Origin of the sequence: Pseudooceanicola nanhaiensis DSM 18065 (assembly GCF_000688295.1) — a bacterium.
Classification (GTDB): Bacteria; Pseudomonadota; Alphaproteobacteria; order Rhodobacterales; family Rhodobacteraceae; genus Pseudooceanicola; species Pseudooceanicola nanhaiensis.
On the sequence record NZ_JHZF01000020.1, the window covers coordinates 1 to 103,178 of the forward strand.

Annotated in this window: 98 protein-coding genes, 14 pseudogenes and 1 other annotated feature; of the genes and pseudogenes, 57 read left to right on the top strand and 55 right to left on the bottom strand. The window is 65.2% G+C overall.

Annotated elements, in window-relative coordinates:
- Positions 1-23: 23 nt before the first annotated feature.
- Positions 24-781 (bottom strand): IS5 family transposase gene (locus tag Q344_RS25875; protein ID WP_156954595.1). Its coding sequence is split into 2 segments (ribosomal slippage): positions 24-445 and positions 445-781, totalling 759 coding nucleotides; the frame shifts between segments, so codons are not numbered across the junction.
- 97 nt (positions 782-878) lie between these two features.
- Positions 879-1,757, bottom strand: coding sequence for an IclR family transcriptional regulator (locus Q344_RS24750; protein ID WP_084178542.1), 879 nt, complete (start codon positions 1,755-1,757; stop codon positions 879-881).
- A 36-nt stretch (positions 1,758-1,793) separates the two neighbouring features.
- Between Q344_RS24750 and Q344_RS0122085 the strand changes: the two genes are divergently transcribed.
- On the top strand, positions 1,794-2,576 hold the full coding sequence (locus tag Q344_RS0122085) for an enoyl-CoA hydratase/isomerase family protein (protein WP_028288647.1): 783 nt from the start codon (positions 1,794-1,796) through the stop codon (positions 2,574-2,576).
- 96 nt (positions 2,577-2,672) lie between these two features.
- On the opposite strand, the gene Q344_RS0122090 is transcribed toward Q344_RS0122085, so the two are convergent.
- The 3 genes from Q344_RS0122090 to Q344_RS0122100 are packed head-to-tail and all read right to left on the bottom strand — an operon-like array spanning position 2,673 to position 6,245.
- Positions 2,673-3,986, bottom strand: a complete 1,314-nt coding sequence (locus Q344_RS0122090; protein ID WP_028288648.1) for a TRAP transporter large permease — start codon at positions 3,984-3,986, stop codon at positions 2,673-2,675.
- 58 nt (positions 3,987-4,044) lie between these two features.
- A complete protein-coding gene (locus tag Q344_RS24755) occupies positions 4,045-5,064 on the bottom strand; it encodes a 3-hydroxyacyl-CoA dehydrogenase NAD-binding domain-containing protein (protein WP_051630989.1) in 1,020 nt (339 codons plus the stop codon).
- Entirely contained in the window at positions 5,061-6,245 is a 1,185-nt protein-coding gene (locus tag Q344_RS0122100) for a CaiB/BaiF CoA transferase family protein (RefSeq protein WP_028288649.1), read from the bottom strand. The genes Q344_RS24755 and Q344_RS0122100 overlap by 4 nt, the downstream gene beginning before the upstream one ends.
- 218 nt (positions 6,246-6,463) lie before the next feature.
- On the opposite strand from Q344_RS0122100, the gene Q344_RS24760 reads away from it, so the two are divergent.
- Positions 6,464-6,910 (top strand): PaaI family thioesterase, encoded by a 447-nt coding sequence (locus Q344_RS24760; protein WP_051630991.1) that lies wholly within the window; start codon positions 6,464-6,466, stop codon positions 6,908-6,910.
- A 15-nt stretch (positions 6,911-6,925) separates the two neighbouring features.
- On the opposite strand, the pseudogene Q344_RS24765 reads toward Q344_RS24760, so the two are convergent.
- From Q344_RS24765 to Q344_RS0122160, 11 genes and pseudogenes are all read right to left on the bottom strand, one after another.
- Positions 6,926-8,420, bottom strand: a pseudogene (locus Q344_RS24765) (tripartite tricarboxylate transporter permease).
- A complete protein-coding gene (locus Q344_RS24770; RefSeq protein WP_051630993.1) occupies positions 8,408-8,860 on the bottom strand; it encodes a tripartite tricarboxylate transporter TctB family protein in 453 nt (150 codons plus the stop codon). Before Q344_RS24770 ends, Q344_RS24765 begins: the two are co-directional and overlap by 13 nt.
- Positions 8,861-8,882: 22 nt before the next feature.
- Positions 8,883-9,890 (bottom strand): annotated as a pseudogene (locus Q344_RS26635) (Bug family tripartite tricarboxylate transporter substrate binding protein).
- A 131-nt stretch (positions 9,891-10,021) separates the two neighbouring features.
- Positions 10,022-10,741 carry an enoyl-CoA hydratase/isomerase family protein gene (locus Q344_RS24775; RefSeq protein WP_084178546.1) on the bottom strand — a complete coding sequence of 240 codons (720 nt, stop codon included), beginning with the start codon at positions 10,739-10,741 and terminating at the stop codon, positions 10,022-10,024.
- Positions 10,742-10,807: 66 nt separating this feature from the next.
- A pseudogene (locus Q344_RS24780) lies at positions 10,808-11,971 on the bottom strand (acetyl-CoA acetyltransferase).
- Positions 11,968-12,345 carry a Zn-ribbon domain-containing OB-fold protein gene (locus Q344_RS0122140; protein ID WP_028288652.1) on the bottom strand — a complete coding sequence of 126 codons (378 nt, stop codon included), beginning with the start codon at positions 12,343-12,345 and terminating at the stop codon, positions 11,968-11,970. Before Q344_RS0122140 ends, Q344_RS24780 begins: the two are co-directional and overlap by 4 nt.
- A 125-nt stretch (positions 12,346-12,470) precedes the next feature.
- The gene (locus tag Q344_RS26485) at positions 12,471-12,896 is read right to left on the bottom strand and encodes an enoyl-CoA hydratase/isomerase family protein (RefSeq protein ID WP_211249942.1); all 426 of its coding nucleotides are present in this window, start codon (positions 12,894-12,896) and stop codon (positions 12,471-12,473) included.
- Positions 12,887-13,276, bottom strand: a complete 390-nt coding sequence (locus Q344_RS26490; protein WP_211249943.1) for an enoyl-CoA hydratase/isomerase family protein — start codon at positions 13,274-13,276, stop codon at positions 12,887-12,889. Before Q344_RS26490 ends, Q344_RS26485 begins: the two co-directional genes overlap by 10 nt.
- A 19-nt stretch (positions 13,277-13,295) precedes the next feature.
- Complete coding sequence (locus Q344_RS24790; protein WP_211249944.1) at positions 13,296-14,441, bottom strand: CaiB/BaiF CoA transferase family protein; 1,146 nt, start codon at positions 14,439-14,441, stop codon at positions 13,296-13,298.
- 2 nt (positions 14,442-14,443) lie between these two features.
- Positions 14,444-15,538, bottom strand: coding sequence for an acyl-CoA dehydrogenase family protein (locus Q344_RS24795; RefSeq protein ID WP_051630995.1), 1,095 nt, complete (start codon positions 15,536-15,538; stop codon positions 14,444-14,446).
- Positions 15,535-16,686 carry an acyl-CoA dehydrogenase family protein gene (locus tag Q344_RS0122160; RefSeq protein ID WP_036540377.1) on the bottom strand — a complete coding sequence of 384 codons (1,152 nt, stop codon included), beginning with the start codon at positions 16,684-16,686 and terminating at the stop codon, positions 15,535-15,537. Before Q344_RS0122160 ends, Q344_RS24795 begins: the two co-directional genes overlap by 4 nt.
- Positions 16,687-16,841: 155 nt before the next feature.
- Between Q344_RS0122160 and Q344_RS0122165 the strand changes: the two genes are divergently transcribed.
- Both Q344_RS0122165 and Q344_RS0122170 read left to right on the top strand, forming a co-directional pair.
- Complete coding sequence (locus Q344_RS0122165) at positions 16,842-17,612, top strand: enoyl-CoA hydratase/isomerase family protein (protein WP_028288654.1); 771 nt, start codon at positions 16,842-16,844, stop codon at positions 17,610-17,612.
- Between the two features lie 12 nt (positions 17,613-17,624).
- Positions 17,625-18,482, top strand: a complete 858-nt coding sequence (locus tag Q344_RS0122170; RefSeq protein WP_028288655.1) for a MaoC/PaaZ C-terminal domain-containing protein — start codon at positions 17,625-17,627, stop codon at positions 18,480-18,482.
- 3 nt (positions 18,483-18,485) lie between these two features.
- Here the strand turns inward: Q344_RS0122170 and Q344_RS0122175 are convergent, their stop codons facing one another.
- Complete coding sequence (locus Q344_RS0122175) at positions 18,486-19,049, bottom strand: IclR family transcriptional regulator (protein WP_084178547.1); 564 nt, start codon at positions 19,047-19,049, stop codon at positions 18,486-18,488.
- Positions 19,050-19,140: 91 nt separating this feature from the next.
- Positions 19,141-19,422 (bottom strand): annotated as a pseudogene (locus Q344_RS25880) (integrase core domain-containing protein); the annotation flags it as partial.
- A gap of 139 nt (positions 19,423-19,561) precedes the next feature.
- Between Q344_RS25880 and Q344_RS0122185 the strand changes: the two are divergent.
- From Q344_RS0122185 to Q344_RS0122210, 5 genes are all read left to right on the top strand, one after another.
- Positions 19,562-20,575 carry a TRAP transporter substrate-binding protein gene (locus tag Q344_RS0122185; RefSeq protein ID WP_028288658.1) on the top strand — a complete coding sequence of 338 codons (1,014 nt, stop codon included), beginning with the start codon at positions 19,562-19,564 and terminating at the stop codon, positions 20,573-20,575.
- An 8-nt stretch (positions 20,576-20,583) separates the two neighbouring features.
- The gene (locus tag Q344_RS0122190) at positions 20,584-21,114 is read left to right on the top strand and encodes a TRAP transporter small permease (protein WP_028288659.1); all 531 of its coding nucleotides are present in this window, start codon (positions 20,584-20,586) and stop codon (positions 21,112-21,114) included.
- 19 nt (positions 21,115-21,133) lie between these two features.
- Positions 21,134-22,423, top strand: a complete 1,290-nt coding sequence (locus Q344_RS0122195) for a TRAP transporter large permease (protein ID WP_028288660.1) — start codon at positions 21,134-21,136, stop codon at positions 22,421-22,423.
- Between the two features lie 130 nt (positions 22,424-22,553).
- Complete coding sequence (locus Q344_RS24800; protein WP_229669269.1) at positions 22,554-23,231, top strand: enoyl-CoA hydratase-related protein; 678 nt, start codon at positions 22,554-22,556, stop codon at positions 23,229-23,231.
- A gap of 325 nt (positions 23,232-23,556) precedes the next feature.
- A protein-coding gene (locus tag Q344_RS0122210) for an IS3 family transposase (RefSeq protein WP_156954784.1) occupies positions 23,557-24,656 on the top strand; the annotation gives its coding sequence in 2 pieces (ribosomal slippage) (positions 23,557-23,818 and positions 23,818-24,656; 1,101 coding nt in all).
- A 352-nt stretch (positions 24,657-25,008) separates the two neighbouring features.
- On the opposite strand, the gene Q344_RS26495 is transcribed toward Q344_RS0122210, so the two are convergent.
- The 4 genes and pseudogenes from Q344_RS26495 to Q344_RS26640 all read right to left on the bottom strand — a co-directional run bounded on the left by Q344_RS26495 (position 25,009) and on the right by Q344_RS26640 (position 27,737).
- Positions 25,009-25,563, bottom strand: coding sequence for a hypothetical protein (locus Q344_RS26495; protein WP_211249945.1), 555 nt, complete (start codon positions 25,561-25,563; stop codon positions 25,009-25,011).
- 22 nt (positions 25,564-25,585) lie between these two features.
- Positions 25,586-25,861 carry a DUF1153 domain-containing protein gene (locus Q344_RS0122220; protein ID WP_028288663.1) on the bottom strand — a complete coding sequence of 92 codons (276 nt, stop codon included), beginning with the start codon at positions 25,859-25,861 and terminating at the stop codon, positions 25,586-25,588.
- 2 nt (positions 25,862-25,863) lie between these two features.
- Entirely contained in the window at positions 25,864-26,343 is a 480-nt protein-coding gene (locus Q344_RS0122225) for a type 2 periplasmic-binding domain-containing protein (protein WP_028288664.1), read from the bottom strand.
- A 131-nt stretch (positions 26,344-26,474) separates the two neighbouring features.
- Positions 26,475-27,737: pseudogene (locus Q344_RS26640) on the bottom strand (C4-dicarboxylate TRAP transporter substrate-binding protein).
- A 343-nt stretch (positions 27,738-28,080) separates the two neighbouring features.
- Here Q344_RS26640 and Q344_RS24810 point away from each other — a divergent pair.
- Positions 28,081-28,584: an SDR family NAD(P)-dependent oxidoreductase gene (locus tag Q344_RS24810; protein WP_028288667.1), complete on the top strand. Its 504-nt coding sequence runs from the start codon at positions 28,081-28,083 to the stop codon at positions 28,582-28,584.
- A gap of 74 nt (positions 28,585-28,658) precedes the next feature.
- Here Q344_RS24810 and Q344_RS26500 read toward each other — a convergent pair.
- The 4 genes and pseudogenes from Q344_RS26500 to Q344_RS24820 form a co-directional block, all read right to left on the bottom strand.
- Positions 28,659-29,758: pseudogene (locus Q344_RS26500) on the bottom strand (CaiB/BaiF CoA transferase family protein).
- A 23-nt stretch (positions 29,759-29,781) separates the two neighbouring features.
- Positions 29,782-30,252 (bottom strand): MaoC family dehydratase, encoded by a 471-nt coding sequence (locus tag Q344_RS0122250; protein WP_036540381.1) that lies wholly within the window; start codon positions 30,250-30,252, stop codon positions 29,782-29,784.
- 40 nt (positions 30,253-30,292) lie between these two features.
- Positions 30,293-31,495, bottom strand: a complete 1,203-nt coding sequence (locus tag Q344_RS0122255) for an acyl-CoA dehydrogenase family protein (protein ID WP_211249947.1) — start codon at positions 31,493-31,495, stop codon at positions 30,293-30,295.
- A gap of 75 nt (positions 31,496-31,570) precedes the next feature.
- The gene (locus Q344_RS24820; RefSeq protein ID WP_084178548.1) at positions 31,571-32,368 is read right to left on the bottom strand and encodes an SDR family NAD(P)-dependent oxidoreductase; all 798 of its coding nucleotides are present in this window, start codon (positions 32,366-32,368) and stop codon (positions 31,571-31,573) included.
- 256 nt (positions 32,369-32,624) lie between these two features.
- Between Q344_RS24820 and Q344_RS24825 the strand changes: the two genes are divergently transcribed.
- Positions 32,625-33,482 carry an IclR family transcriptional regulator gene (locus Q344_RS24825; protein ID WP_084178549.1) on the top strand — a complete coding sequence of 286 codons (858 nt, stop codon included), beginning with the start codon at positions 32,625-32,627 and terminating at the stop codon, positions 33,480-33,482.
- A 27-nt stretch (positions 33,483-33,509) separates the two neighbouring features.
- On the opposite strand, the gene Q344_RS0122270 is transcribed toward Q344_RS24825, so the two are convergent.
- Positions 33,510-35,612, bottom strand: coding sequence for an acetate--CoA ligase family protein (locus tag Q344_RS0122270; RefSeq protein WP_028288670.1), 2,103 nt, complete (start codon positions 35,610-35,612; stop codon positions 33,510-33,512).
- 212 nt (positions 35,613-35,824) lie between these two features.
- On the opposite strand from Q344_RS0122270, the gene Q344_RS26510 reads away from it, so the two are divergent.
- Both Q344_RS26510 and Q344_RS24835 read left to right on the top strand, forming a co-directional pair.
- Positions 35,825-35,968: a hypothetical protein gene (locus Q344_RS26510; protein ID WP_211249948.1), complete on the top strand. Its 144-nt coding sequence runs from the start codon at positions 35,825-35,827 to the stop codon at positions 35,966-35,968.
- A 15-nt stretch (positions 35,969-35,983) separates the two neighbouring features.
- Positions 35,984-37,702 (top strand): enoyl-CoA hydratase-related protein, encoded by a 1,719-nt coding sequence (locus Q344_RS24835; protein WP_268238701.1) that lies wholly within the window; start codon positions 35,984-35,986, stop codon positions 37,700-37,702.
- Here the strand turns inward: Q344_RS24835 and Q344_RS24840 are convergent.
- Positions 37,660-38,361 (bottom strand): NUDIX hydrolase, encoded by a 702-nt coding sequence (locus tag Q344_RS24840; RefSeq protein WP_051631001.1) that lies wholly within the window; start codon positions 38,359-38,361, stop codon positions 37,660-37,662. The genes Q344_RS24835 and Q344_RS24840 overlap by 43 nt on opposite strands.
- Before the next feature lie 107 nt (positions 38,362-38,468).
- Entirely contained in the window at positions 38,469-38,789 is a 321-nt protein-coding gene (locus Q344_RS0122295) for a hypothetical protein (protein WP_028288671.1), read from the bottom strand.
- 148 nt (positions 38,790-38,937) lie between these two features.
- Here Q344_RS0122295 and Q344_RS0122300 point away from each other — a divergent pair, with 148 nt between their 5' ends.
- Positions 38,938-39,654 (top strand): SDR family NAD(P)-dependent oxidoreductase, encoded by a 717-nt coding sequence (locus Q344_RS0122300; RefSeq protein ID WP_244881801.1) that lies wholly within the window; start codon positions 38,938-38,940, stop codon positions 39,652-39,654.
- Positions 39,647-40,432 (top strand): SDR family NAD(P)-dependent oxidoreductase, encoded by a 786-nt coding sequence (locus Q344_RS0122305; RefSeq protein ID WP_028288673.1) that lies wholly within the window; start codon positions 39,647-39,649, stop codon positions 40,430-40,432. Before Q344_RS0122300 ends, Q344_RS0122305 begins: the two co-directional genes overlap by 8 nt.
- 5 nt (positions 40,433-40,437) lie before the next feature.
- Here Q344_RS0122305 and Q344_RS26250 read toward each other — a convergent pair whose 3' ends face one another.
- The 5 genes from Q344_RS26250 to Q344_RS0122330 form a co-directional block, all read right to left on the bottom strand.
- On the bottom strand, positions 40,438-40,596 hold the full coding sequence (locus tag Q344_RS26250) for a hypothetical protein (RefSeq protein ID WP_156954786.1): 159 nt from the start codon (positions 40,594-40,596) through the stop codon (positions 40,438-40,440).
- Between the two features lie 196 nt (positions 40,597-40,792).
- On the bottom strand, positions 40,793-41,620 hold the full coding sequence (locus tag Q344_RS25305; RefSeq protein ID WP_051631003.1) for an MFS transporter: 828 nt from the start codon (positions 41,618-41,620) through the stop codon (positions 40,793-40,795).
- Positions 41,617-42,321: an AMP-binding protein gene (locus Q344_RS25310; RefSeq protein ID WP_051631005.1), complete on the bottom strand. Its 705-nt coding sequence runs from the start codon at positions 42,319-42,321 to the stop codon at positions 41,617-41,619. The genes Q344_RS25305 and Q344_RS25310 overlap by 4 nt, the downstream gene beginning before the upstream one ends.
- Entirely contained in the window at positions 42,318-43,211 is an 894-nt protein-coding gene (locus Q344_RS26645; RefSeq protein WP_244881800.1) for a hypothetical protein, read from the bottom strand. The genes Q344_RS25310 and Q344_RS26645 overlap by 4 nt, the downstream gene beginning before the upstream one ends.
- 91 nt (positions 43,212-43,302) lie before the next feature.
- Positions 43,303-44,148, bottom strand: coding sequence for a crotonase/enoyl-CoA hydratase family protein (locus Q344_RS0122330; protein ID WP_211249950.1), 846 nt, complete (start codon positions 44,146-44,148; stop codon positions 43,303-43,305).
- Between the two features lie 269 nt (positions 44,149-44,417).
- Here Q344_RS0122330 and Q344_RS26830 point away from each other — a divergent pair.
- Both Q344_RS26830 and Q344_RS26655 read left to right on the top strand, forming a co-directional pair.
- Positions 44,418-44,684 (top strand): annotated as a pseudogene (locus Q344_RS26830) (MBL fold metallo-hydrolase); the annotation flags it as partial.
- 13 nt (positions 44,685-44,697) lie between these two features.
- On the top strand, positions 44,698-45,153 hold the full coding sequence (locus Q344_RS26655) for an MBL fold metallo-hydrolase (RefSeq protein ID WP_051631014.1): 456 nt from the start codon (positions 44,698-44,700) through the stop codon (positions 45,151-45,153).
- On the opposite strand, the gene Q344_RS0122340 is transcribed toward Q344_RS26655, so the two are convergent.
- Positions 45,126-46,178, bottom strand: coding sequence for an amidohydrolase family protein (locus Q344_RS0122340; protein ID WP_028288676.1), 1,053 nt, complete (start codon positions 46,176-46,178; stop codon positions 45,126-45,128). The genes Q344_RS26655 and Q344_RS0122340 overlap by 28 nt on opposite strands.
- A 177-nt stretch (positions 46,179-46,355) precedes the next feature.
- On the opposite strand from Q344_RS0122340, the gene Q344_RS25335 reads away from it, so the two are divergent.
- Complete coding sequence (locus Q344_RS25335; RefSeq protein ID WP_051631016.1) at positions 46,356-46,823, top strand: hypothetical protein; 468 nt, start codon at positions 46,356-46,358, stop codon at positions 46,821-46,823.
- Positions 46,772-47,413 carry an acyl-CoA dehydrogenase family protein gene (locus Q344_RS24860; protein WP_051631018.1) on the top strand — a complete coding sequence of 214 codons (642 nt, stop codon included), beginning with the start codon at positions 46,772-46,774 and terminating at the stop codon, positions 47,411-47,413. Before Q344_RS25335 ends, Q344_RS24860 begins: the two co-directional genes overlap by 52 nt.
- 9 nt (positions 47,414-47,422) lie before the next feature.
- On the opposite strand, the gene Q344_RS0122350 is transcribed toward Q344_RS24860, so the two are convergent.
- Positions 47,423-48,163, bottom strand: coding sequence for an SDR family NAD(P)-dependent oxidoreductase (locus tag Q344_RS0122350; RefSeq protein ID WP_036540384.1), 741 nt, complete (start codon positions 48,161-48,163; stop codon positions 47,423-47,425).
- 1 nt (position 48,164) lies between these two features.
- A complete protein-coding gene (locus tag Q344_RS0122355) occupies positions 48,165-49,433 on the bottom strand; it encodes a CaiB/BaiF CoA transferase family protein (RefSeq protein ID WP_211249951.1) in 1,269 nt (422 codons plus the stop codon).
- Between the two features lie 203 nt (positions 49,434-49,636).
- Here Q344_RS0122355 and Q344_RS26515 point away from each other — a divergent pair, with 203 nt between their 5' ends.
- The 3 genes and pseudogenes from Q344_RS26515 (at position 49,637) to Q344_RS0122365 (ending at position 51,113) form a co-directional block, all read left to right on the top strand.
- Positions 49,637-50,308, top strand: coding sequence for an acyl-CoA dehydrogenase family protein (locus Q344_RS26515; RefSeq protein WP_211249952.1), 672 nt, complete (start codon positions 49,637-49,639; stop codon positions 50,306-50,308).
- 15 nt (positions 50,309-50,323) lie between these two features.
- Positions 50,324-50,680, top strand: a pseudogene (locus Q344_RS26520) (acyl-CoA dehydrogenase family protein); the annotation flags it as partial.
- Positions 50,681-50,789: 109 nt separating this feature from the next.
- Entirely contained in the window at positions 50,790-51,113 is a 324-nt protein-coding gene (locus tag Q344_RS0122365) for an acyl-CoA dehydrogenase family protein (protein ID WP_028288679.1), read from the top strand.
- Positions 51,114-51,208: 95 nt separating this feature from the next.
- Here the strand turns inward: Q344_RS0122365 and Q344_RS0122370 are convergent.
- The 4 genes and pseudogenes from Q344_RS0122370 to Q344_RS24875 all read right to left on the bottom strand — a co-directional run bounded on the left by Q344_RS0122370 (position 51,209) and on the right by Q344_RS24875 (position 55,995).
- Positions 51,209-52,437 (bottom strand): IS3 family transposase gene (locus Q344_RS0122370; protein ID WP_156954789.1). Its coding sequence is split into 2 segments (ribosomal slippage): positions 51,209-52,143 and positions 52,143-52,437, totalling 1,230 coding nucleotides; the frame shifts between segments, so codons are not numbered across the junction.
- Positions 52,040-52,156, bottom strand: a sequence feature (AL1L pseudoknot). Its footprint overlaps the gene before it by 117 nt.
- A gap of 131 nt (positions 52,438-52,568) precedes the next feature.
- Positions 52,569-53,338 (bottom strand): annotated as a pseudogene (locus tag Q344_RS25905) (IS5 family transposase).
- A gap of 61 nt (positions 53,339-53,399) precedes the next feature.
- Positions 53,400-54,158, bottom strand: a complete 759-nt coding sequence (locus Q344_RS25340) for an IS110 family transposase (protein ID WP_051631020.1) — start codon at positions 54,156-54,158, stop codon at positions 53,400-53,402.
- A gap of 175 nt (positions 54,159-54,333) precedes the next feature.
- Complete coding sequence (locus Q344_RS24875) at positions 54,334-55,995, bottom strand: sigma-54 interaction domain-containing protein (RefSeq protein WP_036540387.1); 1,662 nt, start codon at positions 55,993-55,995, stop codon at positions 54,334-54,336.
- 268 nt (positions 55,996-56,263) lie between these two features.
- Here Q344_RS24875 and rpoN point away from each other — a divergent pair, with 268 nt between their 5' ends.
- The 27 genes from rpoN to Q344_RS0122535 all read left to right on the top strand — a co-directional run bounded on the left by rpoN (position 56,264) and on the right by Q344_RS0122535 (position 85,405).
- Complete coding sequence (gene rpoN, locus Q344_RS0122405) at positions 56,264-57,679, top strand: RNA polymerase factor sigma-54 (RefSeq protein WP_028288684.1); 1,416 nt, start codon at positions 56,264-56,266, stop codon at positions 57,677-57,679.
- 121 nt (positions 57,680-57,800) lie between these two features.
- Positions 57,801-59,033 (top strand): CaiB/BaiF CoA transferase family protein, encoded by a 1,233-nt coding sequence (locus Q344_RS0122410; protein ID WP_051631022.1) that lies wholly within the window; start codon positions 57,801-57,803, stop codon positions 59,031-59,033.
- 35 nt (positions 59,034-59,068) lie between these two features.
- A complete protein-coding gene (locus Q344_RS0122415; RefSeq protein WP_028288686.1) occupies positions 59,069-59,848 on the top strand; it encodes an enoyl-CoA hydratase-related protein in 780 nt (259 codons plus the stop codon).
- Between the two features lie 9 nt (positions 59,849-59,857).
- On the top strand, positions 59,858-61,477 hold the full coding sequence (locus Q344_RS0122420; RefSeq protein ID WP_028288687.1) for a class I adenylate-forming enzyme family protein: 1,620 nt from the start codon (positions 59,858-59,860) through the stop codon (positions 61,475-61,477).
- 3 nt (positions 61,478-61,480) lie between these two features.
- A complete protein-coding gene (locus tag Q344_RS0122425; protein WP_028288688.1) occupies positions 61,481-62,251 on the top strand; it encodes an enoyl-CoA hydratase/isomerase family protein in 771 nt (256 codons plus the stop codon).
- Positions 62,244-62,948 carry an SDR family NAD(P)-dependent oxidoreductase gene (locus Q344_RS0122430; RefSeq protein ID WP_028288689.1) on the top strand — a complete coding sequence of 235 codons (705 nt, stop codon included), beginning with the start codon at positions 62,244-62,246 and terminating at the stop codon, positions 62,946-62,948. The genes Q344_RS0122425 and Q344_RS0122430 overlap by 8 nt, the downstream gene beginning before the upstream one ends.
- Entirely contained in the window at positions 62,948-64,114 is a 1,167-nt protein-coding gene (locus Q344_RS0122435; RefSeq protein ID WP_028288690.1) for an acyl-CoA dehydrogenase family protein, read from the top strand. The genes Q344_RS0122430 and Q344_RS0122435 overlap by 1 nt, the downstream gene beginning before the upstream one ends.
- Complete coding sequence (locus Q344_RS26445) at positions 64,111-65,613, top strand: 3-hydroxyacyl-CoA dehydrogenase family protein (RefSeq protein ID WP_169739222.1); 1,503 nt, start codon at positions 64,111-64,113, stop codon at positions 65,611-65,613. Before Q344_RS0122435 ends, Q344_RS26445 begins: the two co-directional genes overlap by 4 nt.
- Before the next feature lie 3 nt (positions 65,614-65,616).
- Positions 65,617-66,750 carry a CaiB/BaiF CoA transferase family protein gene (locus Q344_RS24885; RefSeq protein ID WP_036540389.1) on the top strand — a complete coding sequence of 378 codons (1,134 nt, stop codon included), beginning with the start codon at positions 65,617-65,619 and terminating at the stop codon, positions 66,748-66,750.
- The gene (locus Q344_RS0122450) at positions 66,747-67,739 is read left to right on the top strand and encodes an NADPH:quinone oxidoreductase family protein (RefSeq protein WP_028288691.1); all 993 of its coding nucleotides are present in this window, start codon (positions 66,747-66,749) and stop codon (positions 67,737-67,739) included. Before Q344_RS24885 ends, Q344_RS0122450 begins: the two co-directional genes overlap by 4 nt.
- A gap of 6 nt (positions 67,740-67,745) precedes the next feature.
- Positions 67,746-69,179, top strand: a complete 1,434-nt coding sequence (locus Q344_RS0122455; RefSeq protein WP_036540392.1) for a 3-hydroxyacyl-CoA dehydrogenase NAD-binding domain-containing protein — start codon at positions 67,746-67,748, stop codon at positions 69,177-69,179.
- 196 nt (positions 69,180-69,375) lie between these two features.
- Positions 69,376-70,587, top strand: a complete 1,212-nt coding sequence (locus tag Q344_RS0122460) for a CaiB/BaiF CoA transferase family protein (protein ID WP_028288693.1) — start codon at positions 69,376-69,378, stop codon at positions 70,585-70,587.
- 48 nt (positions 70,588-70,635) lie between these two features.
- Entirely contained in the window at positions 70,636-71,196 is a 561-nt protein-coding gene (locus Q344_RS0122465; RefSeq protein ID WP_028288694.1) for a TRAP transporter small permease subunit, read from the top strand.
- Positions 71,197-71,198: 2 nt separating this feature from the next.
- Positions 71,199-72,506: a TRAP transporter large permease gene (locus Q344_RS0122470; protein ID WP_028288695.1), complete on the top strand. Its 1,308-nt coding sequence runs from the start codon at positions 71,199-71,201 to the stop codon at positions 72,504-72,506.
- Between the two features lie 54 nt (positions 72,507-72,560).
- Positions 72,561-73,673 (top strand): C4-dicarboxylate TRAP transporter substrate-binding protein, encoded by a 1,113-nt coding sequence (locus Q344_RS0122475; protein ID WP_028288696.1) that lies wholly within the window; start codon positions 72,561-72,563, stop codon positions 73,671-73,673.
- A 268-nt stretch (positions 73,674-73,941) separates the two neighbouring features.
- On the top strand, positions 73,942-74,439 hold the full coding sequence (locus tag Q344_RS0122480; RefSeq protein WP_028288697.1) for a TRAP transporter small permease: 498 nt from the start codon (positions 73,942-73,944) through the stop codon (positions 74,437-74,439).
- The gene (locus tag Q344_RS0122485; protein WP_028288698.1) at positions 74,436-75,746 is read left to right on the top strand and encodes a TRAP transporter large permease; all 1,311 of its coding nucleotides are present in this window, start codon (positions 74,436-74,438) and stop codon (positions 75,744-75,746) included. The genes Q344_RS0122480 and Q344_RS0122485 overlap by 4 nt, the downstream gene beginning before the upstream one ends.
- Positions 75,747-75,830: 84 nt before the next feature.
- On the top strand, positions 75,831-76,946 hold the full coding sequence (locus tag Q344_RS0122490; protein WP_156954790.1) for a C4-dicarboxylate TRAP transporter substrate-binding protein: 1,116 nt from the start codon (positions 75,831-75,833) through the stop codon (positions 76,944-76,946).
- Between the two features lie 67 nt (positions 76,947-77,013).
- Entirely contained in the window at positions 77,014-78,204 is a 1,191-nt protein-coding gene (locus Q344_RS24890; protein WP_051631023.1) for a CaiB/BaiF CoA transferase family protein, read from the top strand.
- A 206-nt stretch (positions 78,205-78,410) separates the two neighbouring features.
- Positions 78,411-79,193, top strand: coding sequence for an enoyl-CoA hydratase/isomerase family protein (locus Q344_RS24895; RefSeq protein ID WP_036540395.1), 783 nt, complete (start codon positions 78,411-78,413; stop codon positions 79,191-79,193).
- A 40-nt stretch (positions 79,194-79,233) separates the two neighbouring features.
- Positions 79,234-80,055: an SDR family oxidoreductase gene (locus Q344_RS24900; RefSeq protein ID WP_211249954.1), complete on the top strand. Its 822-nt coding sequence runs from the start codon at positions 79,234-79,236 to the stop codon at positions 80,053-80,055.
- A 14-nt stretch (positions 80,056-80,069) separates the two neighbouring features.
- A complete protein-coding gene (locus Q344_RS24905) occupies positions 80,070-80,930 on the top strand; it encodes an enoyl-CoA hydratase/isomerase family protein (protein ID WP_051631025.1) in 861 nt (286 codons plus the stop codon).
- Positions 80,927-81,328 carry a Zn-ribbon domain-containing OB-fold protein gene (locus Q344_RS0122515; protein ID WP_028288700.1) on the top strand — a complete coding sequence of 134 codons (402 nt, stop codon included), beginning with the start codon at positions 80,927-80,929 and terminating at the stop codon, positions 81,326-81,328. The genes Q344_RS24905 and Q344_RS0122515 overlap by 4 nt, the downstream gene beginning before the upstream one ends.
- Before the next feature lie 7 nt (positions 81,329-81,335).
- Entirely contained in the window at positions 81,336-82,487 is a 1,152-nt protein-coding gene (locus tag Q344_RS0122520; protein WP_028288701.1) for an acyl-CoA dehydrogenase family protein, read from the top strand.
- Positions 82,488-82,534: 47 nt separating this feature from the next.
- The gene (locus Q344_RS0122525) at positions 82,535-83,710 is read left to right on the top strand and encodes a thiolase C-terminal domain-containing protein (protein WP_028288702.1); all 1,176 of its coding nucleotides are present in this window, start codon (positions 82,535-82,537) and stop codon (positions 83,708-83,710) included.
- Between the two features lie 39 nt (positions 83,711-83,749).
- Complete coding sequence (locus Q344_RS0122530) at positions 83,750-84,217, top strand: MaoC/PaaZ C-terminal domain-containing protein (RefSeq protein WP_028288703.1); 468 nt, start codon at positions 83,750-83,752, stop codon at positions 84,215-84,217.
- A gap of 30 nt (positions 84,218-84,247) precedes the next feature.
- Positions 84,248-85,405 carry an acyl-CoA dehydrogenase family protein gene (locus Q344_RS0122535; protein WP_028288704.1) on the top strand — a complete coding sequence of 386 codons (1,158 nt, stop codon included), beginning with the start codon at positions 84,248-84,250 and terminating at the stop codon, positions 85,403-85,405.
- 4 nt (positions 85,406-85,409) lie between these two features.
- Here Q344_RS0122535 and Q344_RS26260 read toward each other — a convergent pair whose 3' ends face one another.
- Positions 85,410-85,556 (bottom strand): hypothetical protein, encoded by a 147-nt coding sequence (locus Q344_RS26260; protein ID WP_156954791.1) that lies wholly within the window; start codon positions 85,554-85,556, stop codon positions 85,410-85,412.
- Between the two features lie 131 nt (positions 85,557-85,687).
- Here Q344_RS26260 and Q344_RS0122540 point away from each other — a divergent pair, with 131 nt between their 5' ends.
- Positions 85,688-87,217: a class I adenylate-forming enzyme family protein gene (locus Q344_RS0122540; RefSeq protein WP_028288705.1), complete on the top strand. Its 1,530-nt coding sequence runs from the start codon at positions 85,688-85,690 to the stop codon at positions 87,215-87,217.
- Positions 87,218-87,291: 74 nt separating this feature from the next.
- On the opposite strand, the gene Q344_RS0122545 is transcribed toward Q344_RS0122540, so the two are convergent.
- From Q344_RS0122545 to Q344_RS24915, 5 genes are all read right to left on the bottom strand, one after another.
- Positions 87,292-88,065 carry an SDR family NAD(P)-dependent oxidoreductase gene (locus tag Q344_RS0122545; protein ID WP_028288706.1) on the bottom strand — a complete coding sequence of 258 codons (774 nt, stop codon included), beginning with the start codon at positions 88,063-88,065 and terminating at the stop codon, positions 87,292-87,294.
- 40 nt (positions 88,066-88,105) lie between these two features.
- Entirely contained in the window at positions 88,106-89,257 is a 1,152-nt protein-coding gene (locus Q344_RS0122550) for a CaiB/BaiF CoA transferase family protein (RefSeq protein WP_028288707.1), read from the bottom strand.
- A gap of 87 nt (positions 89,258-89,344) precedes the next feature.
- Complete coding sequence (locus tag Q344_RS0122555; protein ID WP_169739223.1) at positions 89,345-90,451, bottom strand: C4-dicarboxylate TRAP transporter substrate-binding protein; 1,107 nt, start codon at positions 90,449-90,451, stop codon at positions 89,345-89,347.
- Between the two features lie 245 nt (positions 90,452-90,696).
- Positions 90,697-91,119 (bottom strand): PaaI family thioesterase, encoded by a 423-nt coding sequence (locus Q344_RS24910; protein ID WP_051631027.1) that lies wholly within the window; start codon positions 91,117-91,119, stop codon positions 90,697-90,699.
- Entirely contained in the window at positions 91,116-91,904 is a 789-nt protein-coding gene (locus Q344_RS24915) for an IclR family transcriptional regulator (RefSeq protein ID WP_051631028.1), read from the bottom strand. The genes Q344_RS24910 and Q344_RS24915 overlap by 4 nt, the downstream gene beginning before the upstream one ends.
- A gap of 203 nt (positions 91,905-92,107) precedes the next feature.
- Between Q344_RS24915 and Q344_RS0122570 the strand changes: the two genes are divergently transcribed.
- A complete protein-coding gene (locus Q344_RS0122570) occupies positions 92,108-92,863 on the top strand; it encodes an enoyl-CoA hydratase/isomerase family protein (RefSeq protein WP_036540400.1) in 756 nt (251 codons plus the stop codon).
- 111 nt (positions 92,864-92,974) lie between these two features.
- Here Q344_RS0122570 and Q344_RS24920 read toward each other — a convergent pair.
- From Q344_RS24920 to Q344_RS25910, 4 genes and pseudogenes are all read right to left on the bottom strand, one after another.
- A pseudogene (locus Q344_RS24920) lies at positions 92,975-93,256 on the bottom strand (integrase core domain-containing protein); the annotation flags it as partial.
- Positions 93,257-93,515: 259 nt separating this feature from the next.
- Positions 93,516-93,923 (bottom strand): annotated as a pseudogene (locus Q344_RS24925) (integrase core domain-containing protein); the annotation flags it as partial.
- A 57-nt stretch (positions 93,924-93,980) separates the two neighbouring features.
- Entirely contained in the window at positions 93,981-95,195 is a 1,215-nt protein-coding gene (locus tag Q344_RS0122585) for an IS256 family transposase (protein WP_156954792.1), read from the bottom strand.
- 53 nt (positions 95,196-95,248) lie between these two features.
- Positions 95,249-95,955, bottom strand: a pseudogene (locus Q344_RS25910) (transposase); the annotation flags it as partial.
- On the opposite strand from Q344_RS25910, the pseudogene Q344_RS24935 reads away from it, so the two are divergent.
- From Q344_RS24935 to Q344_RS26665, 5 genes and pseudogenes are all read left to right on the top strand, one after another.
- Positions 95,954-96,625: pseudogene (locus Q344_RS24935) on the top strand (IS3 family transposase); the annotation flags it as partial. The pseudogenes Q344_RS25910 and Q344_RS24935 overlap by 2 nt on opposite strands.
- A 63-nt stretch (positions 96,626-96,688) precedes the next feature.
- Positions 96,689-97,448 (top strand): annotated as a pseudogene (locus Q344_RS25915) (IS5 family transposase).
- Positions 97,449-97,550: 102 nt separating this feature from the next.
- Positions 97,551-98,582, top strand: coding sequence for an IS110 family RNA-guided transposase (locus Q344_RS0122615; RefSeq protein ID WP_028288714.1), 1,032 nt, complete (start codon positions 97,551-97,553; stop codon positions 98,580-98,582).
- A 76-nt stretch (positions 98,583-98,658) separates the two neighbouring features.
- Positions 98,659-99,288, top strand: coding sequence for an efflux RND transporter permease subunit (locus tag Q344_RS26660; protein ID WP_028288715.1), 630 nt, complete (start codon positions 98,659-98,661; stop codon positions 99,286-99,288).
- Positions 99,289-99,291: 3 nt separating this feature from the next.
- The gene (locus Q344_RS26665; protein WP_268238702.1) at positions 99,292-99,822 is read left to right on the top strand and encodes an efflux RND transporter permease subunit; all 531 of its coding nucleotides are present in this window, start codon (positions 99,292-99,294) and stop codon (positions 99,820-99,822) included.
- A 322-nt stretch (positions 99,823-100,144) separates the two neighbouring features.
- Here the strand turns inward: Q344_RS26665 and tnpC are convergent, their stop codons facing one another.
- From tnpC to Q344_RS26525, 3 genes are all read right to left on the bottom strand, one after another.
- A complete protein-coding gene (gene tnpC / locus Q344_RS0122635) occupies positions 100,145-101,653 on the bottom strand; it encodes an IS66 family transposase (RefSeq protein ID WP_156954796.1) in 1,509 nt (502 codons plus the stop codon).
- A 68-nt stretch (positions 101,654-101,721) separates the two neighbouring features.
- The gene (gene tnpB / locus Q344_RS0122640; RefSeq protein ID WP_028288718.1) at positions 101,722-102,072 is read right to left on the bottom strand and encodes an IS66 family insertion sequence element accessory protein TnpB; all 351 of its coding nucleotides are present in this window, start codon (positions 102,070-102,072) and stop codon (positions 101,722-101,724) included.
- Positions 102,069-102,209, bottom strand: coding sequence for a hypothetical protein (locus Q344_RS26525; protein WP_229669273.1), 141 nt, complete (start codon positions 102,207-102,209; stop codon positions 102,069-102,071). The genes tnpB and Q344_RS26525 overlap by 4 nt, the downstream gene beginning before the upstream one ends.
- Positions 102,210-102,283: 74 nt before the next feature.
- Here Q344_RS26525 and Q344_RS24950 point away from each other — a divergent pair, with 74 nt between their 5' ends.
- Entirely contained in the window at positions 102,284-102,928 is a 645-nt protein-coding gene (locus tag Q344_RS24950) for a CoA transferase (RefSeq protein ID WP_268238700.1), read from the top strand.
- Positions 102,929-102,930: 2 nt separating this feature from the next.
- On the opposite strand, the gene Q344_RS0122655 is transcribed toward Q344_RS24950, so the two are convergent.
- Positions 102,931-103,178, bottom strand: a 248-nt coding sequence (locus Q344_RS0122655) for a transposase domain-containing protein (RefSeq protein WP_156954793.1), incomplete at its 5' end; no start/stop codon positions are given.

Here is a 103,178-nt window from a genome sequence, read left to right on the forward strand (position 1 = left end):
CTAGGCTCTGGACTCATTGAGTTTCACAGCCAATAGATGACGATTGCAGCGAGAGCGATGGCAGAGAAGAATGCCTTTGGGCATCTGTCGTACCTGGTTGCCACACGCCTCCAGTCCTTGAGCCTGCCGAACATGATCTCAATGCGGTTGCGGCGTTTGTAACGCCGCTTGTCGTATTTGACCGGGGTCTTGCGTTGGCTCCGGCCTGGGATGCAGGCGCGGATCCCCTTGTCTTGCAGGGCTTCTCGGAACCAATCAGCGTCGTAGCCCCGATCCCCGAGCAGCCAATCGACGTTCGGTAGGCTGCTGAGCAGCGCACGCGCACCGATGTAATCGCTGACCTGCCCCGCGGAGACGAAGAAGTTGATCGGGCGGCCTTTACTATCGCAGAGGGCGTGCAGCTTGGTGTTCATGCCACCCTTCGTGCGACCGATCAGCCGACCACGCCCCCTTTTTTCACGCCCAGACTGGACGCAGTACGATGTGCCTTCAGGTAGGTCGCATCGATCATCACTGTCTTCTTCTCGCCATGCCCGGCTGCCAACCCCGCCAGCATCAGCGCGAAGATGCCTTTGTCGCTCCAGCGCTTCCAACGGTTATAAAGCGTCTTGTGAGGACCATACTCCTTCGGCGCATCCCTCCAGCGCAAGCCATTGCGGTTTATGAATATAATCCCGCTCAGGACGCGCCGGTCGTCGACACGCGGCTTGCCGTGGGACTTCGGGAAGTAGGGCTCCAACCGCGCCATCTGCGCGTCGCTCAGCCAGAAAAGATCAGACATGTCACCGCTCGTTTTCCGAACGCTGAATCATGCCCTTCGGCTGAAATCAATGGGTCCTGAGCCTAGCATCACACGCGCAGGCACAACGCCCAGCAGCTCAGTTTCGCTGTCCGGCCGCAATCGAAAGACGCCGCGCGACGTCCATCACCATGTCCTGATAGGATGCACGGTTCGCGATCCCGCGGTCCAGCGGAACTCCGATGAGCAGGGCGCCGATGACATGGGACTGTCCGTCGTAAATCGGCGCGGCAATTCCCGCCGCTTCCGCCATTGCCTCTCCGGCCGTAAAGCAGACACCTCCGCGCCGCACCTCCTCAAGCGCGGCATGGATCTTCCCGGGGTCGGTGACCGTACGCGGGTTGAACTGTCGCAAGGGTTCTTCCGCCAAGTACCTCTCGCGCCACTCCGCGTCGGCATAGGCCAGAAGCACCTTTCCGCTAGCCGTGGCGAAGACCGGTCGGGTTGCGCCGATCGGAACCACGTAGCGGATGGAAAGATTGCTTTCGACGACGTCCTCGTACACCACGACTCTTCTGTCCCGGTCCAGCGTGGTGAAAACGGAGGTCTCTCCGGTCAGGTCCCGCAGAAGCTTGAGATGGTGGCGCACCATCTGCGGGAACCGCGACCGGGCAAGGATGGATGTCGCGAACTGGAACACCCGGGGGCCAAGACTGTACAGGCCATTCTCATGGATCAGGTAATCCTGATCGGCGAGCGGCCGCAGCATCGTCAGAAGAGAACTTTTCGGCGCCCCCAGAGAAACGCTGAGTTCGGCGAGTGTCATCGCCCCCTGTTCGGACTCCGCAATGTGCTCGAACAGGTTCATCAGGCGCTTGATTGAACGAGGCGGAGTCCGGCGCCCATCGGGCGTAGAACCGGACTTCGCCGAAGTGTGTTTTTCTCGGCTCATGCGACGCCTTCGCTTTGACCAGCCTGTCCGGCAGCCCTCAGGTGACCTGGACGCCGGAAATCCCATTTCCGGTTGTGGAATTCAAGCAGGGGAAAGCCGCTCATGCCAGACACCATCAAGATTTACAAAGAGAACGCCACGCTCGTGTTGGAACTTGCGCGCCCGAAGGTCTTCAACTGCCTGTCGATGCAGGTTTTCGCCGAGTTGCGGGACGGCCTGACGACCGCCGAGAAGGACAAGTCCATCCGCGCGGTGCTGATCCGGGCCGAGGGCAAGCACTTCTGTACGGGCGCCCAACTTGGCGAGGTGAAGGAGAAGATCGCCGACAAGGCCGAACTCGACGGCTTTCTCGCGCTTGGTCACGAGGTGCTGTGCCGATTCGAAGCAAGCCGTCTGCCGGTTGTCGGCCAGGTGCAGGGCCTGTGTCTGGCGGGCGGCTTGGAACTTGCCCTAGCCTGCGACGTCGTGATTGCGGGCCGTAGCGCGACTTTCGGAGATCAGCACGCCCAATTCGGTCTTGTCCCTGGTTGGGGAGGGTCAGCGAGGCTGCCGCGGGCAGTAGGGATGGGGCGGGCCATGGACCTCTTCCTGTCGGTTCGCTGGCTGGATGCCGAGACGGCCGAACGCTGGGGCCTCGTGAATTATGTCGTGGACGATTCGGACCTGGCCGCGACTTCGCTGGAATATTGTGCCAAGCTGGCCACCCGCTCGGGGCCGGGTCTTGCCGGAATGAAGCAGCTGGCCCGCGAGGGTATCGACACGAGCCTGGATGGAGCGCTGACGCTGGAGCGGTTGACGGCCCCCGACTTCCTGATGTCCGCCAACGTCGCGGAAGGTATCGCGGCGTTCGAAGGCAAGCGGGACCCGGTCTTTCCCGAAGCCTGAATGGCGGGGCAGGGGGCCGGGCAATCGGTCAAGGCACGTAAATGCAAACGGCCTGCGGAGCGATCCGCAGGCCGTTCCGACATCTCTGCCGAAGGATCAGCTGTAGAGCATCTTGTACGGCAGGTAGGTCGACAGTGCCGGGAATGGGATCAGCATGGCCATGATGAAAAGCTCGGCGACGAGGAACCACATGACGCCCTTGAAGATGGTGGGCAGAGCGATCGCATCGCCGACCACCCCCTTGACGACGTAGACGTTCAATCCGACCGGTGGCGTTATCATCCCAATCACCAGGTATTTCACCACGATCACGCCGGCCCAGATCGGATCGATGTGTGCGGCCTTGAAGATCGGCAGGATCACCGGAAGCGTGAGCAGCAGAACGCCGAGCGGATCGAGGAACATCCCTAGCAGCAGGAACACGACCGACAGACCCAGGATGATCGTAAGTTGGTCGACCCCCAGAAGCGCGATCTGCTGCGCGATGAAGCTCGGCACCCCGGCGAAGGCCAGGAACCGCGTATAGAGCAGGGCGCCGATGGCCACGAAGAAGATCGAGGCGGTGCTTTCCAGCGCCTCGACAATGCTGTCCCGGATCGTCGTCCGCGTCAGATTCCGCTGCGCGGCGGCGATGATCGGAGCGAAGGTGCATCCCAGGGCAGCCGCCTCGGTCGCGGTCGCGATGCCGCTGTAGATGCTGCCCACGACACCCAGCACGAGCAGCGGGATGGGCCAGACGTTCAGCAGGATGCGCAACCTGTCGCCCCAGCTGACGTCCACGGCTGTCCTCGGACCCAGCTCGGGATTGATCGAGCAACGGATGTAGATCATCACCGAATAGACCGCAGCCGTCAGCAGCCCGGGAATGATCCCCGCCATGAGCAGGGCGCCGATTGAGGTTTCGGTGTACCAGCCGTAGAGGACGAACATGATCGACGGCGGGATCAGCGCGCCGAGCGTGCCCGCGGCCGACACGCAGCCGGCGGCAAGGGCGGGACCGTATTTCTCCCTCAGCATCTCCGGGATCGCGATGCGGCCCATTGCTGCGCAGGTGGCCAGCGACGAGCCGGACGCAGCGGCAAACCCGGCCGACGCGAAGTTGGTCGCGATCGCCAGCCCTCCGGGAAGCCATGACAGCCAGAGCCGGGCGGCTTCGAACAGACTCTTCGTCAGGCCCGTGTGAAAGGCGATCGCCCCCATGAAGATGAACATCGGGACCGCCGACAACGACCAACTCGCCCCGAACTCCATCGGCAGATCGCCGAAGATGCCGAGGGCGGCACTGGTCCCGCGGATGAAGATCAGACCGATCAGGGAGAGAGCGCCAAGGGCCAGGGCAATTGGTACCCGGCAAGCGATGAGCAACAGAAGACAGGGGACCGACAGCAGGCCGATGGCAATGTTGGACATGGGTACTTGCCAGCTTGAAGCGTGGGAATGGAGAGGAAGCGGACCGTCGACAGATGACTTATTCGGTCATCATGGTGGCGGCCTTCTTGTCGGTCGTTGGTCTTCCCTCGCCGGTGAGGCCGAACCGGAAATCACGCAGGGCCTGCGCGATTAGGACAAGGGCCATGATCCCGAAGGCCACCACCAAGACCCAGCAGGACGGCCATACGGGCATGTCGAAGAAGGTCACATCCTGGATTTCGTTCCGGTGCGTCGATTCCACCGCCTGTTCGAAAACGAGCCAGGTCAGCAGGCTGACGTAGATCCCGGGCCCAAAGGTTTCGAGGAACCGGCGGATCCCGCCGCTGCCACCCGACAGGTGATAGCTTTCGAACGGGCCGGTGATGCACCACTTGCGACCGGGACCCTCGACCAGCGCCTTGTCGATATCCTCGGCCGAGGCCACGCCTTCGACCAACAGGCTTACCGCCTCGCGCCACAAGGCTCCGGCAAGGCGATTGCCGATATGTCCGAAGACCTCGCGGTTCAGGCGCACCGGCACCTTTCCCCAGTGCGCATAGGTCGCGATGGCCGCGTCAACGGCGTCCGGATCAGTCTGGTCACCGCCGACCACCTCGACCAGACGCAGCAGGTGCGTCGGGGTAAAGGGATGACCCAGAACGCAGCGTTCGGGGTGACGGCAGAGCTGCTGCATCTCCGTCACCGGCAGCGAAGAGGTCGAGCTGGCGATCAGGACATCTGGCGGAAGCACCGCGTCCATCTCGGCGAGCAGCCGGCGCTTCAGGTCCAGTTGCTCGGCCGCGTTCTCCTGGACGAAGTCGCAGCCCTTCATGGCCTGGGCCAAGTCCGTGAACACCCGGACCCGCGCGGGATCGGCGCCTGGCGCCAGATGGCCCCCGAGGTCGGGCCACATCCGCGCCACTGCGCCGTGCGGCTCGTCCTCCGCTTCCTGGCGGCGCACAAAGACCCGCACGTCAAGGCCGCGCGCCAGAAAGAAGGCGACCCACGCCGACCCGACATACCCGGTGGCCACGACGCCGACCGTCCCGATGGCGGCGCCCGATTTGTAGCGGCTCATTCGGTGTCATCCCGGGATGAGGCGGCCGCAAGAATCTCTTCGGTATGTTCCCCGAGGCGCGGCGCAAGGCTGCGGATCCGTCCGGGCGAGGCCGAGAAGCTGGTGGTGATATCCATCGCGACGACAGAACCTTCGGTCGGATGATCCATCTCGCGAAAGAAGCCGACCTCGTCCAGGTAGGGGTCGGTCAGCAGGTCGGCCAGGTCATAGACTGGCCCGTGCGGAATATCGGCCTGGGCGAACAGGTCGTTCCACTCCGCCGTCGTGCGCAGGGCCACTGCCTCGGCCACGATGCCGTACAGGATGTCGATGTTGCGGGCCCGGTTGGCCGTGATGGCAAAGCGCGGATCTGTCGCCAGGTCGGGCTTGCCTATGGCGTCGTACAGGCGCCGGTACTGGGCATCGTTGTTGGCCATGACCGCGATATGCCCGTCGCGCGTGGCATAGGGGCGGCGATTCGGCGTGAACATCCGCAGATAGCCGACACCCTGTTCCGGTTCCCGCAATGTCGCGCCCCACAGATGCTCGGGCATGTTCAGCGCCACCATGCTGTCGAGCATCGGGACATGCACTTCCTGCCCTTCGCCGGTGCGCTCGCGCCAGAGCAGCGCCATCCCTATAGCGGACGCAAGGGCATTGCCGCAGAACTTGTCCGCAAGCACCGTCGGCAGATAGCCCGGCCGCCCGGTGACGCGCCCGATCATCCCCGAGAGGCCGCAGCGTGCCTGGATTACATCGTCGAACGCCGGGGCCTCGGCCAACGAGCTGCCGGGCCGGAAGCCGCCCGCCCAGGCGTAGACGATGCGCGGGTTCACCGCCTGAATCTGCTGATAGTCGATGCCGAGGCGCCTCGCGGCACTCGCCCGCATGGAATGGACGAAGACATCGGCCGTCGCAACCAGCGCCATCAGATGATCGCGCGCCTCGGGCTCCTTCAGGTTCAGCACGACGCTCTTCTTGTTCCGGTTCAGGTTCAGGAAGAAGGCGCCCATGGCCGGGCTGCGCGCTGGTCCGACGTGGCGGGTATAGTCCCCGCCCGGCTCCTCGATCTTGATCACTTCGGCCCCGAGGTCGCCCAGGTGCTGGGTGGCCAGCGGCCCCAGCACATTGATCGTCAGGTCGATGACCCGGAAGCCGGAGAGCGGTCCGTTCGCCGCAGGTCGACCGTTGGTCTGGCTCACTCTGCTGTCCCCCCTGCATGTGCCAAGTGTCCGGGCCAGCATGGCCGCGACCTGCGCCTTCGGCAAGGGATCGGGCGGACAGGGCGCCGAACCGCACGCATGTGCGTTTCTGCCGCTCATCCGGTTGCATCTTCCGGTTCCGGTCCCCTGACATTGTGCGCGCCCCGGTCGCCGAATAGGTCCTGACCGGACGACCGAGCCAGAAATGATGCGCCGCGATGAAGGCGAAGATCGATCTCGAAACCGTCCGGGCCTTCTGTGACCGGTGTCCCTTCAACCGCTGGCTGGGCCTGACGATTGTCGAGATCGGCGACAACTGGCTGCGCATGACCATGCCGTGGAAGACCGACCTGCTGTCGTCGCCCGAGCTTCAGCTGGTGCATGGCGGTGTCTTGGCGTCGCTGATCGACAGTGCCTGCGGTTATGCGGCGGCCCTCGTCGCCGGTCACACGGTCCCGACCGTCGATTTGGTGACCGATTATCACAAGGCCGCGGTCCCGGGCCCGCTGGAGGCCCGGGCCGAGGTGATCCGCGCCGGCCGCAGCCTCATCACCGCCCGGGCCGAGGTGCGCGACTGCGAGGGCAACCTGGTCGCCAGCGGGCGCATCGTGGCCTTCGGCGCGCGGGCGAACAATCTGGGCGGCAAGGTGCCCCCGCCCGCCTGACTTGAGCGCGGCGCTTTAGGCCTCATCCGCGTTCTGTGCGATGAAGGTGCTCCTCCGGCGGATGCCGGGGATCACCATCATCGCCACGGTGCCGACGGCCAGAAGCAGGAAGCACAGGCTTATCGGGCTGGTCACGAAGACGCTGAAGTCACCGTTCGAGATCAGAAGTGCGCGCCGGAAATACTCTTCCAGCATCGGACCGAAGACCAGCCCGAGGATGAAGAGCGCCGGGCTGCACCCGCATTTCACCGTCAGGAAGCCCAGCACGCCGAAGAAGGCGGCGACATAAAGGTCGAACCCCGACATGTTGACCGAGAAGACACCCATGCAGGCGAAGCCCATGATCAGGATATAGAGCCAGTGGTAGGGGATCCGCAGCATCCGCACCGAGAGCCCGACCAGCGGCAGGTTCAGCACCAGCAGCATCAGGTTGCCGATCCACATGCTGACGATCAGGTCCCAGAACAGGTTCGGATGGTCGGTGATGACCCGCGGCCCCGGCGCGATGCCCTGGATCATCAGCGCGCCCAGCATCAGCGCCATGGTCGGGCTGCCCGGAATGACCAGCGTCAGGGTCGGAATGAAGGCGGTCTGCGAGGCCGCGTTGTTGGCGGATTCAGGCGCCGCGACGCCCTGTATCGCCCCCTTGCCGAAGATGTCGGGGGTGCGCGAAATGGTCTTCTCAAGCATGTAGGCCGCAAAGGCTGCGATCGACACGCCCGCACCTGGCAGAACGCCGAAGAATGACCCGATGGCGGTGCCGCGCAGGATCGCGGGAGAGGCGTCGCGCATGTCCCGACGGGACGGCATCAGGGATCCGGTCGAGACCTTGAAGACGTTGCGGCTGTCGGGATCGTTGGCGGACATGATGATCTCGCTCAGGGCGAAGAAGCCGACGGCGACGATGACGAAGCTGATGCCCTCGTAGAGCTGCGGCAGATCGAACGCGAAGCGCGTCCGGCCCGATGTCAGGTCGGTGCCCACGGTCCCGAAGAGGATGCCAAGCATCGCGACCCCGATCCCCTTGACCAGCCCGCCACGCGCCAGCGCCGCCGTGGCCACCAGCGCAAAGACGATGAGCGTGGCATATTCCGGCGCACGGAACTTCAGCGCGATCGAGGCGATGGCCGGCCCCGCGACGATGATCAGCGCGGTACCGATGGTGCCTGCGACGAACGACCCGATGGCAGCAATGGCGAGCGCCGGGCCCGCGCGCCCCTGCCGCGCCATCTGGTAGCCGTCGATGCAGGTGACCGCCGACGAGGTCTCTCCCGGCAGGTTGACCAGGATCGAAGTGGTGGATCCGCCGTAGGCCGATCCGTAGTAGATACCGGCCAGCATGATCCATGCCGAAGGTCAGCGGCAGCAGCAGGCTGATCGAGACCTGTGGACCCACCCCCGGCAGCACGCCGATGGCGGTTCCCAGCGTCACGCCCAGAAGGCAGTATAGCAGGTTCGTGGGCGCGGCCGCGACCTGCAGGCCAATCATCAGTCCGTTCAGAATGTCCATGCGTCCGGCACCAGTTTGAGCGGCAGGCCAAGGGCGGTTCCGAAGATCAGGATGACCACGCCCACCAGAACGACGCCGACGATGAGAAGTTCGAGCGGCCGGCCACTGCGGTCGGCCTTCCAGGCGATCAGGGTCATAAGCACCAGGGCAGGCACGACCCCGAGGGATTCGACCGTGGCGCCGAAGACGACCACGGCCAGCAGGATCGCCGCGAATGGCCGCGCCACTGTGAAGACGAAGCGCGCGGCGCCTGCCTGGACCAGCGAGCGCACCGCCAGCACCAGCCCCAGCACTGCCAGGATCGCCCCCGCGACGGCGGGCAGGAACCCCGGTCCCATCCGGGCGACCGAGCCGATCCCGTAGCTGATGTCGCCGATCACCCCGGTCACGCCGAAACCGACGAACAGCGCCCCCAGCAGCATGTCCTCGCGCAGCTGCATCGTCACCTCCCGCTCCCACAGTTCATTCCGCCTTGATCCCGGTGGCGGCGATGACCTTCTTCCAGCGCGCGGCATCCTCGGTCACGACCTGCTCCAGGGCGCTGCCGGGTTCGGCAAGGACCGTTACGCCGAGACCCTTCATCTTCTCCGCGACCGCCTCGGCCCGGACCGTGTCGATCAGCGCCGTTTCCAGACGCGTGCGTATGTCGTCGGGCGGGCCAGCGGGGACGAAGATGCCGTTCCAGATCGTCGCGGTGACGGCCGGATAGCCCACATCGCCCATCGTCGGCGTTTCGGGGATCAGGGCGTCGCGGTTCCTGGCGGCAATTGCGAGCGCACGAACCTGGCCGTTGGCAATATAGGGGGCCAACGTGGCGGGGGAGGAGATCTATAGGTTAACCTCTCCATCCAGCACAGCCTTGAAGGCCGGACCCGACCCGCCGTAGGGCACATGAACCATGCTGGCGCCGGCTTCGACATTGAACAGCTCTCCCACCAGGTGACCCGAGCTTCCGATGCCGGCGGACCCGAAGGTGATGCGATCCCCCGCCTTGATCTTTGCCATCAGCGCCGGGAAATTCGCGATCTCGGATTGCTCGGCCACGGCGAAGGCCAGCGCCGTCTCGTTCAGGAGCGCAACGGGAACGAGGTCGGTGAACGGGTCATAGGTCATGTCGCTGCGCAAGTAGGGCGCGACCGAAATCCCGGCGGGAGTCGACAGGATCAACGTGTATCCATCGGGCTTCGAGCGCGCGACGAAGCCGTGGCCCACGGTCGTGCCGCCCCCGGTCTTGTTCTCGACCACGACAGTCCCGCCCAGTTGGCGGCCAAGCTCATCAGCCAGCAGACGGGCGATCGTGTCCTGCGATCCGCCCGGCGCATAGGGCACGATCAGCGATACCGGACGCGAGGGGAAGTCGTCCGCCGAGGCGACGGATCCGGCGGTCAGGCCAAGCGCGGCAAGCGCGGCCGCTAGAAATCTCATGATGTCCTCCCGTTCTGGCCGGCGCCCGGAACGGGGTGCGGCCATCGCCCCGCCTTCGTGGCGGGGTCCGGGCCAGCGTCGGGATTGTCCCCGCGTCGCTCAACATTTCCGTCGGCCGGACGGGGGGCATCAACATATCCGTGTTCCCTTGTCCGGCCTGCGAAAACCCGGCCGCCTCAGGTCGCGGTGAAGTCCGGCTTCCGCTTCTCCCGGAAGGCGGCGACCGCTTCCTTGTGGTCGTTGCTGCGGAACAGGAAAGGCTGGCTGTCGCGCTCGGCCCGGAAGCAATCTCCCACGGACCCGGCCGCCCCGTCGGCATAGATCGCCTTGGTCAGCGCGACCGCAAGCGGTGCCGAGGACGCGAAATCGCCCGCGACCTGCAGGGCCCGGTCGAGCGCCGCGCCGTCGTCGCAGAGTTCGTCCGCGATGCCGATGGCCAGCGCCTCTTCCGCGCGGATCATGTTCGCCATCATGATCAGGCGCTTGACCCGTCCCACGCCGACACGCTGCGGCGGGGTCCAGAACAGCCCCAGATCGGGGGCCAGACCAACCTTGGCGAAGGCCGCCGAATACCTGGCGCCGCGGGCGCTGACCACATAGTCCGAGGCGGCGGCAAGGGCCAGTCCGGCCCCCGCGGCCGGCTCCTCGACCGCGGCGATCACCGGTTTCGGCCCTGCCACGATGCACCGGGTGATCTTGTTGTTGCGCCAGATGCCGTTCCGGCTTTCGAGGATCTTCCGGTCGGATTTCATGTGGGCGATGTCTCCGCCCGAGCAGAAGGCGCCATGCCCCCCGGTCAGGACGATGACGCGGCAGGTCTCGTCGGCCACGAGGTCCTCGAAAGTGTCGAGAAGTCCGGCCAGCATGTTCGGGGAGCGCGTTGCGGGTGCGGGCATTGTCCATGGTGACCACGACGATGCCGCCGTCGTGCCGGTCCCTGCGGACCACGGATAGATTTTCGGTCACAGTGTCGCCTCCGTTCCCATTATGAGCGTTGCCTGACTGGACAGCGTTCTGCCGTTGCCATGAGCCAGGGCCGCCTCGACATCGCGCACCTGGCACTGACCTCCTTCGCCCCGTATCTAGGTGATTGCCTCGACCATCGTGAACAGGCCGTACATCCCCGGATGCACGCACGAGAGGCCGCCGCCGTCGGTGTTCACGGGCAGCGCACCGCCCGGGGCAATCTGCCCGTCCGACACGAAGGCGCCGCCCTCACCTTTGGCGCAGAAGCCGAGGTCTTCCAGGAACAGGATCGTGTTGATCGTGAAGGCGTCGTAGAGCTCGACCACGTCGACATCCGACGGTCCGAGGCCGGCTGCCGCAAAGGCGCGTTTGCCCGGCCACTTCGCGCCGGTGACGGTCATGTCGGGCATCATGTAGATCTCGTTGTGCGTGACGCACTGTCCGGCGCCCAGCAGATAGGCCGGCCGGTCGGCCAGGTCGCGGGCGCGGTCCGCCCGCACAATCACCACCGCCGCGCCGCCGTCCGTGACAAGGCAACAGTCGGTCTTGCGCAAGGGGGTCGAAATGGGACGCGCCGCAAGACAATCCTCGATGCTCAGGTTCTGCCCATGCATGAAGGCGTCGGGGTTGAGATTGGCCCATTTCCGGGCCGCTACCGCGACCTCGGCCTGCTGTTCCGCCGTGGTCCCGTACTCGTGCATGTGCCGCGAGGCAGCCAGGGCATAGGCCGACAGCGGGATCATCGGTCGGAAGGGGCCGACATAGGGTGAGGGCTTGATCGACTGGATCAGCTTGCCGCCTTCGGTCCGTTGGTTGGATCCATAAGCGATCAGGGCCACGTCAATGGCGCCGGAGGCCAGCAGATGCGCCGCGGCGAAAGCATGGACCAGGAAGGCGGATCCGCCGGTCCGGTTGTTGTCCATGTAGCGCGGGTTGATGCCCAGCTGCTGGATGAAGGTCATCTGGTTGAGGTAGTCGTTCGGATGGCCCGTGAAGACGGCATCGACGTCGCCGGGTGTCAGGCCCGCGCAGTCGAGCGCCTTCAGCGCCGAGATCACCATCAGGTCCATCGAGCTGTAGCCGTGCGCCTCGCCCATCCCGTGGGTCGCGTGGCCAACGAAAGCTGTCTTGCCGCGGGGGAAGTCGCCGGTCTCCATCATGCGCCCTCCGCCGGAGTGAAGACGACATGCGGGACGTCCTCGCCTTCTGCCCGGATTACCGCTGTCACCGGCATGCCGATCCGCACCTCTGCCGAGGCGATGCCGTCCACGCGCGTCATCATGCGAACCCCTTCGTCCAGCTCCACGATGGCGACGTTGTAGGGCTCTGCCGGAGGCCGTTGACCGACGACCGTGACCGCGTAGACGGTCCCCTTGCCGGAGACCTCGACCCATTCCAGGTCGCGCGCGCCGGTGACAGGCTCGGCCACGCGGGGGTGAAAGACGAAACGGCCGCTGGACCGGCTGCGCTGGATCATGAACCGGCCGGCGCGCAGGTGCTCGGCATATTCGACGTCGGGTTTCGGGTAGCTCATTCCATGCCCCTGATGGTGGATACGCCGCATCGTGAATTTGCGGCCGGGGCACGGGAACGGGGCGCGGAAATTTCCGCACATATGCGCGGAGAGGCGGGCCGCGCGCCCGCCGCCTTGGCATTATGTCAGGGCTTCTTCTGGGCCAGGAAGCCTGCCACCCGTTCGCGATGTTCGGGGGTGTTGCGCAGGACGGCCATGTGCGACGACATCATGTCGAGATGCGCGTCCAGCGCCATCGTCTGGGCCTGGTAGACTGCGCGCTTGTACATCCGGACCGCCTCCGGCGGCTGGCGGACGAAGGTGCCCGCCATCTCGATGGCGCGGGCCAGCGACTGCCCTTCCGGCGCGACCTCGGTCACCATTCCGATGCGCAGCGCCTCTTCCGCACCGACGGGCCGGGCGCTCCACAACAGTTCCAGCGCCCGGTCGATCCCGACGAGACGCGGCAGGTACCAGGCCCCGCCGTCGCCGGCGATCAGGCCCATGCTGATGTAGGATTCGGCCACGTTCGCCGTTTCGTCCATGATGCGGATGTCGCACATCAAAGCCATGTCGAGCCCCGCGCCACGCGCCACGCGCCACGCGCCACGCCGTTGATCGCGGCCAGCATCGGCTTGTCCATCCGTTCGAGCGTCAGGGCAATCGAATGGACGTATTTCCAGAGGAAGTTCTTCTGTTCCACCAGATCGTTGTTGTCGGCCCGCTCGCTCATCCGTCCGGCATCGCCGCCGGCACAGAATGCCTTCCCGGCCCCGGTCAGGATCAGCGCCCGGACCGCAGGATCGGCCTCGGCCTGCACCAGGAGGTCGCGCCAGGCTAGGATCATCTCCAGCGTGAAGGCGTTGTAGCGGTCCGGCCGGTTCAGGGTCAGGATCGCGATCCCGTCGTCGCGAAGCTCGTACTTGACCAGGTCGGTATCGGTCGATGTCATGCTTGTGTTCCTCGGTCTGTCAGTTCTGCGCCGTTTCAGTGGAAACCCCGACGCCGGCCAGGACAGAGGCGGTGTCGGCACCCAGTCCCGGCACGTCCGGGCTGACAGGCGCGTCGAAACCCGCGAACCGGAACGGCGCGTTCGGCACAAGGTAGCTGCCCGCCGGATCGGTGACGGTGCTGAAGCTGCCGCGCGCCAGGACCTGCGGATCGGCCATGGCTTCCCCCACGCGAAGGTAGCGGGTGCAGGGCACTGCGGCCGCAAGCAGCGCGTCCTCGCAAGCGGCCGAGGTGCGTTCCGTGGTCCATTCCTCGATCAGGCGCATCAGGATATCCCAATGCTCCTCGCGGATCTTCGTGTGCACGAAACGGGGATCTGAAATCCATTCGGGATGGTCCAGAACCTTCGCCAGCGTCTCGAAGTTTCTCTGGCTGGTCGGCGCGACGACGACGAAGCCGTCCGTGGTCCGGAGCGGCTGGTAGGTCCTGAGCGGGGCAGGGGAGGGGGCCTGTTCTTCCTGCAGTTCGAAGATCAGCAGGTTGAGCATCGCGTCGAGCAGAGCCACGTCGATGTAGTGCCCGCGCCCCGAGACCGCCCTGTCGAAAAGCGCCGTCTGGATGGCGCCGAACCCGGCCAGTCCGCCCATCACGTCGGCGATGAAGATGGCGGAATTCGCGGGCTTCTCGGCCGTGCCGCCCTGGTAGGTCATCTGCGCCAGGTCATAGCCGCTGGCCGCATGGATGATCGGCGCATAGGCCGGGCGCATCGACTTCGGCCCCGATTGCCCAAAACCCGAGATCGAGCAGTAGATCGTATCGGGCCTGAGCCTGGCGACCGCATCGTAGCCCACGCCAAGCCGTTTCGCGACGCCTGGACGCCAATTCTCGATCACCACGTCGGCCTGCGCGGCGAGGGCCAGCGCCGCGCCCAGCCCGTCCTTCGACTTCAGGTCCAGCACGATGGACTTCTTGCCCGCGTTGATGTGGCCGAAGAAGCTGGAATGCCCCTCGCGGACCGGCCGGCGGGCGCGGTTGTGGTCGCCGGCCGGAGGCTCGACCTTCAGCACCAGAGCGCCGAGGTCGGCCAGCAGCCGGGTGCAATAGGGCCCCGCCAGCATGTTGGTGAAGTCGAGGACCGTGATCCCTTCGAGCGGAAGTCTTGCCATGGTCATCCTCCTGCCAGTTCCTTCGGTCCCGCTGTCAGTGCCGGATCGGGCTTGACGAGGAAGGCCCAGAGCCCTTCGCCACCCACTTTCCCGGCGATGGCCCCCACCCAGTCGGACCATTCGGCCTCGGACCCGAATTCGTCCCGCCAGGACCAGAGGCGGCGGGTCAGGAAATGTAGGTGGTACTCGTGGGTGAACCCCACGGCACCATGCACCTGATGGGCAATGGCGGCGACTTCGCCGGCCGCCTCGCCGGCACGAAGCTTGGCGCAGGCCGTCTCGAACCGCGCGGGGCCCAGGGACCGGGCATCCCCGGCCGCGTGGCTGGCGGCGCTGGCTGCGGCGGCCTCTCCGGCCAGGCGGGCGATCTGTTGCTGAACCGCTTGGAACTTCGAAATCGTGCGTCCGAACTGCGCGCGTTCCTTGGCATATGCGACCGTCATGTCCAGCACTCGCTCCATCGCGCCGGCCATCTGCGCGGCCCGGAACAGGGCGCCATCGAAATGCAGGTCGTCCCGGCTTCCGCCTTCGCCGATGGCGGTGACGGAAACGCCGTCCAACCGGAAGCTGTCGCGCGGCTCTCCGGCATAGTTTCGGTCGAGGGCTGCAGGATCGGGCGCGTCCATCCGCACGGTGCGCCATCCTTCCGCCGTCTGTGCGATGACCACCAGGACTCGGGCATGCCGGCCATGGGGCACCCGCCGGAGCGTTCCGCTCAACCGCCAGGTTCCGCCGTCGCGCAGAAGCTCTGGTGCATCTGACAGCAGAACCGGGGATATTGTCGCCGACGTCCCTTCCGGCAGCGGTTCCAGCCCGGCAGTAGCCAACGCCCGCTCGGCAAGCCAGGTTTCGACCAGCGGCACGGGCAGTGCATGCCGTCCCGCCAGCCGCGCCATGGCGCAGAGGTCGGCATCCGTCAGCCCGGCACCGCCGCGCGCCTCGGTGAGGGCGGCCAGGTCCAGCCCCAACTCGGCGCAGGCGTCCCACAGCCCGCCGGTTAAGCCGCCCTGGTCCGCCTCGTCGCGCACGGCTTTGGTCAGACGCTGGCCGAACAGCCGTTCGGCACTGTCCGCGAGCAGTCCCGCAATCTCGCTCATCTCAATCCCAGCTCCCGTGCGATGATGCCGCGCAGGATCTCGCGCGTGCCGCCCCGGATGGAGTGCGACGGTGCATAGAGCGCGGCGTGGTCGATGGCGGCCAGACGCTCGGGGCCCAGGTCGGCCCGCCGTTCCTCGGTGATGAAGTCCCGCGCCGCCGCGGGGACCGCCTGGTCGAACGAAGTGCCTAGGTCCTTGACCAGCGCCGCCTCTGCCATGGGAACGACGCCCCGCTGGATCATGGCGGCAATGGCGAACGACATCCTGTGCAAGGTCCACAGATGCGCCGTCAGACGACCGACCTGGCCGGCGCCGGCCTCCAGGTCGGCAGAGATGTCGGTCATTGCGACCAAGGCCCCGAACGAATTGACCCAGCGTTCCGATCCCGAGCGTTCGTGCGCGAGTTCGGTCGAGACCTGGCCCCATGCGCCACCGACCTGTCCGATCAGCCGGGCTTCGGGAATGAAGACGTCCTCGAAGACCACTTCGTTGAAGTCATGATCGCCCGCGATGTTCACGATGGGCCGGATCGAGACACCCGGCGATGCGAGATCGAGGATGAACTGCGACACGCCGGCATGACGATGTTTCTCGTCCCGGGGCGAGGTCCGGGCGAAAAGGTTCATGTAGTGGGCGCGATGCGCGTAGCTGGTCCAGATCTTGCGGCCGTTGACCCTCCATCCCCGGTCCGAGCGCTCGGCCCGGGTGCGGATCGAGGACAGGTCGGACCCGCTGTCGGGCTCCGACAGTCCGGCGCAGAAGTAGCAGTCGCCGGCGGCGATCCTAGGCAGGTATTCGGCCTTCTGTTCCTCGCTGCCGTAGGCCAGGAACAGCGGGCCGATCTGCCGGTCGGCCAGCCAGTGCGCGCGCACCGGCGCACCGGAGGTCAACAGCTCCTCGGTCACGACGTAGCGTTCCAGCGACGTGCGGGCCCGACCGCCGTACTGTTCAGGCCAGGTCATCCCGATCCAGCCTTTCGCGCCGATGCGTCGGCTGAAATCGGGATCGTAACGGTCCCAGCCGTCGGGTGTGCGTTCATAGTGGCCTGCCCGGCGCTCGTCGGACAGGAAGTCCCGCACCTCTTCGCGAAGGCGGTCAAGGTCGGGCGGCAGGGCCGCGTCCTGAAGGCTGAAGCTCTGGAACGTCATGGCGGTTCGCTACTCCCGTCACACGCTCCCGTCGCCGGGCCTCGCGCGGGAAAACACGCTCATGTTCGCGCAGGAAGGGTTTGGAACACCGTTTGACAATCTGCAGGCCGTATGACTATGCGCACATAATTCATATTTATGAACGCGAGGGATCCATGAGCACCGAACCCCTGATGAAGCTCGAGGTCGAGGAGGGGGTGGCGACCCTGACCATTAACCGGCCTCAGAAGATGAACGCCTTCACGGTGCCGCTGATTCGGGAATGGGACGCTTTACTAGGCCGGGTGCTGGAGGACGACGCGATCCGGGTGCTGATCCTGACCGGCGCGGGCCGGGCCTTCTGCGCGGGCGGTGACATCGACGATATCGAGAACATTCTCGCCGGCGATGCGCTTTCCCGCAAACACTACCTCTGGCCGGTCGTTCACAACATCGCGGACAAGCTGGAACGACTGGATAAGCCGGTGATCGCGGCGCTGAACGGAACGGCGCGGGGCGCCGGGCTCGACATGGCGCTGATGTGCGACCTGCGCTTCGCCGCGCACTCGGTAACTGTCGCGGAAAGCTATATCAACCTTGCGCTGATCGCGGGCGACGGAGGCACCTGGTTCCTGCCCCGTATCGTCGGGACCTCGAACGCGCTCGACATGTTCTGGACCGGGGACCCGGTGAGCGCCGAGGAGGCTTTTCGCATCGGCCTGGTGAACAGGCTCTATGACGACGACAAGCTGATGGACGAGACACGCGCCTACGCCTCGCGCCTTGCTGCTCAGCCGCAGGAGACGATCCGCATCTTCAAGCGGGCCACCTACCAAGGCATGACGATGAGTCGGCGGACCCATTTCGACATGATCTCGTCCCACATGTCGATGCTGTTCCACAGCGACGACCATCGGGCCAAACTGTCCCACATGCTGCAGCGCTGAGGGAGAGGACCCATGCCCCTCGATCCCGATACACTCCTCAACTGGAATTTCGGCAAGGTCGAGCAGACCTTCAGCCGGAAGGATGCGATGCTCTATGCGCTCGGCATCGGATTGGGCGCCGACCCGCTGGACAGGGACCAGCTGCGCTACGTCTACGAGCGCGAACTGGCCGCCTTTCCGACCCTGCCGGTCGTGCTTGGCACGCCCGGGGCCTGGCTGGCGAACCCGGCGACCACGGTGACGCGCCGCAAGGTTGTGCATGGAGAGATCCGATTGGACCTGCACGGACCGATACCTGTCGAAGGCACGATCCGCGCCGAGCCCCGCGTTACCGGCCTGACCGACAAGGGGGCCGACAAGGGCGCGCTGATCTTCCAGGAGCGGCGGATCACGGATGCGGCCGATGGCCGCCCGATCGCCACGGTCCGGGGTGTCACCTTCGCCCGGGCCGACGGGGGGTTCGGCGGCGATCCCGCCCCGCTGCGCGGCCTGCCTCCCGTCCCGGACCGCGCGCCGGACGAGCGGCTGACGGCCCGCACCTTCCCGTGGCAGGCGTTGCTCTACAGGCTGAGCGGCGACATGAACCCGCTGCATGCCGACCCCGATGCGGCACGAAATGCAGGCTACGATCGCCCCATCCTTCACGGGCTGGCCACCTTCGGCGTGCTCGCCGTGCCGCTACTTGGTCACATCTGCGATGGCGATCCGGCGCGGCTGGCCACATTGGAGGGTCGATTTTCGGCGCCGGTCATGTCAGGCGACGCGCTTGTCCTGGATGTCTGGCACACGGAGGACGGAGCCGCCTTCGAAGCGCGGGTTCCTGATCGCGAAGTGACCGTATTCAACCGAGGCCGCCTGATTGCCCGCTGACTGTCACGGGATCGCGCGATAGGTCTGGGTGTATTCGCCTGACAATTTCGCGGCCGTGTCCTGCACCATCGGAATCAGCCGTTGCAGGTCGCGCTTTATGCGCGAGAGCGGTCCCGTCAGCAACAACGCGACCGCCACGTTGCCGTCCGGATCGCGTATCGGTGCGGACAGCCCACCGACATCCTCGACCGTGTCGCCCAGACTGATATCATATCCCTTCGCGGGCAACTCCTCGAGGCGCTTGCGCAACGCCTTTAGGTCGGTAGGGGTATCAGGCGTCAGTTGCCTGAGCTTCTCGGCCTTCAGGTAGCCATCACGAAATTCCTTCGGGGCGAAGGCAAGTAAGACCCTTCCCGCGGCAGTGGAATAGATCGGCCGCACGCTGCCCACAGGAACCGAGAATCGGACTGACTGCGAACCATCCACAACCTCCACGTAGGTGATGGTTCGGGACTTCTGGTTCAGGGTGACCAGGATCACAGTCTCACGCGAGTCACGCGCCAGCGCCTCAAGATAGCCTCGTGCCATGATCTGGGTGCGACGGTTGCCCAGAATATCGGATGCCATCCGCACTGCGGCGGGACCGAGGGTGTAGTGAGATGCCGATTGGACAAGAAACTGAACCGCACTGGGTTTGCCGGAGGCTGATTACGGTTAGTTACGCGGCCATGTCTTCATTTTCCAGAGCCGCGTAGAAGCTGGCCTCAGCCTCGGCTGGCGGGATGTTCCCGATGGGCTCGAGAAGACGGCGGTTGTTGAACCAGTCGACCCATTCAAGCGTCGCGTATTCGACGGCCTCGAAGCTGCGCCAAGGCCCTCGGCGATGGATGACTTCGGCTTTGAAGAGGCCATTGATAATCTCTGCGAGAGCATTGTCATAGCTGTCCCCGACGCTGCCGACGGAGGGTTCGATGCCGGCGTCGGCCAGACGCTCAGTGCAGGCTCGATGGATCCGGTCATCACCTTTCGCACATACATGTTGGTCTGCCCCCGATCACCCGCCTGAAATGGCAAACGTCAGACCCATTGGCCACGCTGTGCGCTGACAACGACAACCTGCACCGGAAAGGGAGGACGCGATGCGCAAGGCATCCACGATTTCGACGATTGCACTCATGGCGGCTGGCGCCATGCCCGCCGCGACGATGGCGGACACCTTCACCTTCGCGCACAGCTTCCCGCCCCACCACACGGTGACGACCGAGGGCTACGAGCCCTGGATGGCATGCGTGGGCGAAAAGCTGCCGGGCACCACCTTTACCCATTTCCCCGGCGGACAAATCGTCAAGGGTCCCGAGACACTGGACGGGCTGGTGAACGGGCTGGCGGACATCACCGCGGTGATGATCGGCTATGTCAGCAGCAAGCTGCCGCTGTCGGGGGTCGCCTACCTGCCGGGCCTCGGCAATGACGCGGCTCACGTCGCCCGCGCTTTCGAGAAGACCGTGCGCATGGCGCCGGTGGCGGACGAATTCGCCGCAAACGGCATCCATCCGATCTGGGTCTATTCCATGCCGGTCTATCAGCTGGTGTCTTCCAAAGGCGAGCTGCACAAGCCGGAGGACTTCAAGGGCAAGGTGCTGCGGTCGAGCGGCGGGGCCATGACGCTGACCATCAGCGCGCTCGGCGCCGCGCCTACCGAGATGCCGATCGGCGATCTCTATGTCGCGATGGAGCGGGGAACGGTCGAAGGCACGATGCTCTCGCTGTCCTCGATCAAGCCCTACAACGTCGAGACGCTGATGAATGCGATGAGCACCAACGCATCGCTCGGCGCCTATACCGTCGCGGTCTCCATGAAGACCGACAAGTGGCAAGCGCTCTCCGAGGAGACGCGCACTGCCCTGACCGAGTGCGGGTTGCAGGCCGGCGAGCGGCTTTCGGCCTTCTTCGACGAGGAGGGCCAGGCCCTGACAAAGGAATTCGCGGACGCCGGCGTGTCGATGTATGAATTCACGCCAGAAGAGCTGGAGTGGATCAACCAGGCGGTCGCTCCGGTTGCCGATGACTGGGTGAAGCGGCTCGAAGATCGCGGGGCACCGGCGCAGGAGGCGCTTGACGTCTACAAGAAGCTTCTGGCCGAAACCGAGTGAGGCCGGGCATGCCGCACCTCGCGAATGTGGTGGGCCGTGTCTGGTCCGGCCTCGAAACCGCCGCAGCCTGCATTGCGGGCGTCGCGATGGTCTGCGCCATGCTGCTGGTGACCGCGGATGCTTTGTTGCGGCATCTGTTCGACAACCCGCTCACCTTCCAGATCGCCCTGACCGAGAAGTACCTGCTGGTGACGATGATCCTCATGGCCATGCCATGGGGATTTCGCACCGGAGGGTACATCCGCATCGACGAACTCACCCGGCGGCTGCCGATCCCGGTGGCCGAGGTCGTACTGCGGGCGGGATTGGTCGCCTCGGCCGTCTACATCGCGCTCCTAGCGCTGCGGTCCTGGACGCGGTTCCACGAGGCCCTGCTGCGCGACGAGGTCGTGCTGGGCGTGATCGACTGGCCGGTCGCGTGGTCGTGGTTCCCGTTGCCCGTCGGCCTCGGGATGCTCTCGGTCCGCCTGCTGATCGAAGCTTGCCGACCGCAGACCGGCCCCGCGGCCCACGCGCCGCACGCCTCGGCCGAACCCTGACAAGTCATCGGAGCCTGATGTGATATTCCTAGCCGGACTGGCCATTCTTGTCGGCGCCATCGTGGTGGGCATCCCCATCGGATTTGCCCTTGGACTCTCGGGCATCCTCAGCCTGATGCTGGTCGTGAACTGGACGGTCATCCAGGCGCTGATGGCACAGGTCGTGCACGAGGCGGCTGCGAACTTCGTCATCCTGACCATACCGATGTTCATCCTGATGGCGGAATTCCTCAGCGCCGGTGGCATCGCCCGCGACCTCATGATCGCCTGGAACAAGGCCATGCGCGGGCTGCGCGGCGGCCTGGCCGTGGCGGCCGTGGTGACCGGGGTGATCCTGGCCGCCACCTCGGGCAGCTCGACCGCCTCGGTCGCGAGCATCACTCGAGCGGCATTCCCGACGATGCGCGCCTTCGGCTACAACCCGGGCTTCGCCATCGGCCTGATCTCGATCACCGGAACGCTGGCCATCCTGATCCCGCCCTCCATCGCGCTGGTCGTCTTCGGGCTGATGACTTCGGAGCCGATCGGCGACCTCTTCATCGCGGGATTGCTGCCCGGCCTGCTGACGGCGGGCGGCTACATCCTGACGGTGGCGCTGGTCGCACGATTCCGGCCCGACTACATCCCCGCCGTGAAATCGGTGACGGAGATCAAGGAACTTTCCGACAAGGTTGGCGGCCCGGTCTGGCCGATCGTGCTGCTCGTGGTGCTGGTACTGGGCGGTCTCTATGGTGGTGTCGCCACCCCGTCCGAGATCGGCGCGATCGGGGCACTGGGCGCCGGGGTCATCGCCTTGGCGCTCGGCCGAATGACGTGGTTCTACTTCGTCCAGTCAGTCGGAAATGCGCTCCGATCCAGCGCGATGATCATCACGATCATCTTTTCGGCTTCGCTGTTCGGCTACTTCATCACGTTTTCGCACGTCACCGACTCGATCCTGGACTGGATTGCCGAAGCTGGTCTGTCACCCTATGCGGTGTTGACCCTCCTAATCCTGATATACCTCGTCCTCGGCATGGTTATGGACCAGTTTGCAATCCTAGTGCTGACCGCGCCGATCACTCATGCCATCGTCACCGGTCTGGGGTTCGACGGGGTCTGGTTCGGGATCATCATGGTCAAGACTGCCGAGATCGGGCTGGTCACGCCCCCTCTTGGCTTGAACGTGTTCATCGGCTCCTCGACCGGCGGCGTCCCCCCGAGGGAGGCATTCCGGGGTGTCGTTCCGTTCATAGTCGCCGAACTCGTGATCCTAGCCATCCTCATTGTCTTTCCCGGCGTCGTGACGTGGCTGCCAACGGTCATGTAGGCCAGTTCAAGCTTCGGCCGCAGGTACAACGACAATGGCACACGGTTGTGTCGGGAGCTGGCCCGACGCTTCCGGCACCCGGCAGAGCAAGCCATCAAGGTTGGCGCAACTCTGCCGCGGAGCATCCGAGATGAGCGATGAATTCGCCTATGACGTGACAGACGGCATCGCGACGCTGCGACTGTGTCGGCCCGACAAGGGCAATGTGCTGAGCCGCTCCGGCCTCATCGGGCTTGCCGCGGCGGTGGATGCCGCGGATCGCGACGATGCGGTTCGAGCGATCATCTTCACCGGCGAAGGGACTTCCTTTTGCAACGGAATCGACATCTCTGCCGGTAACACCTTTCAGACGGATCCCGCACCCGGCGAAATCCGCCGAGGTCCCGGCGGCCTGCTGTCGCTGCGGATTTTCGAGTGCACCAAACCGGTGATCGGCGCCGTGAATGGAACGGCGGTCGGAATCGGCGCTACGATGCTGTTGCCCATGGACATCCGCGTCGCGGCAAACACGGCTCGGTTCGGCTTCGTCTTTACCCGCCGTGGCATCGTGCCCGAAGCCTGTTCGACATGGTTCCTGCCCCGAGCCGTCGGAATTTCTCGCTCATTGAAATGGACCTATGGCGGCAGTCTGGTTCCTGCTGCCGAGGCTCTGGAGGCGGGTCTGGTGCTGGTGTTGACGGAAAAAGACGTTCTCTACGACCGTGCCGTCGAACTGGCGCGCGACATCGCGGTTTCGACTTCGGCAGTCTCGGTCGCGCTGACCCGGCAAATGATGTGGAGGATGCTTGGCGCCGACCACCCGATGTAGGCGCGGGCGATGATGGCTATGGGGCAGGGGTCCGATTCCGCAGAAGGCGTGGCATCGTTCCGCGAAAAGCGCCGGCCGAATTTCCAGATGCGGGTCAGCCGAGACATGCCGGACTTCTATCCCTGGTGGCAGAACCGGGAGTTTAGTTGAACCGTTGCTCCGGGCACGGAAATCGCACATTGTTGCGATTGGACGCCTCAAATCGCCTTGGGGGTCAGCCCGGGACGGGGGACTTCGTAGCCTGTGCTCTGCCCCCTGAAAACTGGACCGTTTGAAGCTGGAGTTTTCGGCTAAGCTTTCCTGGCTGGGAGAGGAGCGGAAACGCATGAAGGCATCGAAGTTCACGGAGGCGCAGAAGGCGTTCATCCTGAAGCAGGGCGAGCAGGGAACGCCGGTCGCGGAGATCTGCCGTAAAGCGGGCATTAGCCAGGTGACCTACTTCAATTGGAAGAAGAAGTATGGCGGGCTGCTGCCGGACGAAATGCGTCGACTGAAGGCGCTCGAGGACGAGAATACGCGCCTGAAGAAGATCGTGGCAGACCTGACGTTGGATCGTGAGATGCTTCAGGACGTCATTCGGCGAAAGCTCTGAAGCCTGGACGTCTGCGCGAGATCGTGACCGGGATGTGTGTCGACTGGGGCGTGTCGATCCGGAAGGCTTGTGGGGCCATCTGCTTCGACACGTCCAGTTACCACTACAAGTCCCGGCGGACGCACCAGGCTGCCGTCGAAAGGCGGATCAGGGAGATCTGCGAGACACGTGTGCGGTATGGCTATCGCCGCGTGCATGTCCTGCTGCGACGCGAAGGATGGATGATCAATATGAAGAAGACCCGTAGGATATACAACGAGTTGGGCCTTCAGCTGAGGAACAAGCATCCCAAGCGGCGCGTGAAGGCAAAGTTGCGGGAGGACCGACAGGAGGCCATCGGTCCGAACGATGTGTGGGCCATGGACTTCGTGCACGACCAGCTCGCCATGGGCAAGAAGCTCCGCATCCTGACGGTCGTAGACACCCATTCCCGGCTCTGTCCGGCGGCCGATCCCCGCTTCACCTACCGCGGCGAGGACGTCGTTCAGACGCTGGAGAAGGTCTGCGCCAGGATCGGCTACCCGAAGACCATTCGGGTCGATGGCAGCGAGTTCATCTCTCGTGACCTCGACCTATGGGCCTATGCAAACGACGTCACGTTGGACTTCTCACGACCCGGGAAGCCGACGGATAATGGCTTCATCGAGGCGTTCAACAGCAAGCTCCGGTCCGAGTGCCTGAACGCCCACTGGTTCATGAGCCTTGCCGACGCCCGCGAAAAGCTGGAAGATTGGCGTAGACACTACAACGAAGACCGACCTCACAGCGCGATCGGATACAACGTCCCGATCGCCATGCATTATCCCGATGGCGTCACCAGCCCGTCATCGTGAGACAGCCGGGAAAATCCAGCTTCCGGCGGTCCAGGATTGGGTAGCAGTGCAATCAACCTGCGGACTCTCTCGGAAACCGGAGGAGAGTCGGGTCTCAGGTCATGACCAGTGCCGTGGAGGCAGTTCTCTGACCTCGTAGATAATGTTCGGGCCTTCTGCTTGGGATTTGGGATCTCGTATTAAGGACGGTGAGGGCCGCCATCGCGCGTACCCTGTGTTTGCTATGGATGAGATCATTTCTTGACGGCAGAGTCCGTCTGGGCAACCTTATCAAGGTATCCGGTCCGCCGGATGCCACACGACCTGCTGACCTCAGCAGCCGGATTTTCCCGACATAGGACGTTGTCTGACCTCAGCAGGAACGGCGCCTCGACGCGGCCGAGCGTGCCGAACCTGGCGATGAGCGCGTGCTCGAGAGCTGCGCTGGCAGTGCTTGCCTTGCCGGAGCGCGATAGAAATGCCAGCCCAGCAACTCCCGGGTATGGCAATCGATCACGAGCGCGAGCGAGGCCCAGCCATCCCTGCCGGTCCAGATGCGGGCGATATCCGTGGACCAGCGTTCGTTCGGCGCCGTGGCGACGGATGGAATGGCCTGGATGCGGGGCCGCATGCCGACGGCCCGCATCCGGACCTGCCAGCCCTTGAGCCGGAAGATCCGCTGCACCGTGTTCTTGTTGAAGCCCGGGAGCCAAGCCACGGTGCGACAACCGAAGGAGGGCTCCTCCTCGATCATCGCCTTGATCGGCTCGGAGAAGCGCGGATCGATCCGCGGAGCGGCCTTCACCGGCTTGTAGTAGACCGTGCGGCGCGGCACGCCGAACCAGGCACAGGCCTGGCGATCGACACCGTGATGCCCTCGGCGCTGAGGCCCTGCTGAATGCGACGGATCAATTCCCGTCCTGCGCATCCAGCAGGGCCTGCAACTTTTTTCACGCCCGGAGCTCCAGCATGGCCTCGCCGCAGGCCTCCTGAAGGTCCTTGAGCTGCTTCTCGTATTGCTCCCGAATGTCGAGCGGATTGGCCCGCAGCGAGTTCTCCATCCCCCGCTTCGCGTCTTCGACCCAGCCCTCGATCTCGGAAGGTGCCAGGTCAAACGACCGGCTCGCCTCCGCAACCGTCGTCTTGCCCTGGATGATCTCGATCACCAGCGCCGTCTTACGCTTCGCCGTCCAACGCTTGATGCTGTCGTCCATCGTCATACTCATCGCTACGTTCTCCCTTGTAGCATGAGCAGATTCCGCTGGGTCGATACATAGGTGCCGAAGTTGATGACATTGTGCACGGCGAACTCTTCGGTGCATTCGGGGCAGTCGAGCAGCCGCATTGCGTTCACAGCCGTGGCCATGATCCGCGCATCCTCGCCCATCACAAATGCATCGGACAGCAGGGCCGAAACGGGCAGCGCGGCGGGCATGTAGATGTCCACGATCTGAGCCACGTCGGCACCCTGCTTCTCTACCAGCGACAGCAGGGTACTAGCCTTGCCCACCGATTCAGTGCCGAAGTACTTGATGACGACCCGCCCGTCCGTCGCAGTCCGGACCCGTTCGAAGAACGGCAACAGACCCAGCGAATAGGTCGAATGGGTCTCTGGCAGTGACGAGGCATAGATGTATTCGTCCGTCGCCGCGGGTGCTCCGCCCGCGGCCAGAAGCAGGGCAAACCCTGCATGTCTCAGCTGTCGCATCGTGTCTCCTCCATCTCGGGGTGGCGGCGCCGGATCGGCAACCGTGCTCAAGACTAACGCGGCATGGCAGGAACAGCGTCCTGCCGCTCACTTCCGGACCCGCGCGCGCCACATATGTGTGGCCAGACAGGTCAACGGCCCGGTACCAGATGCAACGGGCCGCCGCAGATCGCTCCGCGGCAGGCCTCGAGGTTTTGTCCCGTCGAGCGGTTGTCGCTCAGGGCTTGTATCTGGAGTAGATCTCTTCCTGTGCCTTGGCCTCGTAGGCCTGCCACTGGTCTTCCGACCAGGTCCCGGTCCCGATCGTCTTCGACGATCCGGGTCCACTTCCCGACCAGGGCGATAAAACGGTCGGCGTCTTCCTCGGGCGTCAGGGCGCCACGATCCTTTCCGGTCGCGACCACACGGTCCCGATCTTTAACGGCCTGCGCGGCAACCGCATCGGCGTAGTCGGTTTCGCCCGGGCCGAACGTGATCCCCTTCTCCTTCTCCTTCACCTGTTCGATGACTGTGGCGTCGTCGGTCTCGTAGGCTTCGGCAATGTTGCGCATCATTCGCGGCATCCGGTCGAGGAGCATCTGCCGCTCGGCATCCGTCAACCCTTGCCAGGCGCCCGCATTGAAGTTGATCAGGACGCTGCCGTGGAAGGTGCCGAGCGCGGTCGTGTTGACCGATTTCACCATGTCCCAGAGAGGGTAGGTCTTGAGCCAGGGGATCGACCCTGCGACGCAGTCGAGGACGCCGCGCTGCATGCCCTCATACATCTCGGTCGTCTGCAGGTTGACAGGGCTGGCGCCCAGGGCCGCCATCAGCTAACCCATGCCGCCGGTCCCCCGCACCTTCTTGCCTTGGACTGCCTGGAAGCTGGACACATCGCCATCCTTGCACATCAGTGCATAAGGTGTGGTCGAATACATCATCAGCGGAACAATGTCCCGTTCGGTGTATTCGGCGAGGCAGTTCTGGCAAGCCAGCAGCAGGTTCTCGTTGATCGCGGCGGTCATCACTCGCGAATCCTTGCCCAGCGTGCCGAAGTCCGACAGGACGACAGAGTTGGGCAGTTCGGCAGGTGTATAGAAGTCGGCGATCATGCCCATGTCGATCGCGCTGTTGGACAGGGCCTTCAGCGTGACGCGAACCGACCCGAGCGCGCCGCCTGGCACGATGTTGATGGTCAGCTCACCGCCCGACGCCTTTGCGATGTCCTCGGCCAGCGGCGTGGCCACGGCCACCACGGATGGATGGATCGCCGGCAGGCCGATCCCGTAAACCAGTTCCTTGGCGAAAGCGCCGGTCCCTGGCTGGATCGCCAGCGCCGCAGCCGCCAGTAGGCTCAGTCTTCTTCTCGTGACATTAATCGGGTCCTCTCGTCGGCCCGAACGGGGCCAGGTGATTCAGGTTGCGGGACGATGTTCTTCCGACCGCCAGCGGGAAACCTGCGCGTGAAGCCCGGCCATCGTTGTACACGTATGTACGGGATTGGCATGGTCCTGCCTGCGCCTGACGTCCCCGCTTCTGCGGCACGAACTCCCCCTGCTTCTCCGTTGCGGGCGGGCGGAACGGGGAGTCCGCGCAGAGGTCAGGCCAGCTGACCGCCCGGGATCGCTTCAACTGTATCCGTTTTTCACCCCCGGTCCCAGGCCCACCGCATGGACAGGCCCGCGACCGGCCCGCATCCGGGATGCACATGGCCCGCGCGGCTCGGTGCGGGCGGCTTCAACCAGACAGGGGTACCATATGACGATCCGATACGACGGCAGGGTGGCGGTAGTGACCGGCGCAGGCGCCGGGCTTGGCCGGTCCCACGCGATGCTGCTGGCTTCGCGCGGCGCCAAGGTGGTGGTGAACGATCCCGGCGGCGCGGTGGACGGTGCCGGCGGCAACGCTGCTGTGGCCGATCAAGTGGTGAAGGAGATCCGGGATGCAGGCGGCATCGCGGTCGCCAACTATGCCTCGGTCGCCGACCGGGCCGGAGCCGCCTCTATCGTTCAGCAGGCGATCGCCGGCCCGGACGGTGCCGTCGCCGTCGACGCGCTGATGGTGCTGAACGTCGGCTTCTGCCGCGACGAACGCTGCAATGAGCGCGTCGAGCGTCGCGTAGCTGACCGAATTGCGACGCTCTGGCCGGTTGCGGGTCAGTACCGCGACTGCACCCTGGCGGGCGACCGTGACTTCGGGCCGGTCTTCCACCGTCAGACAATTCCGCTCAGGCGCAGTTTCTCGCGCGCACCTGCGTCGTAGCCCAGCCGTTCCAACAGTGTATCCGTATCCGCAACCATCAAAGGCGGAGCCGTTGTCGGGCCGATCGGCGTGCCCTAAAAATGCAGGGGATTGCCCACCAGGTCGATGGAACCGGCATGCGGGTGCGCCACGCTCCATTTCATGCCGCGCGCGACGTCTGCGGGTCGTCGAAAACCTACTGGAAATCGTTGATCGGCCCGCAGGGGACGCCCTCTTCGCACAGCGCCGCCAGCCATCGGGCGGTGTCGTCCGTCAGGAACAGCGCCTGGACCTCGGCGCTCAGCGCGTAGCGGCTGGCGATCCGGGGGGCCGTCCTTGAACCGCGGGTCGGCCAGAAACTGCGGCGCCCCGAGCGCGGCACAGAGCTTGCGGAACTGGTTGTCGTTGCCGTCGGTCAGCATCAGCCCGCCATCCCGGGTGTAGAACATCTGCGATGGCACGCTGCCGTTTCCCTGCGTGCCGCGCTGGAAAGGCACCACGCCCGAGGTCAGGTAGATCTGCGCACAGTGCGACATCGCTGCCACGCCGCTGTCATAGAGCGCAAGGTCGACCTGCTGGCCGGTCCCACCGTTCGCATCCCGGTGATAGAGTGCCGCCGTGATCCCGATCACGGCATTCAGCCCGCACAGGATATCGACGATCGAGGGCCCGACCTTCATGGGTCCCGCGCCCGGCTCTCCCTCTGCGATTCCGGTGACACTCATCAGTCCGCACATGCCCTGGAAGACCGCATCGTAGCCGGGTTGCTGCGCATAGGGTCCGGTCTGCCCGAAGCCCGTGACCGAACAGTAGATCAGGCGGGAAAGTCCTTGTGCTGGCTCTCGAAATCGAGGCCGTAGCGCTTCAGGTCGCCGACCTTGTAATTTTCGAACAGGACGTCGCTCTCACCGGCAAGCCGAGGGACCGTCTCCTGCCCCCCGGGTTTCGAGATGTCGAGCGTCATGGACAACTTGCCGCGGTTGCACGACAGGTGGAAGAAATTCTCGGAACTCTGGCTGCCGTCGTCGTGGGTGATATAGGGCGGGCCGTAGTAACGCGCGTCGTCGCCCGCGCCGGCGCGTTCCACCTTGATTACCTCGGCGCCTAGGTCAGCCAGATACTGGCCGGCCCAGGGACCGGCAAGGATGCGCGACATGTCTAGAACGCGGAACCCCTCCAGCGGCCTGTCAGCCATTGTCGTCCCCTTCGACCGTCTGCTCAGTGCGTGCCATCGGTCCGGGCGTGGACCATCCGGGTGGGCGTGTATTCCAGCACCAGTTCGCCGCGCTGGTTCAGGACCCGGTTGCGGGTTTTGACGATCCCGGTGTGCGGGCGGCTCTTCGAGCGGCGCGCCTCCAGCACCTCGACCTCGCAATGCAGCGTGTCGCCGGCGACGGTGGGGCCGTGTACCTTGTATTCCATCTCGAGGAAGGCGAAGCCGGTGTGCTGCATCGAGCACTGTACCAGCAGGCCCTCCATGAAGCAGTAGACCAGCGCGCCGGGCACGACCCGGCCCTTCAGCACCGACTCTTCCTCCTGGAACTCGTAATTCACGAACAGCACCTCGGTCATGCCGGTGCAGGTGACGAAGTTGATGATGTCTGCTTCGGTGATCGTCCGCCCGATGGTCTTGAACTGGCGACCGACAGTGGCGTCCTCGAAGAAGAGGCCGAGGCCAAGCGTTTCCATGTAGTGTCCTTTCATTGTCTCGCGTGGTCGCTCAGCGCCATCAGCGCAGGACGTTGCGCGAGATGATGTTGCGCTGGATCTGGTTGGTGCCTTCGATGATCTGGAGCACCTTGGCGTCGCGGAAGTAACGGTTGATTCCGTATTCGTTGGAGATGCCGGCGGCTCCGAAGAGCTGGACCGCATCGGTGGCCACCTTCATGGCAGTATCGGTCGAGAAACACTTGGCGATCGCTGCCATCTGACCCAGTGCGTGTCCTCTGACGCCTGCGTCCACGGCCGCCGCCGCCTGGTACACGAGCAGGCGTGCTGCCTGGGTCTGGGTTTCCATATCCGCGACCATCCACCTGATCCCCTGAAAATCGGCGATGGACTGACCAAAGGCATGGCGGTCCTTGATGAAGGCAACCGAATGATCGAGAGCGCCCTGGGCGCAGCCGACGGCTCGCGCACCGATGATAGGGCGGCTTTCGTTGAGCGCTGCCATGGCGACGCGAAAGCCCGTTTCCTCGTCGCCCAGCATCGCGGTGGCGGGAACGCGGCAATCCTCCAGGTAGACCGAATGCGATGGCACGCCGCGTGCGCCCATCTTATCCTCCTTGGGGCCAACGTTGAAGCCTGGGGTGTCGGTATCGACGATGAAGAGGTTGATCTTGCCGCGGTCGTCGCCCGTGCCGGTTCTGGCTGCCACCAGAACGAAATCCGCCATGCCCGAGTTGGTGCACCAGATCTTGTTGCCGTTCAGGACATAGTGATCACCGTCGCGCACTGCACGGGTCTTGAGACCGGCAAGGTCCGATCCGCTTTGCGGTTCGGTGAGGGAAATGGCGCCACGCAGGTCTCCTGCGGCAAGTCCGGGAAGGTATTTCTTCTTCTGTTCTTCGGTGCCGCCAGCCATGATGGCACCGATCGGCACCCACTGGACAAGCAGAAGATAGGCCGTGTTGTAGCAGACCCGACCGAATTCCTCGACAGCGACGCAGGCCGACAGCATCGAGTTCGCTCCGCCGAATTCCTCGGGGAAAGGCAGCAGGAACAGGCCCAGCTCCTTCAACATGTCGAACATGTCCTGCGGATACTCGGCCGTCCGGTCGATCTCCTGCGCGCGCGGCGCGACCTTCTCGCGCGCCACGCGACGGACGAGTTCCTGAACTTGCAACTGATCTTCGCCGAGAGTGAAATGGGACAATTCGGTTTCCTCTTCGCCTGCTGTACCGGTGCGCAGGCAGATCTGCGCTTTCGGCAAGGATGTCTGGGCTGCCGTCCCGCCCTCAATCGGACGGAAACGGAATCACACGGATGTGCGAGTTGGCGGCGCGTTTCAGGGTGCGATGACGGCGCGGCCGTTGCCGATGACGGTCACTCCGCGTTCGGGCACGCTGACCCGGAAGCTCGCCACCGGACCATCGACCCAGATCTCGGTGCGGATCGTCTCTCCGGGGTAGGCGGGGGCGGTGAAGCGGCCTCGAAGCCCGGTCATCCGGGCCGGGTCATAGCCGCAGACCTCTTTCAGCACCGCGTGGCCCGCGACGCCCCACGTGGCCACCCCATGCAAGATCGGGCGGTCGAAACCCGCCTTCTTCGCGACATCGGGATCGGCGTGCAGCGGGTTCATGTCCGCGTTCAGGCGATAGATCAAGGCGATCTGGTCGACGGTCGGGAGGTCGCTGACGATGTCGGGCTCGCGGTCGGGCAGGGGGTGCGGCGCATCGCCAGGCTCCCCGGCTGACCCGCAGCCGCCATCCCCCCGAGCAAAGGTGGCCTGCCGCACTCGCGCCAGCACATCGCCTGTTGCCTTGTCGGTGATCTCGCGTTCGGCAAAGGTCAGCGCCCCGCGGCCTTCGCCCTTGTCGGAGACGCCCGTCACCCGGGTCTTGCCGATCACGGTCGCCTCGGGCGGCAGCGGCTTCAGCGCCGCGCGGTCCGAGATGTCGACCTTGTAGAAGTCCGCCTGTCCGCCGTCCGTCCCGATCTCGGTCACTACAGCGGCGCCAGCTGCCTCGTTCATGTCGAAGATGCCGACCTTGCTGCCTTCCGCTGCCAGGCGTCTCGCTGTGGCCCGTCCGATGCCGCTGGCGCCCCCGGTGACGATGACTGTCCTGCCTTCCAATCCACGCATGCGCCCAACTCCGTTTCGTGTCGCTGTTTGCGCCTGAATCTAGGCGACACCCCGGGACCGAGAAACCGAAGGCCGGCATCATGGTCAGGCATCGCACATACCTGCGGAATCCAACTCTTTTTCATATCGAGAGACCTGGAGGCCAGGCAGCTTCCGACCAGGCGGATCGTAGCGGTTTGTTAACCTCTTGACCTTTTCGTCTCTCAACGTTCACAATAGCGCACGCCATTCTATATGTCGCATTTGGGAGGAGACGATGTTGGATGAGAGGGCGGCGGCCACTGGCCGTCAGAACCATGTGGTCAAATCGGTCGCCAGAACACTGGAGTCCCTTGAACTCTTTGATGAATTGCGGCGGCCGGTGAGCATCGTCGAGGTGTCGAACCACCTGGGCTACCCGCAGTCGAGCACCGCGGCACTGCTCAAGAGCATGGTGTCCATGGGCTTCCTGATCTACGACCGGAAGAATCGCACCTACTTCCCGACCGATCGCGTCCCGCTGATCGGCAGCTGGATGAGTCCGGCGCTTTTTGCCAATGGAACGCTGCTGCACCTTGTCGACACCGTGGTCGAGCGCAGCGGACTCCTGTGTCTGCTGGGGGCGCAAAACGGCGACCAGGCACTCTACTATCATGTGAAGATGCCGCCGAAGCCGCTGACACACCACATCGCAGTCGGTACTCGGAGGCCGCTCGGCACTTCCGGGGTCGGTCACGTCCTGCTATCCACCATGCAGGACGACGAGGTCCGAAGGATGTACCGTCGTGTCAATGCCTACCGCTCCGACGGATCGGAAGCGATCGACATCCCGAAGCTGATCTCTTCTATCGAGGATGTGCGCAGCAAGGGCTACTTCGTCTCCATCGACCAGGTGGTCCGGGGCTCGGGCCTGATTGCCATGCTGGTGCCGCGCGAATGCACCGACCGGCCGCTGGCCATCGGGCTGGGCGCGCCGACGACAACGATCCTCGAGCGCAAGCTGGAACTCGTCGCCATTCTGCGCGAAGAGATCGACCGCCACTTCGGCCGTTACGTCGCCATCGCCGCACGGCGGAAGGCGCCGGAGTTCCAGCTGCCGAACGGACGCAAGATCCGCGCCGCCGGAATGCGCTGAGACCGATGCGCGACGGTCGCGGGGCGATCAGCCCCGCGGCTCGATCACGGCATCCAGGGCCACGACGCCCCGGCCCTTCTCCAGGACCAGCACCGGATTGAGGTCAATGCTTTCGACCCCTTCGGCATTCGCGGCGGCAAAGATCGACACATCGCGGAGAAGTCGTGCCAAGGCCTCGGTATCGGCGGGCGCCGCGCCGCGATAGCCGTCCAGCAGGGGCCAGGACCTGATCCGGCGGATCATCTCCCGTGCAGTGCTCAGGTCGAACGGAGCCGTCTGGAAGGTCACGTCGGGCATCAGCTCGACCAGGACACCACCTAGGCCGAACATCACCACCGGCCCGAAGACGGCATCGCTCACCGTTCCGACGATCACCTCGATCCCCTTGGGGGCCATCGGCGCCACGAGGATGCCGTCGAGCCGGGCGCCCGGTGCCTTGTCCCGCACATTGCGGGACAGGCGGTCAAAGGCGTCGCGCACGGCGTCGGCGCCGGCGACGTTCAGGGCCACGCCCCCGATCTCGGTCTTGTGCTGGATATCGGCCGAGGCGACCTTCATTGCCACCGGGCCCCCGGCTGCCTCGGCCGCCGCCACCGCGGCCGCCGCGTCCTGCGCCAAGACTTCGGTCAGGAAGGGAACGCCCGCCGCACCCAGCACCCGCTTGGCGGCATACTCCGACATCGGATCGCCGCCCTTGGCGAGCGTCGGCGAGGGCAGGAACGGGGCCACCGGCACTTCGCCCGCGAACACCCGACCGAAGTCCGTCAGCGCCCCCGCGATCTGCACGGCGCGGTCGGCGTCCTGATAGACGAGGAAGCCCATGTCCTTGTAGCTCTGCCGGATCTCCTTGGTCGCGCCCATGCACAGGACGACCAGCTTGTCGCGCTTCCCTTCCAGCCCGTTCAAGATCGCGTCACGGACCGGGATCGTATAAGCCTCGGCCGCGGGTGTCGTTGTCAGGAAGAAGACGATCATGTCGTATCCTCCTTCGTCGAGAACGATGCGGATGTTCTCGGACAGCAGCGACATGTCGTTCATCACCTGCGCGGTGGTGTCGATCGGATTGCCGACGGCGGCGAAGGGCAGCAGTTTCTTGAGTTTGCGCCCCGCCTCCTCTGGCATTGGCGCGACGTCGAGGCCATAGACTTCGGCCGCGTCGCACATCTGGACGCCGACGCCGCCCGACAGGGTGATGATGCCGACCCGGTTTCCCTTCGGCATAACGCCGTTCAGGCAGGCCTCGGCCAGGTCCAGCTGCTGGTCCGTCGTCCGTGTGCGGTACACGCCGTATTCGCGGAAGACGGCATCGTAGACGTCATCCGATCCGGCGAGAGAGGCCGTGTGCGACTGCGCCGCCCGGGTCCCCGCGGCCGAGCGCCCGACCTTCATGGCGATCACCGGCTTTCCCGCCGCGCGCGCTCGGGCCAGCCCCTCGCGGAAGGCCGGCCCCTTGCGGACCCCTTCGAGGTAGAGGGCGATGACCTTGACGTCGTCGCGCCCGGCCAGCCACGCGATGCATTCGCCCACCTCGAGGTCGGCCTCATTGCCGGTGGTGATCCAGTAATTGATCCCCAGGCCCCGCTGGCTGGCAAGATAGGCGATGTAGCCGCCGTAGGCGCCACTCTGCGAGACGACCGCGACACCGCCAGGGGGGGGCACGTCGCGGTCGATGGACTGCGTGAAGGTGCCGTAGAACCCGATCTCGGTCGCGAAGAGGCCGACGCAGTTCGGCCCGATCAGGCGGATCCCGCCCTCGCGCGCAACCGCCTGGATTTCCTCCTGCATCGCGGCGCCCTCGTCGCCCGCCTCGGCAAAGCCCGACGACATGATGATCGCGCCCTTCAGCCCGACCGCCGCACCCTCCCTCAGGGTGTCGGCCACCAGTGAGGCAGGAATGGCTAGGATCGCCACGTCCGGCGCCTCCGGCAGCGCGGACAGTGACGGATACGCCTTCATCCCCTGCACGACCTCACGTCTGGGATTGATGGGATAGATCCGCCCCTGGTACCCGCGCTCGATCAGATAGCGCAGCGGCCGCGCAGAGATGCGCGACGCATCGTCGGATGCGCCGACCACGGCGACCGATGAGGGGCGGAAGATCTTGTCGAGGGCGGGATCGGGAAAGGTCATGTGGTTCGCTTCGATGTTCAGGGGGCGCACCGGATGACCGGGCGCGTCGTTCTGAACCTCCGCGCGGAGCGGCGCCGCTGCACGAGCCCCGTTCCGCATTCGCGCATCTGTGTGGATTTCGGCCCTCTCCGCCCGGTCGCGGGCCGCCGGGCTTCCGGTCGGGGAACGCACGGGGCAGAAAGGCCCCCAACCGGCAGTCAGAGGAGAGAGCCATGTCCGACCAGACGGTATTGTACGAGGCCGCAGAGGGTATCGCGACGGTGACGCTGAACCGGCCCGACCGGATGAACTCGATCACCGACGAGATGACGATGGCGCTTCATGCCGCGATGCAGCGTGCCGACAGCGATCCCTAGGCCCGGGTCATCATCCTGACCGGCGCCGGCCGCGCTTTCTGTGCCGGGGGCGACATCGGCGGTTTCGGCGACAACGATTCGCGCAAGCTGCCCTACAAGCTTCCCCGGCCTTTCGACATGAACGAAAGGCCGGACTTCCAGTCCCGGCACCTCTACTTCCCGCAACTGCGCAAACCGGTGATCGGCATGATCAACGGCCCTTTGGCGGGGCTGGGCATGGCCTACGCGCTGTCCTGCCACGTCCGCTTCGCGTCGGACAAGGCCGTATTCACAACGGCCTATGCCAAGATCGGTCTGTCCGCCGAATACGGGACCGGATGGATGCTGCGCCAGGTGGTCGGCCATGCCAATGCGCTGGACCTGCTGCTGTCATGCCGCAGGGTCGATGCGGCCGAGGCGCGCGACATGGGCCTCTACAACAAGGTCTGGCCGGCGGACGAACTGGTCGAGCGCACCCGCGCCTATGCCCGCGACATGGCCAGCTCCTGCGCGCCGCGCTCGCTGCGCGCTGAAGCGGCAGGTGTGGGACGGTTCCATGCAGACGCTGCACGAAGCCACGATGTGGGCCAATCGCGACATGATCAAAGCCAACGCGTCGCCCGACTTCAAGGAGGGGGTGAAGGCCTTCGGCGAAAAGCGCAAGCCCGCCTTCCGGTCCATAGAGGAGGTGGACGAATGAGCCTGCCCGGACGCATGTCGGCGCTTGTCGTCCGCAAGTACGGGGACTGGCACGATGCCGCTGTCGAGACGGTCGCGGTGCCGGTCCCTGCCCCCGGCGAGGTCCTGATCCGGACCGAAGCCGCGTCGCTGAACTTCGCCGACCTGCTGATGATCGAGGGCGGTTACCAGGTGAAGCCCGACCTGCCCTTCGTGGCCGGGCGCGATGCCGCCGGCACGGTCGTGGCGATCGGAGAAGGCGTGCGCGACATCGCAGTCAGCGACCGGGTCTGCGCGCAGGCCTCGACGGGCGCATTCGCAGAATACGATAGTGCCGGGGACTGGGCCTGCACCAGGCTCCCCGACGGCATCGACCTGCGCGACGCCGCGGCCTGCGCCACCGCCATCACCACCGTCGTCGGGGCGATGAAGCTGCGCGCCGACTTCCAGCCCGGCCAGAGCGTGATCGTGACCGGCGCCGCGGGCGGGGTGGGGTCGATGGGGCTGCAATATGCGCGCCTGCTAGGAGCGGACCCGATCGCCGTCGTCTCTTCCGCCGCCAAGGCGGACGCGGCGCGCGAGATGGGCGCGGCGGCCGTCGTCGTGACCGGAGACATGGCCGACCCGCAGCGCGAGATCCGTGCGGCGCTCAAGGACCAGGGTTTCGGCCAGGTCGATGCCGTGGTCGACATGGTCGGCGGCACGATCGGCGAAGCCGCGCTGCGCTGCATCCGCCCGGGCGGACGGTTCGTCATCGTGGGGTTCGCCAGCGGCGACCAGCCCAAGCTGACCCCCGGCTACCTGCTGGTGAAGGACGTCATGGTCTTCGGCTCGTCTCTGGAGCGGCTGATGCGGGCCCGCGATCCGGCGCTGACCGATGGAATGCGCGAGGCCTTCGCCGCACTCGCCGATGGCCGGCTCCGCGCACAGGTAGACGCGGTGCTGCCGCTGTCGCAATTCCACGAGGGGGCGGAGCGGATGGCCGGGCGACAGGCCATCGGCAAAGTCGTGTTCGGCACCCGGGGGCGACACCTTCAGGCGATGGAGCGGTATTCCTTGACGCCGGGGGCGTTGTAGAAGAACCGCACGTTCTCCGGCGGTCCGTCATGACCGATCGCAGCCGCCACATCGTCCAGCACGACATTGGTGATATGCGGCAGCTTGAAGTTGCGCGCCTCGTCGAGCGGGATCCACTGGAGATAGGACAGCTCGCTGTCCGCCCGAGAGAAGTCGTCCGGATCGGTCTTCAACAGGGCGGCATCCGCCATGAGGAAGCGGGCATCGAACCGTTTGGGCAGGACGGTCGGCGTAATCGCCCGGAACAGGTAGGTCAGCCCCTCGCCGGTCGGCCGGTGGCCGGTGGCGGCAAAGGTCTCCCACCCTTTCGGCGGCGTGGTGTCCCAGCCCCCGGGCGTACCGAGGATCAGGCCCGTCTCTTCCCACAATTCGCGGATCGCCGCAGCAACCAGGCCGCCGGTCAGGTCCGGCTCGGCGTCGTGTCGAGCGAGGCGGGCGAGGCAGGTGGCATTCATTGGAGCAGCCAGCGGAACGGTCCAGTCGGACTTGTCCACGGCACCTCCCGGAAAGACGAAGCGCGACGGGAAGAACGACGCCGTCGCACCGCGCTGGCCCATCAGCACCTGCGGACGGGTCTCGCGGTCGCGAATCAGGATCAGGGTCGCCGCGTCCCGGGGAATTGCGGGCACTTCCGGTTCGGGGCCATCGAGGTTTTCCATTGTCTGCTCCTGCTGTTAGACCTGCCTTGCGGTCGCTGGCCGCCCGGGGATCGGGCGACCGTCATGGCTGGCGAGCAGGCCGGGGACGGCCTGCCGAAGTCTTGTTGTTACGGGTGGTATCTCGAGAAGATCTCGTCGTTCAGCTTCTGCTCATATGCGTCCCATTGCGCCTCGGTCCAGGTGCCTTCTCGAATATCGGCGACGATACCCGTCCACTTCGTCACGATCTCCGCGAAGCGGGTCACATCCGCTTCCGGTGTCTTCGCCCCACGCTCGAGCGCGGCCGAGATTACCCGGGCCTTGTCGTTCTCCTGTTGAGAGAGAATCCCGGCCTTGAGCCCGTCATCGGCCGGGCCGAAAGCGACGCCGCGCTTGGTGGCCTCCTCGATCGCCGCCAGATCGTCCTGAAGGTAGACGCGTCGCCTCAAACATGGTCGATCCCTTGCGGGGATTTCCACATGTATCGGTTTTTTGGCACGCCTCTTTGAGGCGCCGATGGACAACGGCGCGTCCTGAAGGAGGCATCGTTCCAAACAGGATCGGAGGAAGTAAATGCGGAAAAGCGGCTTGGCCGTTGTGACCGGCGGCGGCACCGGATTGGGCCGGTCCATCGCGGAGCGCTTTCTGGCGGATGGCTTCGAGGTCTTGATCACCGGCCGCGATGGCGTTCGGCTGGCCCAGGCCGCGCGGGAAATGGGCGCAACTGCGCTCTCGGGCGACGTCGCGGATGCCGAGGATGTTGCGGCTTTGGCAGAGGAGGTGCGCGGGCATGGGGTGCTTCTGCGCGTTCTGGTCAAAAATGCCGGCGTCATGCCCATGTCACGACTTTCGGACCGGGTTGATCGGCTGTTCTCCGACCGGGACCAGGCAATGCGTATCAACCTGACCGGAACCCTGCGTGTCACCCACGCCCTGGCACCTCTGATCGCCGCACCTGGCGGGCGGATCGTCAACCTCTCCTCCATCGTTGCCCGGACGGGCGGCAGCGCACCGGGATTGCTGGCCTATACCGCGACCAAGGGCGGGATCGACGGGCTGACCTTCGCGCTGGCGCGCGAGCTGGCGGAACGGGGAATTACGGTGAACGCCGTGGCGCCGGACAGCATGGACGGCACCGCGATGACCGCCGACCTGGGCGACGAGCGCAAGGCGCGGATCAACGCGAACATTCCGCTCGGCGCGCTTGGCACGCCGGGCGACATTCCGGGCGCCGTCGCCTATCTGGCCGGCCCCGGCGGTGGATATGTGACCGGCCAGGTTCTGCATGTGAACGGAGGCTGGCGTTTTGGATAGGCTCGAGAATTCGCTTTTTGACATGACGGGCCTGCGGGCGCTCGTCACCGGGTCGAGCCGCGGCATCGGACGCGCCACCGCCGAACGGTTCGCGCAGCATGGCGCGCAGGTCGTCGTATCGGGGCGGAAGATCGGCCCGGCGGAAGAGACCGCCGCGGCGATCAATGCCACCTTCGGGCGCCCGGCCGCGCAGGCCGTGGCTGCGAACATCGCCGACAGGGACAGCCTGGCAGCGCTGATCGACGAAAGTGTCAGGATCATGGGCGGCATCGACGTGCTGGTCTGCAACGCGGCCATCCACCCTTACGTCGGCCCGGCGATGGAAACTCCAGACAGCGTGATGCGCAAGATGATGGACGCCAACGTCATGGGCAACCATTGGCTCTGCCAGATGGTCCTGCCCGGGATGGCCGACCGCGGCTTCGGGCGGATCGTCATGGTTTCGTCCATCGCCGGACACATGGGGAGCGGGACGTTTTATTCCTATTCCATCTCCAAGGCGGCGGACATGGAAATGGCGCGCTGCCTCGCGGCGGAATACGGCGCCCGAAACATCCGGGTGAACGTTATCGCGCCGGGGACGGTCAAGACCTCGATGGCCGCGGCGGTGATGAACGACGAGGCCTTGATGCGGCGCGAGATGCGGCGCAACACCACCGGCCGCTTGGGCGAACCGGACGGGAGCGCGGGCGTTGCCGTGATGCTGGCCGCGCCGGCGGGGGCTTACCTGAATGGTCAGGTGATCGACGTCGACGACGGATTTATCATGTCATACTGAGGACCTCACGACGGGGCGGCAGGCCGGATCCGGCGCAGCCACAGCATCCACAGCGCCAGCGCCAGGCAGGCGGCCGAGGCAGAGGGGCCCAGCATCCTGATCCCGGCCAGATCGACGATCGTCCCTGCCACCACCGGACCGACTGCCGCGCCAGCAAACATCATCGACGCATTGACCGGAAAGAGCCGCGCGGTCAGGTCCGGCGCAAGCTGCGACAGGCGATGTTGTGCCGCAGGGGCAAAAGTTGAACAGAGCCGCCCCCGTCGCAAGGCACAGCACAGCCCCGGTGACGGGGCCCCACGCCAGGGCCGTCAGGGCGAAGGTCACGGGCACGCCCAGCCCGAACTGGATCGCCATCACTCACAATGGTCCGATATGGTCCAGCAACATCCCCGTCGCCAGCGTTCCGACCAGCACTCCTCTCCCCATCACCACGAGCAATTGCGGAACCCATTCGAACCCGACCTGAGCGGCGATGATTGCGGCGACGAAGGTGTAGATGAAGTTCGTTGCAAGCGAGCAGGCCGCCGTCATCGCCAATGCCAGACCGACGCCGGGCCGTGCCAATGCCCCGCGCAGGTCGGATGCACCTGCACCGGCGACAGGGCGTACAGCAGGCACGACGACAAGCAGCGCCAGCGCCATCACAGCTGCCATCGCCGCGACGGCCGTGAAGCTGACCCGCCATCCGACGTGGATCGCCAGCCAGGCCCCCAACGGAATGCCTACGATCTGCGACAGCGAAACGCCCAGATAGATCGCCGTCAGCACCCGGCCCCGGGCATCGGGCATCGTTTTCTCGACGGCCAATGCGGCTGCCGTCGGGGTGTAGAGCGCCGAGCCAATCGCGGCGCACATCCGCGCACCGATCAGCACCAGAAGAGCAGGGGCCAGCGACGAAGCCAGCGCGGCTGCGGCGCAGATCGCCATTGCCAGAGTCAGGGCGCGACGATAGCCGAGGTATGTCGTCACCATTCCCAGCATGGGCGATGCAATGGCGTAGGTCGTCGTGAAAGCCGCGACCAGCAGCCCGGCCGCGGTCGCCGAAAGGTCGAATTCGGCCCTCAGTTGCGGCAGGAAGCCCACCAGCACAAAGCCGGACAGTACCGAGACGAAATTGAACAGCACGAGGGTCGGCAGCAGGATGCGCGGCCGGCCCGGATGTAGCCCCGGAAGTAGCGTCGTCACCCGACCAGCACCTCGATCCCTGGTCCGGGTTCGTCCGCATAGAGAGCGTCGACCAGAGCGGCACGTCGGGCGAGCACCGTATTCTGACTGATGGCCCGCTTGTCCGACAGCTCTCCGGTCTCGATATTCGGCAGTTCCGCTGTCAGGACGTAGCGGCGGATGGTGCGCGACCCGGGCCCGTCCGCGGTCTGTAAGCTGCCCATGCGGGACGAGATCTCGCGACGCAGGGCAGGGTGCGATACCACGTCTGCAAGCGGGGCGTCGGACGGCAATCCAGCCAGTTTCCGGCAGGCACCCGGCTCAGGGAACAGAATAGCGGTCAGGTGCGGCCGGTCGGGGGCGCAGATGACGACATCGGAGCAGAGCGGCGCGAAAACGCCGATGATTGCCGCCCGCAGGTCGGCGACCTGCACCCAGGTGCCCGAGGCCAGCTTGAAGTTCTCGGCGATCCGGCCGTCGAACCGCAGGCCGAGCGCCTTGTCCTCGCTGTCGATCCAGGCCACGGCATCGCCGGTGCGGTAATAGCCTTCCGCATCGAACGCTTCAGCCGTCTTGTCGGGGCTGCGCCAGTAGCCGGGCGTGACGCAGGGACCCTTGAGCCGCAGCTCCAGCTTTTCGCCCACCGGGGCGATGCGCACCGCGACCGCCGGCACCGGGATGCCGACCAGCGCCTTGAAGTCCGGGGCGAAATTCGCGCTCATCGGGGTCGGCCGGCCTCGGTGCAGTCGACACCTGAGGTGATCATCACTCTTCGGCCCGTCTCTTCCACCGCATGTGTATCCAGCGAACGCCACGCATGCTGGGGCAGCACCGCCCCGCCACAGTAGATCAGCTTGAGAACGCGATAGGAAGTCGCGCGCAATTCGCGGTCTGTCGCCAGTGCCTCGACCAGCAGGCCGAGTTCGCCGGGCGTGTTCAGATAGAGGTTGGTCGGCACTTCGCGCAGGTTGCGCAGCGTGGCGTCGAATTCGCCCGGCATGGGGCGCCCGTTGTCGATCCTGAGGTGCCCGCCGGAATAGAGGACCATGCCGAATTGTGCGTGCCGCCGAACGGGTGGTGCCAGGGCAGCCAGTCCACCATCCGCGCGGGTTCGTCCAGCAGCATACGGAAGGTCTGGGCGACCTGCTGGCGCTGACTGGTCAGCATCCGCTGTGGAAAGATCACGGCCTTGGGCATCCCAGTCGTGCCCGAGGTGAAGAGGAGCTTGCCGATGCTGTCCGGGGTCAGTGCAGCATGCGCGGCCTCGACGGCGTCCGTCGCACGCCCCTCCTCGAGCGCCACGAATGGCGTCACCTCGCGACCCCCGGTCGGGCTTGGGGGGAGCGTCCATTGTCAGCGTCCCCTGAACACGGGCTTGCGCTTGTCCTTGAACGCCGCGACCGCCGGCATCGTAGTCGACGTTGCCGGCGATGCGCCCCATCTCGGCAAAACTGCCGGTATCGAACAATGCCTCAACCCGTTCGCGGGCCGACAGGCGGCCGCGGGAATGCTGCCCGGCCTCTGCCTCAGCGCCGCCCATCTCGCGGCCGATGCGGCGGCGGGCGTGCAGTTCTGCCGCATTCTCGCGTTCGGGGGGGCGTTCGGCGCTCATGGCAAGGGTACTCCCGGTTTGTAAGGCCAACTTCTCAGGCCGAAGCGCTGGCAATAATCGCATTTTGGTGCGGTCGCACGTATCTGCGTTCTCAGCGCCCCAGCCAGCGCGGCGGACGCTTCTCGGCGAACGCCAGCGCCCCTTCACGCGCATCCGCCGACGCCATGATCCGGTCGGCGATGGCGTCCTGGATCGGGATGCTTTCCGCGACCGTCCAATCCTGCTGGCGCAGCATCACATCCTTGCTGGCCTCGACGGACAGGGGCGCATTGGCGGCGATGCCCCGGGCCAATTCCCGAGCCGCGGCCAGAGCCTGTTCCGCCGGAACCAGCCGGTTCACAAGGCCAAGCTGCGCGGCCTGGGGCGCGTCCAGCATGTCGCCGGTCAGGGCAAGCTCCATCGCGATGTTCTGCGGGATCTTGCGTGGCAGCCGGAAGAGGCCCCCGCCGGTCGCCGCCAACCCGCGCCGCACCTCGGGCAGGCCGAAGTGTGCAGTGTCGCCCGCAACCACCAGATCGCAGTTCAGCACTGTCTCGAATCCTCCCGCCACTGCGGGCCCCTCGAGGGCTGCTATCACCGGCTTGGCCAGGACCGCATCGTTGAAACCGAAGAGGCCGCGCTCCCCGATCCGCGGGTCCTCACCCCTGGCAAATGCCTTCAGTTCCATTCCCGAGCAGAAGCAGCCGCCCGTCCCGCTGATGATCGCGACGCGCAACGCGGGGTCAGCTTCGAACCCGAGGATGGCGGCTGCGACCGCCTCGGACAGGGCGCGGTTCGCGGCATTGCGCACTTCGGGGCGGTTGAGGGTGATGGTCAGGATCCCGTCGCGGTGATCCAGCAGGCAAATGTCCGTCACGAGGTGCTCCGGGTCGGATGTCTGCCGAACCCTCGCGCCGTCTCTGCCGTTTGCCATGGCGAAACGGAGGTCTGTCCGCATCCCGCACGTATGTAGGAAAAGGCGCGAGTGCCGCTGCTTCGGGTTCCGCCGCGATGCGGGACGCCGAATTATCCCGCTTGAAGCGGGCAGCGGAAGGCTCCGTCATGCATCTTGCACTCGACACCCTGCGGATCGACGTTCTTCCCGAGATCGCGCATCTGATGGTCCCGAAAGCCTTCCTGTTCGAGGGGCTGACCCCCGAGGACGGGGCCCGCAACGCGGACTGGCTGGGGCCGGAGTTCATCGCCCCCGACACGCTGGAGCTGGGCATGGCCTTCCAGAGCGTCGTTCTGCGCTTCGGCAGGGAGGTGGTGCTGGTGGACAGCTGCAACGGCAACCACAAACAACGGCCGACCGCGCAATGGCAGCACGACCTGCGCTCGGACGCTTTCCTGCACAATCTCGCAGCGCTCGGCCTTGCGCCAGGGGATGTGACGATGGTGATCTGCACGCACCTCCATTGCGATCACGTCGGCTGGAACACCCGGCTTGAGGACGGCCGCTGGGTTCCGACCTTCCCGAAGGCGCGTTACCTGTTCGGGCGCACGGGTGACGAGCATTTCGAATGCGCTTCACCGGGCGGGGCAGGTGGTGAACCACGGCTCGTTCACCGACAGCGTGCTTCCGGTGGTCGAGGCAGGGCTGGCGAAGCTGGTGGCCGACGATGCCGTCATCGCCACAGAGGTGGCGGAGCGAGTATTTCTGCGTGCGGCACCAGGTCATTGCGTGGGTCACGTCTGCGTCCATGCCGAGGCAGGCGCCCGGTCGGCCATCGTCGCGGGCGACGCGCTGCATCACCCGATCCAGTTCGACCTTCCCGACCTCGTGCTGCGCGCCGATGCGGACCCGGGCGAGGCGATCCGCACCCGCCGTTCGCTGATGGAGCTATGTGCGGGGAGCAGCACCGTCCTTGTGGTCGGCCATATACCGCACTGGACCATCGGCCGGGTCGTACCGCACGGTGACCGGTTCCGACTTCACGACGCCTCGGCCCAGAGCCGGTAGACCTCGGTCGCTGTCCCGGCAAAGAGCCGCGCGCGCTCGTCCGCGCTGAAGGAGGCGGTGATCTTCTTGAACGTGTTCCAGAGGACGGTCCAGCCGACTGATCCCTTGTCCACCGGGAAGTTGCTTTCGAACATCGCCCGCGCCGGGCCGACGGTCTCTATCGCGGTCTCGACAATGGGTGCCCAGAGGCGGGCAAGCTCGTCCGACCCCGGCGGCCTATCCCGCGCGAAAAGGTCGAACCCACCAAGCCGCATGCCCAGTCCGCCAAGCTTCACGCGGACGTTGGGCAGGTCCCTTAGCGTCGCAAGGCAACGGCGCCAATCGGCAAAACTCTCCCCCAGGCGGCCCGAGAAGGGGCCGGTGCCGACCGGGCCGCCGAAATGGTTCAGCACGATGGCGGTTTCGGAATACGAGCGGGAGAGGTCCGCCAGCTCCTCGATCTGGGTGTGATAGATCCACGCGTCGAACGACAGGCCTGCGGGCGCCAGCCGGGCGAAGCCTGCGCGGAAGGCGGGGTCCGACAGCAGCCCCCGCGGCGCGGCGGTGAAGCCGCTGACGACCCGCGGATCGGGATGCCAGGCCGCAAACTGGCGGATGCCGCGCAGTGCTGCAGAGGCTGTGGCATGAGCCTCAAGCGCCGCGGCAGTGGCGTCGCCCTGCGTGAGGTCGGCCCTGGCCACCAGCGCCGCGCAGAGGTGCCCATCGCCATAGCGCCCTGCATGCGCCTCCGTACGGACTCGCTCGGCAAACCGTGTTTCGCCTACCGGCCTCAGGTGCAGAGGTCCGGCCAGGTCGGCACCATATCCACATTCCACGTGGACCGAGGCGCTCAGGAGGTGCCCGGCGGTGCATTCGGCGGCATATTCCTCGGCCATGTATCGCGAACCGGGGCGAGCCCAGAGGTGATGGTGGGCATCGACGATCGACAGACCCGGGTCGATGGCCGGCTCCGAGACCAGAGAAAGCCAGTCATCACGGATCGGCAGCGGGACATACCCGGTCGCACCATCGGGGGCCTTTGCCATGTCCCTGCTCCTCCTCCTGACCTGTCCGAAAGGGTGCAATGCCGTCTCGCACAAGCCAAGGCGGGGGACAGTCGTGTCAGTGTTTTCGTCAGCTTGAAACCGGCCGCAAGGAGCGTCGGGACAGTGTCGGCCGTGGTTCGATCTGGTATCTCGACGGCGGCAGCAGGGATAGCAGACATGGACGACATCAAGGACCTGGTGACGCAGAGCGCGACGCGGCTGTTCGCAGGAGCCGGTACGCTCGATATCCGCACGACGGGGTGCCGAGAGCCCCTAGATCGCGCCTTGTGGGACGAGCTCGAAGCATCCGGTTTCGTCAACGCCCTGGCAGGTGCGGAAGGCGGCACGTTCCTCGCTGCCACTCCGGAGGCCATTCGTGTCGCGGCCGACCACGCGGCACCGGTTCCGCTCGCCGAAACTCTCCTGGCGGCATACCTGCTGCGGTATGCTGGCCTCGACCAGCCTGAGGGTGTGCTGACGGTCGCACCTGTCACCGCGGGCGACAGGCTGGAGTGGAATGCCAATGGAGCCGACTGGATCTTGACCGGCGACGCCCGCCGCGTGCCTTTTGGGGGGACGAGGCCGACAGGGTCGTGGTCGTCGCACCCGAAGGCGGTGCGCCGGGCCGCAACCGCATCGGTGTGATCTGTCGCGGCAGCTGGACCGCGAGGCATGGGCGCAATATCGCTGGAGAACCGCGCGACGACCTGACCTTCGACGCGGCGGTTGCCGATTTCAGTGCACCGCGACCCGGCGATGCGCCGATGCAGGTGCGCAAGGCAGGTGGGGCGATCCGGGCCATACAGATCGCGGGAGCGGCGCGCAGGACGCTGGAACTGACGGCGCGCTATTCGTCGGAGCGACGGCAGTTCGGGCGTCCGATCAACCGGTTCCAGGCCTTACAGGGCAACTTGGCGGTCATCGCCACGGAAACGGCGGCGACCACCGCCGCGGGGGACGCCGCCGCCGCGGCCTTCGACCAGGGGCTGCCGGATTTCGCAATCGCCGCCGCGCAGGCCCGCGCCAGCAAGGCGGCTTCCATCATTGCTGCGCTCGGCCATCAGGTGCACGGCGCCATGGGGTTCACATCAGAATACCGGCTGCATCGGCTGACCCGCCGCCTCTGGTCCTGGCGGGACGAATTCGGGTCCGAAGCCGAATGGAACCGGATGAACGGCCGGGCAATCGCCGCGGCCGGTGCGGACCACATCTGGGCGACGCTCAGCGCCGGCTGACGGCGTCCCTCAGATCGTTGCGCCGCCGTCGATCTCGTAGGCGCCGCCGGTCTGGAAGCTGGCACCGTCGCTGAGCAACCAGGCGATGAAGCCTGCTATTTCGGCTGGATCAGCCGTTCTGGGGATAGGGCGCTGGGTGTAGTCCATGCGCCAGCCGGCGGCCGAACAGGTCTGGTCGGCCAGCGCACTCATGCCGGTGTTCACCGAACCGGGCAGGATGGCGTTCACCCGGATGCCATCGGGTCCGTATTCCACGGCGGCCGTGTTCGTCAGACCGATGACCGCATGTTTGGAGCTGTTGTAGGCCACCCGCCCGGGGTTTGCCCGCCGCGCATTCAGCGACGAGATATTGACGATCGCACCCCCGGATTTCTGTGCCAGCATCTGCCGGATGGCGGCAGCCATCGACAGGAACATGCCACGGACGTTCACTGTCATGACCGCGTCGAAATCCGCGACCGGTAGCTCGTGGATCGGCAGGGCCGTGCCGCGGATGCCGGCGCAGGTGACCAGCGCGTGGACCCCGCCGAACCGCGTGACTGCCGCCTCGACCATCGCAGCGGCCCCCGCCTCGGTGGCCAGGTCGGCCTCGACCCCGAGCCACCTGTCGCCCTCGTGTCGCGATGGCTGCACGTCGGCCGAAACCACTCTCATCCCCTCCGCCAGCAGCCTGCGGACGGTCGCGGCCCCGATCCCCTGAGCGCCGCCCGTCACGAGGGCGACCTTTCCCGACAAGCCTTCCAACGCCATCTCATCCCCCTGTCTGCCGGGGCGGGATGGCCCCGGCGGTTTCCAGTTCGCGCAATCTGTCCGCGTCGTAGCCCAGCATGTCGCGCAGGACCTCTTCAGTATGTTCGCCCAAAAGTGGCGGCGCCGAAGGCGCTACGATGGGCGTGTCCTGCATCGCGTAGGGCGGCGCGATGTTCGGCACCTCGCCGGCCGTCGGGTGGCGGATCCTCGACAACAGGCCCCGGGCGCGGATCTCCGGCGATCGGTAGGCCTCGAAAATGCTGCGCACCGGGCCGGCAGGGAGACCCGCGCCCTTCAGCAAAGTGACCCATGCTTCGCGACTGCGGGTGGAGAAGATCGCCTGAAGCTCGTCGATCAGCGCTTCGCGGCTCTCGGCCCGGGCGGCAACGGTTGCATAGGCAGGATCGCTGGCCATCGCATCGCGCCCGATGATTCGGCAGAGCAGACCGAACATCCGGTCGTTTCCGACGCTCAGATAGAAGCTTCCATCCGAGGCGCGGAAGTTCCCGATCGGCACGTTACCCAGGGGGGCATGGCCATAGCGCACCTGTTCCTCGCCGGAAATCAGATAGTTGTGTCCGTAATAGGTCGTCAGCATCACGGCCGTGTCGTAGAGAACCACGTCGACCTGCTGGCCGCGCCCACTGACCTGCCGCGCCATCAGCGCGGCAAGTATCATGTTGGTCGCAAGCATCCCGGTGCTCATGTCGACGAAAGGCAGATTGGTGCGCACCGGCTCGTGCTCGGGCAGGCCGTTCATCGTCATGATCCCGGTCTCTGCCTGCATGACCGGATCGTAGCCCGCTCGATCGCTGAATTCGCCAGTGCGCCCGTAGGCAGAGATCGAACAGTAGACCAGCCGCGGTTTGATTGCGGCAACGGTTGCGTGATCGAGCCCGAGCCGCGCCATCACGCCAGGGCGGAAGTTCTCCACCAGCACATCGGCGCGGCTGACGATGTCCAAAGCGACGGCCCGTCCCTCGGGCTTGCCGAGGTCGATCGCGACGCTGCGCTTGCCGCGGTTGTAGGCCAGGAAGGCGCTGACATTGCCACCTGCCCGCGGATGCCGGAACGACCGCGTTTCGTCACCGCCGCGCGGGTTCTCGATCTTGACGACGTCTGCCCCCAGATCGGCCAGGGTCTGGGGGCAGACGGGCCCCGCGATCACCCGAGAGAAATCTGCAACGACAAGCCCGTGTAACGCAGGCACCGCCGCCGACTGACTTTCGGCGGCGTCGGGCAGGTCGCGCATTGGCACATGTTCGGTCATGCAAAAGGCCTTCCTGCCGGTCATTCGCGATGCCCTGATAATCACCGACGCACGGACGCCAGCAACCGGCTGCACTGCTGTGCCGAAGGCTTTTAAATAGGCGAAAGCGCCGAGCCGTGATGGTCTGGCCAAGACCGCTGGCATAGACCTTTGCATGAGCCGGCCCGCTGTGTTGCGTGGCCAGTCAGCAAAGGGGGAGGTCCATGGTTCTCGACTATGACCAGGACGACGTGGCCTTTTGGGAAGAGGTACGCGATTGGCTCCAGACCAATGCTCCGCGCGAGCGACGCCCCGAGGCCGGGCCGGAAATGCGCGCCTTTCTCCTGGCGTGGCAGCCGCGCCAGTACGATGGCGGATGGGCTGGCCTGGCCTGGCCGAAAGAGCCCGGCGGACAGGGCCTGTCGCTGATCTGGCACGAGGAATATGCCGCCGCAAAGGCCCCGCCCATCGGGTGTCTGTTCGTGGCGATGAACCACGGTGGCCCCACGCTGATCGCTTGGGGAACGGACGCGCAGAAAGCGTTCCACCTCCCGAAGATCCTCAAGGGCGAGTCAGTCTGGTGCCAGGGCTTCTCGGAGCCGGGCGCGGGGTCGGACCTTGCCTCGATCTCCAGCCGTGCGGTGATCGACGGGGACGATCTGGTGGTGTCGGGCCAGAAGATCTGGACCAGCTACGGCCATGTCGCCGACTATCAGGAACTGCTGGTCCGAACCTCTCGCGGCGAGAAGAAGCATGACGGACTGACATGGGTGATCTGCCCGATGGACGCGCCCGGCATCGAGGTGCGCACGATCACCACGATTTCGGGCAGCCAGCACTTCTGCGAGATATTCTACGACAATGTCCGCATTCCCATGGCGAACGTGGTAGGCTAGGTTGACCGGGGATGGGAGACGGCGATGACCACTCTGTCGTTTGAACGCGGCGTGGGTCTGGCTGGCTGGCAGATCGAACTGGCCCGCAATGTCGAGATGCTGATCGAACTTGCCCGCACCACCCGACGCGGAAACCGGTGGGTCATCGACGATGACGAGATCGCCAGTCGCCTGGCCACCATCCGGGCCGAGGTCAAGGCCCTGCGCGCGATGACCTACATACTGGTGTCGAAAGTGGCGCGGGGCACTGCGGGGGCCGAGGGGACGGTTGTCGGCCTCCACTTCGCTGAACTGGCCAAGCGCTTCCATCGCCTTTCGCTTGATGTGCTGGGACTCGATGCGATCGAGCGCCGGCCGGAGGAGGGGGACTGAACGACGCTCTTCCTCGAATGCTTCCGGCACGTGATCGCCGGGGGCACATCGCAAATTCGCCGCAACATCATCGGGGAGCGCCTGCTCGGTCTCCCAAGGAGCCGCTGACATGGTCGACCTGGTCCCGAACGAAGACGAACAGCAGGTGATCGACAGCATCGACGCCTGGCTAGCCGCCGAATTGCCGCTGGACCGGCTGCGCGTCCCGGGCGGCGCCATGACCGAGGCCACCCGCTGGACCGAGATGGCCGACCTGGGTTGGTTCGCGCTCGGCATCCCGGAGGTCGTGGGCGGCGTCGGCCTGTCCGTGGTCGAGGAGACGATGCTTCTGCGCGCGTGTGGACGAACTCTGACGATGCCATCGATGGTGGCGACCGTGCTGTCGGGCCACGTCGCCGCGCGGGCGCGGAAGAAGGATGTCAACCGTCGGTAACGGACTCGCCTTAGTCAAGCGATTTTGCTCAATCAAATTGGGCCGCCAAGGCGGTTTGAACCGCGCCGGGTTTGCCGGAGGCTGGATGGTTTGAGTCACGCCACCATAGCGAACTCGTCTGATTGTGCATAGAAGCGGGCTTCCGCTTCTGCGGGCGGGATGTTTCCGATGGGTTCGAGTAGGCGCCGGTTATTGAACCAATCCACCCATTCCAGCGTTGCGAACTCGACCGCCTCGAAGCTGCGCCATGGCCCGCGACGATGAATGACCTCGGCCTTGAAGAGCCCGATCACTGTCTCGGCGAGGGCATTGTCATAGGAATCCCCGACGCTGCCGACGGACGGCTCGATGCCCGCTTCGGCCAGTCGCTCGGTGTACTTGATCGACACGTACTGGCTGCCTCGGTCGCTGTGGTGGATGAGCCCGCCGCCATCGACGGGCCGCCGTTCGTGCAGAGCCTGTTCCAGAGCGTCGAGCACGAACTCAGCCTGCATGGAACGAGACACGCGCCAGCCGACGATCCGTCTGGCAAAGACATCGATAACCAAGGCCACGTAGACAAACCCACTCCAGGTCGCGACATAGGTGAAGTCGGACAGCCAGAGCATGTTCGGCGCCGGGGCATGGAACTCTCGGTTCACACGATCCTCAGGGCATGGCGCGGAGGGATCGGAAACCGTTGTTTTCCGGGCCTTTCCTCGGATCACTCCCGCCAGCCCCATGTCATTCATCAGGCGCGAGACCGTGCACCTGGCGACCGCGATCCCCTCACGGTTCAATTGCCGCCAGACCTTGCGGGCGCCGTAGACCTGGAAGTTCTCGTCCCAGACCCGCCGGATCTCCGGGCGCAGCTCGGCATCGCGCCAGGCGCGGTCGGACAGCTTTGCAGGATCGGCCCGGCCCGCGGCATGGGCGCGATAGGTGGACGGGGCGATCGGCAGCACACGGCAGATCGGCTCGATCCCATACTGGTCGCGATGCTCATCGATGAACATCTTCATTTCCTCGTAGGGCGGTCGAGCTCCGCCTGAGCGAAAAAAGCGGACGCCTTGCGGAGGATCTCGTTGGCCTGCCGGAGCTCCCGGTTTTCCTTCTCCAGCTGCTTGAGGCGCGCAAGCTGATCGCTGGTCGGCCCCGGGCGTTGCCCGTTGTCACGCTCCTCGCGTCGCACCCACTTCCGCAACGTCTCGGCCGTGCAGCCGATCTTTGGCGCAATCGAGCAGATCGCCGCCCACTGCGAAGCGTGATCGGCCTCATGTTCCAGAACCATACGCACCGCGCGAGCACGCACCTCGGATGAATATCGATTGGATGTCTTCGTCATGGCTCCACCTTCTCAAGGTTGGGAGCCTCCGGCAAACCCGGCGCGGTTCATGGCGACAGCGCGGCGCTGATCTGACAAGTGGCAACGGCGGTGCGTGACGCAGGCCCCCGTTACAGCATCTCGTTCTCGGTTCATAGCCGGAATATGACGACGGCGGCGAGGGCGATGGCGGAGAGGAACACCTTCGGGCTTCTGTCGTAGCGGATGGCAACCCGTCGCCAGTCCTTGAGCCTGCCGAACATGTTCTCGATCCGGTTGCGGCGTTTGTAGCGACGCTTGTCGTAGCGGACGGGCTTGGCGCGAGACTTCCGGCCCGGGATGCACGCCCGCATCCCCTTGTCTTCCAACGCTTCTCGGAACCAGTCGGCGTTATAGCCCCGGTCGGCCAGCAGCCACTCTGCCGATTGCAGGCCACCCAGCAGGGCCGCCGCGCCGGTGTAGTCGCTGACCTGGCCCGCGGTCATGAAGAAGCGGATCGGGCGTCCGTCGGCGTCGGCGACGGCATGCAGTTTGGTGTTCATGCCGCCCTTAGCTCGACCGATCAGCCGGCCGCGTTGGTCATCGGATCCCCATTTTTCGAACGCAGGCTGGTCGCCGTGCGGTGCGCCTTCAGGTAGGTCGCGTCGATCATCAGCGTCCTCGGAACAGCCGCCTCCGACGCCAGCCCATCCACTATCCGGGCAAAGATGCCCTTGTCGCTCCATCGCTTCCAACGGTTGTAGAGCGTCTTCGCTGGGCCTTAATCCTTCGGCGAATCACGCCACCGCAAGCCGTTGCGATTGATGAAAATTATCCCGCTGAGAACACGTCGGTCATCAACCCGCGGCTTGCCACGGCTCTTGGGGAAGAAGGGCTGAAGCCGGGCCATCTGCGCGTCCGACAGCCAGAAAAGGTTGCTCATTGGTCAGTCTCCCTACGGAGCCTGAATCATGCCGCAAGCGCAAGATCATTGGGTCCTGACCCTAGAGCGCTTCGCGGACCCTCCCCCTGCCGCCCCAAATGCGTCGCGATCCGCGCCAGGTTTCGCTTCCCTGCGCACGCGGCGCAAGGCCTGCGAGCGAGGCGATGCGCCGTCGATCCAGCCGACCGAGTTCCGGTAGCTCTCCAAGCAAGACGGCCAGGACTGTGGGGCCGATGCGGGGGACGGCGCGCAGGAGCGCGGCCTGCCGTTCAAGGCCGGGATCGCTCGCGATGAGGTCGGCGATGGTCCTGTCCATCGTCTCGACACGCCGGTCCAGGATTCGGATCATCCGGTCGATCTCCGCCCGGATATCGGCGCTGCCTGCATTCTGGCGGCGGATCTTTTCCGCCTTGCGCATCTCGACCAGCTGCCTGCGGCGGCGGAGCAGGTCGCTCAGCCGGACCCGGGCCGGGGACCGGGGAACGGTCGGCGTCAGGTCCAGCTTCTCCCCCATCTGGGCAAGGATTCGGGCATCGACGCGATCGGTCTTGGCCTGCACGCCGATCGCCCGGGTGAACTCTCGGGCCTGCCGGGGATTGACGCGCGCGTAGGCGAGGCCGCGCCTGGAGAGGGTGGCGATGAGAGGCCCGTCGCATCCGCTGGTTGCTTCAAAGACGACCAGCGCGTCCTCCGGCAGAGAGGTGGCCCATCGGATGATCGCGTCCGGCGTGTTCTTGATCCTCGCTGTGGCGCCGGACGGAAGGGAATGGGTATCGATCCAGCCACGGGCGAGGTCGCAGCCGATGAAGGTCTGTGGCATGGTATGGGCTCCTGTCCGTGTCGTGCGGGATCGGGGCCAACCGTCCCAAGCAACTGTTCAGTTTGATCGTGACGTGGAAGGGACCCTTGCTCCCACACGGGCTCACGGGCCTTGGGGAGGACGGCTCCCTTCCACACCCGTGTTCCTACAACATCGCCAACAGACAGGGGGGCCGTCAGGCGTCGGTGCCGGTCCCCAGCTTCTTGTATAGGTAGGAGCGGGACACCCCGAGATGCTCGGCCGCCTTCTTCTTGTTGCCCTTGAACCGGATCACCGCGTCGTGGATCAGATGCAGCTCGAGGTCCTCCAGCGCGTCCTTGAGCGAGCCGCCGCCGCTGGTCGAGAAGGAGGTCGCCCGCTCCGTATCCGGCGCAGTGTCGTCGCCGGGTCCGGACTCGAAATCCTCGAGCTTCAGCTTGCTGCCTTCCGCGAAGACGAAGGCGCGTTCGACCACGTGGCGCAATTGGCGGACGTTGCCGGGCCAGGACCGCTCCATTAGGTGATGGGCGATCTCCATCTCGACCTCCGGCACGTCGCGGCCATACTGGGCGGCAAGCTCGGCCACGAAGTGGTTCAGCAGCAGCGGGATATCCTCGCGGCGCTGGTCCAGCGGCGGGATCTGGATGGTGACCGGGCTGATCCGGTAATAGAGGTCCAGCCGGAACTTCTCCTGCTCGACAAAGGCCTCCAGATCGCGGTTCGTGGCGCTGCAGAGCCTGAAATCCACCCGCTTGGGCTTGTCGCCGCCGACCCGTTCGACGATCCGGTCCTGCAGAACCCGCAACAGTTTTGTCTGCACCTCGAGCGGCATGTCCCCGATCTCGTCCAGAAAGATCGTGCCCTTGTCGGCCTGTTCGAACTTGCCCACGCGGCCCTTGCGGTCGGCGCCGGTGAACGAGCCGGCCTCGTAGCCGAACAGTTCGCTTTCCACGAGCGAGACGGGCAGGGCGGCGGCGTTGACCGTCACCATCCGCTGGTCCTTGCGAGAGCTCAGCTGATGCAACGCCTGCGCGACCAGTTCCTTGCCGGTGCCGCTTTCGCCCTGGATCAGGACGGGGATGTCGAGCGGGGCGATCTTGCGGATCTGGTCCCTGAGCGACCGCATGGCGAGGCTGTTGCCGATGATCGCGTCCAGGAAATCGACCGGCCCGCTTTCCTTGGTCTTGCGGGCGTTCGACTTGTAGGTCTCGATCTGCCCTTCCAGATCGCTGATCTTGCGCGCCATCGCCTCCAACTGCTGGGGGCCCTTGAACATCACCCGACCGATGGCGCCGACGATCTTCTTGCCGTGGCGGATCGGGTAGCGCGACACGACGCGGTCGACGCCCTTCATCCGCTGGACCTGCCCAACCTCGGCGACGCCGGTCTTCAGCGTCAGGTGCAGGCGCGTGTTCTCGATCACGTCGCGCACCGGCTTGCCGACACCGCCGCCCGGTTCGAGGCCGAAGAACTTTTCATGGACGGGCGAGATATAGGCCATCTTGGCGTTCGCATCGACGATGGTCATTGCGTCGTAGGGATCGTTCAGGATGTGGTTCAGGATGTCATAGGCGAAATCCACGCGCATCACGAACTGCAGGACAGTGTCCGCGGGCGGCGAAGAAATCAGGACGACATACCCGGCGGGATAGGGTGAAACGAACCCGACGAACCGGGCGTCGTTCAGCAGGATCGGCACGAAACGGCGTTCGGCGGCATCCTCCAGCCATTCGGAGTCGGAAATGATCGCACGGATTCGGACATCTTCGGCCGCGCCGGAGGCGAGCAGGCATTTCCCTTTGTTATCAGTGACAAGGACGCCCTTTATCCCGGTGTCTTCACCGCTTTCGGCACTCATGCAACCCTCCCATGGCGACACATTCTCCAATCGCCGACATTAGGTGTGTCCTTGACATGGACACTTGTCAATCAAACCTGTCCACAAAGTAGCTTGATGCGTGACCTCAATAAATGCAAAGGTGCGACTCGGTGTTTGGCATGTCTATTGCTTTCAAGGGCACCAACCGGTCGAGGAGGGGCGGCGCTTTGAAATGCGCGGCCTGACCGGAGCACCCCGAAAGGGGATGGCCCGCACAAAGCCGGGTCGGGGAAGAAGGGGGGAAGACATGGAACTCAGGCCGAACCAGTTTCAGCAGCAACGGCAGTCGCTGTCGATCACCGGGCAGGTGATCCAGTCGATCCGGCTGCTGCAATACGGCAACCACGAACTCGAGGAATTCCTGCGCGAACAGGCGGACGACAACCCGTTGATAAAGGTCGTCGGCGGCGCGTCGGACATGCCCGCGAAAAGCGAGGCGGCGCGCGGTGTCGAGAACAATCGCCAGTCCTGCCCGAACGCCGCGCTGCGGCTGCCGATCTCTGGCGCAGGCGACGATATGCCGGGGCCGGACCAGTATATCGAGGCGCGCGTCTCGCTGCGGGATCACCTGATCGCACAGGTCGACCTGATGCTGGACGCGCCCGTCGATCGCCTGATCGCGCGCGAGATCGTCGAGTCGCTGGACGCCGACGGATACCTGCGCCGCGACACGGAGATCATGGCGGATCTGCTGGGTGTGCCTGCGGACCGGTTCGATGCCGTCCTGCGCACCGTGCAGTCCTGCGAGCCGACCGGCGTCGCCGCGCGCGATCTGGCCGAGTGCCTGTCGCTCCAGCTTGCGGAACGTGACCGCCTGACAGCCCCGATGCGCGCGCTGCTCGGCAATCTCGGGCTGCTCGGCGACTACAAGATCGACGCGCTGGCCCGTGTCTGCGGCGTGGATGCTGCAGGCGTCATGGAACTGGCCCGCCAGATCCGCGAACTCGATCCCCGTCCGGGCCTGCAATTCGATGCCGAACCGGTCGTGATGGCCCTGCCGGACATTCACGTCGAGATGGCCGAGGACGGCACGCTGAGCGTCGCGCTGAACACGGATGTCATGCCGCGCGTGCTGATCGACCGGGAATATCACGCCCGGATCAGCGCCCGCATCGACGGCACGGCCGAGCAGCGCTTCATGATCGACTCCATGCGCAACGCGAACTGGCTGGCGCGCAATATCGACCAGCGGGCGCAGACGATCCTGCGGGTCGCGACCGAGATCGTGACGAAGCAGAGCGACTTCTTCCGCTACGGCGCGGGCAGCCTGAAGCCGCTGTCGCTCAAGGACATCGCGGCCGAGGTCGATCTGCATGAATCCACCGTGTGTCGCGCCGTCGCGGACAAATACATGATGACCCCGCGCGGCATGTTCGAGCTGAAGTTCTTCTTCACCAACGCGCTCGGCGTGGTGGATGGCGACGACATGCTGTCCGTCGAAACCGTCCGCCATCGCATCCGGCAACTGGTGGAGGCAGAAAAGCCCACCGACATCCTGTCGGATCAGGCGATCATGGACACGCTGAGGTCCGAAGGCATCGACATCGCGCGGCGGACCGTCGCGAAATACCGCGAGATGATGGACATTCCGACCTCGCGGAAACGCAAGCGGCTCAAGGCTCCGTTGCCTCTGGCCCGTGGTGTCCTGGCGGCGGCGGAGTGAAGTGGCGCGCCTGCGCGGGGTACTGCCGGTCCGGGGAATCCCTCCACCTGTAAAGTCGTGGCGCCGCATTTTGGCACGGGCATTGCATCTGTAGTTCGGTGACAGACAAGAGATGTGGGCCATGACAAACCAGCCAAGTGCAGAGCAGCAGCAATCGACCGGATTGCCCTATGAAACCCTGCCGATCGTGGAGTCGGGACAGACCTTCGGCTTTCTGAACGGCGTCCGTGTCCTCGACCTGACGACGTCGGTCGCCGGTCCCTATGCGACGATGCTGTTGTCCGATTTCGGGGCCGAGATCATCAAGGTCGAACGCCCTGCCGGTGACGATGCCCGCGCCTGGGGCCCGCCGTTCCTGCACGGGCAGGCGCTGTGGTTCGCTGCGGTGAACCGCAACAAGCGCAGTGTCGTGATCGATGCACAGACCGAACAGGGCCGCGCCGACCTGCTGGCGCTGGTGCGGACCGCCGACGTGGTCGTGACGAACCAGCCGCCGTCGGTGCAGAAGAAGCTGGGCCTCGACTACGACACGCTGAAGCAGGAGCGCGAGGGCCTGATCTTTGTCGCCATCACCGGCTTCGGACTTGAAGGCGAGCGGGCGAACCTGACCTGCTACGACCTGATCGCCGAGGGCTATTCCGGGATCATGGACATCACCGGCCCCGCCGGGGCCGAGCCGCAGAAGATCGGCGCTCCGGCGGCGGACATGCTGGCCGGTCAGGACGCGGCGATGGCGACGATGGCCGCACTGGCCGGACGTCACCAGAACGGCGGGCAGGGCCAGTGCATCGACGTCAGCCTTGTCGAGAGCATGACCCGCTTCCTGTCGTGCCGGATTTCCCCCTACCTCGGCGCGGGCGAGATCCCCGAGCGGACGGGCGGGCGCGACAGCGTCATCGCGATCTACCAGCCGTTCGAGACGGCGGATCATCCGATCACGCTGGGCCTCGGGTCCGATGCGATCTGGAGCCGGTTCTGGAAAGCGCTCGGCGATCCCGAATTCGCGGCCCGCGAGGACTTCCGCAGCAACGCCGACCGCCGCGAGAACCGCGTCGAGATCGTCGAGCGGATCCAGTCGCTGCTGCTCAAGGAAACCCGCGCGCACTGGCTGGACGTCTTCCGCGACGCCCGCGTGCCCGCCGGGCCGATCAACCGCGTGGACGAGGTCGCCGCGGACGAACATCTGCGGGCGCGCGATCTTTTCTATGCAGTCGAGGACGATGAGGGCAGGATCCTGCCGCAGATCGGTCTTGGCATCCGCATCAACGGGCAGGCCAGCACCGCGCGCCTCGCCCCGCCGCGTCTCGGCGCGGACACGCAGGCGATCCTGCGCGATCTCAAACCGTCCGAGTGACGGGTCCCGAACAGAACATGAAGGAAGGACAAGACATGGCTTTCAAGGAAATCATTTATCAGGAAGACGGCCCGATCGGGACCATCACGATGAACCGCCCGGACGACGGCAACATGTTCACCGAGACGATGTGCCACGAGATCCGCGACTGCATCGAGGGCATCCGCCGCGAGACGCGGACCCGTGTCGTCGTGCTGACCGGCGCGGGCGACCGGTTCTTCTGCATCGGCGGATCCAAGGACGGGATGGAAAAGACCAAGCTCTATGCCGGCACCCTGCCGACGCTGGAGATGTACGAGGCCATCGACAAGCTGCAGAAGCCGGTGATCGCCAGCGTGAACGGCTTTGCCGTCGGCGGCGGCAACGTGCTGCAGATGGTCTGCGACGTCACCATCGCCAAGGAATCCGCGATCTTCCGTCAGGTCGGTCCGATGATGGGTTCGTTCGATGCGGGCTATGGCACGTGGTATCTCGAAGACCTGGTCGGCAAGAAGAAGGCCAAGGAGATGTGGTACGCGAACCCCAAGCTGACCGCGGCGCAGGCGATGGAGATCGGCCTGATCAACCGTGTCGCCCCGGATGCGGAACTGGCCGAAAAGACCAAGGAGTTCGCACTGGAGATCGCGGATCGCGGTGCCTTCGCGCTTGCCTCGATCAAGGGTGCGTTCAACGCCCGTCACGGCGGCGTCGGCGGCCTGTCCCGCGTGACCCACGACCTGCTGCTCAGCCAGTATCTGGGCACCGAGGAATCGAAGGAGCTCAAGGAGAGCTTCGCCGGGCGGCGCCAGCCGGATGCGACCAAGTTCGGGCACTGAGGCGGACACATGAAACCATTCCTCACGCTTCATGATCCCCAGACGGCACGAGAGTTCTACGCCCGCGGGCTGTGGAAGGACGACACGTTCTATTCGCTGATGAACGATCACGCGGACCGTCGCCCCGACGATATCGCGCTGGTGGACGGGCTGACCTCGCTGCCGTGGTGTGCCTTGAAGGCGAGGGTGGACGCCATGGCCGACAGCCTGCTGTCGCAGGGTATCGGCGCCGGCGACCGTGTGGCGATCTGGATGTCGAACAGGATCGAGGCGGTGATCACCTTCCTCGCCTGCTCGCGGGAGGGGATTGCCTGCAATCCCTCCCTCCACCGTACCTACACCTGCGGCGAGATCGTCGAACTGCTGACCGAACTGTCGGCCAGCGCGCTGGTGACCGAGGACGGCTGGGGCGCGGATCGTGATACGGTCGACCTTTACGAACTGCTGAAGGACCTGCCGTTCCTCAAGAAGGTCTACACGCCCGATACCTTCCCGCAGTACATCACCGGCGTCGACCGGACGCCGCATTCGAACCCGGACAGCGTCGTCTACCTCGCCTTCACCTCGGGCACGACGGGCAAGCCCAAGTGCGTCATGCACTCGTGCAACACGCTGCTGTCCAACGCCCGCGACCTCGCGCGGGACTGGGCGCTGTCGGAACAGACGGTGCTGCTGACGCTCAGCCCGCTGTCGCACCACATCGCCTGGGTGGCCTGCGGGCAATGGCTGGTCTCGGGCGGCCGCTTCGTCACCGATCATCCGCCCGAGGGCATGGACCGGCTGGCGTGGATCGTGGAATCCGGCGCGACCTACGTGCTGGGCGTGCCGACCCACGCGATGGACATCCTCGCCGAACAGAAGCGGCAGGGCATGGAACGGCTGGGACAGGTCCAGACCTTTTACATGGCAGGCTCCGCGATCCCCGAGGTCGTGGCGCAGGCCTTCGTGGATCAGGGGATCACGCCGCAGAACATCTACGGCATGACCGAATGCTCGTCGCACCAGTACACCCATCCCAGCGACCCCAAGGAGGTCTGGATCCAGACCTGCGGACGGGGCGGACCGGCCTACGAGGTCAAGATCTGGGATCCGGCGAACCCGGACGTGGAACTGCCGCGCGGCCAGACCGGCAACATCGGCGGGCGCGGCGCGGCGATGATGCTGGGCTATTTCGCCAACCAGGCCGCGACCGAGAAGACGATGAACCGGCACGGCTACCTGCTGTCCGGCGACCTCGGATCGTTCGACATCAACGGCAACCTGCGGATCGAGGGGCGGATCAAGGACGTCATCATCCGCGGCGGCCACAACATCAATCCCTCGCGGATCGAGTCCCTGACGCTTGAACACAAGCGGGTCGAGAAGGCGGCCGTCTTCGGCCTGCCCGACGACCGGCTGGGCGAAAAGGTCTGCCTTGCGGTCATCGGCGATGTCTCGCCCGAGGAGATGCTGGCGCATCTCGCCCGTGAAGGCCTGTCGAAATACGACATGCCGGAATGGTTCCTCGATGTGCGGGCGATGCCCCTCACCGCCAGCGGCAAAATCCTGAAACGCGAAATGATCGACATGGTGGGGCGCGGCGAACTGAGCCCGCTGCCGGTCCGCTACAAGATGGCGAGGGCGGAGTAACCAATGCCTGTAGAACTGAAGAAGGACGGCGATTTCGCCGTCCTCACCCTCAATCGTCCCGAGGCACTGAACGCGCTGTCGTTCTCGATCCTCGGTGACATCGGCCGCGCGTTGGACGAGGTCGCGGCGATGAAGGACATCCGCGCGCTGCTGGTCACCGGCGCGGGCGACAAGGCGTTCTGCGCCGGCGCGGACATCAAAGAACTGCGCAACCGCCCGCTGATCGACCAGAAGCGCGGGGCCGAACTGGGCCAGTCGGTCTTTGCCAAGCTCGGCACCCTGCCGGTCGCTTCGGTGGCACTGGTCAACGGCTATGCCTTCGGCGGCGGGTCGGAACTGGCGCTGGCCTGCACCTTCCGGCTGGCCTCGCCGAACGCGATCTTCGGCCTGCCCGAGATCAAGCTGGGCCTGATCCCCGGCTACGGAGGCACGCAGCGCCTGCCGCGTCTGGTGGGCGAGGGCCGCGCGCTTGAGATCATCATGACCGGCCGCAACGTGAAGGCCGACGAGGCCGAGCGCATCGGGCTGGTGAACGCGGTGGTCGAGGGCGACCTGATGCAAGCGGGCCGCGACTTCGCGGGCAAGTTCACCCGCTACAGCCTGCCGGTGCTGGAATTCGCGCGCCGCGCGGTCCAGCGGGCGGGCGACGTCACGCTTGAGGAAGGGCTGCGGATCGAGGCCGACCTGTCGACGCTCGCCTATCGCACGGCGGATGCCGAGGAAGGCATGGCCGCCTTCGAAGAGAAACGCAAAGCGGAGTTCAGGGATGGCTGAAGGACAGATCATCGTGACCGGCGCCTCCAAGGGCATCGGCGCCGCCATCGCGACGGAACTGGACGGGCGCGGCTTTGACGTCGTTTGCCTGTCGCGCAGCGGCACCGCGCCCAAGGGGCACGGCATCGCCTGCGACATGACCGACGAAGCCGCGGTGCGTGACGCCATGGCCGAGGTCGCGAAACGCGGGCCCGTCGCGGGGCTGGTCAACAACGCGGGCGTCCACATCGCCGGGCCGATCGCGACGCTCGACACAAGGGACTTCGACCGGACGATGGCGCTGAACGCGACCGCCGTGATGGTCGCCGCGCGCGAAGTCTATCCGCACCTGAAGGCGGCGGGCGGGATCATCGTCAACATCGGGTCCTTCTTCGACCGGATGGGCGTGCCCGACAACCTGTCCTACTGCGCCTCCAAGGCCGCCGTCGCCGCGATGACGCGCTGCATGGCGGTGGAATGGGCGCGCGACGGAATCCGGGTGATGAACGTCGCGCCGGGCTATATCGAAACCGACCTGAACCGCGACTACCTCGCGCGGGAAAAGGTCAAGGCGTGGATGGCGCAGCGCATCCCGACCGGCGGCGCCGGATCGGTGGATGACGTCGCCCGGCTGGTGACCGCCATCTTCGCCGAGAACATCGGCTACCTGACCGGCGAAACGATCTACGTCGACGGGGCTCAGGGGATCAATCACTGATGAACATGTACGACAAGCTGCAACGTTCCAGGTCCTGGAGCGACGAGGAACGTGCGATCCTCGATCAGGTCCAGCGGATGACGGACGAGGTCATCGCGCCGAACGCCGAACATATCGACGCGACCGGCGAATTCCCGTGGAAGAACGTCGAGGCTATCAACGCGCTTGGCCTGAACGCGGTCTTCGTGCCCGAGGCCTATGGCGGGATGCCGATGTCCTTCCGCCTGTACCTGGAGATCGTGGCGATCATATCCGAGGCCTGCGCCTCGACCGGCATCATCTACGCCACGAACTACCACGGGATGAAGCCGCTGATCGAATACGGCTCGGAAGAGCAGAAGGCCCGCCTGCTGCCCTGCATCGCCGAAGGCGGGCTGGGTGCGCTGGCGATCACCGAACCGACCGCCGGGTCGGACGCGACGGGGATGAAGACCAGCTTCACCCCCGATGGCGACGACATCATCCTGAAGGGCAACAAGGTGTTCATCTCGAACGGCGACGTGGCGGACCGCTATCTCGTGTTCGGGAAATGGGCGGGCGTCGACGATCCGAAAAAGGCGATCTCGGCCCTGATCCTCGAAAAGGGGGCCGAGGGCTTCAGCGTCATCGGCAAGGAAAAGAAGATGGGCCACAACGGCTCGTCCACCTGCGCGCTGTCGTTCGACAATGTCCGCGTGCCCCGCGCCAACCTGCTGATGGAACCGGGCGACGGGCTGAAGATCCTTCTCGGCTCGCTCAACCGGTCCCGCCCCTCTGTCGCGGCACATGCGCTCGGCATCGCCCGCGCGGCGTTCAAGGACATGGTCGCCTACGGCAATGACCGGGTGCAGAGCCGCAAGAAGGTTCTGGAGTTCCAGGGCAACCAGTTCACGCTGGCCGACCTCGCAGGTGAGCTGCTGATGGTCGAGACATGGCTCGACTACGTCGCGGGCCTCGTCGACGGGGGCGAGCCCGATTTCGGCATGGAGGCCTCGATGGCCAAGCTGCGCGCCTCGGACCTCGCCATGAAGATGGCGACCGAGTGTGTCCAGTTCCACGGCGGCTATGGCTACTGCCGCGACTACCGCGCGGAGCGCCTGATGCGCGACGCCAAGATCACCCAGATCTGGGAGGGGACCAACCAGGTTCACCGCCAGCTCATCGGACGGAGTTTCATCACCAAATGACCAGCATTCGCAAAGTCGCTGTCTGCGGGGCAGGCGGCACGATGGGGGCCGGCATCGCGCTTGTCGCGGCCCGCGCCGGATATGAAACCTACTGCTTCGACCTGTCGGCGGACGCGCTCGCCCGTCAGCGCAAGGCGGCGCAGAAGTTCTTTGGCCGCTCGGTCGAAAAGGGCCGGATGAGCCAGGAGGACTGCGACGCGGCGCTTGGCCGGATGATCGACACCACCGCGCTCACCGACCTTGCCGACTGCGACCTGGTGATCGAGGCGATCTTCGAGAACCTGAAGGTCAAGAAGGAGCTGTTCGGAGAGCTGAACGGCATTTGCAAGGACAGCACGATCTTTGCGTCGAACACCTCGACTCTGTCGATCACGGAAATTGCGGCGGGCACCGGCCGCGACGACCGGATGGTCGGCATGCACTTCTGCCTGCCCGCGCAGGTCATGAAGCTGATCGAGATGTCGCGCGGCATCAACACCTCGGACGAGACATTCGCCACCGCATGGGCATGGACCGAAGCGGCTGGCCAGATCTCGGTCGAGACGCAGGACAAGCCGGGCTTCATCCTGAACGCGCTGCTCGTGCCCTTCAACAACGACGTCATCCGCGCGATCGAGGCGGGGCTCTGCACACCCGAGGACATCGACACCGCGATCTGTTCCGGGCTCGGCTACAAGATGGGGCCCTGCACGCTGCTGGATCTGATCGGGCTCGACACGCAGGTCCTGCTGGGCGAGGCGTTCTATCCGATCACGCTGGACACCCGCGCCTCCGTCCCGCCGCTGCTACGGCGGATGGTGGCGGCGGGCAGGCTCGGCAACAAGTCGGGCGGCGGGCTGCTGACCGCCGAAAAGGCGGCGAAGGCGACCGAGGCCCCGGCGTTTACCATCGCCTCGGCAGGCGACAGCCGGTCCTTCCCTACGGGCGACGACTTCCTGTCCGCCGCGCAGGGTGACGGTCCGGTGACGATCCATCTCGGGGGCGGCTTCGCGGCGGACGCGGGCAAGACGGCGGTTCTGGTCGAACTCGACACCGAATGCCTCGGCGTCCACACGGGCGAGGACATGGGACGCGAGGGATCGAACGTCGTGGGCTTCGCCCGCTATCGCAACGGATCCGACGCGCCGTCGAACCTGATCGAACTGGTCCGCCAGCCGGCCACCGACGACGCGGCGCTGGCCGCCGCGCGGGCGGTGTTCGAGGTCGCGGGCTTCGACGTGGTGGTGTGCGCCGACCGGCCCGGCCGCATCGTCGACCGGCTGGTCCGGCCCAAGTACAACGACGCGCTGCGCTTCCTCGACGAAGGTCTCGCCAGTGCCGAGGACATGGACCGCACCTGCTGCATGGGCCTCGGCTATCCCGACGGCCCGGTCGAACGGGTCACGCGCGGCGGGCTGGCCCGCCACTGCGACGTCACGACCGCGATCCAGTCGATGACCGGCCTGCCGGGCTATGCGCCCGCCCGCGCCGCCGTCGTCGCCAAGGCGCGGGAGGCCTGAGCCATGTCCGGCGCCCTGAACGGACTGCGCGTCCTCGACTTCTCGACCCTTCTGCCGGGACCGATGGCGACCCTGTTCCTTGCCGAGGCAGGGGCCGAGGTCATCAAGATCGAACGGCCCGGCAGCGGCGACGAGATGCGCAGCTACGTGCCCCGCTGGGGCGATGACAGCGCGAACTTCAACATCCTGAACCGGGGCAAGAAGAGCATCGCGCTGGACCTGAAGTCAGACGCGGGTCGCGCGCAGCTGATGCCGCTGATCGAGGGCGCGGACATCATCGTGGAACAGTTCCGCCCCGGCGTCATGGCGCGGCTCGGGCTGTCCTATGATGACGTGCGCGCGATCCGGCCCGGAATCATCTACTGTTCGATCTCCGGTTACGGGCAGTCCGGCCCCCGCGCACTGCGGGCCGGGCACGACCTGAACTACCAGGGCGATGCGGGCCTGTTGGCGCTCAGCTATGGATCGCCGCAGGCGCCGGTGGTCCCCGCAGCGCTGATCGCGGACATCGCGGGCGGGGCCTATCCCGCGCTGGTCAACATCCTGATGGCCCTGCGCCAGCGGGACCAGACGGGCGAGGGGGCCTATATCGACATCGCGATGGCCGAGACGATCTTTCCGTTCCTCTATTCCGCGATGGCCGAGGGTCAGGTGTCGGGCGACTTTCCCGGCAACGGGGACAGCATGACGACCGGCGCATCGCCGCGTTACAGGCTCTATCCCACCTCGGACGGCCGCATCCTCGCCGCCGCGCCGCTGGAGCAGAAATTCTGGGAGAGTTTCTGCGAGGCGATCGGGCTGGAGCCCGCGCTGCGCGACGACACCCGCGACCCCGAGGCGACGGGCCGTGGCGTGGCCGCGATCATCGCCAGCCGGCCCGCGTCGGAATGGGAGCCCGTGTTCGACGCCGCCGACTGCTGTTGCAGCATTGTCCGGACGGTCGACGAGGCCATGCGGTGCGAGCACTATCGCGCGCGGGGCCTGTTCGACCATACGCTGACCAATGCCGGGGGCGACCACATCACCGCGCTGCCGCTGCCGATCGCACCGGCGTTCCGCGCGGCGCCGGATGACATGCTGCCCGCGCCCGCGCTCGGGGCACAGACCGGCGATCTGACCGGGGGAGACAAATCATGAAAGCCATCGTCGTCCGCGAATTCACCGATTACCACGGGGCCGAACTGGCCGAGATGGCCGACCCGACGCTCGGACAGGGCGAGGTGGTCGTCGACCTCGAGGCCTCCGAGACCAACTTCCCCGACATCCTCTATATCGAGGGCAAGTATCAGAAACTGCCGCCCTTCCCGTTCTCGCCCGGTCTTGCCGGGGCAGGACGCGTGTCGGCGCTTGGCGATGGCGTCGACATCCTGAGCGTCGGGCAGAAAGTGCTCGTCTTGCCGCAATACGGCACCTTTGCCGAAAAGGTCGTTGCGCCGGCCTCGTTCTGCTTTCCGGTCCCTGACGCGATGTCCTGCGAAACGGCCGCTTCCTTCGGGCTCGTCTACCAGACCGCGTATTTCGCGCTGATGGATCGCGGGCAGTTCACGCCCGGCGAAACGGTGCTGGTCCTCGGCGCGACGGGCGGCATCGGCATGGCGGCGGTGCAGCTGGCCAAGGCACTCGGCGCGTCGCGGGTGATCGCGGCGAGCCGGGGCGCGGCGAACGCGGAATTCCTGCACGGGATCGGTGCCGACACCGTCGTCGATGTCTCCGGCGAGGACATGCGCGATGCCTTGAAGGACGGCGTGATGGCCGCCACGGACGGGCATGGCGCGGACGTGGTGATCGACCCGGTCGGCGGTGCGGTGTCCGCCGCCTCGATCCGCGCGATGGCGTGGTGCGGGCGGCTGGTCGTTGTCGGTTTCGCCTCGGGCGACATTCCGAAAATCGGAGCGAACTACCTGCTGGTCAAGAACATCTCGGCCAGCGGGATCCAGTGGACCGACTACCGCGCGCGGCAGCCGGAACGCGTTCATGCCGCGCAGGCCGAGATGTTCGACCTGTGGGCACAGGGCAAGCTGTCACCGCGCATAACCGAGGTGCTGCCGCTTGCGGACTATGCCGTGGCGCTCAAGGCGCTGAACGAGGGTCGGGCGCGGGGCAAGATCATTCTGACAATAGGATAGGACGACATGACCACCAATGCGACTGCACTTGGCACGGACCGGACCATCGGCGTGATCGGCGCCGGAACGATGGGCGCGGGGATCGCGCAGCTTGCGGCCGCGAATGGTCATCCCGTCCTGCTCTACGACGCCTTCGACGGCGCGGCCGAGAAGGGCAAGGCGCGGATCGCCAAGGGCCTGAACGGTCTGGTGGCGCGCGGCAAGATGACCGAGGCGGATGTCGAGGCGCTGGTCGGGCGGATCACCATCGCCACGGCCCCCGAGGACCTGTCTGGCGTCGCCATGGTGGTCGAGGCCATCGTCGAGAACCTCGAGGTCAAGCGATCGCTGTTCGGCCAGCTGGAGGGGATCGTGGCGGAGGACACCATCCTCGCCAGCAACACCTCGTCGATCTCGCTGACCGCCATCGCCCGCGACCTGAAGCGGCCCGAGCGTTTTGTCGGCATGCACTTCTTCAACCCCGCCCCGGTGATGAAGCTGGTCGAGGTGATCTCGGGCGTCGCCACCGCGCCCGAGGTGGCCGCCACCGTTTTCGCCACCGCCGAGGCATGGGGCAAGATCGCGGTTCACGCCAAATCCACGCCCGGCTTCATCGTCAACCGCGTCGCGCGGCCCTACTATGCCGAGGCGCTGCGGCTCTACGAGGAGCAGGTGGCGGATCCGGCGACACTGGATGCCCTGCTGACCGAAGGCGGCGGGTTCCGCATGGGGCCCTTCGCGCTGATCGACCTGATCGGGGCCGACGTGAACTACACGGTCAACCTGTCCGTCTTCGAAGCCTTCTACAACGAGCCGCGCTTCCGCCCCTCGATCATCCAACTGGAACTGGTGAATTCGGGACGCTTCGGGCGCAAGACCGGGCGCGGGTTCTACGACTATTCCGACGGGGCCGAGATGCCCCGCCCGGCGACTGTGTCGGCAGGTGACACCGCCGGTGCGGCGGACCTTGCCAGCGGGCGGATCGACGACGTTCTGATCATGACGACCCGCGGGCGGACCGCGCGGGCCGAGGCGCGCGATGCGGACCGGCCCGTCATCCTGCACGACCTGTTCATCGAGGGGACGACGAGACGGCTGGGCTTCACCGTTTCGCCCGGTGTCTCGGACGAGGTGATCGCGCGTTTCGTCGCGGCGCTCAAGGTGCAGGGCGTGGCGGCGACACGCCTGGCCGACTGGCCGGGGCTTGTGGTGATGCGCACCGTGGCGATGCTGGCGAACGAGGGCTTCGAGGCGGTGATGCAGGGTGTCGCCGACGAGGACGGTATCGACCTCGCCATGCGCTACGGCGTGAACTATCCCAAGGGTCCGATCGCCTGGGCACAGGAAATCGGCCTGGCGCGCGTGCTGAGTGTCCTCGACGCGCTACACGAGGCCACCGGCGATCCGCGTTATCGCGCCTCGCTGCGCCTTCGGCTGGCGGCCGAGGCGCTCGAAGACTGAGGCAGCCGCTGTTTCTGAGCCAGTTTCAGAGGGGCAGCGGTTGCGCTGCCCCTTCTGCTTTGCGCGCCCCAGTATGCGTCCGGTTGCATCCGACACCGTCCGGTGAGCGGCCGGTTTTGGCACGTGGCTTGCTACTTCCCTGATGACCGGTTCGCGACCGGACCACACTTTGCGGATCAGACTGGAAGGACATCGAATGACATCGAACGCGGCGCCGAACGGACCCCTCAAGGGGTTGAAGATCGTGGATCTGACGTCGGTGGTCTTCGGTCCCTATTCCACGCAGATCCTGTCCGACCTTGGCGCCGACGTGATCAAGGTCGAGTCCCCGGCCGGGGACATCATGCGGTTCGTCGGCAAGCATGGCGAAACGGGGATGGGCCCCGTCCACCTGAACGTGAACCGCGGCAAGAAGGTCATCACGCTGGACCTGAAAAAGCCCGACGCGCTGGCGGTGCTGCACGATCTGATCCGCGATGCCGACGTGTTCGTGCACACGATGCGCCCCGCCGCCGCCGCGCGGCTGAAGATCGGCTATGACGACCTGCGCGAGATCAATCCCTCGCTGATATATGCGGGTGCCTACGGCTTTGCCGCCGACGGCCCCTATGCCGCCAAACCGGCCTATGACGATATCATCCAGGGCCTGTCGGGCTTTGCCGCGCTGAACGCGCATCTGGTGGGCGAGCCGCGGTTCGTCCCGAACGTCATCAACGACAAGATCTGCAGCCTCGTGCTGACGTACTCGATCCTCGCCGCCGCCTATCACCGGCAGGCGACCGGCGAAGGGCAGGCGATCGAGGTGCCGATGTTCGAATCCTCGGTCCAGTTCCTGCTGGTCGAGCATCTGGGCGACCGCACCTTCGGCAAGGATGAACCGCCCGGATACGCCCGCGTCCTGTCGCAGCTGCGCAAACCGCACAAGACGCAGGACGGCTACCTGTGCGTGCTGCCCTACAACGACAGGAACTGGGCCGACTTCTTTCGCATCGTCGGCCGCCCGGACCTGATCGAGGATGCGCGCTTCTCCAGCCACGCCGCCCGCAGCGCCAACTACGAGGTGCTCTATTCCATGCTGGCGGACTTCATGGCCGAACGCCCCTCGGCGTTCTGGCTCGAGACGCTGGCCGAATACAACATTCCAGTCGCCAAGGTGCAGGACCTCGAGGACCTGTTCGAGGACGAGCATCTGAATGCGGTCAACTTCTTTACCGAGGTGGATCATCCCGACAGTGGCAAGATCCTCGCCACCCGGCAGAGCGTGAGCTTTTCCGCCACGCCGCCGCGGATCGGCGGTCCGGCCGGACGGATGGGCGCGCACACCGTCGAGGTGCTCAAGGGCCTCGGTTACGACGACGACAGGATCGGAAAGCTGCTGGCCGAAGGGAGCGTCCGAAAGGCCGACTGAGGAGGCGGCCTTTCCGACCGACATGACTGCAGAGCAAGGGGGAGTGTGATGCAACAGATGCCAAGCGCCGAAGGAAACGGCGTGATCTGGAAGGCGACGCGCCGGCTGACGGATGTGTTCATCCTGATCGCCGGGATCGGCCTGTTCCTGATGATGATCCATGTCGTCATCGACGTCATCGCGCGCGCGCTGTTCCGCGTCGCGCTGCCCGGCACGATCGAGGTCGTGTCCTCCTACTACATGGTCATGGCCGTGTTCCTGCCGCTGGCGATGGTCCAGCGGCGGCACGCGCACATCATGGTCAGCCTGTTCACCGAATGGATGTCGCCCCGCGCCGTTCACCGGCTGGACACCATCGTCCGCGTCATCTTTGCGCTGGCCGCGATCGGCTTCGTCATCGTGACAGGCGGTGTCGCGATCGAAAAGACCGAGATCGAGGAGAAGATCGTCACGCCTGACGGCTTCGTCCTGATCTGGCTGTCGCGCTGGCTGCTGCCGATCAGCGCCTCGGCGCTGGCCATCGTCCTGCTGTGTCAGGCCGCCGGACTTGCCGGTCCGCGGGGCGGGCAGGGCGATCCCGAAAACCACAACGACGAAAGCGGAGCCTGACCATGAGCGCGATGACCATCGGCCTTGTCGGCCTCGGCAGCCTGATCGTGCTGCTTGCGGTGCGCATTCCCGTGGGCCTTGCCCTTGCGCTCGTGTCGTTCTTCGGCGTGCTGGCGATCCGCGACATCAACGCGGCCATCGGCATGGTGAAATCCATGCCCTACGACTTCGTCGCGCACTGGTCGCTGTCGGCGATCCCGCTGTTCCTGCTGATGGGGAACATCGCCTACAACACCGGTATCACCGAGGCGCTTTTCGTCGTGATGCGGCGCCTTGTGCGCAAGCTGCCCGGCGGTCTGGTCATCGCGACCAACCTCGCCGGCGCGGGCTTCGCGGCCGTGTCGGGGTCGAGCATGGCCACCGCAGCCGCACTTGGCCGGATCGCGGCGCCCGAGATGTTGAAGGTCGGCTACCAGCCCGCCCTCGCCGGGGGCGCCATCGCGGCGACCGGCACACTTGGCGCGCTGATCCCGCCCAGCATCCTGATGGTGCTGTTCGCCGTCTTCGCGCAGGTCTCGGTCGGCCAGATGCTGATCGCGGGGATCCTGCCGGGCCTGCTGACCGTCGCGGTCTACATCGGCATGGTGTCGCTGCGCTGCTGGCTGAACCCCAGCATCGCTCCGCGGACCGAACTGGACAGCAACGATGCCGAATACCGGGCCGCCGCGCGCCGTGTCTGGCCGCTGCCGGTGATCTCGATCCTGGTTCTGGGCGGTATCTACGGCGGGTTCTTCACCTCGACCGAGGCCGCGGCCTTTGGCGCCTTCTTCACCCTGCTGGTAACGATGGTGCAGCGGTCGCTGACGATGACGGCCCTTTGGAACAGCGTCGTGGAGACGCTGGAAAGCACCGCCGCGATCTTCTTCGTCGCGGTCGGCGCGATGTTCCTGACCCGGTTCCTCGCGCTCAGCGGCCTGCCGTTCCATATCTCGGGCTGGATCGACGACTGGAGCCCGGAGCCCCTGACGCTGGTGCTGCTGGCCTGCCTCGTGTTCCTCGTGCTGGGCATGTTCCTCGACGCGATCGGGCTGATGCTGCTGACCCTTCCGGTCATGCTGCCGATCTTCCGGTCCTACGACATGGACATCATCTGGATCGGCGTCCTCGTCGTGAAGCTGGTCGAGATCGGGCTGATGACGCCGCCGGTCGGACTGAACGTCTACGTCGTCAAGGGCGTGATGGGGAACACCGTGTCGCTGGACAAGCTGTTCAGGGGGGTCGCGTGGTTCCTCGGGGCCGAGATCGTGATCATGGCGCTGCTCATCGCGTTCCCGTCGATCAGCACCTTCCTTGTGACTTTCATGCGCTAGACCATCCCGCCCGGTCCAGCGCCGGGCGGCCCATCAATCAACGGAGGAGAGAAAATGAAAAACCTGAAAACATATGCGTCCGTTCTGACGCTCGCGGTCGCCTCGATCGGCACCGCGGCGCAGGCGACCGACCTGATCTACGGCAGCTACCTGTCGCCCGAGCACGGCAACAACAAGTTCGGGATGGAGCGGTTCATGGAAGAGGCCAAAACGGTCTCCGAAGGATCGCTGAGCTTCCAGTTCATTCCCGGTGGCGCGCTGGTCGGGGCCAAGACCACGCTGGAAGGCATCCGCGACGGGATCGTCGACGGCGGGATCGTCGTGTCGCTCTACCATGCGTCGGACCTGCCCTATAACTCGGTCATCACCAACCTGACAGCCTTCGGCGGTGACGCCGCCGTCGTGGCCGGTGCGACCAACGAGACGACCCTCCTGAACTGCCCGCAGTGCATGGAAGAATGGGCGAACTGGAACGTGAAGCACCTCGGGGCCTATTCGACCTCGATGTACAAGCTGCTGTGCGCCAAGGAAGTGACCAGCATCGAGGACATCAAGGGCTGGCGCATCCGCGCGGCCGGCGCGACGGGCCGGTGGATCAACCACCTCGGCGCGACGCCGGTGAACATCCCGGCCACTGACACCTACGAGGCGCTGCAGCGCGGCCAGGTCGAATGCACGGTCGGTTCGCTGAGCTGGCTCAAGACCTTCTCGCTCGGCGACGTGGCGAAATACGTCTACGACCTGCCGTCGGGCGCGTATTTCGGCGGCAGCATCGCGAACATCAACACCAACCGGTGGGACTCGCTGTCGGACATCGAGAAAAAGGCGATCATCGCCGCGGCCCCCAAGGCCGTCTCGGGTGCGACCGTCATGGGCTATATCGGCGATGACGTCGAATATGCCGAAACCGGCGCCGCCGCGGATGGCATCACCATCAACACGCCGTCCGAGGAAGAGATGGCCATGGTCGATGAATACCGCAAGACCGAGGCCGACCTGATCATCAAGATGGCGCAGGACGCAGGCATCGAAGGCGCCGAGGAGATCGTGAACGCGTTCCTCGCGAACCTCGAGAAGTGGGAGGGCATCATCGCCGAGATCGGCCACGATCCGGCGAAATACGAAGAAGCCCTGCAGCGCGAGATCTACTCCAAACTGGACATGTGATCCCGGCAATACCCGAGGCCGGCGGCAGGATTTGCCGCCGGCCTTTTCGTGTCCGCCGTCCGGCCTGCACATAAAATAATTGTTATCTGGCAACCGATTTTCCGCGGGTCCGAGTTTTGGCCCGCCGTTTGCAAATGAACGGGTGACCGCCACGCGCAACAGCGTGTCCGGGCAGAACGACAACGTGGAGGACAAGGATGCTGCGCAGCGAAACGACAGGGGACCACGCGACCGGATCGGCGCGACCCGAAACCGGGAGTATGGTCCAATGAAAGCGCTCGACCGCATCCTCTCCGGCATCAGCACGGTCACAGGCGTGATCGCCGGCATCTGCCTGATGCTCATGCTGGCCCTGATCATGGCCGACGTCTCGGCCAAATACCTGTTCCACATGCCGATCACCGGCACGTTGGAAATCGTTTCCTACTACTTCATGCCGATCGCGGTGTATCTCGCGCTGCCGTATGTTGAGCGGTCGGGCGAACACATCTCGGTGCCGCTGGTGACCGACCTGCTGCCCGTCCTTGTGCGCCACATCCTGTCGATCCTCGTCGCCCTGTTCAGCGCTGCGTACCTGCTGGTCGTAGCATGGGCATGCGGTGAAAAGGCCGCCGCGCTCATGCGCACCGGCGAGGAAGTCGGGCTGATCTACTTCGACCTCATCATCTGGCCGCCCCGCTGGCTGGTGCCGATCGCCTTCGTGCTGATGGCCATCCAGATCGTCCACGGCGCATTCAAGAAAGACAGCGAGGCACACGCTCAATGACACCTCTGGTTATCGGATTTCTGTCCCTCGGGGGGCTGCTGGTTCTGCTTGCCATGCGGGTGCATGTCGGTATCGCCCTCGGTGCGGTTTCGCTGCTGGGGATGTGGGCCATCCGTGGCCCCAAGGCCGCCGTCGCAGCCGTTGCCGACCTGCCTTACCAGTTCGTCGCCCACTGGACGCTCAGCGCCGTGCCGCTGTTCCTGCTGATGGGGGCCATCGTCTTTCACACCGGCCTGACTGCCAGCCTTTATACCGCCGCGCGGAACTGGCTGAACTTCCTGCCGGGCGGCCTGGCCATCGCCACCAACGCTGCCGGTGCGGGCTTTGCTGCCGTGTCCGGCTCCAGCCTCGCGTCCGCTGCGGCGATCGGCCGGATCGCCATCCCTGAAATGCTGCGCGCGAAATACGATCCCGGCCTGACGGCCGCCGTGGTCGCGGCCAGCGGCACCATCGGGTCGCTGATCCCACCAAGTATCCTGCTGGTGATCTATGGCACCTTCACGGAACAGCCGATCGGCGAACTGCTGATCGCCGGTATCCTGCCGGGCCTGCTGACGGCCGCCGTCTATACCGTCCTGATCCTGACGCGCTGCGTCGCGAACCCGAAGCTCGCGCCGAAGGTGCAGGAGACGGTGTCGTGGTCCGAGAAGTGGGCATCGCTGCGCGAAACCTGGCCGGTGCCGGTCCTGTTCTTCGCCGTGGTCGTCAGCATCTATGCGGGCATCGCGACCGCGACCGAGGCCGCCGCCGTCGGTGCCTTCGTCGCGCTGCTGATCGCCGTGCTCCAGCGCCGCCTGACCAAGAGGGCGATGTTCGAAAGCATCATGGAAGCGGTGACGTCCACTGGTTCGATCTTCTTCGTCGCCATGGGCGCGATCCTGCTGACCCGGCTTCTGGCGCTCAGCGGCATCCCGTTCTGGATGGTGCAGCAGCTCAACGCGTCCGAAGTCGATCCGCTCGTCTTCCTGCTGGGCGTGTCGATCATCTACTTCATCCTCGGCATGTTCCTCGATCCGATCGGCCTGATGCTGGTGACGCTGCCGGTGCTCTACCCGCTGTTCGAAGCGATGGACATGAACCTGATCTGGGTCGGCATCCTCGTCATCAAGTATCTCGAGATCGGGCTGCTTACACCGCCGGTCGGCTTGAACGTCTACGTCGTCAAGGGCGTGGCGGGCGACCGGATCGCGCTCGGCACGATCTTCAAGGGCGTGACCTGGTTCCTGCTGGCCGAGCTCGTCGTCCTGACCCTGCTGATAAGCTTCCCGGCCATTTCGCTCTGGCTGCCAAGCTTGATCGTCAAATGAACCGGTGACTGCCGGGCGGGCCATCTGCCCGGCGCAACGCCAGTCTCTCAACGCAGCACCGCTGCACTCACTGGAGGAAACTAAGTGAAGACCAACTCAGGAAAAATCGCAGCCGCGGCCCTTCTGGCCGCAAGCGCACTCACCGCCGCACCGGCGATGGCGCAGAACCTGCAATACGCGAACTACCTGCCGCCGACCCATCCTGGCAACGTTTTCGCGCTGGAACCGATGTTCAAGGCGCTCGAGGAAAAGAGCGGCGGCAGCCTGAAGATCACCCTGCAGGCCGGTGGCGCACTGGCCGGGGCCAAGGACACGCTGTCGGCCATCGAGACCGGCCTGATCGACGGCGGTTTCATCGTGTCGGTCTATGTGCCGAACGAAATCCCGCTGAACACCACCATGTCCGACATGGCGATGCTGATGGAAGATCCGGTCACCATGGTCGGCGCGCTGAACGAAACCGTTCTGCTGGGCTGCCCGTCCTGCCTCGAGGAATACCAGGGCCACAACGTGACCTACCTCGGCGCCTATGCGACGACGCCCTACAACCTGATGTGCAAGGACCCGGTCAGCACGCTGTCCGACATCCAGGGCCTCAAGATCCGGTCCGCCGGTGACGTCTATGGCCGCTGGATCGCGGAAATGGGCGGCGTTCCGGTGAACGTCGCGAACTCCGAAGCCTACGAGGCCATGCAGCGCGGTCAGCTCGACTGCGTCTACGGCTCTGTCGGCTGGCTCAAGTCGCTGTCGCTCTGGGACGTGTCCAAGCACGTGCTGCGTCAGGACATGGGTGCCTTCGGCGGCGGCGCGCTGATCGCCTTCAACACCGACACCTGGGAAGGTCTGAGCGACGAAGCGCGCGCCATGATCACGGACGAGGTTCCGGCGGCGCTCGCGCGGCTGGCCATCGGTTACGCGGAAGAGGATGAAGAGGCGATTGCCGAAGCGTCCGAACACGGCGTGACCGTCAACGGCAAGGACCCGGAACTGGGCGCCCTGCTGGCGGAGTACCAGAAATCGGAAATCGAGTCGGCGGTCGCCGAAGCGGAAGAGCGTGGCGCGGAGAATGCACAGGCGCTGGCCGACACCTTCGTCGCGAACCTCGCCAAGTGGAAGAAGATCTCGGACGAGGCCGGTGGCGACGTCGCCAAGGTCGAAGAGGCCCTGCGCCGCGAGATCTATTCCAAGCTGGGCAACTGATACCGGCTGCATATGATCTATCCGGGCGCGTCCACACGCGCCCGGATTTCACGGGAGGGAAATGGAAATGACCAAGTCGGAAGCCTTGACCGGGGTGCGCGTCTATGACGCCAGCCAGGGGGTCGCGGGCCCCCATGCCGCGATGCTGATGGCGCTGAACGGTGCCGACGTGATCAAGGTCGAACCGCCGGGCGGCGACTGGGGTCGGGTGCTGGGCCGTCGCGAGAATTTCCAGACCATCCACTTCTTTGCCTTCAACCGCGCAAAGCGGTCCATCGTCATCGACATGTCCCGCCCCGAGGGCCGTGACCTGAGCGCACAGCTGGCCGGGACCTGCGACGTCTTCGTCGAAAGCTTCCGCCCCGGCGTCGCCAAGCGGATCGGGCTGGGCTACGACGTTCTGTCCAAGGACAATCCGGGGCTGGTCTATCTGTCCGTCTCGGGCTTTGGCCAGGTCGGGCCCTACCGCGAACGGCCCGGCGTCGACGGGCTGCTGCAGGCCTATTCCGGGATGATGATCATGAACGGGGGCGAGGGCCCGCCGTTCCGCCAGAACATCATCGCCATCGACATCATGACCGGCGTCTACGGCTTTTCCGCCATCTGCGCCGCCCTGATGCGCCGTGAAAAGACGGGGCAGGGCAGTTATCTGGACGTCAACCTGATGCAGAGCGCCGCGGCCTTTCAGGCGGCCAAGATCATGGAATTCCACGACGAGGGCGGCAATCCGCCCCCGCTCTACACCCCCTCGGGCATCTTCGAGGCGTCCGACGGCCACATCCTCGTCAGCGCGATGCGGGATGCGCATTACACCGCGCTCTGCGACGTGGTCGGGCGCCCGGACCTCGCGACTTCGCCGCTCTACGCCGACATCCCGTCGCGCAATGCCAATGCCAAGAGCCTCGTGGCCGAACTGAAGGCCGAATTCGTCAAGCAGACCTCGGTCTTCTGGATCGAGCGGCTGCTGGCGGCGGGCGTCATGGCCGAGAAGGTGAACAGCTACGGCGACTGGCTGGAGGACGAACATGCGCAGGCGGTCAACGCCTACGAATGGGTCGACCATCCGGACTTCGGTCGCCTGCCGGTCGCGAACATTCCCGGCATCACACCCCTGCGCGACACGCAGGACCGCACCACCGCGCCGGATCCGGGCCAGCACACCCGTGACATCCTCGGCGGTTTCGAGCTGTCCGACGACACGGTCGAAAAGCTCATCGCGGACGGCATCGTGCAGCAGCTGGACACTTCCGGCCGCTGACACTCTCCCGGTCGGATCCCTTCCTCCCAATCGGGGTCCGGCCACGACACGTAAGCGCTACCTCCCAGCGTGACGTGTTACTGCGTTCCCGCGTCGTTCGCCACGGCGGACCGCGGGGACGCTTTTTCCCTCCCTCCGATCCTTGGAACTGGCACGGGAATTGCACCTGTCCCATCCGAAGAACGCGAAACCAGAGAGTAAGTCAGATGTCCGCAGAGATCGCACAACCGACCGGTGAGGGCACCGTAAGCTGTGACATCTCGGGCGCCGTCGCCACGATCACGCTGCGCCGTCCCGACCGGCTGAACGCGCTGTCAGGCCACATGCGCGCCGCCTTCGGACGCGCACTGGACGAGGTCGAGGCGGCGGACGGCGTCCGCGTCGTGCTGATCCGCGGCGAGGGCCGGGCCTTCTGCGCGGGCGGCGATCTGGACAGTTTCCCTTCGACCGCCTTCGGTTGGCGCGCGCGGCTCAGGATCGCGCAGGACCATCACGCGCGGATGGTGCGCTCCGACCTGATTTTCGTCGCCGCCGTTCAGGGCGCGGCGGCAGGCGGCGGTGCGTCGCTGGCGCTGGCCTCGGACATCCTGGTAATGGCCGAGGGCGCCAAGATCGTCTTTCCCTTCGTCCGTCTGGGCCTCGTGCCGGACGGCGGCGCATCGGTGCTGCTAACGGCCAAGCTGGGCCCGGCACTGGCCGCCGACCTGCTGCTGAGCGGTGGCACCCTGACCGCCGCCGAGGCGAAACAGGCCGGGCTGACCCGCCGCGTGGTGCCCGATGCGGACCTCGCCGACGCGGCCGAGACGCTGGCCGCCGACCTGGCCGCGATGCCCGAAGGCGCGCTGGCGCTGACCAAGAACCTGATGCGCGGGGCATGGGCCGACCGCATGCAGGCGAGCTTTGATCACGAGGTGGACGCGATGGCCCTTGCCGCCGGTCTGCCGGGACATGCCGCGGCGCTGGCCGCCGCAACCAAGAAGGGGCGCTGAGCCTCGCAGGAATAGCGAAACTGGAGTTCGGAATATGGGAATGGACACGACCAAGACGATGTTTGCAGAGAATTGCCTCGCCGGACGGGTGGCCTTCGTGACGGGTGGCGCATCTGGCATCGGGCTGGGCATTTCGCACACGCTTGCCGACGCAGGCGCCAAGGTCGTCGTCGCCAGCCGCAAGCTGGAGAACATCGAGAAGACCCGCGACGACATCATCGCCAAGGGCGGTCAGGCGCTGGCCATCCAATTGGACGTGCGCGACTACGACAGCGTGTCCCGCGCGGTGGAACAGACCGTGGCCGAGTTCGGCGGGCTGGACATCATGATCGCCAACGCCGCCGGCAACTTCGTCGCGCCGACCGCCGAAATGTCGGCGAACGCATGGCGCACGGTGATCGACATCGACCTGAACGGCACGTTCCATTGCTGCCGCGCGGCCTATTCCGCGCTGAAGGCGTCGGAATTCGGCGGGCGGATCATCGCCATCTCGACCATGCGCGCGATGGAAGGCTGGCCGGGCTGCGCCCACGCAGGGGCCGCCAAGGCAGGGATCATGTCGCTGATGCGCAGCCTCGCGACGGAGTGGGGCCCGGACGGCATCCGCTGCAACACCGTGGCGCCCGGCCCGATCGACGGGACCGAGGGCGTGCGCCGCATCTACGAGGAAAAGGGGCGCCTCGCGACCGAGATCGCATCGGTCCCGCTGGGCCGGATGGGTCAGGTTTCGGATATCGCCAACGCGATCGTCTACCTCGCCGGTCCGGGCGGCGACTACATCACCGGCACCGATCTGGTCGTCGACGGCGGTCGTGACCGCAAGCGCGTGGTCGTGTCGCAGAACGCACCGGCCGTGGCCTGAGGAGGGGAAGAGACATGAGCGAACTGATCCACGTCGAAACCGAACGCGACGGCCCGGTCCTGATCGTCCGGCTGGCCTATGAAAGCGCGCGCAACGCGCTGACCACGGAAATGCGCCGGTCGCTGCAGACCGTGCTGCGCGACATCGAGGAAGACCGGTCGATCCGGTCGATCTATCTCTGCGGCAAGGGCGAAAGCTTCTGCGCGGGCGGCGATCTGAACATGCTCAAGGTTGCTTCGGCCCCCTGGGCCGTGCGCCGCCGGTTCCGCCACCTGAACACGGTGCTGCTGCCGCTGATGACGCTGGACCGCCCGGTGGTCTGCGGCGTGCAGGGCTACGCGGTCGGCGGCGGCATGGGGCTGGCCCTGACCGCCGACGTGATCGTCGCCGCCGAAAGCGCAAAGTTCATGGCCGGGTTCTTTCGCCTTGGCGCGGTCCCGGACATCATGACCATGTACACCCTGCCGCGCCTGATCGGCATGGCGCGGGCGCGCAATTTCCTGTTCGGCAACCAGACGATGGACGCCAAGCAGGCGCATGACCTGGGCCTCGCGATGGAGGTCGTCCCCGACGCCGAGCTGCACGACCGCGGCCTCGCACTGGCCCGCAAGCTGGCCGAGGGCCCGGCCGAGGTCATGGGCCTCGCCAAGCAGATCATGCTGCGCACCTTCGAGAACGGGCTGGACGACATGTATCTCTACGAGGAGCTCGGGCAAGCGATGGCCATGTCGAGCGCCGAGTTCAAGGAGGGCCTCGGCGCGCTGGTCGAGAAGCGCAAGCCCGACTTCGTCGCCGCCGCCGCGGCCGACCCCGTTTCCAACGGCCTGCCGCCGTCGATTTCGCCTGATACCGCCAAGGAAGGACGCTCGTCATGACCGCTTTGCTCGAACCGACCCGCAACGCAGACTCGCAGGAATTCTGGGATGCGATGCAGCAGGAAAAGCTGCTGCTCCAGGAATGCGGCGACTGCGGCGCGCTGGATTTCATGCCGCGCCACATGTGCCCGGTCTGCTGGTCCCCGAACCGCAAGTGGCGCGAGGCCTCGGGCGAGGGGACGGTGCATTCCTTCTCGATCGTGCGCCGCGCCTCGTCGCCCGCATTCGCGTCGCGCGTGCCCTACGTGGTCGTTCTTATCGACCTCGCCGAAGGGCCCCGGATGCCGTCCGCGCTGGTCGGAGACGACGCGCTGTCGGTGACGATCGGCGATCCGGTCCGGATGACGTTCGAAGCACGCGGCGAGGAAAAGCTCGCGGTCTTCGAACTGGCGAAGTGAGGTCGCGATGGATTTCTCACAGACCGAAACGGAGCGGCTGATCCAGGAACAGACCGCCGCCTTCGTCGCGCGGCACTGTCCCCGCGACAAGGTCCGCAAATGGGACGAAGAGGGCGTCTTTCCCGAAGAGCTCTACCAGGAAATGGCACGCGCCGGTTACGTGGGCATGTTCGTGCCCGAGGCCTATGGCGGCACGGGCAACCCGATGGCCGAATGCGTGCTGGTCCTTCAGGAATTCGGGCGCATGTCCGTCGACCTGCCGACGCGGCTGGCGCTGCAGGCATGGGGCGCCGCGATCCTCGCCAATTCCGGCAGCAAGGCGCAGTGCGAAAGCTACCTGCCGCGCGTCGCCAGTGGCGAGGTCAAGCTGTCCTTCTCGCTGACGGAACCCGAGACCGGGTCGGATGCCGCGGGCCTCAAGACCCGCGCGGTGCGCGACGGGGATGACTGGGTGCTGAACGGGCAGAAGGTCTATTCCACCGGCGCCAAGGCCAAGGACAACGTGATGATCCTTGCCGCCCGCACCAACCCCGAGGCCAGCAAGCGCGACGGCATCTCGCTGTTCCTCGTGCCGAACGACGCCCCCGGCGTCACGGTCACGCGGATGAAGACCGTGGGCCGCCACATCATCGGCACCAACGAGGTGTTCCTGTCCGACGTGCGCATCCCGGCGGATGCCGTGGTGGGCGAGGTGAACAAGGGCTGGGCGGCGATCACCGCGCATCTTGAGCGCGAACGGATCATGCTGGCCGCGAACTACATGGGCTGTGCCCTCTGCGCGCTCGGTGACGCGATCACATACGCGGGCGAACGGAACCAGTTCGGCCGACCGATCCGCGACTTCCAGGCGATCAAGCACATGCTGGCCGAGATGACGACCGATGTCGAAGCGGGCCGATGGCTGACCCAGAACGCCGCGTGGCGCTACGACCAGGGGATGCCCTGCGCGACCGAGGCAAGTATGGCCAAGCTGTTCGTGTCCGAGATGCTGGCACGGGTGACGACGCAGGGCATGCAGATCCTCGGCGGCGCCGCCTACACCTACGACCACGACATGCAGCGCCACTGGCGCGATGCCCGCAACGGGACGGTCGGCGGCGGCACCTCTCAAATCCAGAAGGAACTCATCGGGCGGGATCTCGACCGGTGGGCCAGCTGATTTCAGGCCGCGTGGCCGTGTTCGAATTGACAGGAAGGAACTGACACATGCCTGAAGGCACTCTGAGAAACTCCGTGGCGATCGTCGGCGTCGGCGAGTCCGACATCGGCAAGGTCCCCGGCATGACCGGGCTGGGCCTGAACGCGCAGGCGGCGATGCGGGCGCTCGAGGAAACCGGGCTGAAGCCGTCGGACATCGACGGCCTGCTGACCGCCTATTCCTTTACCGAGCCCTACTTCATGCTGGGCAGCGTGATGTGCGAATACCTCGGCATCAAGCCGCGGTTCAACGCATCGGTCATCGTTGGCGGCGGCTCGCCCGCCGTGATGCTCAAGCACGCGGCCGAGGCGATCGCCATGGGGCAGGCCGAGACGGTGCTGATCTGCGCCGGCGAGAACCGCGCGACGGGCACCAGCCGGGACGAGGCCGTGGCCGCCCTGCTGGCCGTAGGGCATCCCTATTACGAACAGCCCTACGGCTTTTCGATCCCCGCCTTCTACGCAATGATCGCGCAGCGCTACATGCACAAGTACGGCCTCAGCCGCGAGGATCTGGCGCATGTGCCCGCCGTGACCCGCGCCAACGCGCTGCTGCATCCGAACGCGCATATGAAGAAGCCGATCACGCCCGAGGACGTTCTGGCCTCCAAGCCGATCGCGGATCCGCTGCACATGCTGGACTGCTGCCTGATCTCGGACGCGGGCGGCGCGATGATCGTGACCTCGCCGGAGCGGGCCAAGGACCTCAAGGGTCAGCCGATCTACCTGCACGGCATCGGCGAACACCACACGCACGAGCACCTGATGTGCGCCCCCAGCCTGACCGAGTTCGGCGCCAAGGAATCCAGCCGCATCGCCTATGACATGGCGGGCCTCGGGCCGCAGGACATGGACTTTGCCGAGCTCTACGACTGCTTCAGCATCGTGCCGGTCCTCGAATTCGAGGAACTGGGCCTGGGCAAGGAAGGCGAGGGCATCGCGCACTGGACCTCCGGCGCGGCGAATGTCGGCGGTGCGCTGCCGATCAACACCCATGGCGGGATGCTGTCCCATGCCCATGCCGGTGCGGCGGGCGGCCTGTTCGGCATCGTCGAGGCGGTGCGCCAGCTGCGCGGCGGTCTGGGCGCGCGGCAGGTTGAAGGCGCCGAGGTGGGCATCGTCCACAACGAGGGCGGCATCCTGTCGTCGCATTGCACGCTGATCCTCGGCCGCGAACCGCGCTGAGCCGACACGCAGATACCATCACATCAAGGAGCAAATGAGATGACGACCGAAGCCAAGCCGCGCGGCAAGTATTTCGAGGATTTCGAAGTGGGTGAGACCATGGTCAGCCCGGCGCGCACCATCACCTCGACCGACATCGTGAACTTCGCCTGCCTCAGCGGCGACTTCAATGAGGTGCACACCAACTTCGAATACGCCAAGACCACGCAGTTCGGCGAGCCGATCGCACACGGCCCGCTGGTCTATGCCGTCATGGGTGGCCTGCAATACGCCAGCGGCGTGAACGACGGCACCCTGCTGGCGCTTCTGCAGATCAACAACTGGAAGATGCTGCTGCCGGTTCTGCACGGCGACACCATCCGTCTGGAGCAGACCGTTCTGGACAAGAAGGAAACCAGCAAGCCGGACAAGGGTGTCATCACCCTCAAGCGGACCTGCCGGAACCAGCGCGGCGAAGCCGTGCAGGAGATGGAAGCGACGCTGCTCTATCGCCGCCGCCCGCAGTAAGACCGCGCAGACAAGAAGGGAGGAGCCCGCATGCTCGACGGAATGGACAAGTTCGGACTGACCGAAGACCAGAAGCTGATGCGGGACTCGCTCGGCAAGATGATCGGGCGGCTTCTGCCGCCCGACGTGGCCCTGCGCATGGACGAGGCGCGGGAATTCCCGGAAGAGGCCTATCAGGCGCTGGCTCGGGCCGGGTACATGGGTCTGCTCTACCCCGAGGAGAACGGCGGCCTCGGCGCCTCGATGGAGGATTTCACCTTCTTCATCGAGACGGTGGCCTACCACAACACGCAGCTCGCCTCGGCCTACCTGACCTCGGTCCTTTACGGCGGGCGTCACGTCCAGGTCGCGGGCACACCCGAACTGCGTGACGAGATCCTGCCGGGCATCATCGACGGCACCCGCAAGATGGCCTTCTGCCTGACCGAGCCGGACACCGGTTCCGACGCGGCCAGCATCAAGACGCGCGCCCGCGCGGATGGCGACGACTTCATCATTCACGGCCACAAGATGTACATCACCTGTGCGCATGTGGCGGACCAGCTGATCGTCGTGACCAAGACCGACCCCGACTCCGGGCATCGCGGGATCACCATGTTCGTCGTTGACGCGAAGGCGCCCGGTGTGTCGATCACGCCGATGAAGACGCTCGGACGGCGGACCATCCACGCCAACACCGTGACATTCGACTCTGTCCGCGTCCCGGCATACCGCATGCTGGGAACGATCAACGGGGGCTGGGGGCAGCTGATGCTGGGCCTGAACCTCGAACGGATCTGCCTGTCGGCCTCGGCGGTCGGCAACATGCAGCGGATCGTGGACTATGCCTCGGGCTATGCGCGCGAACGGGTGCAGTTCGGCCATCCGGTCTCGTCCTATCAGGCGGTTGCGCACAAGCTGGTGGACATGCAGATCATGACCGACGCCGGGCGCGGCCTGACCTATCGCGCGGCGCGTCTGCTGGACGCCGACGCGGACTGTTCGCAAGCGTCGGCTGTGGCCAAGATCTTCACCACCGAAAAGAACGTCCAGTGTGCCGACATGGGAATGCAGGTCATGGGCGGCGCCGGGTACAGCATGGACCACATGATGCAGATGTTCTGGCGCGATTCCCGCGTCGGCCCGATCGGCGGCGGCACGAACGAGATCCTTCGCAACGTCATCGGCAAGCGCATGGGGCTGATGTAACGGATCAGTTGGCATTTGACTTCGATCTGAGCGCGGGCGTCGTTTCGCCCGCGCCATCTATTTGTGATTGCGATATTTTTTCAGATTTTTGACGTCCACCCGCCTTGCACATTTCTTGACCTAATTCAGCGAGTGGAATATTATTCAGCATGCAAGAATCCGGCTGCGAGAGTCTTGAGCGCATGATTTCCCCCGCTTCCCGCGGTCGGCCGAACAACGGCGTGCGCGACTGAAGCCGCTGTGACCGAACACCCCGAAACCGCCAATCATCCGAGGACACGCATGTTCCGTTTCATCCCGCCCGACGTCGAAAACGAGACCTTCTTCAGCCTCGGCCACTCCATCGCCAAGAACGCGGCCCGGCTCGGTGAAAAGCCGGCAGTCGTCATCGAGGAACGAGAGGTCAGCTGGCACGACTTCGGGGCGATGGTCGCCAGCGTGGCAGGCAAGCTGAATGCGCAGGGGATCGGTCGGGGCGACATCGTCGCCACGCTGTCCGAGAACTCGCTGGAGAACGTCGTGATCTACGCGGCGGTGGTCTATGCCGGCGCCTGCGTCGCGCCGCTGCCGATCTCGGCCACGGCGGAGTCGCTGCAGCGGATGATGGCGGACAGCGGGGCGGAGCTGCTGTTTGCCTCGCCCGCATTCATGGAGACCGCCAAGGGGATGGGTGCCCCGCAGGTCCTCGACCTGTCGCGTCTGTTCGACTGGGCGGCTGATGCGGAACCGGCGGAGCCCGCGGATGTGGTGCCCGACGACCTGTTCGACATCATCTATTCCTCGGGCACGACCGGGCTGCCCAAGGGGATCGTGCACGAACACCGGTTCCGGTCCCGCCAGCTGGCCCGCGTCATCCGCTTCGGTCTGACCGAGGAGTCGCGCTTCATCATCTCGACGCCGGTCTATTCGAACACGACCCTGCTGGGCCTTGTCCCCACGCTGATCTTCGGCGCGACGCTGTTCGTCATGCCCAAGTTCAGCACGCTCAAGTTCCTTGAGCTTTCAGAGCGCCACAAGCTGACCCACACCGTGCTGGTCCCGGTGCAATACATGCGCCTGCTGGCCGAACCGACCTTCGGCGACCACGACCTGAGCAGCTATGTCTGCAAGATCTCGACCTCGGCCCCGCTGCCGCGTCCGACGATCGAGAAGGCGATGGCGCATTGGCCGGGCGACCTGATCGAAGTTTACGGCATGACCGAGGGCGGCGTGTCCTGTTCGCTGAACTACCGGGCCTTTCCGGACAAGTGGGACACTGTCGGCAAGCCGGGCGAAGGCGTCGATATCCGGATCATCGACGAGACCGGAAACCAGCTACCTCAGGGCGAGTTCGGCGAACTGGTTGGCCGCGGGCCGTCGATGATGCCGGGCTATCACAACCTGCCGGAAAAGACCGAGGAGCTGATCTGGACCAGCCCCGAGGGCCAGCACTTCATCCGGTCCGGCGACATGGGCCGGATCGACGAGGACGGGTTCATCCACCTGACCGACCGCAAGAAGGACATGATCATCTCGGGCGGGTTCAACATTTACGCCGCAGACCTCGAAGCGGTCCTGATGAAGCACCCGGACGTCACCGAAGCTGCCGTGATCGCAGTCCCCAGCGAGGCCTGGGGCGAGACGCCGCTCGGCTTCGCGGTGCTGGGCACTGGCGGTGATATCGGCGCCGAGGCCTTGCGGGACTGGGCCAACGAACGGCTGGGCAAGACGCAGCGTCTGTCAGAGGTTGTGATCCTCGACGAGATGCCGCGCAGCGATATCGGCAAGGTGCTGAAGAAGGACCTGCGCGCGCCCTACTGGCCAGATCGGTAAGGGCTGCTTCCGCGAAATGAAAAGGCCGTCCGCCTTGCTGGCGGACGGCTTTCGTATTTCCTCAGGACCGAGGATCAGGCGGCGGAGATGCCGCCGTTGATACTGATGGCCTGCCCGGTCAGGCGGCTGCTGTAGGGGCTTGCCAAGAACACGCAGGTCGGCGCCACGTCCACCGGGGTCGGCACGCCCAGTTTCGCCTTGGACGCGGCCTTGCCGAAGATCCGCGCGCCCGCCTCGGTCGCCATGACTCGGTTGTATGACTTGGTGTCCGCGATGATGGACGGCGTGATGACGTTGACCCGGATGTTCTGGCGCGACACCTCGAGCGCGAGGGTGCGGCAGAACATGATGACCGCCGCCTTCATCGCGCCGATCAGGGTTTCGGCGGGCGTGGCCAGCTTGCCCGCGTCCGAGGCGACGGCGACGATGGACCCGCCTTCGGTCATCATCGGGATCACCGCGCGGCAGCAGTTCATGAAGCTGCGGACGTGGCCGTCGAAATGCGCCTGGTCGTCGTCCGCGTCGAGATTGGCGAAGAACCCCGGTTTCACCTGCGCGCCGCCGCAATGGACGAAAGCATCAAGGCGACCGACCTTGGCCTGGATCGACGCGAACATATCGCGCAGCTGTGCCGGGTCGGTCAGGTCGGCAGAGACGAACAGGACTTCGGTCTCGGGGTAGGCCGCCGCGATTTCTGACCGGACGCGCTCGCCACTTTCAGTCGAGCGTCCGTTGACGATCACGGTGGCCGCGCCCGATGCGGCGAACAGCCGAGCGGTTTCACGGCCGATGCCCGAGGTGCCTGCGGTTACGAGGCAGGTCATGCCGTTGAAGGCATTGGGAAACATTGAATTCTCCTTCGTTTCATATGTGCGGCGCGGGCCGCGTCTATGTCCGGTCGCCAAGCGCGCCGCTTGTCCAGAGCGCGTCCTGCGCGGATTTGTCGAAACCCCAGTCGTCGAGGATGCTGTCGGTGTCGGCCCCGTCGACCGGTGCCGATCCCCGGACCTCCGACGGTGTCCGCGAAAAGCGCGGGGCAGGGGCAGGTTGCGGGACGCCGTCGACCTCGACAAAGGCATTGCGCGCCTTCATGTGCGGATGCGCCTGCGCCTCGTCCAGCGTCAGGACCTGCCCGAAACAGGCGTCGCGATCCTTCATCGCCTCGTCCCACTCGGCCGCCGTCTTCGACGCGAATACCTCCTCGAACCGCGCGCGCATGTCGGGCCAGCCGTCGCGATCATACTGTTCCTTCAGGTCCGCAGGTTCGATGCCCATGCCTTCACAGAGCTCGCGGAAGAATTTCGCCTCGATGGCCGCGACGCTGACATACCGACCGTCCTTCGTGCGGTAGGTCCGGTAAAACGGCGCGCCGCCGTCGACGATGTTGCTCTCGCGCTCGCTGACCCAGCGACCGGCGGCGACGTCGCCGTGATAGGTCGCGACCAGCGAACTGACCCCGTCAACCATCGCGCAATCGACCACCTGTCCCTTGCCCGAGGTCTTCGCCTCGAGCAGCGCGCCCAGCACACCGACGACGAGGTAGAGCGCCCCGCCGCCCAGATCGGCCACGAGGTTCAGCGGAACCGAGGGCGGTCCGTCCTTGGGGCCGATGGTGGACAATGCGCCGGCGAGACCGAGGTAGTTCAGGTCGTGCCCGACATCCCTGGCCATCGGTCCGGTCTGGCCGAGGCCGGTCATCCGCCCGAAGACGAGGCGCGGGTTCACGGCCAGTGCCTCGTCCGGGCCGACGCCGAGGCGCTCCATGACGCCGGGCCGGAAGCCCTCGATCAGTGCGTCCGCCTTGCCGACCAGGTCCAGCAGCAGGGCGCGGCCGGCTTCGGTCTTCATGTCCACGGCGATGCTGCGGCGGCCGCGGGAGGTGATGTTGTATTTCGGTTCGCGCGGCAGGCCGAGGCCGCTCGGGACCGTCCGGTCGATGCGGATGACCTCGGCCCCCATGTCCGACAGCAGCATCCCGGCAAAGGGCACGGGACCGATGGCCCCCATTTCGATAATCTTCAATCCGCTCAGTACGCCCATGGGATTTCCTTCACTTTCGGCATCGGGGTGGACTCTGTCGGACCGGGCGCGGCCGTGCGCGCCCGGTCCGGTGACTTCGTGCCGGGATCAGTTGCCCAGCTTGGAATAGATCTCGCGGCGCAGGGCCTCTTCGACCTTGGCGACGTCGCCGCCGACCTCTTCCGAGATCTTCTTCCACTTGGCGATATTCGCGACGAAGGCGTCCGCCACCTCCTGTGCGCCCTCGGCACCGCGCTCACCGGCCTTCTCGACGGCGGCCGCGATCTCGGACTTCTTGTATTCCGTCAGCGGGGCGTCGATCTCGGCGTCCTTCTCGTAGACCGTCACGCCGTGTTCGGCCGCCTCGGCCACGGCTTCGTCGTCTTCCTCGACATAGCCGACCGCGAGTCGGGCAAGGGCCGAAGGTGTCGCGTCGATGATCATCGCGCGATCCTCGTCGGTCAGCCCTTCCCAAGATGCCGTGTTGAAGGCGACCAGCGCGCCGCCGCCGAAGCCGGCCATTTCCTGACGCAAGGCATGCTTGGACACGTCCCAGAGCGACAGCGACTTGAGCCAGCCGATTGACCCGAACACACAGTCGAGCTGCCCGCGCTGCAGCGCCTCGTAGGCTTCCGACGTCGCCACGCTGACGGGAATCCCGCCCATTTCGTTGATCCAGCGGCCATAGGCGTCACCCGAGGACCGGATCTTGAGCCCCTGGATATCCGCGAGCGTCTGGACCGGTTCCTTGCACATCAGGCTGTAGGCCGTCGTGGCATAGGAGCCGAGGTAGGTGACGTTGTGGCTCTGGTATTCCTCCAGGCAGGACGGACAGTCCAGAAGCACGGTTTCGTTCAGTGCGCCGACCATCGTGACGGGATCTTCCATCACCATCACCATGTCCGACATGACATTGTTCAGCGGGATCTCGTTCGGGACGTAGATCGACACGATGAAACCGCCGTCGATCAGGCTGGTCTCGATGGCCGAAAGGGTGTCCTTGGGCCCGGCCAGCGCACCGCCGGCCTGCAGGTTGATGTTCAGTTTGCCGCCGCTCTTTTCGGCGATCTCCTCGAACATCGGCGTCAGCGCGAAAACGTTGCTGGGGTGCGTGGGCGGCAGGAAGTTCCGGTATTCGAGGTTCTGCGCCATGGCCGGGGAGGCCAGCAGGCTGGCGGCCATGACGGTGGCGGACGATGTGGTTCTGGCCTTCACGGGGTCTCCTCCAAGAGTGTGCAGCATGGCTGCGGTTTGGGACGTGCGTTGCGCTGGTTCGCGGTGTCGCGAGGCGGTCAAACGTTCGGTTGTCTTGCGCACCGGGGCCGAAGGGCCCGGCTGGCGTCAGGCAAAGACCGTCCGTTCGCACACTGCGGTCAAAGCGGCGTGTGGTACCGGCTGGCATGACCATGTCACGCCCGGCGTTCGGGGGTCTCGGTCTGGTCAAAAATGCGGTCGGCGGATCAGGCCGATGTCGAAGTCTCGGTCCTTTCGGCAGCGACGGCGCAGATGGCCTGACCATTGGCGACAAGCTTTTCGCCCGGTTCGGCCAGGATATGGATGTCGGAGAAATACAGGCGGCGGCCCTTCTTGGTCAGGCGGGCATGGGCCACCAGCCTGTCAAACTTGCCGTAGGGCACGGCCGATATGTAGCTGCAGGTCATCGAAACGGTCGCGCCCGGCGTCGGCTGTCCGTCCGGACCGCCGGCCCACATTCCGGCAGTGTCCAGCATCGTCGCTAGAACGCCGCCGTGAACGGTGCCGTTGATATTGCAGTGCTCGGGCCGGAGGGTCAGCTCCAGCACGCAGGTGCCCGAGCCGGACTCCAGCCGTTTCATACCGACCAGCGTGCCGAAGCTCGGCTTGGGGTCACTTGGTGCGTTCATGATACTCTCCTGTCGGATGGCGTGGTGGTGCCAAAGACGTTCGCCTCGATCCGGCCCGCGAGGCGCTTCAGCCGACGCGCGATGTCCGCCATGCGGTCCTGCGTGAACTGGCCCGACAGGCTGATGGAACTGAGACCGATCCGCGGCCGCCCGCCCAGATCGCAGGCCAGCGCGGCGGCGAAATTGGCGCCGGTGAAGAGGTTGCCGTAGTCGAAGGCGAACCCCGTCTCGCGGCAGGTCAGCACGTCGCGCCAGTAGTCGTCGAACGTCGGCGGGTTCTGCCAGCGGATACCGGCGAATTTCTTTCGTGCCGCGATTTCGGTGATCCCGGTCGTGGCCGCGTAACAGCGCCCGACCGCGCCGACATAGGCTGGAACCCGCGCGCCCTCGCGCATGCTGACAAACAGCGGCAGGCGGCTGACGACACTGTAGCGCAGGATGAAATGTTCGTCCTCGGCCACCTGCCAGATCGCGATCATCACCCCCAGTTCGTCGGCGATCTCGGCCACGGTGGGCCGGACGATGTCGAAGGGATCCGCGGCGAGCAGGGGGCTGACCAGCCCGATCATCCCCATGCCGATGCGATAGGTCTTGGTCTCGGGGTCGAAGCTGACAAGCTCCTCTCCGGAAAGCGTCCGGAGAATCGTGAACGTGCTGGACACGCTCAGCCCGGTTGCGCGCGCGATGGCGGTTACGCCTTCGGCCTCTCCGCTATGCGCGAGATACCGCAGGATGATGGCCGCGTTCCGGATGGCCGGAACCGGTTTGGGTTTGTCCGTGGTCATCGCACGTCGCCCTCGCTCCCTTGACGTGATTCAGAATACGGAATAGCTTTCAGCACGCAAGATCATTCTTTCGATGTTATGGACCGCCGCAAGGCGCGGGCGCACATCGCGGGACCGGTCAGACGGAACAGCACATTGGCAACTGGAATACCCCTGTGGGCCCGGTGTCCGAAACAGGCAATACCAAGGAAAAGGTCAGGGACATGATCATAGAAAAGCGCAGCGAGGGTGTAGCAACCGTGATCATGAACGACCCGGAAAAGCGGAACGCGTTCTCGATACCGATGCGACTTGCCCTGCTCGACAAGTTCAGGGAACTGGAAAGCGATCCCGAGGTCCGGGTGATCGTGTTTTCCGGCAAGGGCGACAATTTCTGTGTCGGCGGGGATGTCACGTCGATGGGTCACAAGCCGATCGGCGAGGCGCTGGATCGCATGCGGATCGTCCACGATCTCGTGCGGCTTCTGGCGCAGAGCAGCAAGCCCAAGATCGCCGCCGTGGAAGGTTGGGCGGTCGGCGGCGGCCTCGCTCTCGCGCTGCTTTGCGACACGATCGTCGCGTCCGAGAGCGCGCGTTTCAAGGCTGGATACGGCGGCATCGGGATGGCGCCGGACGTGGGCATCCTCCACACGCTGCCCGCCCGCGTCGGACGGGGACGCGCACTGCAGATCTTCATGTATGACGAAACCTTCGACGCCCGGCAGGCGCTGGATTGGGGGGCCATCGACTCGGTCGTTCCGAAAGGCACGACGCTGGACAAGGCGCAGAGACTGGCGGCGATCCTTGCCGTCAAGGCACCGCTGCCGATCGCGCTGACGCGGTCGGTCCTGTCGTCGGGGCTGGACGAGGTGCTGATGCGGGAACGCGAGATTCAGGCACTCATGTTCAGTTCGGAGGACCACGCTGAAGGCAAGGCCGCGTTCTTTGAGAAGCGTCCTGCCAAGTTTACCGGCAGCTGAACGTCGAAGATTGCTGCAAGCGCAGTCCGGATAATAATTACATGCCTCGCATCGGCCGTCTGGCACCGAGTTATCGGCTGTCTGTGGTCTTGCCCCCGTTTCACCGGGCACTCAGGCGGTCACGGTTCGAGCTGCGATGCACTCGCGAGGCGAGCGCATCTTCAGCCCTGAGTGCGGGTGGTGGTCGTTGTAGTCCTCGAACCACCCGGCGATCAATCTGAGGACTGTGACGGTGTCAGGCAACGGCGTGACGTGGACGTAGTCGCGCTTCAACGTTTTCACGAACGCCTCCGCTATCTCGTTGCTCTCGGGGCTCTTCAAGGGCGTGTAGCATGGCGTCAGGCCGAGCTGGCGAGTGAAGATGCGCGTCTCCCTGGCGACGTAGCATGAGCCGTAGCACGTCGGGAAGAAGCGCTTTTTTGGGTTATGGCCACGCGCGCAGCTCCCAAATAGCGCAGCGGGTGGCCATAACCGGGTCTCAGGTCTCAACAGCGGCTTTGGATAACCACACCGCTGAGGAGACCGGCTATGACCGTCACCAATTCTACCATCTGACCTGAGACCCGACTCTCCTCCGGTTTCCGAGAGAGTCCGCAGGTTTGTGCACTGCTCCCCAACCTTGGACCGCCGGGAGCTGGATTTTTCGGCTGTCTCACGATGACGGGCTGGTTGCGTCATCGGGATAATGCACGGCAATCGGGACGTTGTATCCGATCGCGCTGTGGGGTCGGTCTTCGTTGTAGTGTCTACGCCAATCTTCCAGCTTTTCGCGGGCGTCGGCAAGGCTCATGAACCAGTGCGCGTTCAGGCATTCCGCCCGCAGTTTGCTGTTGAAGGCTTCGATGAACCCGTTGTCGGTCGGCTTTCCGGGCCGCGAGAAGTCCAGCGTGACGTCGTTGGCATAGGCCCAGAGGTCGAGGTCGCGGGAGATGAATTCGCTGCCATTGTCGACCCTGATCGTCTTCGGGTAGCCGACCTTGGCGCAGACCATTTCGAGCGTCTGCACGACGTCCTCGCCGCGGTAGGCGAAGCGGGGATCGGCCGCCGGACAGAGCCGGGAATGGGGGGAGTGTCCTGAACTTTGTGTATCCGGGCCGGCCCATGCGGTTTGGGATACTCAAGCGTCGAAGCGCTCGCCGAACATTATGGCGAACTGATTGCGGGCCGCAAACCATTCCCGAACATTTCGACCGTCCTTCTCGAAGTTGCGGATCGCGAGGTAGATCAGCTTGGTCGCAGCCTCATCCGTCGGGAATGATCCACGCGTCTTGATGGTTTTGCGGATCACGCGGTTCAGACTTTCTATGGCGTTCGTCGTGTAGATGATCTTGCGGATCGCTGGATCGAAGCCGAAGAACGGGATCACCTCCTGCCACGCCCGACGCCAGGCCGGGGCGATGGAGGCGTATTTCCCAGCCCATTTTTCCTCGAATGCATCGAGTTCGGCCTCGGCCATATCGGCGGTCGGGGCGCTGTAAATCCGGCGCAAATCGGCGGCCACGACCTTGCGGTCCTTCCAGGAACAGAAGTTCAGGGAATGGCGCACGAGGTGCACGATGCACGTCTGGACCATGGCGTCCGGGAAGGCGGCAGTAATGGCTTCGGGGAAGCCCTTGAGCCCGTCCACGACCGCGACCAGGATGTCCTGCGTGCCCCGGTTCTTCAGCTCGTTCATGACCGAGAGCCAGAACTTGGCGCCCTCATTTTCGGCGATCCACAGGCCCAGGACCTCTCGCTGGCCATCGCGGGTAACGCCCAAGGCCACGTAGACCGCCTTGTTCTTGACCGTCCGGCTGTCGGCATCGCGGATCTTCACTCGTAGCGCATCGAAGATCACGATCGGATACATCCGCTCCAGCGCCCGGCTCTGCCATTCCCGAACCTCGTCGAGCACCGCATCGGTGACACGGCTGATCAGGTCCGGCGAGACCTTCAGGCCATAAAGATCGAGAAGATGGGTCTGGATGTCCCGGACCGTCAGCCCGGCGGCATAGAGCCCGATGATCTTGTCGTCCATGCCGTCGATCCGGGTCTGGCCTTTCTTCACCAGCTCAGGCTCGAAGCTGCTGTCGCGGTCGCGGGGCACCGCCACCGGCATCTCGCCGTCCTGCCCCTTCAGCACCTTGGTCGAGGCGCCATTCCGGCGGTTGCTCTGACCCGGAGGGGCGTCCTTGCCCTCTTCATAGCCAAGGTGCGCCGTCAGCTCGGCGCCCAGCATCCGCTCCATGAGCTTGATCTTCAGCTCTTTCATCAGCCCGGCCTCGCCGAGCAGGTCCTCAGGACGCTCTACGCCCTTCAGCAGTTCGTCCAGCAGTTCCTTCGAGATCGTCATGCATGCTTCCTTTCGAAGAAGCATGGACCGGATCACTCATACACAGAAGAACTGACACTCTCGGAATGGGTGTCGACCACCGTCAGGATGCGGAGCTTCTTGCCCATGGCGAGCTGGTCGTGAACGAAGTCCATGGCCCAGACATCGTTAGGACCGACCGCCTCCTGACGGTCTTCCCGCAGCTTCGCCTTCACCCTGCGCTTCGGGTGCTTGTTCCTCAGCTGAAGGCCCAACTCGTTGTAAATCCTCCGGGTCTTCTTCATGTTGATCATCCATCCCTCACGTCGCAGCAGGATATGGACGCGGCGGTAACCGTAGCGAACCCGCGTCTCACAGATCTCCCTGATCCGCCTCTCGACGGCAGCCTGATCCGTCCGCCGGGACTTGTAGTGGTAGCTGGACGTGTCGAAGCAGATGGCCCCACAGGCCTTCCGGATCGACACGCCCCAGTCGACGCACATCCCGGTCACGATCTCTCGCAGACGTCCAGGCCTCAGATCTTTCGCCGGATAACGTCCTGCAACATCTCCCGGTCCAGCGTCAGGTCGGCCACGATCTTCTTCAGCCGCGTGTTCTCGTCCTCGAGCGCCTTCAAGCGGCGCATCTCGTCCGGCAACAGCCCGCCATATTTCTTTTTCCAGTTGAAGTAGGTCGCCTGGCTGATCCCCGCCTTGCGACAGATCTCCGCGACGGGCGTTCCCTGCTCCCCCTGCTTCAGGATGAACGCCTTCTGCGCTTCCGTGAACTTCGATGCCTTCATGAGTTTCCGCTCCTCTCCCAGCCAGGAAAGCTTAGCCCGAAACTCCAGCTTCGAACGGTCCAGTTTACAGGGGGCAGAGCATTTGATTGAGCCGAAGGGAGAGACCGAACAGAACCTCGGCCTGATGCGGCAGATCGACGAGCAGTTCCTGGAGACGCCGTTCTTCGGTGTCCGGCAAATGACCTGGCACCTGCGCAACGACGGGCATCTGGTGAACGAGAAGCGGATAAGCCGGCTGATGCGCCTGATGGGGTTGATGCCGATTTACCAGAAACCCAACACCAGCAGGCCAGCAAGGGGCCACAAGACCTATCCATATCTGCTGAGAGGGTTGCGGGTGGAACGTCCGAACCAGGTCTGGTGCTCGGATATCACCTACCTGCCCATGCGGCGCGGGTTCCAATACCTCGTGGCGATCATGGACTGGCACACCCGCAAGGTCCTGTCCTGGCGGATCTCGAACACGCTGGAGGCCGACTTCTGTGTCGAGGCGCTGAACGAGGCCATCCACAAGTTCGGCCCGCCCGAGATAATGAATACGGATCAGGGATCCCAGTTCACATCCTTCGCATGGACGGACCGGCTGCGCCGATCAGCGGTGCGGATATCGATGGATGGGAAAGGCCGCTTCCTCGACAACATCTTCATCGAGAGGCTATGGCGCACCCTAGGCTCAGGACCCATTGATCTCAGCGGAAGGGCGTGATTCACCGCGCAAAAACAGAGCGGTGATATGTCTGATCTCTTCTGGCTGAGCGACGCGCAGATGGCTCGTCTGGAGCCCTACTTCCTGAAGTCCCATGGCAAGCCAAGGGTCGATGACCGACGTGTCTTGAGTGGCATTATCTTCTTAAATCGCAACGGGTTGCGCTGGCGCGATGCACCGGCGGAGTATGGTCCTCACAAGACGCTCTACAACCGTTGGAAGCGGTGGAGCGAGAGCGGCGTCTTCGCGGCGATGATGGCCGGACTGGCTGCCGGGCACGGCGAGACGAAGACCGTGATGATAGATGCCACCTATCTGAAGGCCCACCGCACGGCGTCCAGTCTGGGCGTCAAAAAGGGGGGCGCGGTCGCCTGATCGGTCGCACCAAGGGCGGCATGAACACCAAGCTTCATGCCATCTGCGCGACAGCCAGGGACGTCCTCTCAACCTGTTCGTGACGGCCGGTCAGGTCAGCGACTACGTCGGTGCGCGGGCGCTTTGCAGCCGTTTGCCGAAAGTCGACTGGCTGCTCGGAGATCGCGGCTATGATGCCGATTGGTTCAGGGAAGCGCTTGAAGACAAGGGGATAAGCGCCTGCATCCCGGGCCGGAAGCAGCGGACGACGCCGGTGAAATATGACAAGCGCCGCTACAAACGCCGAAACCGTATCGAGATCATGTTCGGCAGGCTGAAGGACTGGCGGCGTGTGGCGACCCGCTATGACCGCTGCCCGAAAGTCTTCCTATCGGCCATCGCTCTCGCCGCTATCGTCATCTACTGGCTATGAGATGCCGTAACGGGGCCTGCGCCACACGCCGCCGTTACCGCTTGCCAGCTGTCGCGCGAGCTGTCGCCGTACCCGCATCGCACCCTGGAGGAGGATCACGGAATGAGACTGTTTGTCGGACTGGATGTATCGCTCGAGAAAACCGCTGTCTGCGTACTGAACGAGCATGGGGGGATCGTGAAGGAGGCGGAAGTCGCCAGCGAGCCCGAGGCCTTGGAGCGTTGGATCGGCACGCAGCCGGGCAGCATTGCTGCCGTCGGTCTCGAAGCCGGGCCGCTGTCTCAGTGGTTGCATCGGGGACTTTCGACCGCCGGCCTGGACGTGGTGCTGATGGAGACACGCCAAGTGAAGGGTGCCCTGAAAGCGATGCCGATCAAGACTGACAGAAGGGATGCCGAGGGCATCGCGCGGTTGCTGCATCTTGGGTGGTTCCGGCCGGTTCATTGCAAATCCGTCTCGGCGCAGGAAGTCCGCGCCTTGCTGACGGCGCGCAAGGCGGTCCAGCAAGGGATGCTCGCGCTTGAGATGTCGCTACGCGGGTTACTGAGGAACTTCGGCCTTAAGGTCGGCGCCATCTCCCGTGGGCGGTTCGAACACCGCATCCGAGAACTGGCCGCAGACAATGTGATGCTGGACGCTGCGACCGAGCCGATGCTCCGCGCCCGTGCCTCCCTGCGCCATGAACTTGCCCGGCTCGAGCGGCACGTGCGCGGCCTGGCCCAGGAGGACGAGGTGTGCCGGCGCCTGATGTCTATGCCGGGGATCGGCGCGGTCGTGGCGCTGACGTTCCGCTCTGCGGTCGATGACCCGGCTCGGTTTAAATCTTCGAAGAAGGTCGGGCCGTGGGCTGGCCTGACGCCCTCTCGTAATCAATCCGGCGAGCGGGATGTCTCGGGCCATATCACCAAGGCGGGTGATGCGGGGCTACGCCGCGCCCTTTGCCAGGCCGCGACTGTCATGATGAACCGCGGGCCATCGACGTGGCTCAGAACCTGGCCCGCGCAGATTGCCCGCCGCCGCGGCCGAAAATGCGCGATGGTTGCGCTGGCACGGCGGATCGCGGTGGTGCTGCACCGGATGTGGCGTGATGGCACCGTGTTCCAATCGGAAGCTCCCATCGGCCAATCAACATGATCGACTGAAGCTTTTACGCGTCCTGCCTGACGGCAGGTCTTAGAGAGGTCCCTAGGGACGTGGTTCCGATGATGTCGTGCTCAGGACTGATGCCGGCTTTGCCGAGCACGCCTATGAGATGGACACATCGGAATTGCACCGAACCCGCATCTTGATGGCAGCCCTCGCGCTGACCACGAACCGAAGCATGAACCCGGGTGATCTCGCAGAAGAGAAGACGGCGCCAGCAGAGCGAATCGAAACCATGGAAATGTATACCCGCGGTCCCGCGGACAATCTCATGCGGCCGAAACCGCTTGACCGGGACGGCCCCGTTACCGAAGTCCTGAGCCTAGGCGAGGAGATCGTGACGGACGTGACGACGCTTGTCGGGCGAGGGGCCAGCCGCTTCATGCTGGCCTACAACCCTGAGCAGGCCGATGCGAGCTACGGTCAGCTGATCGTGCGTGCGACCGATGCCACACTCATCCCCGATGTTGCGGCGCGTCTCAATCGCGAACTGCTGGCGCAATTCCCCAATGCTCTTATCCGCGTCGAGGAGATCGTCTTCGGTCCGCCTGCCGGGGCCGACGTCGCCGTCCGGTTTTCCGGACCCGATCCGGTGGTCCTCCGGCAGCTATCGGCTGACACGCTCGCGATCTTCGACGAGGCCGGCACGATCACAAACCCGCGCACAGACTGGCGGCAGCGCGAAATTCTCGTCTAACCCATCGTCGACGAGGCTCGCATGCGGTTGGCCGGTGCGACTCGCGGATCGATTTCGGACACCGTGCAATACGGCACCTCGGGCCTGCGGGTCGGCACCCTGCGCGAAGGCGATGCCGAAATCCCGATGTATCTGCGGCTTCCCGAGGTCGAGCGCGACGGGCTGGATCGTTTGCGCGATCTCTCCGTCTGGTCGCCGGGTGCAAATGGCTATGTGCCGATGGCCAACCTCGTCTCCGGCTTTGAGCCCCGCCTCGTCGAGGCCCTTATCCACCGCCGCGACCGTGAGCGTACGATAACGGTCCTCGGCGGTGCAGGCGGCGACCTGACAGCAGATGAGGCCTTTCGCAGTGTCCGCTCTGATATCGAAGCCATTCGGCTTCCCGAAGGCTACACGATGAAATGGGGTGGCGAGTTCGAAAGCGCGGGAGAAGCGCAGGCAAGTCTCGGCAAACAGCTTCCCTTGGGCTTTCTGGTAATGCTGACAATTTCGATCCTGATGTTCAACAAAGTGCGCCAGCCACTGATCCTGTAGATCGTGGTTCCGATGTCGGTCACGGGGATGGTTCTCGGTCTGCTGTTCACTGGGCTACCGTTCACGTTCACGGCGCTTCTCGGCTTCTCTGAGCGCCCTCGACCCGTCTTAAGGACGGTGTAGGCATGTTCCGTCGCCTCAAGCGCGCCTTCGAGAAAACCGCCGAATGTCGGAGCCACTTCGGTGCCGCCAAAGACGAGTGCTTCGTCCCACAGGCCTGAAAGAACGCACCGCAGGCCATAGTTCGAGTGGGCAAAAAAGACAGCGGAACTGCGGCTGGTAGAACGCCAGGGTATCCGTCCGGCGTAACCGCCTTTGACACTCAAGTTGGCTGCCAATTCCAGGGAGTGAGGTCGTCGATGCGGTTGATCTTGTGATCGGAGATGCGGGTCAGCACCCAGGTCAACCAGGCTTCCGGATCGACGCGGTTCATGCGGGCGGTTTCGATGAGGGTGTAGGCAATCGCTGCGGCCTTTCCGCCGCCTTCCGACCCCATGAACAGATAATTCTTCCGCCCGAGGGTCAGCGGCCGGATTGAGCGCTCGCAGATGTTGTTGTCCAGCTCCAGGCGGCCGTCTTCGAGATAGGTCCTGGCCTTGGGCATGCGGCTGAGGGCGTAGCGAAAGGCCTCGGCCAGTTTGGTTTTCCCCGATATTTTAGGCAGTTGAGCCTTCAACCAGATCTCCAACTCGTCGAAGATGGGCCTGGCCTTTGTCTGTCGCAGGACGACGCGTTCGTCCGGCGATTTGTGCCGCGCCTCTTTTTCGACGGCATAGAGCCCGGCGATGCGTTCGATGGTTTCCCGGGCGATGGTGGAGCCGTTTCGTTCAAAGACATCCACGAACTTGCGACGGACATGCACCATGCAGGCCTGCTCGCTAGCCAGACCCTCGCCGAACAACCCGTTGAAGCCGGTGAACCCGTCGGCATGCACGATGCCTTTGTAACCCGCGAGATGCCCGGCGGGATGTTTACCCTTGCGATCCACGCTGAACTGGTACCAGGCACAGGGCGGAGCTTGTCCGCACCAAGGCCGTTCATCGCGGACATAGCTCCACATCCGCGCGGTCTGGGCTTTGCCGGTCTTGCCCCCGATCTGCATCTTGACCGGGGTATCGTCGGCGAAGAGAGTGGGTCCCGCCCGCACCTGCTTGCCAATGTAATCGGCCAGGGGTGCCAGGAGCGCCGTCGACCGCCCGACCCAATCGGTCAGCGTCAACCGGTGCAGATCGACCTTCTCGCGGGCGTAAATCTCGGATTGCCGGTATATTGGCAGGTGATCGCAGTACTTGCCGACCAACACGTGCGCCAACAGACCGGGGCCGGCGCGCCCTCGTTCGATCGGCCGGCTCGGCATTGGAGACTGTGCAAAGGCTTCGCAGCAGTTGCAGGCCATGCGCGGGCGCACAATCTCGCGGATGACGAACCGCCCCGGAATGTATTCCAGTTCTTGCGTCACATCCTCGCCAAGTGCCCGCATGGTCCCGCCGCAGTCGGCGCATGTCTCGCCCGGGGACAGCACCTCGGATTGCCGTTCCAGATGGTCGGGCAGCGGGGCACGGCTGTGCCTGCGCTTGCCGGGGTTGTCGTCATCGACCTGACCGGCTTCCTCCTGCAGGGCCGCCGCGGCATCGGCGATCTCGGCGTCCTCGTGAAGGGCAAATGCCAGTTGGTCCAGGCTTTCCGACTTGGAGCCGAACCTTGCTTTGCGATGACCAGCCAGTTGATGTTCGAGCTTCTCGATTTTCAGCGCCTGGGACCTGGCCAGATCGCGTAGCTGTGCCGTGAGGGCACGGAGCTCGTCGTGATCGGATGGCCGGGTTCGCGGCATCTCAAGCATTGCCGGAAGAGTACCGTTTCGCCGCGCGCAAGTGAAGCTTAAGGTGCTGGGTTGTCGGGCTAATTGCCAGTCGTTAGGGGCCGCCACATCTTCTGCGGCATGCGCCAGTCGATCCCCTCCAGGAGCATCGACAATTGCGATGGGCTGAGGCTGATTTTGCCCTCCTTGGCAGCAGGCCAGACGAAACGCCCGCGTTCCAGGCGTTTCGAGAACAGGCATGCGCCCTGCGCGTCCCACCAGATGATTTTCAACAGGTCACCCCGGCGCCCGCGGAACACAAACAGGTGGCCGGAATACGGGTCCTCCGCCAGCACCTTTTCCGTCTGCGCGGCGAGCGTGTTGAAGCCCGGCCGCATGTCGGTGACCCAGGCCGCCAGCCAGACCCACGTGTTGCTCGGCACCGGGATCAAGTTATCAGCCCCTGGACCAGCCTGACCACGGCCGACAACGCCGTCGGTCCTTCGATGACGATCCGCCGACCGTCCGAGAGCGTGATGTCGATGCGATTGGCCAGAACGGTCCCATTGTTCAGACCGAGCGTCTCCACGCGCGCCGCGTCCGTCCGGTCCTCAATAGTCGGGCCAGAAATGTCCACCGGCAGAAAAACGTCGCCGTCCTCCGGTGCACTACTCCCCAACCCTGGACCGCCGGAAGCTGGATTTTCCCGGCGCTTTGGGAGTCATGATCGAGCTATTTGCTCGCGAAAAGGGGATAGCACGCGGTCAGGTCGTCGATATTGCAGTATTCGAGGCCCTGCTTCGGTTGATGGATTATCCTGTTCCCGCATTGACTGGCGCGAACCTCTCGCCGCGACGCAATGGGCTGCGCCAGCCGATGGACTTTGCTCCGGGGGGGATGTTCCGAACGTCCGATGGGGTGTGGCTGAGCGTTTCGGCAGGGAGCGCGGAAACCGCGCAGCGCCTGTTGCGGGCGGTCGGAGGCGATGCCCTCGCCGATGACCCGCGGTTCGCGACATTGGGCGAGATGTCGCGGCACATGACGGTGGTCTTTGACGCGATCAATGATTTCGTCACGCAGCACACGGCTAAGGAAGTGGAAGCGGTATTCGCCCGCCATGATGCGGTTGCCTCGCGTGTGTTGAGCGTCGAAGAGATCATGACGAACGAGCAGATACGCCATCGTGGGGACATCGTGTCGGTCGACGGCGAACAGACCCAGGTCATTGGTCCGGTCCCTCATCTCAGCGCGACGCCCGGTCAGCTTCGTTGGCTGGGACGTAACCGGCCGGTTGATACCGTCGCCTGATCCTACGACTTCCAGTTCCACGGGAGCAGTTCGTCGAGGCGGTTGATCTTGTGATCGTGGATACGGTCGAGGACATCAGCAAGCCACGCTTGCGGGTCCAGCCCGCTCATCTTCGCCGTCTCGATCAGGGTCATGGCCCGGGCGAGGGTTTCCCCGCCGCTGTCGGAGCCAGCGAAGAGCCAGTTGCGGCGGCCAACGCCGATCGGGCGCATGGCGCGCTCGGCCGGGTTGTTATCGATCCCGATGCGAC

Coding starts and splice junctions, on each gene's coding strand:
- Q344_RS0122615 (WP_028288714.1), top strand. CDS start 97,551: ATGAGACTGTTTGTCGGACTGGATGTATCGCTCGAGAAAACCGCTGTC.
- Q344_RS0122525 (WP_028288702.1), top strand. CDS start 82,535: ATGCCTGAAGGCACTCTGAGAAACTCCGTGGCGATCGTCGGCGTCGGC.
- tnpC (WP_156954796.1), bottom strand. CDS start 101,653: ATGCCGCGAACCCGGCCATCCGATCACGACGAGCTCCGTGCCCTCACG.
- Q344_RS0122410 (WP_051631022.1), top strand. CDS start 57,801: ATGACAAACCAGCCAAGTGCAGAGCAGCAGCAATCGACCGGATTGCCC.
- Q344_RS0122450 (WP_028288691.1), top strand. CDS start 66,747: ATGAAAGCCATCGTCGTCCGCGAATTCACCGATTACCACGGGGCCGAA.
- Q344_RS0122550 (WP_028288707.1), bottom strand. CDS start 89,257: ATGGGCGTACTGAGCGGATTGAAGATTATCGAAATGGGGGCCATCGGT.
- Q344_RS24795 (WP_051630995.1), bottom strand. CDS start 15,538: ATGAGCGAGATTGCGGGACTGCTCGCGGACAGTGCCGAACGGCTGTTC.
- Q344_RS0122455 (WP_036540392.1), top strand. CDS start 67,746: ATGACCACCAATGCGACTGCACTTGGCACGGACCGGACCATCGGCGTG.
- Q344_RS0122160 (WP_036540377.1), bottom strand. CDS start 16,686: ATGACGTTCCAGAGCTTCAGCCTTCAGGACGCGGCCCTGCCGCCCGAC.
- Q344_RS0122270 (WP_028288670.1), bottom strand. CDS start 35,612: ATGACCTTTCCCGATCCCGCCCTCGACAAGATCTTCCGCCCCTCATCG.
- Q344_RS0122175 (WP_084178547.1), bottom strand. CDS start 19,049: ATGGCATCCGATATTCTGGGCAACCGTCGCACCCAGATCATGGCACGA.
- Q344_RS0122425 (WP_028288688.1), top strand. CDS start 61,481: ATGCCTGTAGAACTGAAGAAGGACGGCGATTTCGCCGTCCTCACCCTC.
- Q344_RS25335 (WP_051631016.1), top strand. CDS start 46,356: ATGGACGACATCAAGGACCTGGTGACGCAGAGCGCGACGCGGCTGTTC.
- Q344_RS24905 (WP_051631025.1), top strand. CDS start 80,070: ATGAGCGAACTGATCCACGTCGAAACCGAACGCGACGGCCCGGTCCTG.
- Q344_RS0122545 (WP_028288706.1), bottom strand. CDS start 88,065: ATGTTTCCCAATGCCTTCAACGGCATGACCTGCCTCGTAACCGCAGGC.
- Q344_RS24790 (WP_211249944.1), bottom strand. CDS start 14,441: ATGGCAAGACTTCCGCTCGAAGGGATCACGGTCCTCGACTTCACCAAC.
- Q344_RS0122355 (WP_211249951.1), bottom strand. CDS start 49,433: ATGACCGAACATGTGCCAATGCGCGACCTGCCCGACGCCGCCGAAAGT.
- Q344_RS24840 (WP_051631001.1), bottom strand. CDS start 38,361: ATGGAAAACCTCGATGGCCCCGAACCGGAAGTGCCCGCAATTCCCCGG.
- Q344_RS26490 (WP_211249943.1), bottom strand. CDS start 13,276: ATGACATCGACCGATACCGACCTGGTCAAGTACGAGCTTCGCGACGAC.
- Q344_RS26495 (WP_211249945.1), bottom strand. CDS start 25,563: ATGCGCAGGACGGGAATTGATCCGTCGCATTCAGCAGGGCCTCAGCGC.
- Q344_RS0122225 (WP_028288664.1), bottom strand. CDS start 26,343: ATGCGACAGCTGAGACATGCAGGGTTTGCCCTGCTTCTGGCCGCGGGC.
- Q344_RS0122190 (WP_028288659.1), top strand. CDS start 20,584: ATGCCGCACCTCGCGAATGTGGTGGGCCGTGTCTGGTCCGGCCTCGAA.
- rpoN (WP_028288684.1), top strand. CDS start 56,264: ATGGAACTCAGGCCGAACCAGTTTCAGCAGCAACGGCAGTCGCTGTCG.
- Q344_RS0122480 (WP_028288697.1), top strand. CDS start 73,942: ATGAAAGCGCTCGACCGCATCCTCTCCGGCATCAGCACGGTCACAGGC.
- Q344_RS24825 (WP_084178549.1), top strand. CDS start 32,625: ATGTTGGATGAGAGGGCGGCGGCCACTGGCCGTCAGAACCATGTGGTC.
- Q344_RS0122090 (WP_028288648.1), bottom strand. CDS start 3,986: ATGTCCAACATTGCCATCGGCCTGCTGTCGGTCCCCTGTCTTCTGTTG.
- Q344_RS0122250 (WP_036540381.1), bottom strand. CDS start 30,252: ATGGAAACGCTTGGCCTCGGCCTCTTCTTCGAGGACGCCACTGTCGGT.
- Q344_RS0122085 (WP_028288647.1), top strand. CDS start 1,794: ATGCCAGACACCATCAAGATTTACAAAGAGAACGCCACGCTCGTGTTG.
- Q344_RS0122585 (WP_156954792.1), bottom strand. CDS start 95,195: ATGACGATCTCGAAGGAACTGCTGGACGAACTGCTGAAGGGCGTAGAG.
- Q344_RS0122350 (WP_036540384.1), bottom strand. CDS start 48,163: ATGGCGTTGGAAGGCTTGTCGGGAAAGGTCGCCCTCGTGACGGGCGGC.
- Q344_RS24890 (WP_051631023.1), top strand. CDS start 77,014: ATGACCAAGTCGGAAGCCTTGACCGGGGTGCGCGTCTATGACGCCAGC.
- Q344_RS24755 (WP_051630989.1), bottom strand. CDS start 5,064: ATGAGCCGCTACAAATCGGGCGCCGCCATCGGGACGGTCGGCGTCGTG.
- Q344_RS24775 (WP_084178546.1), bottom strand. CDS start 10,741: ATGCCCGCACCCGCAACGCGCTCCCCGAACATGCTGGCCGGACTTCTC.
- Q344_RS0122220 (WP_028288663.1), bottom strand. CDS start 25,861: ATGAGTATGACGATGGACGACAGCATCAAGCGTTGGACGGCGAAGCGT.
- Q344_RS24885 (WP_036540389.1), top strand. CDS start 65,617: ATGTCCGGCGCCCTGAACGGACTGCGCGTCCTCGACTTCTCGACCCTT.
- Q344_RS25340 (WP_051631020.1), bottom strand. CDS start 54,158: ATGCCACAGACCTTCATCGGCTGCGACCTCGCCCGTGGCTGGATCGAT.
- Q344_RS24760 (WP_051630991.1), top strand. CDS start 6,464: ATGAAGGCGAAGATCGATCTCGAAACCGTCCGGGCCTTCTGTGACCGG.
- Q344_RS24820 (WP_084178548.1), bottom strand. CDS start 32,368: ATGCGTGGATTGGAAGGCAGGACAGTCATCGTCACCGGGGGCGCCAGC.
- Q344_RS26260 (WP_156954791.1), bottom strand. CDS start 85,556: ATGCTGAATAATATTCCACTCGCTGAATTAGGTCAAGAAATGTGCAAG.
- Q344_RS26485 (WP_211249942.1), bottom strand. CDS start 12,896: ATGGCTTTGATGTGCGACATCCGCATCATGGACGAAACGGCGAACGTG.
- Q344_RS0122365 (WP_028288679.1), top strand. CDS start 50,790: ATGGTCGACCTGGTCCCGAACGAAGACGAACAGCAGGTGATCGACAGC.
- Q344_RS26645 (WP_244881800.1), bottom strand. CDS start 43,211: ATGAGCGCCGAACGCCCCCCCGAACGCGAGAATGCGGCAGAACTGCAC.
- Q344_RS24915 (WP_051631028.1), bottom strand. CDS start 91,904: ATGACCACGGACAAACCCAAACCGGTTCCGGCCATCCGGAACGCGGCC.
- Q344_RS0122435 (WP_028288690.1), top strand. CDS start 62,948: ATGAACATGTACGACAAGCTGCAACGTTCCAGGTCCTGGAGCGACGAG.
- Q344_RS0122485 (WP_028288698.1), top strand. CDS start 74,436: ATGACACCTCTGGTTATCGGATTTCTGTCCCTCGGGGGGCTGCTGGTT.
- Q344_RS0122520 (WP_028288701.1), top strand. CDS start 81,336: ATGGATTTCTCACAGACCGAAACGGAGCGGCTGATCCAGGAACAGACC.
- Q344_RS0122340 (WP_028288676.1), bottom strand. CDS start 46,178: ATGGCAAAGGCCCCCGATGGTGCGACCGGGTATGTCCCGCTGCCGATC.
- Q344_RS0122515 (WP_028288700.1), top strand. CDS start 80,927: ATGACCGCTTTGCTCGAACCGACCCGCAACGCAGACTCGCAGGAATTC.
- Q344_RS0122415 (WP_028288686.1), top strand. CDS start 59,069: ATGGCTTTCAAGGAAATCATTTATCAGGAAGACGGCCCGATCGGGACC.
- Q344_RS24810 (WP_028288667.1), top strand. CDS start 28,081: ATGACGATCCGATACGACGGCAGGGTGGCGGTAGTGACCGGCGCAGGC.
- Q344_RS26510 (WP_211249948.1), top strand. CDS start 35,825: ATGTCCGACCAGACGGTATTGTACGAGGCCGCAGAGGGTATCGCGACG.
- Q344_RS0122430 (WP_028288689.1), top strand. CDS start 62,244: ATGGCTGAAGGACAGATCATCGTGACCGGCGCCTCCAAGGGCATCGGC.
- Q344_RS0122420 (WP_028288687.1), top strand. CDS start 59,858: ATGAAACCATTCCTCACGCTTCATGATCCCCAGACGGCACGAGAGTTC.
- Q344_RS0122475 (WP_028288696.1), top strand. CDS start 72,561: ATGAAAAACCTGAAAACATATGCGTCCGTTCTGACGCTCGCGGTCGCC.
- Q344_RS24800 (WP_229669269.1), top strand. CDS start 22,554: ATGAGCGATGAATTCGCCTATGACGTGACAGACGGCATCGCGACGCTG.
- Q344_RS0122460 (WP_028288693.1), top strand. CDS start 69,376: ATGACATCGAACGCGGCGCCGAACGGACCCCTCAAGGGGTTGAAGATC.
- Q344_RS0122540 (WP_028288705.1), top strand. CDS start 85,688: ATGTTCCGTTTCATCCCGCCCGACGTCGAAAACGAGACCTTCTTCAGC.
- Q344_RS25310 (WP_051631005.1), bottom strand. CDS start 42,321: ATGAGCGCGAATTTCGCCCCGGACTTCAAGGCGCTGGTCGGCATCCCG.
- Q344_RS0122165 (WP_028288654.1), top strand. CDS start 16,842: ATGAGCACCGAACCCCTGATGAAGCTCGAGGTCGAGGAGGGGGTGGCG.
- Q344_RS0122465 (WP_028288694.1), top strand. CDS start 70,636: ATGCAACAGATGCCAAGCGCCGAAGGAAACGGCGTGATCTGGAAGGCG.
- Q344_RS24895 (WP_036540395.1), top strand. CDS start 78,411: ATGTCCGCAGAGATCGCACAACCGACCGGTGAGGGCACCGTAAGCTGT.
- Q344_RS24750 (WP_084178542.1), bottom strand. CDS start 1,757: ATGGGATTTCCGGCGTCCAGGTCACCTGAGGGCTGCCGGACAGGCTGG.
- Q344_RS0122535 (WP_028288704.1), top strand. CDS start 84,248: ATGCTCGACGGAATGGACAAGTTCGGACTGACCGAAGACCAGAAGCTG.
- Q344_RS0122470 (WP_028288695.1), top strand. CDS start 71,199: ATGAGCGCGATGACCATCGGCCTTGTCGGCCTCGGCAGCCTGATCGTG.
- Q344_RS0122185 (WP_028288658.1), top strand. CDS start 19,562: ATGCGCAAGGCATCCACGATTTCGACGATTGCACTCATGGCGGCTGGC.
- Q344_RS0122570 (WP_036540400.1), top strand. CDS start 92,108: ATGATCATAGAAAAGCGCAGCGAGGGTGTAGCAACCGTGATCATGAAC.
- Q344_RS26515 (WP_211249952.1), top strand. CDS start 49,637: ATGGTTCTCGACTATGACCAGGACGACGTGGCCTTTTGGGAAGAGGTA.
- Q344_RS0122530 (WP_028288703.1), top strand. CDS start 83,750: ATGACGACCGAAGCCAAGCCGCGCGGCAAGTATTTCGAGGATTTCGAA.
- Q344_RS0122330 (WP_211249950.1), bottom strand. CDS start 44,148: ATGCGGACAGACCTCCGTTTCGCCATGGCAAACGGCAGAGACGGCGCG.
- Q344_RS24900 (WP_211249954.1), top strand. CDS start 79,234: ATGGACACGACCAAGACGATGTTTGCAGAGAATTGCCTCGCCGGACGG.
- Q344_RS26250 (WP_156954786.1), bottom strand. CDS start 40,596: ATGATGTTTGCTGGCGCGGCAGTCGGTCCGGTGGTGGCAGGGACGATC.
- Q344_RS24770 (WP_051630993.1), bottom strand. CDS start 8,860: ATGCAGCTGCGCGAGGACATGCTGCTGGGGGCGCTGTTCGTCGGTTTC.
- Q344_RS0122170 (WP_028288655.1), top strand. CDS start 17,625: ATGCCCCTCGATCCCGATACACTCCTCAACTGGAATTTCGGCAAGGTC.
- Q344_RS24910 (WP_051631027.1), bottom strand. CDS start 91,119: ATGAACGCACCAAGTGACCCCAAGCCGAGCTTCGGCACGCTGGTCGGT.
- Q344_RS26445 (WP_169739222.1), top strand. CDS start 64,111: ATGACCAGCATTCGCAAAGTCGCTGTCTGCGGGGCAGGCGGCACGATG.
- Q344_RS24875 (WP_036540387.1), bottom strand. CDS start 55,995: ATGAGTGCCGAAAGCGGTGAAGACACCGGGATAAAGGGCGTCCTTGTC.
- Q344_RS0122140 (WP_028288652.1), bottom strand. CDS start 12,345: ATGAGCTACCCGAAACCCGACGTCGAATATGCCGAGCACCTGCGCGCC.